This is a genomic window from Colwellia sp. SU-HH01172, from assembly GCF_057553355.1.
Genome location: NZ_BAAJMB010000007.1, coordinates 173,015 through 269,178, shown reverse-complemented (window position 1 = coordinate 269,178; position 96,164 = coordinate 173,015). Strand labels below are relative to the sequence as shown.

Sequence of the window (96,164 nt, the reverse complement as noted above, 5' to 3'; positions counted from 1 at the left end):
CAATAAGGGGCTAAAAATTGTTTGCTAAAATGTTGAGGAACGAAAACAGCAAACTGTTTTTAGTCCTGCTTAATTGGCTTGTTAGGTAACTTTGCATACCCAACTTTAACTTGGTTATTAATATAACTGTCGATTGCCATTTTTAAGGAGCTTTCTGGATTTGATTGGCAGTATGAACCTATTGCTAAAATAAAATTTGTGCCTTCAGGCAAATATTCAGGCGACTTACCTTTTTTAAAAGTTACACCAGTACCAGTTAAATAACCTGCCCACCAATTTTTATACCCAAATTGCATATTTGGATTGTTTTTATTGGCATTGTAGGATGAACATTCCACACTACCAAATACTTGGTTTTCATCAAACACTTCATGCTCTGTTGCTGTAGAAGAAAAAACTACAAACATTAAAATGTGCACAAATCTCATTTAGTTACCTAACGCCCTGTTAAGGGGCAAAATTTAGTTGACTAAAATATTGAGCGGAGCGAAAACAGCCAACTGTATTTTGTCCCGCTTGAACCGCTTGTTATATGCCGTTTTCCGCTAAAGCCTTTAGTTTCTCTAACTTTGGGGCTACATCCTTACCTTCTGAGTTAAAGAAACCCCACGAACCACTTGGTAGAGTTACAAAATCATGTTCTTCCAAATAAATAACATATTCAAGTCCAGTCATTAAACCTACCATGCAGTTTCCTGGGCCGAACGGAAGCTCTTTAACTTTACCTTTTTTAGGAAGATCGCCTTTGTATGACTCGACAAGTTGATATGTTGCTAATATGACCTCAACCTTTTCACCATCATGTATTTCAGTTGCCAACTCTGTAGCAATAATTTTTGCTCTAAATACCTTCTTAGCATCATTAAATATTTCACTATCGGATCTTTCAGGAAAAGAACAAGCAATTGAGTTGAACGAAAAAAGGACTAATATTGTGAGCAGAATTCTCATACGTACCTTAGGCATATAACGCCCAAATAACGAGCTAAAAATAGTGGGCTAAAATGGAGCGGAGCGAACAGCCCGCTGTTTTTAGTCCTTGTTAATTTGCTTGTTAGGTTTCTGGTGCGAGTTCGTACCCCAGATTACGACACATCTCACCAGGAAGAATGTTGGTCGAAAACTCTCCGTTTGCAAATGAAGTAATAACCTTAGGCATTACGAAATATGAAAGGCTTGCCCATACAATTGAAGTTAACATGACTGCAGTACCTACTCTCTTTAGTGTTACATTAACTGCTAGTTGCTCGCCTTTTACGCTAACGCCTACATCTTCTTCTTGGAGCCCAACGCCATTTAAATATAATTGAAATCCTTTTCTCAATGAATAGATTCCTCCGCAAATTAGGAGTAATGACAATAACCCTCGGATTATCATAAATAAAGGTAAATTATCCACCGTGAAAGTCCTTATTTAGTTAAAAGGTACGCTATTTGTTAAAGACACCTAACGCCTCATTAAGAGGAAATTTATAGTTGGCTAAAATGTTGAACGCAGTGAAAACAGCCAACTGTAAATTTTCCTGTTTTAATGACTTGTTAGGTATTCTTGTTAGCCATAACTTGTTTTTTTATTTCTTGGAACGATTGTTCACCAACTTCTCTTTTCGGTATTATGTGCGCAGTAACGGGTGTATTATATATAAACACATGGTCATCATTACATGTAACTCTTGTTAAAGACTCCCAAGTGTTGAAGCTTTTAGAGTTAGCCGTTTTTTCTTTTACCCCTTCAGGAGATAGTGAAATGATGTGTTCACAAAACACCTCTTTTTGTTCTATTTCTTTAGCCATTTTCTTAGGGTAATTTTTATAGCAAAAATATGACCAAATAGAAGAAAAAAGAGCTCCGCCAATACCGCCACCATAAAACGCCGGTTTATCCATAAAAAATGCAAACAATGAGCATGCTATAAGGATGAGCAAAGGCATATAGTAAATACTCCATGCTTTCTTTTTAGCCCATTGCTTATTATTGGATATTACATCTTCACTTAGAGCTAACAGATCATCTAAGTTATTTTTATATGAAATTTGCACCTGACGTCCTTGAATACCTAACAGTGTATTAATGCGCATCTCGGGTTAATACAAATTCAATCGTGAATTTCAGTACATTCAAGCACGCATTTTATTAATAATTTTAGTACGTTACCAGTGATTCCCTCCCTTTTCAATCATTACCTTGACCGACAAAAGTGAGCATTGATATATGTGAGCCGTAGCGCGGCACGTTATATACAAATCAAGAAAAAATATACCAAATAAAAACAGTGCACTAAAGATCAAACTCTAAATATTCGTGCCATTTATAAAATTACATAGTGAGCCATATCCTTGCCTTTTTCGAAAACTCAATTATAACTGTATATAAATACAGGTTTTGGGTTAAGGTTATAGAAATGGAAAAATCACCTTTTTTAGAATTAGTTCGCACTGAACTCAGAACCAGGCGATATAGCTTGAGAACAGAAAAAGTATATTTGCAATGGATTAAAGGCTTCATACTCTTCAATGACAAAAAGCACCCAAAGGATATGGGTAATCATGAAATTGAAAGGTTCTTAAATAATCTAGCAGTAAATCGTCAAGTCAGTGCAGCAACACAAAACCAGGCGCTATGCGCTATCATATTTCTATATCGGTATATCATTAGTCGCGATATTAGTGACTTACGTTATTCTTTTACAAAACGTGAAAAGACAATGCCGACAGTCTTAACGCATGAAGAAGCAACTACAGTCATCAGCCACTTAAATTCAACACATTGGCTTATTGCATCTCTACTATACGGTTGTGGCTTACGAATCAGTGAAGCACTTCAGCTAAGGATAAAGGACATTAATTTGGCAGACAATACCTTATTCATCTTCAGAGGAAAGGGGCGCAAAGACAGATATACTTTGATGCCTAAATCATTGAATTCAGCAATTGAGGAACAAATTAAAAAAGTTAAACGAACACATGACAAAGATCTACGTGAGGGCTTTGGCCTCAGCTCCTTACCCCCATCGCTACTCAAAAAGTATAGTAGTGCGGCTAAAGATATTACTTGGCAATATTTACTGCCTTCTACAACGCGATGTGTGCACCCATACGATGGCTACGTTTGCCGTCATCACATTCATGGCTCTGCATTTAGAAAACAACTAAGGCAAGCGGTATTGAAAAGTAATATTACAAAACGAGTGAAAGCACATACCTTCAGGCATTCTTTTGCCACACAATTGTTAAAAAACGGCTCTGATATTAGGACCGTACAAGAATTACTCGGCCATACAGACTTAAGAACAACCGAAATATATACACATGTTGTCGGTACTCGATTTAGCCATACAATGAGTCCCTTAGATAGAGAGTGAGCTGTAATTATGTTCAAGCATATTAATGAAAGTATTTCATTAGAAGTTATATTTATAATGAATTACTTTATGCCCTTAACTTCCGATTTGTATATGAAGTCATCTAAACTCTAGCTCGCTAAGTGCCCCAAAGCGAGATAGACAAAAGACAATTTAATGATGGCTAGACTCATATTCCTCCACACTATGGATTTCACTAACGACAGCTATAAAATTGAAATAGCTTTTTAGATTTGACCTAGTCTATTGCACAGACAGGTCAAATCTAGTATTAAAAGTACTTACTGCTTTAGTTTAAGAAACTAATTGTGCGATCAATTCCATTTTATCCTGCTTACTCATATTTACGATTAAGTTCTTTATGGACTCAACTTTAGGAGCTAAAGTTATTTTTTTTAAACCTGCATACTCTTCAATCTTGTTCGATATACGAACAGCTGGCTCTCGCAACTCCTCCGCAGTCAAAACTGTATAGCCTGCAGTCACATCATTACGCGCTGTTTTATGGTTTAAGAGACGCTTCATAGTATATGTACCAATTCCGATACTTTCAGCTATTGAACAATAAGTGCGGCGAAGATCGTGCAAAGTAAACGATAATTTTGCTACATCATTAATACGATGAATAATTTTCTTTGGCTCAATCACTCTACCTTTTTTATTTTCAGCACCAAATACAAACTTTGATATTTTATATTGAGCTCGCCTTTCTAGTATTTCGATTAATTTAGGAGTTAACGGCAGCTCTAAACCTGAGCCATTTTTTGTACGTTCTAACCAAAACAAATTATCTTTCAGGTAAACGGCATCCCATTCAAGCTCTAATAGCTCAGTCTTTCTTAAACCTGTAAACGTCATGAACTCAACAAAATCACAAACAGTAACTGTAAAGTTTTCTCTGTACGTCATTGCTTCTGTTCTAATTTGGTCGATAGCTTCAATAAATGGTTTTAATTGAGATGGCTTTAGTCTTGTTTGCTTTCTAGCAACATTATTCCAAGCTCGTTTATCTGAAAGTATTGTGACTGGGTTATGTGGAAATAACGTATAACGATCCGATGACTTATACTCCGATTTAGCAAAATTAAATAGTGCTCTAAGTGTACGCATAGCAAAATCTGCTTGTGCTGGGCTACTTCTAGTGAGATCTGTATGTAGTTTATAAATTGCACCTTCTGTCAGGTCTGCCATCCGCTTATTTAACCAACCTTTAAAATAGCAACGCATCACCTGCTCATACCCTCTAAGAGTCGTATCTCTCAACTCTCGATTTAGTTTATAAGCTCCGTAGACCTCTTTTAATGTAACTCCAGCGGCTCGAAATTGTCTTTTACTATCATTAGGGTTAATACCGTCGGCAATATCTGCCATCGTCTTTCGAGCAAGTTTTCTCGCTTGTTCAATAGATAATGAAGGAAAGTTTCCTAACGTTATTGATAGTGGCGTTGTTTTTCCTGATAGCTTTTTATATACCCTAAATGCCTTCTGCCCTGAAAGAGTAATATCTAATACTAATCCAGGCATTTGGGCATCATAATATCGGGTGCGTTTTTTTGGAGTAGTTAACTTAATAATGGCTTTTTCTGTGAATCTGAAGTGATTATCTTTCATATTCGTGCTACCTCTGTGCTACTTTCAGCTCAAAAACTAATGTGCTGATATACATAATGATTTATGCACGAGAGGTTAAACACAATCAATAACCCGTTGAATAACTTATATAATCAAGTAATTCGACAGATAAATAAGTAAATATAAGTAAGTGTTACAAATAGGCCTCATAATCGGCAGGCCCCCTGTTCAAGTCAGGGAGGGGCCACCATTTCATTGTTCTCCTTTGTTCCAAATCGCCCTACAAGCCAATAAAAACGTTTAAACACCAACTATTTAGTGTTCTCCCGTGTACTTTACCATACGGTGACATTCGTATTTTTTATCCGTACCAGTAAATGACGCTATCCTTGTTATAAACAGAAATAAAAAACCCTAAGCAAGCTTAGGGTTTAATCCACTATAAATTTATAATTTTCTAAAACTTATAGCTTGCCTTAACATATACAAAACGACCTTGACTATTGTGAGTAGTATTCACAAAGCCCATAAAGTCATGATATGTAAATGGCGGCTCTTCATTGAACAGGTTAGTCGCACCTAAACTCAGCGTAGTATTTTCAATACCAATATAGTTAATAGTGGTATCAACCGTTGTCCATGAGTCAATATCCCCCATACCATCCGCTGCCACTGCGGCATCTTGTTTAAATTCGCCAATATAGTTTACCGCCATACTAGCGTTCCAATCACCTTTTACCCATGAGGTGTTAAACGTCCAGCGTACTTCAGGTTGTTCAAAATCACCTTCTTTAGTATCAATGCGCATACTACCGTCAGCGTTAGGGCGAGCATCTTCATATGATAAAACGTAATTTACAACATAAGAAAATTTAAACTCTCCCATATCCGTTTCTAAGCCGTAGTTCGCTTCAATATCTAAACCAGATGTGGTGATATTGCCGATATTTTCAAATTGATCAAATATGCGTACCACTTCACCTGGGTCACCAGCAATAGTAGACGGTAAACGCTCAACAACACTAGGATCATTACCCAAGGTACTGAACTTAAATTGGGTGTCTTTGGTAATAACGTTTTCTATGTCGTAATCATAATAATCTACCGAGAAATCGAAATTATCAGCAATTTCATAGATTAAACCTAAATTATAACTTGTCGACTCTTCAGGACCTAAGTCTGCGTTACCAGATAGCACTGCAGTATATTCTTGTGGCTCACAAGCTTTATTGACATTACCCACAGCATTACAGCGCACAGTATCAACTAAGTTAGGCGATTCATCGGTACTGCCTAAACCTATTTGATGTAACGATGGTGCTCTAAATGCGGTACCATAAGAACCACGTAATGACAGCGATTCTGTTGGTTGCCATATAAAGGCCACTTTCGGGTCGGTTGTGGTGCCAAAATCACTATAATCTTCATGGCGTACTGCCACTTGCACTTCCAAGGTATCAAGTACCGGTATGGCTAACTCGGCAAATACTGAGGTGTTATCACGAGAACCGTTTGCTTGCGTAGCTTCGGTACCAAAAATGTCACCCCGTAAAAATTGGTCATCAGGGTTATCACTGATGGTTTCTTCTCGATATTCAAAACCGACTGCTAAGCCAAGATCACCATGTTCCATCTCCATAACAGAACCACTTAACTTACCATCGAATGATTTACTGGTAGATTTACCAATACGTGAGGTGGTGGTTTCAATAAAATCTAACGCCTCTTGGGTATTTGATGAAGGCTCAAATGGGTTCCACAAGCCGCTGTCAATCGCTTCTTGCACACGACGAGAATTTGGAAAGCCATTTACTCCTCGCTCTGTCGATTCGCTTTTGATGTAGTTGTAAGCCACTTCCCAACTCCAATCATTTACTTCTCCTTGAAGACCGAAAATTGAGCGATAATAATCAGAGGTTACCCGTTTTTCACGATTACCAATATCAACCATACGCCTACGCATAGTTAAATCTTGTTGATAAAATTCATGATCTGGCAAATCAGCAAAGGGGTGATTAACGTTATTGCCAGCCATGAATAATTCGTTAAAGCTTGGGCTACCGGCACCACGAATAGTGGTTTTTGAATGTTGGCCGTTTAATTCAACAAAGCCACGCAAATGATCATTAATTTCATATTTTCCCATATAGATAAAACTCGCACGTTCCGTCGCAGGAACCGAAGTCATCACCGGCGCATAATCATAACGACATAAGTTATAGCCAGTTAAATTTCCATCGCCATCTGTATCTTGGGTAATATCTGCAGTGGGACAAGTATCATTACCCCAAATATCTGCCAAACGTTTACCCGGTGCATCAGCTAATGCAATGGTGCCAGGAAAACCTGAAGAACTTCTAAAGTCAGTTGCAAATGGATCATTAGGTCTTAAAGCCGCTTGATTGGCTGATTTTGAATAATCTCGATCACCATAGAGTATCTCTTCACGATCGAAATAATCGAGTGTAAAGGTATGGCTAGTTTTTTCGGTCGAGTTACCCCAAACTAAGCTGATACTTTTTTCTTCGCCACCACCGTCAGCGGTATCACCATACTTTGCCGAAACTTCTGCGCCATCAATATCATCACGTAATACGATATTTATTACACCTGCAACAGCATCTGAGCCATAAGTAGCAGACGCGCCATCTTTTAAAATATCAACACGTTTAATTGCTGCCAACGGTATATTGTTAATGTCTACAAAGGCGGTATCGATGTTATTAGCAAATGGTGAGACAGACACTCGTCGACCATTAACTAAAATTAACGTGGAATCTGCACCTAAACCACGCAGAGAAACACTCGAACCGCCATTACTGGTGTTATCACTACTGTTTCCTTGAGTAGAAAACGTTCCTTGACCTGCCATAGGTAACTTAGTGAATAAGCCAATAAGATCTGTGACACCAGTATTGGCAATATCTTCGGCACTAATTGATGTCAGCGGAGATGGCCCTTCCATATCCGTTCTTTTGATGTGTGAGCCTGTCACTTCAATTCGTTCAACTTCATCTGCTTCCGCAGCGGTAACAGAGTAGCTTTGCGAAGCGAATAGTGCGGCAGTAATACTTAGGGCGAGAGCATGTTTACGACTATTTAAGACTTTCATATTTCCTTCCTTTTTGCTTTTATAATTATTTGTTTTTTATATTTTTATTCCGTTTACAACATTAAACACTGTTTAATTAAAACAAATCAGCTTGTTTTTTATAACAAATAAAGTTTGGCTTTGACAGATAACTTCAAGATGACATTTAACTAAAATGTAAACTTTTGTTAACCAATCAAATACAGACTACGAAAAACTTCGGATATATGGAAAAAACTAAGTTGGCTTAATGAAAAACGGAGCCAAACTGACTCCGTATTAATAATAACTAACAATCTTACTCTGGCAGTTGCGTAATGATCCTCCAAATTGCCCACTCCCCCGCTTCAGTGGTCAAGTACTTATCATCTTTCTTAGAAGCAATCATGCGTTGTAATGGGTCGGGGGAAACTCGTTCAGATACTTCTTGAATTAAATTAGGTTTTAATTTGCTCACTAAGTAAATATCATCATTATTTTTAATAACTTCATTAGCGTCCATACTAGCGAAAATTCTTACTTGCCATAGCTGACCAGCACTGCTGGCATCACTTTTACTTTGATAATACAAATTATGATAATTGTGCGAGGCGGTAATATATTTCTTATCTTTTAAATTGGCCTCTTGCGACTCCAGCCTTATGACTGAAAGATTCTTAATCTCATCCATATCTATGATATGTGGATCTATTTGGCTAAATTTAATTTTGATAGCTTCTTTAGGATCTGATGTTATGGTTGGATACCAACCTAATCCTGTATAACTCCACTCTGCAATAGAAAGGTACTTAGCTGGTAAATCCACTTCTGGCCATTTAGTATCGACATATTGTAAGTAAAACTCTTGTTCGTAAATCATATTTTGCTGGTTCGCTCGCTCCTCAGTCGCTAAACTTCCGGCACTTAGTGCTTGACTAGCAACAGTTTTACTTCTTACTTTTGTCAACTGCAATACGTCATCAAAAGTTGGTGCTTGCTCTACCCGTTTACCGAGTTGCCAATATTTTCTATCAATGTTTTGCCATTCCAAAATAGTGGCAATAATCGAGGTATGATCATACGGGGTATATGAGGAACTTCGAAATACAGTATTTGCTTTAATGAGAGGAGAAATTAATATCGTTGGCACTCGTATGCCCAGCTGATCAAACTTGAAACCAAATTCAGTCCGCGTGTCTGGGTCCATATGCTGATAATCTTTAGGCATAGGGGCACGATCTAAATAACTCGGCGAAGCATACGGCGGATAAACATGGTCGTAGGTACCACCATTTTCATCAAAGGTAATAACGAATAAGGTATTTTCCCACTTAGGTGAATCACTTAAAGCATTGTACAGTGCACAAACAAAATCTTCACTGACAGTGGTATCACATGATGGGTGCATATCATTGCCTACTTGGCGAATACCTGACTTCCAGCTTGGCCCCCCCCCCCACTTAGGCTCTATCCAACTAACGGCCGGTAAATTTCCTGTACGAATATCAAAAAACAGCTCATTGTTCGGGTCACTTGCGTCAAATTTTATAAAATTATCCGCCATGGCTTCACTATCTAAATCGGGAAACATGGTTTGGACATATTGATATTGCTTGCCTAAGGAAACATCTTCTGGTGGCCAAAGATCTTGCCAATAAACATGCCATGATGAGCCATGCTCTGATAATAAACCAAAAATATTGCGCGTATCTTTGGGTAACTTATCAGCATGAGAGCCTCCGTGGCCTTGCAATGCGCCAATATTAGACATAGCAGCAATGCCAGGATTTTGAATACTTGATTGAAAACCAATAAAAGCATCATAAAAATTATTACTGACCATACCTCTTGCGGTACCTGCCATTGAAAATGCCCGGTTGGTATTGGTTTGGCTTGGCACTGAACAATACCATTCATCAGAAACCGCGTAATTTTGTGCTAACCCGCTTAACACTGGCAATTGTTCAGGAATGTAGGTTTCCATTATTTCGATAAAAGCACTTTCATCAACCTCAGTATTAGTCGACTTTAAGGTTTGATAATAGTCAAGTATATAACCATCCATTGGCGCAAAGTCATTACCAGTACTGTGCTTAATTTCAGCTATAGTAGATTCTCTATGCTGCCTATCACCCCAGTTTGCATGTTTATCTACAATCCCCCACATTTGTCCCATGATATGCACAAAATGCTCTCCGGGATTAACACTAGGAACTTTCGGCGAACGAGCGCCAAAAATAGGCTCTACTCGTTTATATGGATTCTTCGGTATCTTATTGCCCAGCGCCTTGAAATCGTCTTCCGACAAGGTTAATAACCCAATAAAAGGTCGGTTATCGCTGTGTTTACTAATCAAGTTTATTTTATCTGCTTCGGTATAGAGAGAGCCCATTAAATGGTCAAAGCCTCTATTTTCTAGCATTAATACAACCACATGTTCGATATTTTTATCATTAAGATTTGACATCATTTTATTCCTTTAAAGTCAGTGTCGAATGATGCAATACCGCTAGATTTATTCGATACCTCTACACTTTTTAACCTTTCGGTTGGTTCATTTTTTGTAAAACTTTACCTAGATAATGGTCGAGCTCCTGAACAGAATTCTTATTAAGCCTTCCAAAACAACAAGTTGGAATACCCGCTGCTGCTGCTATTCCGCCCTTATCAAGATAACTAACTACAATTTCAATAAATTCAGTTTCTTCTTCACTAAACTGAAAATTCCATACACCTTCACAAGTTAACTTGTCTGACTTTTCTGCTTTAACATAAAGCTTACCGCCAGTTTGTATCCATAAATTTTCATCAATAACATCGTCTGCTTTGGAATCTGTCATTATGTTATCTCCTTACTGGTAGAATATAGATTCACATATTATTCACTTAAGTAGCCGTTATTTCTAAACCAATGAAATATGTCTTTAAGCATTTCTTTGTCAATTTCATATGTTTGGTTAACAATTAACACTTCTTCTAAGGTCAAAGGGATACTCATCATTAAATGTAATTCTTTTTCCGTATGCTCATGCTTCACGTGATGATTGATATTTTCACGTTTAAAGCCCCAAAAATTTTTTGGATCATCGTTATAGAAAAACTTAATCGATGATTCATTAATCATCTTAGTTGTCATTACAATTGCCTCATAGTTGTTGGAGAACTAAGCTCAAGAGGCGTGGAACTGTCCTCTTGCTGAGTCAAAGGTGCAACACCATCTTGACTTGATATTTGGTCAAGTAAGGCAATACTGTCATCAATATATTTCATTGACGTTGCTAATATCTCTTGCTCGTAGCGTTCAATAGATTCTAGATAAGTTTTAATGTCAGTATCTTGAACTGCAGAAGGCGGTAAACTATTAATCACCATCTTAGGTTTTAGCACTTCCGTTATCGCCTTTAAGCTTTCATTTTTCATTATTTATCCCTATCAACCTTTCGGCCGAACGACATTGCCATAAGCCGAAAGAATAGTCGCGCCATCTTCACCAACCTTTACCCAATACTGCTCAGCTTGCATCATAGTTTTTTGGCAGGCTTCAATGATGGGAATATAGAGTGGATTTTTTTCTTCTATCATTTTTTTGGTGGCGATACCGATGGCTGTCGTTTCAATTGTGGCTAAATCACGCATAAAGTCGGAAGCATCTTGCACCGAAATAGCAACCGACTGTGAAATAGATTGAACCGCAGTCCCCGCCCCATGTGTCAACGGCTTAAACTGTTGTTCTTCACTGGGCATCAATTTTTCCAATAACATTTCACTAGAAGTTTCTTTCGTCGATCGGGCGAATGCTCCTAAACTGGCTGGTGCTTTGTGTTCTTCTGGTGCGTTCATCTTAGCTCCCTTAAACAATGCATATTTATGAAATTTCTAATATTTTTTTGCAGGTTATGGCCACAGAGGTTGTGCTTATGTTTTTTGCGCCATATTGCGTCGCACTGGCATTTTGCATAACCATAGTGAGTGCTTGAGCCATCGATTCATAGGCTATGCCCATAGACTCATTACCCGCTTGACTAAGTACACCGTAGTTTGTTGAGGCAACGGCATCAATTATTTGTTGGTTGACTTTTGTATTGTCACTCATATATTTCATCCATGTTATTTACTAAGAAGTTCGGCAACTAATTTAGTCGTTACCGTCTGGTGCATAATATTTGCTTGCTGTTGGGCATATACGGCGTTTATATTTGCCATGGCAATATTATTTGCCATAGTGTTATATAACGAGCCCATTGCCATTGCAGGGCTATTAGCCACGACTTGAGTATTAGTGGTCGTTATTGCATCAGTCACTTTGCCATTTACACTTGTTTCAGCTTTCACAGCATTTCCCATTAATCTCACATAATTTTTTACTAAAAAGTAGGAGTGTAAAACTAGCGCTGCTAATCACTCCTATGCATCACTAGCTAACGAGATGTTTAACTCCCATTGTTGTCGATGCCTGGTAAGTAACATTTGCTTGCTGTTGTGCATAAACGGCATTTGCCGCCGCCATAGCCACCGAGTTACCAATCGTCTGATATAAACTGCCCATCGCCATTGCAGGCGCTTCAGCTAATACTTTGACATTGGTTTGAGTGATAGCATCTGTAACTTGCGAATTCACTGTTTGTAGAACTCCAGACATTTTTTTCTCCTTCTATTTATCCTTGAATAAGATCTGTTACACCTACGGTATTTGACGCTTGATAAGTTATATTGGCTTGTTGCTGTGCAAATACAGCATTAGCCGCAGCCATTGAGACTGAATTCCCTATCGTTTGATACAAACTCCCCATTGCCATAGCGGGTGTACTTGCAACCACTTCAACATTAGTTTGAGTTACTGCATCGGCGACTTGGCTACTAGATCTAGTCAACTGTGTTTCGGCACTAGCCATGTTAGACTCCTAGCTAAACAGAATATTATGGATTAACTAACGTTTTTACACCCATAGTACTGGCGGCCTGATACGTGACATTAGCTTGTTGTTGAGCATAGACAGCGTTTGCTGCCGCCATTGCAACTGAATTGCCTATGGTTTGATATAGACTCCCCATTGCCATAGCGGGTGACTCAGCAAGTACCTTTACATTAGTTTGCGTAATTGCATCGGTAACTTGTGGGTTTACTGTAGTTGCTGCTGTAGTTGTTGAATCTGCCATTTTAATAATTCCTTTTTAAATTGAATGTCCAGCGACATCATTATGATGAAGCTAGTACACCAACAAAATAGCAATTGCTATGCCAGTAAAATTAGATATAAAAATAAGGCCTGTAGCCTAACTAAAGCTTTTCTTTTGGCCGAAAACGTCCAGTTATTATTTAAAAATGGACGGATTGGCGCAGTTGGGCGGGTAATGCTCTATGTTAGCGGCACACTTACGCTCTATCACTTTTCGATGAACACCTAATAACCTAGCAGCAGCACTTTTATTGCCTGCCGATAATTCAAGTGCGCGCGCTAGTAAAGCTTTTTCAATGGCTGAAAACTTATTGCTAACATCGACTTTTAGAATACTATCAGCCAGAGTGTTTATGCTATTTACCTGAGTAAATTCACTGCTGGTAAGGTCTATATTAATGAATTCAGCCAACACCTCAGCACTGATCACTTTTTCATCACACAATACCTTGACTCTATCAATCAGATTCTTTAATTCGCGCACATTACCTTTCCAGTTATGCTGCTTTAATAAATCTATTGCCTTTTCATCAAAAGAAATAAATGTTTCAGAATTGTTTTGAAAAGCATTAATTAAGTGAGGAATATCAGTGACACGCTGATTTAACGAAGGTACGTCAATGGTAAATACCGTTAAACGATAATAAAGATCTTCTCTAAACTTTCGCTCTTGCACACGTTTCATTAGGTTTTCGTGTGTGGCGGCAATCACTCTGCCAGAGAAAACAATATCTTTAGTAGAGCCTAGACGACGGAACCTTTTCACCTCAAGAACTCTTAATATTTTCGCTTGCAAGTGCAGAGGTAGCTCGGCAATTTCATCCAAAAACAAGCTACCGTTTGCGGCGTAATGAAATAAACCGTGCTTGTTTTCTGATGCGCCGGTAAAAGCGCCTTTTTCATGACCAAATAAAATAGATTCGATCAAGTGCTCTGGGATAGTGCTGCAGTTTATATCAACAAATTCACCTTGATTAAAAGCGCTAAGACTATGTATCGCTTGAGCAATAAGCTCTTTTCCACTTCCAGAAGGCCCTTGAATTAATACCGTTTTATCCACTTTTGCAATTCGCCTTGTCAGGCGAGACATCTGTCTGATTGTTTTGTGGGCGCCGATGACCTGTGGAAGATATTCTTTTACTATCGGTACTAGTTTATAAATTTCTGAAGAAAAAGACTCACGAGGCACTAGCCAGCATTTTTTCATGCTATTGAACAAATCTAAGTAATGTTTTGATTCAGAGATTAAAAAACTGCTATTTTGCTGCTCTAAATAAGTCGTAAAGCTGGCTAATGAAAGTGGAGTAACACTATTAAATAGGGCAATTCGATCCTCTTGGTGTATAAAATAAATTAGCCGGCAGTGATACTTTTCAATCAATAAGACGATATCTTTGAATTGACTTATTCTGCAACTTTTCAACTCGATTACCTGTTCAGCCTTTACACAATTAACGACAATTAGCTGATTAATAGCATCAATAACAATAAAATAATCTGTTGAGCCCTTCATTTTTATTCCTTGTGATATTCTCCATGACGAACGTCAAATAAAGATAAATACCCTCCACTTACCTATTAAAAATTTAGTTCAAAATTAACCTTTATGCGGCATTATTTATGCCACATTGACTTTTTATAAAGCCCAGAGATAAAGAATTGATTTACCGAGACCGATAGTGACAACGTAAATTAGCGCAATAAAAAAGGAGCTATAAAAGCTCCTTTTCAACTAAAAGTTAGATAATTATATTACACTTAACGTTTCGCAATCACTTTGCTTATCAACCTAAATGTTGCAGCACTTAGTGCCAAGGTGGCAACAATAGTCGCACCGCTAGGTAAGTCAAAACTTGCTGATAAAAACAAACCTAGTAAGTATCCAACTAAGCCAACACCATAAGCCCAGAGTAATACGTACTTACCTTGTAACTTGTTAATTGCCAATGCTGGCAATATTAAGGTACTAAAAACTAGGTAAACACCAACAAGCTCAACTGATAAGGTGATCACTAAGGCAAATAGTAAGTAAAAAAGCACACCATCTAATATTTTAGGTTTAGCAAATATTAGTGCCAAAATGGCACTATAAACCACAGCCGGTAATATTAGTTGCTGCCAATTTACCCAAAGAATTTGTCCTGACATTAACTGCTTGAGTAATTCAGCACCATGCGGGTCATTCGAGAGCAATAACATTGCCGCAACAGCTGAAAGTACATAAAAGCAACCTATCATGGCTTCAAGCTCTTCTGCCATATGCCTAGCTAACCAGGCAATAATGCCTGCACCTGCTAAGGCAAACAGCGCTGGCATCCAAACATGTGCATAAGCCATTTCAGCAATATCATGATCCATATGTACCACCATGGCGCCTAACGCGGCAATTTGTGCTATCGCTAAATCAATAAAAATAATGCCACGCTTTAGTACTTGTTTTCCTAATACAACATGGGTTGATAGTACTAAAATACCCGCCACAAAAGCCGGCAACAATATGGTCAATAAGTCATAATCCATGGTTAACTACCTATCACAATTCCAACAGTTTTCTTGCTTTATTTTCTTGTATTAATAAACTTAACGCACTGTCATACAGGCTAAATAGATCAACACTTCGCTCATCGCCACCAACCGACAATGGCAATACAACTACGGGTAGGTTCGCTTTTTCTGCCAACCATTCTGCCCCACGTAGGTCTTGATAAGAAGCAACAATAATCGCCGAAATATCACCTTGTTTTGCACGTTTTAAAAGCTTGGCTAAATGGCCACTTGTTGGTGGCAAACCAGGTTTTGGCTCTAAATCTGCAACCTGCTCAATACCAGCAAAGTCAAACAAATAGCGAAAGCTAGAATGGTAAGCAATCACTTTCATGCCTTTTAAGGCTTTTGCTTGCTCGTGCCATTTTGACATGGCTAACTGCCAGCGTTGACTAAAATCCTCCAACCGCTGTTGGTAGCTTTTCGTATTGTCAGCATCTAACTGAATTAACTTTGCTGTTAACGCTTTAGATATTGCTAACATCCGCTGTGGCGAGAAATGCAGATGTGGATTTCCTAAACTATGAACATCTCCCATACTGCGATCGACTTTAGCCATTTTATCTAACGTTTCAACATGCTCTGCGGCAAAAAACAAGCCTTTATCTGTGCTGCGTACTTGAGCGTTAGCCGCTTTCATTTGCAACATAGGCAACCAACCGATTTCTAATTCAGCGCCAGCACATATCACTAAATCTGCTTGACGCATTTTTGCAATTAAGCTTGGACGCGCTTGCACTAAATGCGGATCTTGCATGGCCGTCGTTGCCGAATATATTCGTGCCTCTGGGGCCAGTTCTTTTGCTAACGCCGCATATTCTGGTTCGCAAGTAAAAATATTCACTTGTGCGAAAGCTTGCTGGCTCAAGGTTAATAAAACACCTGAGATTAGTAGTTTAAAATTGATGTGCACCGTGAGCCCCCAGAGCCATTACGTATTGTAAAGTAATAACATTGTCATTTTGGCCATTATCAAAACCAACATTGCTTTGATGACTAAACTCTAGTCGTACTGTTGAAAAGTGACTATTATGCCAAGCAATGCTTAGCTCAGTTTCTTTTAGTTCCTGGCTATCAAAATGCTCTTCATGCTGCAGTTGGCTATCTAATTCACCATAACGTAAACCAGCAGACCAGTTTGGTGAAAACTGATAAACGCCACTAACATACCAAGCTTGGTGATAGTCTTTGCTGTTGCCTTCTTCGTGATGTTCATCTTCATCATGGTGATCTTCTTCATGTTCATCATGAAGCTCAGCAATCATAAAATCGCTGACTCTAAAATATTCAGCACTTAAGGTTAAATGTTGATATTTATAGTTACCGTCGGGTGCCCACTTAAAAACGAAGTCAGCAACATAAGTGTTTTTACCGGTATAACTTGCCGAGTGGCTATGGCCATGTTCATCTTCAGCGTGCTCATCTTCATGCTCTTCTTCATCATGATCTTCAGGCGTTAACTGACCATTTTCATTACGTAAATAGCTAAAACCTAATTGCCACGAACTTTCAAGACCAATATCACCACCGAATTTAGTAAATGCGGTATACACGCCGGTACTGTCGAATTCACGTTCACCATGCTCATCGGCAGCACGCAAACTATCGCCAGCAAACACTTCTGCGCCCATAGTCCAATACAAATCTGTTGGCGCGATATAGCTAACTCTTAAACCATCGTCATAATAATGGCCACCTAAAAACGCCCGATAGGCACTTGGGCGGCTGGTAAATGAATCGGTATGAAGATGCTGATTATTTAAATAGCCAATATCTGATAAAAATCGCCCCGCCCTTACTGTAAAACCATTTGGCAACGCCATGGTTTGAATGAAGGCTTCTTCTACATTAACTTCACTTTCGCCATCATGTGATTCAAACACAGTGGTTAGCTTGCCATAAAACATATCATCGATACTGGCGCTAAAGGCTAGTTCGGTTTCACCTAAGCCAAAACCTTCCGCGCGCTCAGCCATTAGGCGGTTTTCGCTTTGGTAATAACCATCTAAAATGGCACTAACGGTGGGGTTAGAAAGTGTAGGTGTTTGCGCTTGTGCAATTACGGGAACTAATGCGGACACAACTAAAGCAGCACTAATGTTTGCAGATAAGCGCGCAGGAGAAAATTTCAAATTTTTCATTTCTTTAAATCTCTAAAATAAATTAAATACGACAACACAAACCATTTGCGGAATTAGCAAATGAGTTTTGTGGATATACAAATTGTTAACTAGTGAGTTTTAAAGAAAAACGGGGGGCGCACGACTAAGGTAAGTAACACTATGAACAAGTGTTAATGATGGTTTTGCAATACTCGTTGCTTCGTATTGCTGCCCGATAAATTCAAGATTGGCGTCTTGCTGCGGTAGTACTTGATTGAATTGATGCTGGTGAAAGCACAAGGTACAGTGCGTTTTCGCACCTTCATCGATATGTTCAACACTATGCGCAGAAGCAGCCACAGACAATACTAACAATATAGCACTGAGCCATATTGCGATTAGTCGCCTGTTAGTTACTGAAAAGTACATTTCTGCTATCCAATGAGTGAATGAATCAAATTCGCCATTAGTGTACGCGACTTACAACACACCATGCAAGCTAAGCTCATGCCATTTAACACGGCAATTAAGCATTTAGACGCAAGCTAGATTTTATTTTTAAAGTATCACCTATTTGTTTTGCTCATTAATTAATTCATAAGCCGCTTGAATATCTTGTGCTTTTTGCTTGGCTATTTCCATCATTTCGGGTGGTAAACCTTTCGCAACAAGTTTGTCAGGGTGATGTTGAGACATCAATTTACGATAAGCTTTTTTAATGTCACTGGCTGAACTTTTTTCGGTTACTCCTAATACTTTATAAGCATTTTCCAGTTGTTCAGCTGATTGATGAAAACCGTTTTGACTGCCTCGACCACCATGTTGATGAAAGTTTGCCCCAGCGATAATCATTTCCAACAATTTATCGAGTTCTTTCGCTGAATAACCTAAGCCTTTGGCAATTTGATGTAAGGCATCACGTTCGTCGTTATCAAGTTCTCCATCAGCAAATGCGACTTGAATTTGTATTTCTAAAAATAACAACAATAAGTCGTGGCGATGACCAACCGAAGATTTTAGTTTGGCTAATCGCTCAGACAAAGGAAAGCCAGTTGTTTTACCATCTCGAAATGCTTCTTGGGCTTGTTGACGTAACTCGCCTTTTAGCCCGAGCTTATCCATATAAGCGCTGGCAAAAGCTATTTCGTGCTGTGTAACACGGCCATTTGCTTTGGCAATGTAGCCCATGACGGAAAATGTACTATAAAAAAATGCTGCTTGACGGTCAGTATCACTTTTTGCACCGCCAAGATGATTAAAATCAAGCCCAACACCTTTATCAAAGCGATGACCTAGCCAAGCGCCTAACAAGGCACCGAAAATATTTTTACTCAACATAAAGCCAAATAAAAAACCTAAAACTTTACCCCAAATCCGCATAATAAAACTCTATAACTCTTTATCTATCATCATTTAGTCACGATTTAGCTTGGCTAATCGCTCCGGTGTACCAACATCAGTCCAAGATGAGTCCATTAAGCTTGCTGATATTATTCTCGCATCAGCACCTGCTCGTAACATAGGTGCTAATGGCTGTATATTCTGGCTTGTCGATGCTTCTTCATTCAAAGTGAGGCTATATTGCTTAAAAAAGCTTTTTCGGTAAAGTGCAATTCCGCTATAGGTATATGTCTTTTCTGCTAAAGAATTAAGGTTAACTAAGATGCCTGAATCGATTTTAAAATCGCCTTTTAAATTATGCTCAGGGTTTTTAATCAACAGCAAATGGGCATTGTACTTAGGTAAAAGTGCAGGAAGTTGGCTAAAGTCATAGTCGCAATAAATATCACCGTTAACAACAATAAATACTTCATCATCTTGCTCTGCTAATAGAGGCAATGCTTTGATGATACCACCAGCGGTTTCAAGTGCGACAGGCTCTTCACTATAACGAATATTAACTGAAAACTTTTCACCGTTGCCTAAATAATCAAGCAACTTTTCTCCTAACCAGGCAATATTGATAACAATATCTTTAATACCCGCTGCGGCTAAATTTCTTATATGATATTCAATTAAAGGAATGCCATTAACTTTCAATAATGGTTTCGGACAGGTATCTGTTAAAGGGCGCATACGCTCGCCACGCCCAGCCGCCAATATCATGGCTTTCATATAGAGTATTCCATCGGTTTATTTACTCTGATCATCAAATGCAGGTATTACCCGCTTAGTTACCAGTTCATGAAGGAAACTGAGCTTATCATATCGTCCACTAATATCCCGGATGTAAGTCAAAGTAAGTGGGATATCAGCCAAATAATTCGATTTTTGATCGCGATGATGTAAACGTGCAAAAATTCCACTGGCTTTGATATGGCGCTGCAATCCGGTTAAATCAAACCAATATTGCCACTTTTCTTCAGATAAATCTTCATGAGGTAAATGTTGTTGTGCTCGTAATCGATATTCTTCAATTAACGGTGCTATTAAGTTATCAGGCCAGCGGATGTAACAATCTCGTAGCAATGAAACAAGATCATAAATAACCGGTCCATGCACTGCATCCTGAAAATCAATAATACCAAATTGCTCATTTTCCAGCAGCATAATATTACGACTGTGATAGTCACGGTGCATAAAAACTTGCGGTTGCTCAGTCATGGCGGCAGCTAAATAGTCAAAGCATGCCATGAGCTTTTTGTTTTCTTGAGCAGATAAACCAATATTTAAATGTTTATCAAGTAACCACTGTTGGAATATCTTTAATTCTGTGGCAATAAATTGCTGATCATATTTTGGCAAATTAGCCTGTGCCTGTTGCTGGCTAAAGTTTATTTTCTCTAACTCAACAATCGCTTTTGTATAATATTGCTGCATATTATCTTCAGCCAATTTATCTGATAACAAGGTATTACCTAAATCGCTTAAGCATAAAAAACCTTGCGACAAATCTTTTGCCAGCACCATAGGCACGTTAAGCTTTGCCGAATGTAAATGCTGTTGTACTTCAATAAAGGCTTGATTGTTCGACAAGCTCGGTGGCGCATCAACGGCAATATAAGATTTCTTTTGATATTTAAAACGAAAATAACACCTAAAGCCAGCATCGCCAGTCAAGGGGGTTAATGTAACTTGGTCATTGGAAAAGTGATTTTCTAACCACTGCATTAAATGGCGTGTTCTAGAGGTGTTCAATGATATTATTCTCTTAAAAGTGATGATGCCAATATAACTAATTAGCAGGCTAATGAAAATTGCTATATTATTACAGCCTTTAGCGGTAAAATGCCGCAGTTATTCTAAACTTTTTATTTTTTATCGTTAATTATTCGGACAATAAATGCGTTTTCCCCTAAACAAAATTTCTTTTTCCTGCCTATTCTTCTGTACTTTTGGTAGCAACGCACAAAACACTCATACGAATAAAATAGATATAAACCAATGCCCTATTCCAAGTTACGCTGAAATTGCTCTTCAATCTGGCAAGACTGCAAATGAAAACTTTACCATTTTGTCGTCAACCTCAAGTATCAAAAAAGGTGAATATGCACAGTTCACCGGTGGTGTTACCTTACTTAACCAAGATAGATCTATCCTTGCCAATGAATTAGCGATTAATCGAGAAAATGCTACGGTAATCGCTAATGGCGATATTCATTTTCAAAATAAAAGCATCGATATTTTTGCCGACACGCTAAATATCAATGAGCAGCTAAGAACAACGTCATTAACTGAAACCTCGTATCAATTAAATGGCTCATCTGGCCACGGTAGTGCCGAAGAAATTAACATTAATGGCAATGGCAAAACCTTGAGTTTTATCGATTCTAGCTTTACGACTTGCTACGACCCTGTGCCGGATTGGCAAATGCGTGCCAGTGAAATTACTATTTCCGCAGATAAAAAATCTTTAGAGGCATATAACGCTCGATTTAGTCTGTTCGACGTGCCGGTATTATATATTCCTTACTTAACTTTGCCGATTGGCGATGAACGACAGTCAGGATTTTTGTACCCGAGTATTAGTTCCTCAAACAGTTCAGGGATCGAAATTCAAACTCCATATTATCTCAATATTGCTGAAAATATGGATGCGACCATTACCCCACGCTACATGTCTGACCGCGGCACTCAGTTAATTACTGAATTTAGATATTTACAAGGCTTACAATCAGGCCAAATTGACATTGAGTACCTTAATAAAGACAAGAAACTCACTAATAATGATGATTCTCGCTACCTCGCGCGCCTGCAACATATTGGTACCTATTCAGATAGATTTCGAGCTCATGTCGACTACACCACCATCAGCGATGATAATTACCTCGTTGATTTAGGTAGCAGCCAATTTAATTCTAATGACTCATATTTATATCAAGTGGGAGAAGTTTCGTACTTTGCCGATACTTGGCAGTCAACATTAAAATTGCAAGATTTCGAAGTGTTAGGTGATCATCAACGCAGCTACAAAACGCTGCCACAAATTGAAATTAGCAGTCAGCAGGCATTAACAAGTTTTGATGGGGTCATCGACATTTACTCAGAGCTTTCCCGTTTTGACACGCCAGATAAAACAAAACCAACCGCTGAAAGATACCATGTTGAAGCCGGTTTATTATATCCGATAGTTACACCAGCTTGGTTTCTAAATTCAGAAATTAAAGTTTTGCAAACTAACTATCGACAAAGAAATTTTGATGTTAGCAGTGATTTAGAAAAAAATGTTAGCCGAACCTTACCTAAGGTTCGGCTGCACGGTGGCGTAAACTTTGATCGCAACTTATCCTTATTTGAAAATAATTACAGCCAAACTTTAGAGCCACAATTACAATATTTATATATACCCGATAAAGATCAAAGCAATATTGGTATTTATGACACGACAAACTTACAAGACGATTATAATGGTCTATTTAGAGATCGTCGGTTTAGCGGTATTGACAGAATTGCTCAAGCGAATCAGGTTTCATGGGGCCTAACAAGTCGAATATTAAGTGAAGAAAATAACGAGTTATTACGTTTTAGTCTAGGTCGTATCATCTATTTTAACGAAAGCAACTTTGACGATAGTGAGCAAGATGTAATTGCAGATAAATCCGCGTTAGCCGCAGATGTATTTATAAATTTAAGTCAAAATTGGCAGTTTAGTAGTGACATCCAGTACAACACGGATACCAACACCACCAACAAAAGTCAAACGACAGTCGATTACTTATTTTCCAATAATCAAACAATTCAATTGAACCATCGATATGCTAGTGATGTCTCAGGAGAGTCACTAGAACAAATGTCATTAGCCACAAGCGTTAAAATTGCTCAACGATGGCAATTTGTTGGCCGCTTTACTCAAGATTTGCAAGGTAGACGTAGTATCGAAAGTTATGCTGGTGTTGAATATAGCAGTTGCTGCTGGGGAGTGCGTTTTACATTCCATCGTAATATTAACTCCACTATTGAAGACAATAACAATATAACTGAAAATCGTGATGCATTTGATAGCGGTTTTAATATTCAATTTGTATATAATGGCATTAATAGTAAAAAGTCATCTAACAGTGTTAGTGATATGTTTAATTCAAGTATATTTGGCTATAAACGCCCTTATTTCCTTAACAATTAATTAGAAGAAATTTACGCAACATGAAAAATTCATTAAAATTGTTAGCACTAACCTCAGTGCTAATGTTTAACACAGCTAAATATAGTATTGCCGAAGAAGTTCCACTTGATAGAGTTTCTGCTGTCGTCAATGACGGTGTAGTTTTAGAATCAGAAGTAAAAGATCTAATCAAATCTATTACTTTGCAAGCTAAAAAAAATAATCAAACCTTGCCCTCTGATCGCGCCTTACGCACTCAGGTAATGGAAAAATTGATAAACGATGCCATCATTTCACAGCTTGGTGAGCGTATGGGTGTGCAAATTAGCGATGCCCAATTAGATGAAACATTAACCAATATGGCAACAGAAAACGGTCAAACACTTGAGTCATTTCGCGAAGTGTTAGTAGCTGAAGGGGAGAATTATGAAAAGTATCGAGAAAATGTTCGTAAAGAGTTAATTTCTGGCGAAGTTCGCCGCGCTAGCCTTAGACGCCGTATTTATATTTCTCCACAAGAAGTTGCAAATTTATTAACGGTCATGAAAGAACAAACCAACGCCGATGTTGAATATCGACTGGGGCATATTTTAATTGAATTTCCCAATAACCCTAGTCAGGAAGATATCAATGCGGCGAAAACTAGAGCAGAAAAAGTTATCGAACTATTAGAAAGTGGTAGTGACTTTACTAGGATAGCCATGACATCATCTGGTGGTGCCAAAGCACTTGAAGGCGGTGATTTAGGCTGGAAAAGCATTAACGAAATGCCGACTTTATTTTCAAAAATTGTTGATGGTAAAGAAAAAGGCAGTATTTTTGGCCCTATTCGCACTGGATTAGGCTTTAGTGTCGTTAAGCTTACAGATGTACGCGGTCGTCAAGTGGTGGAAATTGAAGAAGTTCGAGCCAGCCATATACTAATTGAACCATCAATCATTCTTAGTGAAGCAAAAGCAGAAGCTATACTGCAAGGCTTTGTCGAGCAATTAAACGCCGGAGAAGCGGACTTTGCTGAATTAGCAAAAGAACATTCTGAAGGCCCAACGTCAGTGCGTGGTGGGGATTTAGGCTGGTCCGAGCCGGGTAAATATGACCCGGCGTTTTCTGACGCATTAGCCAGTTTAGATATTGATGAAGTACACAAACCATTTCGTACATCATTTGGCTGGCACATCGCAAAATTGACTGGCCGTCGAACATTAGATGCAACCAATCAAATGAATGAAAACCGCGCATACCAAATTCTTTATAATCGTAAATTTGGTATGGAAGGTGCGAGGTGGATAAAAGAACTTCGTGATGAAGCTTATATAGAAATTTTAGAAACGGAAGATAAATAGTGCTAAAGCGTATTGCTGTTACCCCGGGTGAGCCTGCTGGAATTGGTCCTGATCTAATTATTAAAATTGCCCAGCAATCATGGCCTACCCAAATCGTTGTGGTAGCATCAGTAGAGCTACTGCGCGCTCGAGCCAAATTACTTGGCATACCGTTGACACTATTAGAATACGATGAAAATGCCGAGCCAACAGCGCATCAAGCAGGTACCTTAACCGTCTTACCTGTTGATCTCGCTGATGCATGTGTTCCTGGTCAGCTTAATGCAAACAATGGCCAGTACGTTGTAGAAACGTTACGCATAGCCAGTGAAAAAAATATTTCTGGTGAATTTGATGCCGTTGTCACAGGTCCGGTCCACAAAGGACTGATTAACCAAGCTGGCATCCCATTTAGCGGTCATACGGAATATTTTGCTAATCAAGCAAATTGCCCTGATGTTGTTATGATGTTGGCCACTGAAGGTTTAAGAGTGGCACTCGTTACCACACACATTCCGCTTGCTTACGTTGCTAAAGCAGTCACCTTTGAGCGTTTACAAAAAATTACCCGCATATTACACCAAGACTTAATCACTAAATTTGGTATTCCAAGCCCGAAAATATATGTTTGTGGTATCAATCCTCATGCCGGTGAAGATGGACATTTAGGTCGAGAAGAAATTGATGTCATGATCCCTGCGTTAGATGAGTTGAGAGAAGAAGGCATGAATCTGGTCGGCCCTTTACCTGCAGACACCATATTCCAAGAGAAATACTTAGCTGATGCCGATGCGATATTAAGTATGTTTCATGATCAAGGCTTACCAGTACTAAAATATAAAGGCTTTGGCTCTTCCGTCAATATAACCTTAGGGTTGCCATTTATTAGAACATCAGTAGATCACGGCACAGCCTTAGATTTAGCTGGTAGCAATCAAGCCGATGTTGGAAGCTTTAATGAAGCTATTCGCAGCGCAATCACCTTGGCTAACAACCAAACTTAGCTTCTATACGAGCAATACAATACTATGAGTAAAAACTCCCATTTAGGTCATCAAGCAAAAAAACGCTTTGGACAAAACTTTCTACATAATGATGCCATTATTAGTGATATTGTTGACGCCATTAACCCTGAGCCTAATGAAAATTTAATTGAAATTGGCCCAGGCCTTGGCGCATTAACAGAGCCAGTTATTGAAAGAGCCGGCGAGCTGAGCGTTGTAGAATTAGACCGTGATTTAGCGCATAGATTACGTCATCACCCTTTTTTGGCGCCTAAATTGACCATCTATGAAGAAGACGCACTTAAATTCGACTTCTCAAAATTGGCGAGTGATGACAAACCTCTCCGTATTTTTGGCAACTTACCTTATAACATTTCGACACCACTTATTTTTCATTTGTTAACTTTTAAAGATAAAGTCAAAGACATGCACTTTATGCTGCAAAAAGAAGTGGTTGAACGTATGGCCTCGGGTCCTGATTGCAAGTCATTTGGCCGTTTGTCGATCATGACACAATACCAATGCCAGGTAATTCCGGTAATGGAGATTGGCCCCGAAGCATTTAAACCGGCACCTAAAGTTGACTCAGCGATTGTTCGTCTGGTGCCACATAAGGTCATAAAAAATCCAGTTAAAGATATAAAAGCACTTAATCAAGTGTGTTTAGCCGCCTTTAACCAGCGCCGTAAAACTATCCGCAATAGCTTTAAAAAATTAATATCAGCAGAGCAACTCCAATCTTTAGGGATAGACCCTAGTTTACGTCCGGAGAATTTACAGCTGGGTGATTTTATCAAGCTTGCCAACTTTATTACCGACAACCCAATAACTGATAGCAATGACTAATAAAGACTTTCTAGTTTCAAACATGGTTCGTGTTTCAGTAACCACTGATTATATCGCTCAGCAATCTGTTGAAGCTGAGCAACAGTTTGTCTTTAGTTATACCATCACCATCAGCAATGAGGGTATAGAGACAGTGCAGCTGTTAAATAGGTATTGGTTAATTACCGATTCAAATGGCGAAACTCACACTGTCTCTGGCGAAGGTGTTATTGGTCAGCAACCTTATATTGAAGCTAACCAGAGCTATACCTATACCAGTGGCTGCATACTAAAATCACCGCTTGGCAATATGCAAGGGCATTATCAAATGCAGCGCAGCGATGGTGAATTATTACAAGTTGATATTCCGGTGTTCCGTTTAGCAAAACCCAACATTTTAAATTAGTAGGTAACTATGACAGTTTATTTCGTTGGCGATATACAAGGCTGTTATAGCGAACTCGACGCGTTACTGAGTAAAATTGCATTTTCCAATCACCATGACCAATTATATGTTGCAGGTGATCTCGTCGCCCGCGGCCCTGGCTCCTTAGCGACATTACGACTAATAAAGTCACTTAAAAGTAGCGCTAAAATAGTGTTAGGTAACCACGACCTGCATTTGTTATCAGTTTTTCACGGTCTTAAAAAAGAAAAAAAACAAGATCTTCTGTCAACTCTACTATCTGCACCTGATGCCGAGGAATTACTTCATTGGCTTATTCGCCAGCCTCTGATCCAAAAACTGCCTGATGAAGAAACCTATCTAAGCCACGCTGGGCTCTCACCACAATGGACACCAACAATAGCTTTGCAACAAGCGAATATTGCCCATCAGCATTTAATATCATCAGAATTCAAATATTGGCTTAACAATATGTATGGCTCACAACCAAACAGCTGGCAAAATGCACACAATGAAATCGAAAAATTTCGCTTTACTATTAATGCATTAACTCGCATGCGTTATTGTTTTCAAGATGGAAGCTTAGACTTTGAATGCAAAGCGAATATTAACGAGTCCCCCGCAGGGTTAACTCCTTGGTATGAGTTTCCACACATCAATAGCAACACACAATGGCTTTTTGGACATTGGGCTGCACTAATGGGAGAATGTTCAGCAAATAACATTTACGCACTCGACACAGGTTGCGTTTGGGGCCATCATTTATCTATATTAAGGTGGCATGATAAAAAAATATTTACCGAACAAGCACACAAAATACAAAGATAGCAGCCATCATCGGTTTAAAAAGTCATATAGCTTGTTATACTAGCGTAAAGACTTATATGTATTCCTTTGTAGTCTAATAATAATTAATGATTAATAACGTCGATAATGAAAGCTGTTATTTGTACTTTTAATCAGCACATAATTTAATTTATATATTGGTGGGATCTATGAAATTAACAGTAGCAATGAAAATAATCGGTGGTTTCACCATTATTTCACTTTTACTCATTTTAACCAGCGTAATCTCATGGAATAGTTTAAATACTATTGGTGATGCCACAAAGCAGCAAAATGAGCTTGCAATACCAACGCTAAAAGGCAGTAATAAACTCGCCAATGACTTAACTAATATTGGTAACTTAACACTTCGTGCCTACTACCAAACTGAATTAGCACCACTGGCTGAGAACCGCAAAGCCTTTGATGCAGATCGTGTTGATTTTAACTCTCAACTGACAAAGTTAAAAAGTATAGTAAAGGCTGAGAACAGCTTAATTAGCAATCTTCGTAAAGTCGATACGGTTTATAACCAATTAGTGAATGAAATTGATAGTGTTATAAACAATAGAAAAACCGCCATTGAACAACATGACGTGCTGATTGAAAAAATAGATATCATCGAAGAAAAGGCTGATGATACTGCAACCATACTGTTAGACCTTGCCGATCATGACTTAGCTGACACTAAACTACAACGTGCGGTTAGCTTAGCTGAACATTTAGAAACTTTACTTAACAGCATGGTAAGCTCAGCGTTTGAATACCGTGAAATTTCTGATCAACAATCGGCTAATTTAGTCAGCGGTGAAATCAAAAATTCTTTTACCGATATTCAAAACTCTGTTGATGATGTGATCAGTGAACTTAACCAACAAGGTATGGGGGGTATTGCTGATGACCTAACCTCTAGCTTTGTTGAGTTACAAAACTATGTTACTGGCAGTGAACAAATATTTGCCAATAAAGATGACCAACTTGCCGCTATCGCTGCAGCAACTGCAAGCCTTAAATTGGCAGAAGAAGGCATTAGTAGCACTAACGCAATCTTGGCAACACAAGTTGACCTAGCAAACAAAACCACTATAGAAACTGGCTTACTTGTTGAAGAGTCTGTTTCTGAAGGAACTCGCAACACTGTAGTTATTACATTAATTTCTATCGCTTTAGCAGTAGCAATTGCTTGGATCACTTTAACCAGTATTACTCGCCCACTAGGCCGAGTAAACGAAATGCTTAATGTCGTTTCGTCAGGTGACCTTTCGCGTAAATTGGACGAAAGTGGCAACGATGAATTCGCACAATTATCTCGCAATTGCAACTTGTTAATCGAAAGTCTACGTAACCTTATTCAAAGTATTGTCAGTCGTTCAACTCAGTTAGCTACAGCTGCAGAACAAACTTCAGCAGTTACAGCACAAAGTACAACAGCTATTGTCGAGCAAAGAACACAAGTAGAACAAGCGGCTTCTGCAACAACAGAAATGAGCAGTACCTCGCAAAGTGTGCTTTCAAGTGCGAATGATGCACTAGGCGAAATTAAGCAAGCAGATGACGAAGCTGAACGTGTTAAAGTAATTTCAGGTCGCAACCGCGAAACCATAGAATTATTGGCTAACGAAGTAGAATCAGCATCTCAAGTTATCAATAAGTTACAACAAGACAGTGCGTCAATTGGCGGAATTCTTGATGTTATCCGTGGTATTGCAGAGCAAACCAACTTACTAGCATTAAACGCTGCCATTGAAGCGGCCCGTGCCGGTGAACAAGGCCGAGGTTTTGCTGTTGTTGCTGATGAAGTTAGAACACTTGCTAGTCGTACGCAAGAGTCAACTCAAGAAATTCAAAATATGATTGAAGTACTGCAAGGCGGCGCAGAAAAAGCCGTGTCTGTTATGGATACCGGTAAGAAACAAGCAACTAACTGTGTTGAACAAAGCGTTCAAGCAGAACAAGCACTCGATACCATTACTCACGCTGTTCACGAAGCTTTTGACCGTAGCTCACAAATTGCTACCGCGGCAGAAGAACAAAGTGTCGTCGCACATGAAATTAGTGAAAATCTTGAATCGATTGTTGCTATTGCAGAGCAAACCACGGCGGGCTCACAACAAACCGCTGAATCAAGTAGCGAAGTGGCTCGATTAGCGGAAGAGCTACAACAATCAGTACAAGAATTTAAATTGTAAACTTCCAGCAGTAACATAAGCTTTCTAAGTCGCAAACATTGGGCTTTGAAAAAAGGAAAGAAAAATATGCCGATCAGCTAACCCTGATCGGTTTTTTTTGCATATTATTCTGACTTTCACTTAACCCTATTTTTACACAACAAATATATTAAGCTATACAGGAAAGTAAATAGCCGCCTGTCAACTGCCCTGCCTTCGCTATTATTTAAGAACAGGCAAAGTTCTTAACCTAAGCTTAGATTAGAGCATTACGTATTTTACTCATTTCCTCTATCTCAGTTGAAAATTGTATAACTCATTGCAACTTTTGAAACACCTTAGTGGAACAACCTAACCTGAGCCCGGGATAAGCAAAATGCTACAGCAGCGCCATTAAAAGCTTTGCTGCCAGTGGAGTAAAATTTCACTATTATTGAAAAAATACTTCATATGCAATTGGCCGCCATTCTCCAACTTTAGCTCTAAAGGTATCTTATTTTGTCCGACAAAGTTTGGATCAGTACTGCTGAGAAATGAAATATAGTAAGCACCGCCACTAAAAAATGTCGTGCCTTGATACTGATAACGAAGCAAATTTCCCCAATTATCAACAAAATCAAATTCTGAACTCCAAAGGTAAAGTACACTTGATTGTTTAGTAAACATCAAGGATGCACTGACATTAGCCGATAAATTAATACCATTTTCTTGATAGTCAGTTAACTGCCAAAGTCCCGAAGGAAAAAATACCTTAGGGCTGACAGCTTGAAGAGGTTTAACGGCTTGCTGAGCTGCTTGCTCGTTTGGGGGCGGTAGCGCGGTTTTGACTTGTTCACGGCTTTCTGCTTGCTCTTGAGTAGAAGGAGACTGACTCGATAAGCCCTTTGTTAATAATTGCTGATTTTTCTCTGTTTCATTTTGCTTTGAAGCTTGAATGCTCTGCTGCAATTCCGGCTTAGGGAGTAATCGTGGAGCCAACAATAATCCAACTCCTAAGACAATCAAAATTATCGAAGGATTACTGACATTTAGCTTAATACCAAAGCCTTCTACATGGTTACTATTTGTACTTTCCTTTTTACCAATAATAAATAGCACTAAGCCGATAACAATTAGCACGCAGCCAACCAAGACCACAATATTATCAAATATATCCATTATTTAAGCCTCGATAAATACCGTCTCAGCTAATTATAGACAGAGAAACTGCCGGTAAACTCAAGTTGGCTAATTATTTAAGCAAAAATATAAATTAAGACGAGCTTACCTGATATCACTAGCGCCTTTGATAAACGCAAAAGTTTAACTTATAGATATTTTTTTCATCCGCTTCTCTAACCTCACTAGCTGCTAGCTGCCACTCTTTAAGGTCGTAATCAGGAAAATAGGTATCACCATCAATATCGGCATCAATATGGGTAATATAAAGACGCTGCGCAGCCGGTAAGCAATGTTGATATATCGCACCTCCACCGATTACCATAACTTCTTCAACCTCGCTCACTAGCGCTAGAGCCTCCTCAACTGACGTAACTGTTTCAATACCTTCAGCAGAGTAGTTTTTATCCCGTGAAATCACGATGTTTTTTCTACCCGGTAGTGGACGGCCAATCGACTCATAAGTTTTCCGTCCCATAATAATCGGCTTACCTAAAGTTGTTTTTTTAAAATAAGCCAAATCCGCCGGTAAATGCCACGGCATATCATTGTCTTTACCAATAACTCTATTATCAGCGTGTGCCACTATCATCGACAGTATAGTCATAACTACTCTTTTTAAATTTAAATTAACTGAATATCAAAATATTATACGTTATTACAGATAACAAAAAAGGTGAATTGCCGTTTAGCTATTCACCTTTTCACTTCACATGATAAGAAATCTGAACTGTTTTTTAATAAGCGATCATATCTGATACCTAGGAAATCGTTTCATTTGTATAACAGCTAAGCGTGCGACAAGGAAAAATAAAAGCCAAACAAATGCGCCACCGCTGCTCTGCTTAGTTTCAGGGATAATTTCGCTAGGCTCAACTACATTTTTAATCTGTAAATAAACCGAGTTTGTCGCCATTAATTCGCCGTCACTTACCATTACCTGAATTTCAACTGTCTCTTCATTTGCCACGGTTGGTGCCGTAATAACTGTGCTCGCATTAGATTCATCATCAAAACTCACTTGTGGCCCTGATATTTGACGCCACTGATATGTTAACGTGTCATTGTCTGGGTCAACACCAACCGCTACTAGCACTTCACTGCTCCCCTCAACAATACTGATTTCCTGAACTTCAATGGTCACTGCGGGTGCTTTGTTTACATGATTAACAATAACGTCCGTTCTAGCCTGACTTATATCTCTACTGTCATCAACACTAAGCTCAAAAATTAACAACTCTTCTTCCATAACGGATGGGCTAGTAAAGCTTAATTTAGATTGATTAGCATCTATTAATTCAACTTCAATACCTGAGACTTGTCGCCACTGATAAGCTAATTCATCTCCTTCAGCATCATGAGTGCTCGAAGCATCAAGTATAACGTCACTTTCTTCGTCAACAATATACTGACTCGGTAATTCAATGGCCGGTAATTGGTTAACAGATTCATAAAAAATAGCTCCGGGATCAGTGATACTCCCATTTAACAACATATCACTATCGTTCGGCCCGCCATCTTCTATCAGCAACTGAATACAATCATCACCTTCATTCAATCCTATATGATAACTTTCTGAATCGATATTTGGACATTGCCCTTCGTCATCGCGTAACGCACTACTGATAGTATTTTTATCATCAACAATAAAGTCATACCAACCTTTTGTTGGCGCATATTTGCGATAATAGGCTTTATCAGATAGTAAGTTACCATCCGCCAATGGAATGATGACCGCAACTGAGTCGCCTACTTGGACTAACCCATCAATAGCAAAATCAAAAACAGCACCACTAATTTGGTAATGTTGCATATACACACTTTGATCAGTATCAAGAATAACGTTGGCTAAATCTTCGATACTCATACTAGCAAATTGACTGCTTGTTCCGTTTAGTGATTGCACAAAAGTTCCGACTGATAAAGAATAACCTGAAACGACTTGCATCGGTTCATTACCCTGCTCTATAGGTAGACGCGTCGTGTTAGCATCATCATCTAGGTAGTTTGAAATACCATCATTATCGCTATCTCCAGTCCCTTCTTCACTATCTACAATGCCATCATTGTCACTATCATTGACATTACTCAGCGCTGATGAATCTTCAATAATAATTTGGATGCGCCTAGATATTGAATATAACTCTAAGGTATTAGTTTCAGCCACTAGTACATCTACAAAATATCGTCCAGGTATCAGGCTTCTTGGTTCAAATTCAAACTTTAAACCATCATCACTAGTTTCAAAGTCAGAAATTTCATCATTAACAACTTGCCAGCTAACATCATGTCTGTCCTCAATATTTACATCCTTGATCACTGCTTCAATATAAGCTTTACCTGAGCCAGACGAAATAATACTAACGTTCTGATCGTTTTGCTGCTTAGTGATTTTCAACCTAGGTTTGAGGTTTCGTTCAATGACACTTAAATGAGCTACATTGTCGCTATCGAAAAAAGCATTGCTGACATTTTCAATTTCTACAGACAAAATATCATCACTATTTACATCACTTGGTATCTGAATATTTAGATTTGTAGTAACACCTGAATCCATTACAGCCGATGAATTTATCAGTTGTTCATCATTTAGCTTAACAACATATTCAATATTAACAGGGTAAGTAGGTGCTTGCCCACTTAGCATTACTGGTAATGAATAATCTCCTCCCGCCATAACAAAAATGAAAGATTTAACATTGAGCTCTGGCAATATATGAACATCAACTGTGGTGGCTGCTCGGTTACCCGAGTTATCTGTGGCTTCCACCTCAACAAGATGTGAACCTGAACGGTATTGCGATTTTCCGATAATAGTCGCATTTAATTCACCGTCAACCAAATCAATGGCACTAAGATGAACAAGATTTGAAATATCAGTCAATCGTCCGCGGGCCTCAATTGTTATCAGCTCATTTGCATCAAACTCTGGTGCGGTTGTATCAACAATCATTACTAACTGTTCTTTTGTTGACTGATTTCCAAAAAAGTCTGTCGCTGTCCAAATAATGGCATGCTCTCCTATCTCTAACGGACTCGTTAGATTTGACATAACTGTCGGAGGGTTCAAGTTATTATCTGTTACTTCAGGTGTAGGCAAATCGATAGTCGTTGTTATCCCTTCAGCTTCAAAAGTTAACGGCGGCAATTCCCCAATAACGGGTGCTTGATTATCACCATTGTTTCTATCTAAGGGAGCGTCGTCTTCATCATCAGGGATACCATCATTATCATCATCAGTATCCGCATTGTTACCAATACCATCGAGATCGGTATCGATAGATTCAGATGCATCTAACGGGAAAGCATCGGCTGCATCGGCAACGCCATCGTTATCATCATCCGTATCGGCATTATTACCTATACCATCTAAGTCGGTATCAACAGACTCTGTTGCATCTAACGGGAAAGCATCGGCAGAATCTTCAACGCCATCATTATCATCATCAGTATCCGCATTGTTACCAATACCATCTAAATCGGTATCAACAGACTCTGTTGCATCTAATGGGAAAGCATCCGCTGAATCTGCAACACCATCGTTATCATCATCCATATCGGCATTATTACCAATACCATCTAAGTCAGTATCAATAGATTCAGATGCATCTAATGGGAAAGCATCGGCAGAATCTTCAACGCCATCATTATCATCATCAGTATCCGCATTGTTACCAATACCATCTAAATCGGTATCAACAGACTCTGTTGCATCTAATGGGAAAGCATCCGCTGAATCTGCAACACCATCGTTATCATCATCCATATCGGCATTATTACCAATACCATCTAAGTCAGTATCAATAGATTCAGATGCATCTAATGGGAAAGCATCGGCAGAATCTTCAACGCCATCATTATCATCATCAGTATCCGCATTGTTACCAATACCATCTAAATCGGTATCAACAGACTCTGTTGCATCTAGCGGGAAAGCATCGACTGCATCGGCAACGCCATCGTTATCATCATCCGTATCGGCATTATTACCTATACCATCTAAGTCGGTATCAACAGACTCTGTTGCATCTAACGGGAAGGCATCGGCTGAATCTACAACACCATCGTTATCGTCATCCGTATCGGCATTATTACCAACACCATCGAGATCGTTATCGACAGACTCTGTTGCATCGAACGGGAAAGCATCGGCAGAATCTACAACGCCATCGTTATCATCATCCGTATCGGCATTATTACCTATACCATCTAAGTCAGTATCGATAGATTCAGATGCATCGAACGGGAAAGCATCGGCAGAATCTTCAACGCCATCGTTATCATCATCGCTATCAGCATTATTACCAATACCATCTAAGTCGGTATCAACAAACTCTGTTGCATCTAACGGGAAAGCATCGGCAGAATCTACAACGCCGTCGTTATCATCATCAGTGTCTGTATTGTTACCGATACCGTCGAAATCAGTATCTATGCTATCTGAAGTATCTAACGGTAAGTCGTCTAAACCGTCTTCAATACCATCATTATCCGTATCTTTATCAAGTGGATCTGTACCTAAGTTTGCTTCTTCAGTATCGCTCAGGCCATCATTATCATCATCGAGATCAGCATTGTTACCTGTACCGTCATCATCGGTATCAAGCCACTCTTCAGCGTCATTAGGAAAATCATCAAGTTGATCAAATACGTTATCATTATCTGAGTCTCGATGAACAACACCCTCAATAATTAACGCTGGATATTGACTGTCGGTGCCATAATCCCAATACGTTGTTCCCCAATTACTATAAATGCCCGAATTATCTGTTGGTGCTTGTATCTCGGCAGTTGTATAGCCAGTACCGACACCATTGCCCGGCTGTCTGGAAAGATCCGTATTCCAATAGCTATCTGACGTAGTAGATAGTGAATCAAAACCTACGACGTTACCAACATAGTTATTACCAGAAACTTCACCAATGCTGTAATTTAATTTAACACTTGAACCTGAGAAGTAGCCAACTAAACCACCCACATAGTCAACACCCGTGACGTTTGAAGTTGAATAGTTATAGTCCGTTCTCCCGTTCCACGAAGAGCCCACTAATCCGCCAACGCGATCGCCATTAGCTGTTACAGTGCCCTCAGTATAATTACGGTTTACGCTACCCCAAGCTTTGAAGCCAACTAAACCAGCAACATGATTATTTCCGCCAGTAACATTACCGATAAAGCGAGACGCTGTAACATCACCTTGTGATGCATAACCAATCAATCCACCAAGGTAATCCTTGTCTGCGGAAGTTGATACATCGCCAACAAAGGAAACATTATGAAACTCACTTGAGATAGTTACAGACCCTAACACTCCACCAACATGACTTGCTTGCGCTAAGACTTGACCGGTAAAATGAATATTACGGATAGATGAACTATTTGCTTGAGAGAAAAATCCTACTCTGCTTTCATTACTGGTATTGTTAATAACCAAATTTAAGATCTGATAATTATTACCATCAAATGTAGCCTTAAAGGTACCAATAGGTTGCCAACCTTCATCTTGGTTAAAACTATCATTAGCGATACCATCGCCATTTTCATCAAAATCTAAGCTATTAGACAACTCATAACCGCTGCAAACGGTAACAATTACACCGTCACCACACCCTGCTGAGTTGTTAATATTGCCATCGTGATAACCTGTGCCCGTTAAATTATTACGTATATTGTTAAGTTGCACTAAAGTGGATATTTCAATTAAGCCATCGGCGTCATTATCAATATCACAAGCATTACCGTAGCCATCATTATCGCTATCTAACTGGTCAATATTACTCACTGCTGAACAATTATCGGCACCATCTAGTAGGCCATCATCATCATCATCAGTATCAGTGTTATTGCCAATGCCGTCGCCATCAGCATCATATTGTTCACTGCTGTCTAATGGAAAATCATCATATTGATCAAGCACACCGTCGTTATCATCATCGGTATCAGCGTTATTGCCCATACCATCGTTGTCGGTATCATCCCATTCTGAGCTATCAGTTGGAAATGCATCTAAATTGTCTTCAACACCGTCGTTATCATCATCGATATCTTCATGGTCAAAACTGCCATCGAGATCAGTATCACGATGAACAATGCCATTTAAAATTAGCGCAGGATATTGATTCTCTGTGCCAAAATCCCACTCCGCTATTGGCCAATTTTCATAAAAGCCACTATTAGTAATCGGCGTTTGCAAATCAATACTGTTATAACCGCTACCACTTTCACTGGTAGCTTGATTTGTTGTTTCAATATCCCAAAGGTTGTCATTATCACTACTACCTTCATACTGACCAACTAAGCCACCAGCATATAAATTACCGTTTATGGCACCTTTGGCATAATTTCGTGCAATACTCGATTCAGAATAACCTACTAAACCGCCAACAGCATAATCACCTGTTACATTAACATGCGAAAAACTGTCATAAACACCGCTAGCTAAGTGGCCAACTAAACCGCCAATATCACTACCAGTACTGTTAATTGTGCCAACCGTATAATTGTTAGCAATAGTGTTACCTGATCGGTAACCAATTAAGCCTCCCACTTTATTACCTGTGGTGGTGATATTAACATTCGCATAATTGCGCTCAACACGAGCGACACTAGAAACTCCGGCCAATCCGCCAATATATTCGGCGCCACCGTTAATGGTTACAATTGAATGACTATCATATATATCAGCTTGCCCAGCATGCCCAAATAATCCGCCAATGTATTTTTGGTTTTCACTTGCGTGAATAGCGCCTTCAAATGAAAGATTCTCAACATCAACCACTACACCGGCACGACCCACAATACCACCAACATATGAAGCTTCACTCGTGATTGAGGTTAATGAACCACTAAAATGTAGGTTTTGGATTTTTGAATATTCAATATAACCAAAGAAACCAATGTAATGGCCCCGATTGCTATTATTGATCACCATATTTTTAATTTGAAAACCATTACCTTCAAATATAGAATCAAACCGATTAGCGCTATCACCTATGGGTAACCAACCTTGCTCTTGGTTATAAGTATCATTAAGTTCGCCGTCACCGTTTTCATCGAAATCTACATCATTTAGTAATTCATAACCGTTACAGGTAGTAACGGCAACACCATTACCACAGCTGGCAGACGACTCAAAATAACCGTCATTGTAAGCAACACCAGTGAGATTAAAACGGATATTGTAAAGCTGGGATAAGCTTGAAATATCAATTAAACCATCGCCGTCATTATCAATATCACAGGCATCGCCAACCGAGTCACCATCACTGTCAAGTTGATCAGCATTAGCGTTTAATGGACAACTATCAACATCATCATCTAAACCGTCATTGTCTTTATCTGTTTCAGCGTTATCGCCAATACCGTCACCGTCACTGTCAGTATCTTCAGAAGGGTCATTAGGAAAGGCATCGCGATTGTCACCTATACCATCGCCATCACTATCAACACTTTCTAACGGGTTATTCGGAAACGCATCAGCATTATCACCTATACCATCACCATCACTGTCAACAGATTCAGCGACATTATTAGGCATAGCGTCAGCATTATCACCTATACCATCACCGTCGCTATCAAGCCATTCTGTGGCATCATCTGAGAAATGATCCGCTCGATTGCCAATGCCATCGTTATCGTCATCCCAACGCCAAATATAAACATCATTGCCGTCACCACCTAAGTAAGTAACGTGCATGTAATAGTCATTTTCAACTCGAATTACGCCACCTTCACGAATACCATTAAAATATCCGTTAACGCGATTAGCCCCTGTATTACTAATCAGCGTAGTACCATATGTCATGCTGTTGGTATTTGAGTAGGTAGAGGCATCAGCAAGTAAATTAATACTCAAACTAGCATTAGATAAGTTTACCTCACCACTAACAATGAGCTGATTATAGTGTTCACAAGCCGTATCTCGCGTGTAGTATTTTTCCGCTAAGTTATGGTGAAGAATCGCACCAGACTCAAAGCTTAAGTTATTAAGCGAAAGGCAACCTAAGTTTTCATCCGGGAACAACTCACCGCTTGAATTTGTTTGTACATTACCATTTAGAGTCGCGTGACCATTAACCTTTACAAAACCACCACCATTAACCGTTAATGTGCTGGCATTAGCCAATGAGTGAATAGCTAAAGAGAAGTTAGTAGCCACCGTCAGCATTATTGCTTTTTTGATTGATCGTCGAACTAAAGCTAAACCTTTATCCATTATAAATTCCTCCAAGCCCAATCGATTACTTGGAAGTTAGCTGCTGTAGTAATAATTCAATTTGTTTTTGTTGCTTAGCAATCTGTGCCTGTTGCAGGTCAATTTGTTTTTGTTGCTCTTGCGTAGCATTAATTAACACTGGGATAAGTGCTTGGTAATTGACTGATTTGATGCCTTTTTCATTGTTTTTAACTAGCTCAGGAATTACTGCCTCAACATTTTGTGCAATCAAGCCATATTGTTTACGGTTCGACTTGCCCAGTTCATCTTTCCAATAATATGTTACGCCTTCAATTTGCTTGATTTTTTCCACCGCACCGGCAATTGTTTTAATGTCTTTTTTGAGACGTTGATCAGAATTTAAGGTTAAGCCACCTGAAACTGTGATGTCGCCATTGTTTTCAACAGTGAATAGATCGGTTTTTATGCGAGTTTCCGAACGCCAGCTAGCAGTTGAATTAACATAAGTAGCAATAGCAAAGTTACCATTGTCAGCAGCAGACAAAGACCATTGATCAGCAAAGTCATCGCCATCATCAGCCCATAAATTAATCTCGACCATTTCAGCTTCCGCCCCGATAGCGGTTAATGCTTGACTAACAACATCTGAAAAGCGATAGATAGGGTTACAAAGCCATTCATAAGTTGCACTATTTCCTTCGTCATCATAAAAACAGTATTTGCTTTTACCTAGCGCCATAGAACCGTCAGAAAATGGGTCTAAACTCACAGTGTTAGCATTACCAATAACAGCGGTATAATCAGCATGACTGACTGATTGGTAACCAATTGTTATCGCTTCATCATGTGTACTAGCGGCTTGATAGCCCATCGTCAGCGCATAATCTCCGGTATTATTGGTTGAATCACCAATGGTTGTGTCGTACCGACCTTTACCACTCGCATTACTACCGATAGTGACACTATTCGTATTGTCACTAATGGTTCCATAACCTAGTGATATAGAATCATTGTCATTTGCCGCAGCAAACGCACCTAAGACAGTGGTTCGATAAATGGTGGTACTACCACCAGGGAGGTTAGCTGTAGACGGATACCAATGGCTACTTGATAGAGCCTGAACATCAGTTTCTAAGGTACTGTCATAGCCATATAAGCTGTTGTTTGAGCTTGAAAATGCACCAATCCAAACATTATCTTCACCTTCGCGATTTGCATAACCTGCTAATGCCCCTAAGGCTGTATTTCGATTGGCATTAGCAGTACTATTTGTACGGTTGTTGTCGTAACCTGCCAACGTGCCGACGAAAGTGTTAAAATCAGCATGTTCTGTATTCGGGCCAGAGTTCGCCCCAACCATAGTATTTGCAACACCTTCACCAATATCGTGCCCAGCCGCAGTTCCTATCAGTGTATTTCGTGAAGCCATAGCTGTAAGGTCATAACCTGCTTGCTCACCAACAGCGGTATTATTATGGCCAGTAAAAGCATCACTATCACCTTCTTCAGCAGGTGAAGTTGTGCCACTACTAGCGCCAGAGCCTGTACCAATAAATGTATTATTTTCACCTGTCGTATTTCGATAACCTGCTTGCTCACCGATAAAAACATTATCATCGCCGCTAGTATTACTTTCACCTGCCTCCTCGCCGACAAAAGTATTATCATTACCCGTTGTGTTACTAGCGCCTGCTTCAGAACCGATAAAAGTATTATCTGTAGCCGTATTTAACGCACCGGCTCTAGCACCGATAAAGGTATTGTCTGCTCCGCTAGTGTTACTTTCACCACTATTAGCACCAATAAAAGTATTATCCGTGCCGGTATTTAACGCTCCTGCATTAAAACCAATATTAGTAATATTGTCACCTGAAGTATTTGCCGCACCGGCATTTTCACCCACATTAGTGTTATTAGTTGCCGTAGAGGTTTGAGCCACACCTGCATTAGTACCGACATTGGTATTGCCATCTGCATATCCCATTGGGCTAGTCACTAAGACGGAGGTTATAAAAATTGATGGAATAGTTTTGGTAAATGACTTGCGCATAACAACACCTTTATTTAGACCACAGTTTAGCAATCTACTTCAGAATATTTTTTGATAACGGAATATTAAAAAACAAATGTGCAGTCAATAAGGATATGGAAGTATTTCTTAGATATATGAAAGGCTCCTTATTCACTTCACATTTGATTGCTCTAATATCAAAATGACGAACTAAGGAAAAATATTAATCGTGAATAAAATATTGGTTGTTGAAGCAAGTCCAATGATTGCCAAAAACCTAACAGACCTTTTAAATTTGCATAATTATCATACGAAATACTGCGCCAGCAGTGATAATGCGATTAGTAGCATTTCAGTATTTAAACCAAATTTAGTACTACTAGACTTTACCTTGCCAGAAGTTGACGGTCTGCAAATATGCCAGAACATTAGAACGTTTTCTGACGTTCCAATCATTTTTATGTCTAATCAAGCAAATCGTCAACAGCGGCTTCAAACTTTCAACGTTGGCGCGGATGACTTCATAGAAAAACCATTCAATAATGACGAATTACTTTTACGAATTAAATCAGTATTAAAGCGCTGTAATACTCGTACTCACCGCCAAATACAGGTAAGCTAATTATAACCGCAATCGTGATGATGAAAGATGTCTAAAATATACTTCATTTGCCTTTTTCTTTTTTTGTTGTTATTTACCTTACCCGTCAAGAGCTCAAACTCCGGTAAATTTGACGTAATAACAACCCCAGTTTTTACACAAATTAATCAACAACTCTACAATACCAAACTGACCACTAGAGCCATCGCCCAAGATCACCAGGGGTTTCTTTGGATAGGCACAACAGAAGGTCTATATCAATTTGATGGTTACCAAATGAACTTGTTTCGCCATCAGTCAGATAATAAAAACAGCATACTTGATAATCATATTGAAGATATCGTTGTTGATAGACAAGGCTATCTATGGCTTGCAACCCGTTACAATGGGCTAAGCCGTTACGATCCTAACAATAAACACTTTGTTCATTTCTCTGTTACCTCCAAAAAAAAGAAAGGCTTATCAAGCAATACTATTTATGAAATAAAACAAGATGACAATGGCTTATGGGTTGGCACAGATAATGGCCTAAACTTTATTGATTTTGATAATCTTAATATCACACATTACCTCATTGAAGATGAACCCATCCAAGTTATTTCATTGGCCATTGACCAAGAGGCAGGTTTATGGCTTGGCACATCAAAAGGCCTAATGTTTCGCGATAAGAAATCAACAAATATTAGCCATATCTCCAAAACACCCGATGGCTCTTTCCCAGCCATGACCATTAAAGAAATTTTAGTCGCTGAAGATAAAACACTATGGTTTGGTACCTCGTTTGATGGCCATTGGCGCTACTTTCCTGAAACAGGAAAATTATCACCTCTTCCTAATAAAGTAACGGAATCAAAAACTGACGGTAATACCATATTACAAACCAATTCAAAGCAAATATGGTTTGGTACTACATCACAAGGAATTGAAATTAGAGATGCTATCTCTGGAAAAATGCTACAACATATAGAGCACGACAGCGCCATTCCACACTCACTTCTTTCTGGAGGTGTGTCTACGTTATTTAAAGACAAGTCGGGGCTTATCTGGGTTGGTAATAGGCATGCTGGCATACAGTATTTAAACCCTACGAATGATGCATTTAGTGTTGCTAGCTCAAGCTCGAAAAAAAGTAACGGGCTAAGCGGTTCTCCAATTGACGCTATCCTTGCGCTTGCTGACGGAAGACTACTACTGTCTATCGCATCCAATTACAACGTAGATCTTATAGATCAAGAAAAAGGCAGAACAAAGTCACTGAAATTCATGGTTAATTTCGAAGGTAAACCTCGTCAACTAAACGTATTAACTATGTTGGAATCAGAAACCAAACAAATATGGCTAGGTAGCTTTCCTGCCTACCTTAGTCGCTACGACACCGTAACCGAGAAAATCACAAATTTTAAGGTGCCACTGAAAAAACAACGCCAAGGTGCTATTTTAGGCATGGTAGAAGATCAAGCAACAGGGCACCTATGGTTAGCAATGAGTGAAGGTATGCTTCGCTTTGATCCCAACGATAATACTTTCCACACTGTTGATTATGATTTCCACGGTGCCCTGCGTTTAATTCAACAAGACAAAGCAGGTAATATTTGGGCGGGGAATAAACATGGCTTATACGTATTACGTAAAGATGATCAAAAGTGGTTTGAGTTCAACCAAAAAAGCCACCCTTCATTTACCAATAATAATGTGCAAGGTATTTTGATTGATAGTCTAGAACAAGTATGGATAGGTAGCCAAAATAATTTTTATCAGCTCCGTTATTGGTTTGAAGAAAATGCAACTTTTAGCTCTGTTAATAGCCGATTAGGCCGTATAGACGCTGGCGCAAAAAATATTATTGAAGATAATCTAGGCAATATTTGGTTGTCCTTAGACCGATATTTCAATCCGAAAACATGGACATATCATAAACTTAGTAAAATTGAAAAAGCCAATATCGACGCCTTTAGAGGTAGTTATCAAAAAAGTAACTCCGGCCTGTTACTTTTTGGTGGCGCAAATGGCTTACTACAAATTGATCCTGAAAATATTCAAAAGTGGCAATACACTCCACCTTTAGCGTTTACTAAAGTAACAATAGACCAGCAACAAATCCAAACACGGCAGAGCATAACACTACCGAGCGATGCCAAAAGCTTATCCGTAAACTTTACTGCGATTGATTTTACCGAGCCAAACAAATTGTCTTATCGCTATAAACTTGAAGGGTTTGACGAGAAATGGATAGCAACTAATGCTCAACAACGGGTAGCAACATATACTTCTTTAGCACCCGGAGACTACAGCCTGAAAATATCCGCTAAAAACAGGGCTAATATTTGGAGCCCTCACCCACTTACGTTAAAAATAACCGTCGAAGCGAACTATTATCAAACGTGGTGGTTCAAGGTATTAGCTTTATTAATAGCAGGTATCATTATATACAGTTACATCAAGTGGCGCGTGAAGAAAATAGCACACCAAGAACATATCAAAAATGAAATGTTACTCGCATCTGAACGTGCTGAAATGATGGCAAATTTAGTGGAAAAGAAGAATCAATTGCTTGCCGATGTATCGCATGAATTAAGAACGCCACTAACAATACTGCAATTAAAAGTCGAAGCTCTGCAAAATAACCTTGTTCAGGATGTTGAAGCTTCATACGACGGACTTATGGATAAAATATCAGATATTAACCATTTAATATCTGATATTTATCAATTGGCACAATCAGATATTGGTGCGCTGCGTTTATCATTTGATGTATATAATTGCCGAAGTATTATTGATTCATGGACCGACGAATTTTCAGCAACAGTAAGCAACAGTGGTTTTGTCTGGCAACAAAATATCAAAGTGTTTGACGACATTTCTATCGAGTTTGACAAAAATAAAATAAAACAAGTCCTGACAAACTTAATCGACAATAGCATGGCCTATACTGACCAACCTGGAAAAATTCGATTAACGGCACAGTTAAATAAAAATAATTTAGACATTATTATTGAAGATAGCGCTCCAGGAATAAGCCAACAAGATAAGCAAAGAATTTTCGAGCGACTATATCGTATTGAAAGTTCGCGAAGCCGAGCCACCGGTGGATCCGGCTTAGGACTCGCAATTTGTAAAAGTATTATCGAGGCTCATCAAGGCTCGATAGCAGCGTCTAATAGTATATTCGGTGGTGTTGCTATTCACATTCAACTACCGATAGTCATGGAATGAAACTATGAGTAAGATATTGTTAGTTGAAGATGATATTGAAATCGCAGAGCACCTGAATGTGTTTCTTAACAACAGTGGCTTTAATGTTATTCACCACACCAGTGGTGAAAAGGTCGTTGAAGCAGTAAAAGTTGACCAACCAGACCTAGTCTTACTCGACATCATGCTACCGATAAAAGATGGCACAACATGTTGTCAAGAAATACGTAAGTTCTCTGATATCCCAATAATTATGATAACGGCGAAAGCAGAAGAAATAGACCGCTTAATTGGGCTAGAAGCTGGTGCTGATGACTATGTTTGTAAGCCCTTTAGTGCAATGGAGCTTATTTTAAGGATCAAAGCTATTCTTCGACGTACGTTAAAAAAAGCTGTTACAGACAGTTTAATCCTAAATAGAGAAACCTATAAAATTAGCTACCAGGGGAAAACAGTAGAGTTAACGCACTTAGAATTTAATCTATTCAACTTATTGTACTCAAATCCCGAAAGAATATACTCACGAAGTCAAATACTCGACCTCGCCTATCCCGACATGCGAAATATATCTGACCGAACAATCGATAGCCATGTTAGAAACATTCGCAAAAAAGCGCTCGCATTTGAACTACAAGACAGCATTATTGAATCCGTCTATGGAGCAGGTTATCGCTATATTATGTTGAAATAATTAGCTAATTTAAAACAAAAAAGGTGAATTGCCACTTAGCTATTCACCTTTATTCTTTAACTTAGATAGGAAAAATAGCGTCTAACGCTTATATTCCACTTCAACGTCATAGTCATCTTCGTCCCAATCTTCATCATCAAGATCGTCTTCTAGATCAGCCATGGCATCTTCATGATAAGTGTCCCACTTAAACTCAACAGTTTTACCATCAACAGGTGCTTCTTCTTCCTCTGCAGGTAAGGCTTCGATAAAGCTCATAACACCTTGACATAAATCTTCGGTACCCGTTCGGTTGAATGCCGAAATACTGCGAACTTCACCCTGCCAGTCTAAGCCTTCTATGATGCGATCAGTGATCTCTTTCGCTTCTTCTTCAAGTAGTAAGTCAAGCTTGTTGAACACTAACCAACGCGGTTTACCCGCTAACTCTGCCGAATGAGTTTCCAGTTCACTAATAATAGTTTGCGCATTCTCAAGTGGATCAGAGCCATCAACTGGCATAACATCAACAACATGCAACAATATACGACAACGCTCTAAATGTTTAAGAAACTGCGTACCTAAACCAGCACCATCTGCGGCACCTTCAATGAGCCCTGGGATATCAGCTATCACAAAACTGCGTTGCGCATCTAAACGCACCACACCTAAATTAGGCACTAAGGTGGTAAATGGGTAGTCAGCAACTTTTGGCTTAGCAGCAGAAACACTACGAATAAGCGTTGATTTACCAGCATTTGGCAAACCTAACAGACCAACATCAGCAAGCAATAATAACTCAAGTTTCAAGTTACGAATTTCGCCTGGCGTACCATCAGTTTTTTGACGAGGTGCACGGTTGGTACTACTTTTAAAGCGCGTATTACCTAAGCCATGCCAACCGCCTTTGGCAACAAGTAACTTTTGCTCATGTTGCGTTAAGTCACCTAATTGCTCACCAGTGTCTACGTCAATAGCACGAGTTCCCACCGGCACTTTCAGGATCAGATCATCAGATCCTTTACCGGTACAGTCACGGCTGCGACCATTTTCACCACGTTTAGCTCGGTGAAACCTTTCAAAGCGATAATCGATCAGCGTGTTCCAGCTTTCGTCAGCAACTAAGTAAACATCGCCACCATCACCGCCGTCACCGCCATTTGGACCGCCGAACTCAATATATTTTTCTTTACGGAAACTAACGCAACCATTACCGCCGTCACCAGCTTCTACGCGAATTTCTACTTCATCTACGAATTTCATGGTGTTTTAAAACACTCCAAAATTTTATTTCTGCTGTCTATTATAAATGATTTTGCTTAGTTAAGTTTGCACAAAGTCATTTTTTATACAAAAAGTAACCATTACCTTCATTAAAACTGTTGTTTTCTGAGCAATAGTTAATTTCATTGCAAAAAAAAACCCTGCATAACAGCAGGGTTTTTTAAGTTTAAAAGCTATTATTCAGCGATAATGCTTACAAACTTGCGGTTTTTAGGACCTTTTACTTCAAATTGTACTTTACCGTCAGATAAAGCAAATAGAGTGTGGTCTTTACCGATACCCATGTTGTTACCAGCGTGGAATTTAGTACCACGTTGACGAACAATAATGTTACCCGCTAGAACAGCTTCGCCACCAAAACGCTTAACACCTAGGCGTTTAGCTTCTGAATCACGACCGTTACGTGTACTACCTGCAGCTTTCTTATGTGCCATTGTAAATCGCTCCTAATTAGCCGTTAATGCCAGTAATTTTCACTTCAGTGAACCATTGACGATGGCCCGCTTGCTTGCGTGAATGCTTACGACGTTTAAATTTAACAATTTTAACTTTGTCAGCGCGACCTTGAGTTACAACCTCTGCCACAACTTTACCACCAGCAATGTAAGGTGCACCTACATTGATGTTCTCGCCATCGGCGATCATTAAAACGTTTTCGAATTCTACTGCTGCACCAACTTCAAGTTCAATTTTTTCTAAACGAACTGTTTGGCCTTCAGTTACACGATGCTGTTTACCACCGCTTTGGAATACCGCGTACATAGCTACTCCGTACTGCGCCATCATCTATGTATGTGACGCTTAAATTTAAAATTATAGGGCGCGAATTCTACGCGAAGATATCTGTGAGGGCAAGTATAAAAGTAATGATTTATTATTATTTTTATTTAACGAAAAACTTATCACTTAGAAAACTTCTATCGCTATGAATTTCGTGTAAAATTAGCGCTGAAATATTTGTGCATTATAACATGAAAGGTAGCTCGTTACGCTTTATGAATATCAAAAACATCCAATCTTTGACTCAGCAAGACATGACAGCGGTCAACGATCTTATCTTTTCTAAGCTCCACTCTGATGTTGCCCTGATCAATCAATTAGGCATTTATATTGTCAATGGCGGCGGTAAACGCATGCGCCCTCTTCTAACCGTGCTAGCAGCAAGAGCTATGGGTTATGAAGGTAGTGAGCATTTACAACTCGCCGCTATTATTGAATTTATTCATACTTCTACCCTATTGCATGATGACGTGGTTGATGAGTCTAATATGCGCCGTGGCCGTGAAACGGCCAATGCCATGTTCGGCAATAGCGCCAGTGTTTTAGTCGGCGACTTTTTGTATTCTCGTTCATTTCAAATGATGAGTGAGCTAAATAACTTACAAATAATGGACATTCTTTCCGACGCAACTAACATTATTGCTGAAGGTGAAGTATTGCAGTTAATGAATTGTAATGATCCTGAAACCACCGAAGAAAGCTATATGCAGGTTATTTACTGCAAAACCGCAAAATTATTTGAAGCAGCAACACGCTTAGCTGCGGTAATTGCCAAGCAAGATCAAGCAACTGAAACAGCGATGCAAAATTATGGTAAACATTTAGGCACTGCTTTTCAGTTAGTCGACGATATTATGGATTACACCGCTGATGCTCAAGAAATGGGTAAAAATGTTGGTGATGATTTAGCAGAAGGTAAACCAACTCTACCGCTACTTTACGCAATGAAACACGGCAATGAGCAACAAAGTGCGCTAATTCGTAGCGCAATAGAAAATGGCGATGGTATGGAACACCTTGATGAGATTCTAGCCGCAATGCAACAAACCGGGTCATTGGTTTATACACAGAAAAAGGCAGAGCAAGAAGCTGATAAAGCCATTAATGCCTTGGCTAATTTACCAGAATCAGAGCACAAACAAGCGCTTATTTCTCTGGCACATATTGCTGCTAATCGTAGCCATTAATTAGAATGCAAACATACCAAGTCACAACTTTTCAGCGTTGTGACATGTTCTTTCCTATTGCCCAACCTCTTTTAATACCAGTTGAATTAAGTAAGCGAACAATTATAAGTGAGAATAAATATTCAAGAGCAAGGCGCTTGATTGAGCAATAGCTGGCTATTGGGATTGAAAGTAACGCAGATATTGAATATTTAGACCGTCTTAGAATGAGTGGTTATTTATTTCAATTGGTATAACCACTGGTATTCCAGTAAAACCATTTGTTATAGTCTTATTACTATGTTCTATGACGAAGTAAAAATGACCAGCGGATCTATTCAAAATACCTTAGCAATCACACAAAGCGATTTTGGTAAATTAAGTAATGGTGAGAATGCCTTACTTTTTACCTTAAGCAATTCCAATGGTATGCGGGTAAAAATCAGTAATTATGGTGGCATTATCGTTTCTTTAGAAACCTTAGATAAAAGTAATCGTTCTGCTGATATTGTTTTAGGTTATGACACTGTTCAAGGTTATGAGCAAGACCCATACTATTTAGGCGCTATTATCGGACGATTTGCTGGCCGAATAGATCATGGCTCCCTGACAATTGATGATGAAACTTATCAGCTCAGTATCAATAACACAGATAACCAACTTCATGGCGGCTTCAAAGCGTTGAATAAACAGCTTTGGCAAGCCGATACTGAAAGTAGCAATCACAAGGTTAGCCTAATATTACGTCATACCAGCCCAGATGGAGATAACGGCTTTCCCGGTAATATTGAATTTAAAGTTATATATAGCTTAAATCAGCAAAATGAACTTACAGTAGAGTATTTTGCCAGTACAGACAAAGGCACTATTGTTAACCTAACCCAACATAGTTACTTTAATTTGGCTGGGCACAATTCGGGTGACATCTATCAGCATCAAGTCCAGCTCAACGCCGATTACTTTTTACCTATGGATGAACGTATTTATCCGACTGGAGAAATTAGAAAGGTGACTGGCAGCGCTCAAGACTTCACCCAACCAAAAGCTTTAGGCACAGATATTAACGGTGATGATGAACAGGTTAAAATAGCTAAAGGATATGACAACTACTGGTTAAATAATCAAGATGCAATTGATGGCGATAACTATTCGGCTATGGCATTCGAGCCTACTTCAGGCAGACGTTTAACTATGTATAGTGACCAACCTTGCTTGATTTTATATACCGCCAATTACATTGATGGTAGCCAAGTAGGCAAGGAGCAGTGTCAATATCAAAAGCATTCAGCATTTTGTTTTGAACCACAAAGAATGGCGGATAAAAACGCTGGAGCCAACATAAGCAACACCATTCTTCGACCAGATATGCCATTTTACAGTAAAACTCGTTTTGTTTTTGCTAATCAATAAGCAAAAGAGTCACAAAGTTAATCGCCCTTAAATATCAAAAGTCATATTAAGGGCAATTCCAATGCTTGAATGATTAGCTATAAAGCCATTGTCCAACAACATATCCAATGCTAAATAAATTTGCTAATCCTGCGAGTGACAATAAAACAATCATTGCAGACTTTTCATGGCGGTTTAATGTTTGCCACCATTTTTTAAACGTCATATTAAATCCTTTTTTTCACTTAAATTTCAATCAGCATCATTAAATACATTAATGATGCACCAATAACAGCCCCAGCAGCAGTGGCCGCCATTAATAGTTGTTTTTGATTAAAAGCGCTTCCTTGTTTAATAACTTCTACCGGTTCAGTTTCAAGTACTAAACTCTTTCTATCAACATTGAAAACAGCAGCTAAGCTCATCAATGTTTCATTTGAAGCGTTGCCGTATCGTTCAACTCTCTGAACCGTTCGCAAGCTTATACCGCATGCATCGGCAAGGTGCTGCTGTGTCCAGTGTTGTTCTGAACGTAAATTTTTCACTTTAAGGGCATTAATTTCCATGGTTTGTAGCTCCTAAAAACATGCGACTACTCGCCAAAAAACTTAATAATTAAATCAACTGCGGTATAGCCGAAAAAGCCACCCAAGAAAAATAGAATCAATAGTTGCCACGAAGACGATTTTGTAAGTTGATACTTACTTGCTAAAGCCTTCTTTAACGTTTTACAGTGCACGCCATTTTTAATTAATGTGCAATGCAACTCACCACGAAACATATCAACCATATTGAATTCAACTTCATAGTTATCATCAACAATACTGAATTCGAGTGTTGACTTTCGAGAGAATGAACGTTTATTAACAATGACTTCACCTTCAAATGACACAGTTTCTTTACCTGTCCATGCAGAGCCATAAACATTAATTATTCGACCATTATCATTAAAATCAAAAGTGTAACCATTGCTGAAATCAACATTTGCCGTCGACTCTTTTTGTACGTTTTTTATATTGTTATTCATACTCGTTCCTATCTGTTATTGCCTTGTTGAAAGTGATGCCATTAAAACAAGCTCAATATCAAATTACTGCGCCAAATAAGCGACAGTGTCCCTAGTTGTCATATGACACTTAGTGTCACCATTTCATAACATACTGTTAATGTTTACATTTCTAATAAAAATAAAAAAGGGTAAACATTAACTGTTTACCCTTTCTTTGCAAATAAATTAGCAATAAGTAGCTTATTTTTGTGTTGAAACACCTAACAACAAACTAATTTCTTTGGTAATTTCATCAATACGGTCAACATCAGTTGGAGCTATGAATATCGTATCATCACCCGCCAGTGTGCCTAAAATTCCCGTTGACTCCCCTAAGCTATCTAACATTCGAGAAATCAAAGGTGCGCCGCCAATACCGGTTTTTAAAATTATTTGCATATTATTGTGCTTAACACTAATCACCACTGATTGAATGGCTTGCTTTGATTTAGGCACCGCAAGTTCATCAGGTAAAATATAAACCACTTGTTCGCTAGCATTACGCATTTTTACCGCGCCAAGCTTAGACAGTAATCTAGATATTTTTGCCTGCGACATATTCTTAAAGCCTTGCTCAGCAAGTGCATCAGCTAATTGACTTTGCGAGCCATAACATTGCTCTTTCAATAAGGCTTTAAAGGCTACAATTAATTCGGCTTCATTTTTTTTACGGCTTGTTGTCATGTTTTAGCTCAATACAGAAATATCTAATGCCTATTGTATAAAAATAATAAAAGTTCAGCCATTTTTTATTTTCAACTCAGCGCTTTATCCAAATTATTCAACAACCTGTTTACGTTGCTCTGTTAACCCCATCGCTAAAATATAAGGATCTTGCTTTTGTAAGCCAATAAAATCAGCCTTGTTTGTCATACCATGCCATTGATGAGCAATTAAGCTTTGTGCAACAGCGCCACCTAATGTTGCCCCAGGCCCCAAAATAATTAACTTGTCAGGCGCAAACTCTTTAATCGCTACTTCTATGGCTTTTGAGAAGTTGTAAGGTGCAACTACTTGCGTATCAAGCGTGTAATTATAAAGCTTTTCAGTATCACAACTATATGGCTGCCAAACTTGCCCTAAGCCATCAATAAGTGGAACTTTCGGGGCATTAAACATCGATGCTGGCATTTTATCCATCGCTTGTTTCGATACATCCGTTAACAATGGTGTATGAAAAGCAGCATGGTTAAATAAATTCATTGGGTATCGGTCTTGTACAACTGGCAATAACGTTTCCAGCGCTTTTAATCCCGCCTTATTACCACCAAATACAATATAACCACCAAGATTTATCGATATATGCACTTCGCAGCCAGCTTGTTCACTGGCTTGTGCCAACCACTGCATTACTTGCTGTTCTTTTTCACTGTCAATTTGCCAGTCATCATTAATGATCGGGTAAATCAATTGGCCGCCAATAACACCTTTGGTCATCATCGAACCCATAGTATTTATCAGCTCAATTGCTTGTGGTGGCGCTAGTGCGCCAGCAACCGCTAAAGCAATATACCAGCCCATTGAATTACCAGTAACCGCAACAATATCAAACTCATCTTCATTAATGGCTTGATAATCAGACAAGGCGCAGGCATAAATTAGTGCCGAAGCATTTTCCCCTGCAGTATGCACGCGCATACTGTAGTTATCCATGCCATCAAGTTCAGAAACTTTTATTTGCCCTTGGCTATCGCGATAATCATCTATTAGCGATACTATTTCTGTTTTATCACTGTGTAAGCGCTGTAAGTAGCCTAGCTCTTCTTTATTATAAGTGCCTCGACCTGGGCAAATTACAACGGCTCGTTGCTTCTTTTTTACTGACTGTTCTACTGATGAACTCATTGGCAAATCTCCATAGCCGCTGTCACTATATTTTCAACCGATGGTAGTACTTCATAAGCCGCTGCGCCTAAAGGAATAAAGCTATCACTGGCGGTAACGCGTTTAATTTTTGGTAGCGTTTCAGCTTGCTCGTGGAGCAAGGTAACCAATGCTTCACTGATTGAACCGGTTTGGCGACATTCATCTACAATAAGTACACTTTCACAATCATTAACCTGCGCTAAAATGCCTTTTTCATCTAATGGCGCTAACCAACGTAAATCAACAACTCGTGCCTCAATGCCCTGCTCTGCTAATTGTTTTTGTGCTTGGCGTGATAAGTAATTACCATTGCCATAAGTTAAAATACAAAGCTGCTTACCCTCGCCATGGGTTTTAACAGTTAAGTTTACTGCTTGATCATCGCTAGCCGGTGGCTGATATTCATGAGTCCACAAGCCATCACCTTCTTGATGCAAATCTTTGGTCATGTATAAAGCAATCGGCTCTAAAAATACCACCATGCGCTGTTGCTCTTGCGCTAAACGCACACTGGCACGCATCATTTCAACGGCATCGGCACCATTTGAAGGACAAGCAATAATTAATCCTGGAATATCACGGAAAACGGCAAAAGAATTATCGTTATGAAAATGACCACCAAAACCTTTTTGGTAGGCTAAGCCAGCAATACGGATCACCATAGGGTTAGTAAATTGGCCGTTAGAGAAAAACGGCAACGTTGCCGCCTCACCACGAATTTGATCTTCAGCATTATGGACATAAGCTAAAAATTGAATTTCAGGAATAGGCAAAAAGTTATTATGAGCAAGGCCAATGGCGGTGCCTAAAATGGTTTGCTCATCTAATAAAGTATTAATGACGCGATTCTTACCAAAACGCTCGCAAAGCTTAGCCGTGACGTTATAAACGCCACCTTTTTTACCAATATCTTCACCACACATTACAATGTTTGGGTACTCAGCCATTAAGTCCATTAATGCCCAATTAATCAATTTAGCTAAGTGTTGTTTTTTCTTGAGGTTATGCTTTTCGTGTTTAAAAATTTCGCCACGCTGATCTTGCGTTACTGTCACAGAGCTACGCGCTTTAATGACATCAGGCACAATACTTTTCATTACAGCATTGGCTGAGGTTAGCTTTTCCTTACTAGCAGCATTTTCAGCAACTACCGCAATACGTTGTTCAACTTGCTGGTAAATATTAATCAGCTCATCTGAGGTTAAAATATTATTTTCCAGAATAATACGTGCGGTATGCAATAACGGGTCTTGAAACTCAGTGGCGGTAATATCAGCCATATCACGATAAACAAACTCGGCATCAGAGCCTGCGTGCCCTAGCAAGCGCACCGTTCGCACATGGAGAAATACCGGCTTGCGCATTTCGCGAGCAATACGTTCAGCCTCTTTCGCGGTTTTATAAGTATCTAGAATATTTAAACCATCACAATACAAATAATGTAAGCCTTCACGGTTTTTATAATTTGCCGCGATCCAACCTTCAGGTGTTGAAGTTGAAATGCCGATACCATTGTCTTCACAAATAAAGACAATTGGCATAGGAATCGACTGATACGCCGCCCATGCCGTACTATTGATTGCACCTTGCGTAGTTGAATGATTGGAAGAGGCATCACCAAAATTACAAATAATGACGCCATCATCTGGTATCTCACCTTGATGCGCTAAACGTTTAGCAAGCGGAATACTATAAGCCGCGCCCATAGCTTTTGGTAAATGTGACGCTATGGTGCTGGTTTGTGGTGGAATAGACAAAGCCTTGCTACCCAGTACTTTATGGCGTCCACCGGAAATTGGGTCATCTTTTGAAGCCGCGAACGATAACAACATGTCGTAAAGTGATGTTTGTCCAGGTACTTGTTTGCCCCGTTGGATAACAAATGCACCACTGCGATAATGTAAAAATGCCATATCAGTAGGACGAAATGCTTTCGCATAGGCCGCATTGCCTTCATGCCCTGAACTACCAATAGTATAAAAGCTTTGTCCTTTCTTTTGCATCACACGTGATTGCAAATCTAAATGACGACTCATCACTTGTGTTTCGAATAAATCAATAACATCAGTATGACTTAAACCAACATCTGCCGGCGTTAATGTAATTGTCGATTCTGGTAAAGTTTGGGCACGGACAAAATTGATAAAGTTTTCTTTCACCAATTGATTACGATCAGACATCATATCTCCAGTGGAAATTGTGATTTAGTATATTTAACCTGGCTTAGGCTATTTAAAATTACCGTTAAGCAGATAAACAAAAGGCGTAGTGTTAATACGCCTTTACTTATTGTTAACTCTAGAAAAAGGCTTGCAAGCCTGTTTGAGCTCGGCCCAGAATCAAGGCATGAATATCATGCGTACCTTCGTAGGTATTTACCGCCTCTAAATTAATCATATGGCGAATAATGTGGAATTCATCAGCAATACCATTACCACCGTGCATATCACGGGCAATGCGGGCAATTTCTAATGCTTTACCACAAGAGTTACGTTTGATCAGTGAAATGGCTTCTGGTGCTAATTGGTCTGCATCCATTAATCGACCAACCTGCAAACACGCAAATAAACCTGTGGTGATATCCGTTTGCATATCCGCTAATTTCTTTTGTACTAATTGTGTTGCCGCTAACGGGCGACCAAACTGTTCACGGTCAAGGGTATATTGACGTGCACCATGCCAACAAAACTCTGCCGCACCTAACGCACCCCAAGCAATACCGTAACGTGCTTTGTTTAAACAACCAAATGGGCCAGATAAACCTTTCACGTTTGGTAATAAGTTTTCGCTTGGTACGAAAACGTTGTCCATTACAATTTCACCAGTAATAGAGGCACGTAGTGAAAATTTACCTTCAATTTTCGGCGCGCTTAAACCTTCCATGCCTTTTTCTAGAATAAAGCCACGGATCACACCGTCAAGTTTTGCCCAAACAATAAAAATATCTGCTACAGGTGAATTAGTGATCCACATTTTATTGCCTGTAATACGATAGCCGCCATCAACTTCTGTAGCATGAGTTGATAAACTGGCTGGATCTGAGCCTGAATTTGGCTCTGTTAAACCAAAACAACCAATATATTCACCAGTGGCAAGCTTAGGTAAATACTTCATACGTTGTTCTTCGCTACCATAAGCATAAATAGGGTGCATAACCAATGACGACTGCACACTCATGGCGCTGCGGTAACCACTGTCTACACGCTCTACTTCGCGTGCAACTAAACCATAAGTAACATAGTTAACACCAGCACAACCGTATTTCTCAGGTAATGTTGCGCCAAGTAAACCTAATTCACCAAGTTCACGCATAATTTCAACGTCAAATACTTCATTACGATTTGCCTCTAATACACGTGGCATTAGTTTTTCTTGGCAATATTGATGGGCACTATCACGGATCATTCGCTCTTCTTCAGATAATAAAGAATCGAATAAAAGTGGATCTTCCCATTTAAATGACGGACGGTTAGCACTGCTTGAACTAGACATGAAATTACCTATTTTTTAGCGGGTGAATAGGGTCTCTTGCTCTTTCGATATTAAATTTTGTTCGAGATAAAAGTGTTTTAATCGCGGCGAGTTGTATGTAGCCTAGTTATTCTAAGCAAATACGACTCAACAAAGAGAAAAACACTTTTAGCCGAATCTGTCGGACAACATTTGTTGAACATTTTTAAGGCGTTATCGCCTTTTTATGTGGAACAACCACATGGCAAAGACTCTGCCTTATAAAAATATCCAACAAATAGCTGCAAAAATAATATCGAAAGAGCAACAGACCCGAATAAAGTGCAAAAATAATAAGCAAATATTAGCCAAAGTTAAAATATTCTTTTTCTTTATCTGCTATAGTTTTTAGCTATAGCTAGTTATTAAGATACACTTATGGATTTAAAGTCACTTTATTATTTCACCTCGGTTTATGAACTGAAAAGCTTTAGCGCCGCGGCAAAGTCGTGCTTTATTGCTCAACCATCAATTTCATCTGCAATTGCTCAGCTAGAACAACAACTTAATGTTTCTTTGTTCAAACGTCATGCTCGTGGCGTAACGCCAACAGAGCAAGGCGATAAGCTTTTCCCACTCGCTAAGCAGTTACTTGGGCAAGCAGGGGCAATAAAAACTATTTTTGCTGAAAAGGCTAACAAACAAGCATTTAACTTAGGAGTAACGCGAGGTTTAGGTGTTGAGCGTATGAGCTTGCTACTAAAAGACTTCACCGCTGCACAACCTGAGGTTGAACTCACCTTAGTGCCTCACTCAGAAAGTGTCGATGCCCGTATTATTTTAAAAGATGAATTAGAAGATGGAGAACACTTTATTGATATGTGGCAAGAAGACTACCTGTTAGCCCTTCCTTATGACCACATATTTGCCCTGAATGACACGATAACCTTAAAACAGCTCGACAACTTAGCCTTTATTCAGCGCACACCGTGCAGTGCTTGGACAACGCTACAAGACACCCTAGCTTTAGCCGGAATAAGCTTAGATATTCGCGCCAAAATAACCACGATAGATTATGCCATTGGCTTAGTTCATGCTGGATTAGGCTGCGCATTTTTACCAGCGCATGAAGAAATTATTGATAAAGGTGATGTAGTATTTAGGCCAATCGAAGGGCTGCAACTAACTCGAGAAATCGTACTTGCTTATAACAGCTCGTCCAACATTATTGATACCCTAAAACGCCTTGCCCATAAGCATGCAAATTAGGGCGACGACAATTAAATGAAGAAAACGTTTCACAGCACTCCGCTTTCTTACACTTTTTAAACACTTTATCAGGCCGGGCAACTAACGCCAGATAGTTACATTTGATAACATATCAACAACTATCAAGTTTGATGATATAACATTAAGATGACTACTAAGCGCTTATTTAACTAGGCTTAATAAATAAAACAAAAAGCAGCGACATCTGTGATGTATTTATCCATAAACAATAATTCATAATAAAAATAATATGCGAACAATTAAAAATACATTAAGCATGAAAATTAAATATTCAAGTTCTCAACTTAAAGCGATGGGAAATCAATGATGCTCAAGTACCTATTGTGCAGTTTGCTACTCATGACAGCTTTGCCAAGCTTTTCGAATGAAAAAATTCCTGAAAATGAAACCACCGTTTTTAATGAAACTTTCAGTTGGCAAGCAATGGGGAATATTTTTGTTACCTATAACCCATCATTATTGGCAGGAAATGACCAAGAAGAAGCTTTCGATTACTTTGGTGCAGGCATACTGTTAGATGTTTATTACAAAGGCTTTTTTATTCAATCTAACCATAGAAGAGTATCGCTACAAGGCGCTGAGCTGGGTTATCAATTAGTTGTTACCCCAGAATGGGAATTAGACATCATCAGTAAAACCTACCTCTTTGGTTATCAGCCTGAAGATATTATTGACGACGCTGATAAACCTATTCCTACGTTAGAAGGTCTTAGTGACAGAAACGCTGGCGAAGGTGTGGGATTGCGCTACACTCGCTACCACTCAAATGCGTCACTATCAGTTGATTTTGCCACTTTAGCGCCATTAAGTGATTCAAATGGTTGGGTAGTCGATATTTTATATACGTATATGCTGCCCTACCGAAATTGGGATATTTACCTCAGCGGCGGCTATACCCATTACTCAGAAAAAGTGATGGATTACTTTTATGGTGTTAACTCTTCTGAAGTAACACCTGATAGAGCATATTACGAAGCAAATGCAGGTTATCGGGTACAACTTGAGTTATTTGCTCAACACCCTATTTCAACCAGTTGGTCTTTTGCCGGTGGTGTAACTTACAGCCACTATTCTGACAGTACTAAAGACAGTCCATTAGTTGACACGCAAGATTTAGCGAAAGTGAAGCTTGGAGTTATCTATGTTTTCTAAATGGGACAAAGGAATTGTCTTATTAGCCTGCTATCTCGGCAATTTAGTTAGCGCTTCTGCGCAGCAAGTTTCTGTACCTAACGTAAACACCAATGCTGTTCCAGCAGAGCTTACTGTTAAATCAGCATTTTCTGTTTTACCAGCAAAATGCATTACGCTAACACAAGGACGTCAGTGTTTCGCCACGATTACATTTACTTGGCAGGCACCTGTTCAAGGCAATTATTGTATTTATCAAGTTGGTAAAAAAGAAGCGTTAGATTGTTGGTTTAACCAAAAACAAAACAGTGTAACGTTTGAGTTTGAATCAAATAAAACCATGCATTATCAACTTATTGCCTATGACTTTGATAAAGTAATAGCAGAAACCACGGTTGAAGTGAGTTGGGTACACAAAGCGTCACCAAGAAAACGACGCTGGCGCATATTTTAAGAGAAAGCATATGAGCGAATCAAAACGTATTTTATTAGTAGAAGACGACTTAACCTTAGGTGATTGGGTCTGTGAATATTTAACCGAGCAAGGCTTTAACGTTAAACACTGTACTCGCGGCGACGAAGTTATGACAACATTAGATTCTTTCACCGCAGACATCGTATTGCTCGATGTAATGCTACCGGGCTTAAATGGCATTGAAGTATGCCGACAAATTCGCCAAAAACTACAAACGCCAATCATAATGTTAACCGCTCGTGCTGATGAATTCGATGAAGTTATCGGCTTAGAAGCGGGTGCAAACGACTATGTTATTAAACCTGTGCGCCCACGTGCTCTACTCGCCAGAATAGCAGGCGCTTTAAAACAAACCACAGCAGCCGTTGCCGTATCATCTGATATTCAGCATGGCGATTTATTAATTAATATCGAAGCCAACCGCGTTACCTACCAAGGTAAAGAAGTTGAATTATCGACCAGTTTATTTGCCTTCTTATGTTTCTTAGCAAGCCACGCCGGTGAAGTTATTGACCGAGATACGGTATTTAAAGCACTGAAAAATCGTGAATATGACGGCCAAGACCGCCGCTTTGACGTTATGCTGTCAACCTTACGAAAAATATTCAACGACGACCCGCAAAAGCCCAGAAAATTTAAAACCGTTTGGGGCAAAGGCTATTTATTTGTTGCAGATGCTTGGAACAACGATGGATCATCTAGCGATTAATCATGCGTCGTTTATATATCAGCATCATCTTAACAGTTATCGGCTCGCTCTTTATTATCACTTGGGGGCTAGATAAAATTGTTGCAAAACAAGCCCCTGTCGATGAACAAAATGAATATGCGGTTTACCATCAACTAATTGAAGGCTTTGATCAGCAGCTATCCGAACTACCTGTTGCCGCATTAACCAAAGCAAGCCAAGCACTTAATCAACAGTTTCAAATTTCATTGCAGTTAGATAAAAGTGAGAATATTGCCCTACCGCAAGAATTAACCAGCCAACTGACCCAAACCGGTGGCTTATTACTGGCCTCGGAAACGCAACCCTATTTACTAAAGCAGCTTTCTGCACACCCTGATTACATTATTCAACTTTCTCTACCTCTGCCAGTTGCTGATAACCAAAATATTAATATGTTATTAACCGCAGCACTCTATATGGGCGTTTGCGCAATTCTATTAGCATGGCTATTTCCTTTAACTCGCCGTTTATATCTTTTAACCAATACCGCGGCGCAAATTGGCGCTGGCAATTTAACGACTCGCATGCCATTAAGTCGATTTTCCTATATCAGCTTATTAGAAAACAGTTTTAACCGTATGGCAGCGCAAATTGAAAAATTGGTTGCTGATAATAAAGTGCTGGCTCGCAGCATGTCTCACGATATTCGCACGCCAATGTCTTGTTTACGTTTTGGTGTTGAAGCCGCCATTGATACTAAAGATATCACCAAAAAAGATCACTACTTAGCGCGCATGGAAACCGAGTTAACCCGTATGGAAGACATGACAACCGCGTTTTTAGAATACGCCGGCATGGAGCGCCAAGGCTTTCGACTAAAACGAGAAACCATAGAAATTAATGAATTACTAACCACTATATGTTCTGATTTTCAGTCGCTTGCCGAACAACACCAAGTTAATTTAATTTACGTTCCAAGCCATGAAATAACCAAGCAAGCGCTAAAACTCTCGCTTGACGCGCATTGGTGTTATCGTGCTATTCAAAACCTCGTCAGTAACGCGGTTCAGTATGCCGAAAACCAAGTCAGCATTTCTGCCAGTCGCCAAGGTAATCAGCTGCGTATTCTGGTTGAAGACGACGGCAAAGGTATTCCCGAAGAAAGCATCGACAGCATCTTCGACCCTTTTGTTAAGCTCGACGTTGACCGCTCAAGAGAGCTTGGCCATTTTGGTTTAGGCTTAGCCATCACAGCAAAAGTGGTACATTGGCACAATGGTACGATATCAGCAAAAAATAGAACCCCAATGCCAGCAACGTCAAAACAACCTAACCAACTAACAACAATGCCTGAAACATCAGGTGCTTGTTTTATTATTTGCTTGCCGATAACGGGAACTGAAAAGTAACCAACTCGTATCGGGAAAATTGTATACCTTTCCATCTGGTCAACGATGCCTTAACATATGCCTAAATATCGGCATATGTGCCTCCGTCGTTCAGAGTATTCGCGTTAAGTATGATCCCAAGCCAAGAAAAAACAGCATTATCATTCGTTATCGAAGAGTTTGGTTATACGCCAAAAGATTGCCATGTAACACCATTGGGAAACGGATTAATCAACACTACTTACCTCGTAAAAACTAATAACGAGAGTTTTGTTTTACAGCACTTAAATAAACACGTTTTTAAGTCGCCAGAACAAGTGACTAATAACGCGGATTATATTAGCCAGCACCTAAAAGCAAAGCGTGATAAAAACCAATACGCACTGCAACCTATTTGGCAACATCAAACAAAAAACAAGCAAAACCATGTCAACATTAATGGTGAATATTGGCGTAGCCTGCATTGCATTGAAAACTGTTACACCATAGAAACCATCGAAAACAATGAACAAGCAAAGTTAGTAGCCAATGCCTTTGCACAATTTACCTCGGCATTGACCGACTTCGACAGCAAGCTGCTGGTTGATATTATCCCTAACTTTCATAATTTATCGGCGCGATTAAATCAGTTTAAAAAAGCCATAAAACAAGCCAGTGTAGAACGTCAGCAGCAAGCAACATCAATCATCGGCTATATTCATTCTCAAGAAAAATTTTGTGAAGAAGTAAACGATCTCAATAACGTTTTACCGTTACGCGTCACCCATAACGACACCAAAATAAATAACCTGTTATTTAGTTACGACAGTCACAAACCGAAAGCGGTGATCGACTTAGATACCTGCATGGCGGGCTATTTAATGCATGATTTTGGCGATATGATACGCAGCTGCTGTTCAACTATTCCTGAAGACAGTGCTGAAATAGCGAACATGTCGATAAACTTTAATACGCTAACGGCACTGACTGAAGCTTACCTTGACGGTTTTTCAGAAACCTTATCTGAAATTGAACAGCACAGTTTAATTACTGGCGTGAAGTTAATGCCATTTATGCTTAGCATTCGCTTTTTAACTGACTTTTTAAATGGCGATCAGTATTTTAAAACTCAGTACCCTGAGCACAACCTAGTGCGAGCAAAAAACCAAATGCAGCTTTATAAGCTGTTTTGCCAACACCAAGCACAGTTGACTGAGATTATTCTGGGCAAACCCGCACTTAATGCTATTGCTTAGGTTGAATAGAAGTAATTAAAAAGTGTGGTTACCGCAAGCTAAGCCTTTTTGCCAAAATAAAGATCTCTTTTGAATCGAGCCTTATCTTCAAAATCTTTTAGTCCACTATAAGGAATTTCTATACGCTCCGATCCTCGATACTCGACTCTATGCGTTTTAAATGACATATCCATATGAGGTCCTGATGTTACTAGAAGTATCCCTTCACTCAAGCGGTAACTATGAGAAAGCTCTTCTCTAACTTTATCAAAGATGTAATTCGCTGCTCTATTTAGCTCCAAAGTTAAGTCTTCTACCAAATAGCAGTGATATTCCCAGTCTACAAAAAGAGCATCATAACGCTCTTTGTCAAATGGGCCTGAATAATTTTTATAAAATTTCTCAGTTAAATATTGATCATCACCCCACTCGATAGCGTGTTGATCAAATTTGTTTAAAAAATCCTGTAATACTTTCCTAAAATTTTCAAAGGCAAGTTCAATAGACTCATACCTTTTGGGCCACACTCTGTTTAGTAACCAGAGTCTTAAAACCTCTAGCTTGTCTTTTTGATGTTTCCAAATTGACGGTTGGCCATTTGATAATAAATAGCTGGTCCATGCATTCCAGTTTTTAGCATCTATCAAAGACTCAAATTTCTCAATGTACGTAGCGTACACTTCATCATCTCTCTGTTTGCTAGCATCAAATATTTTAAGTTGATGCTTAACCCAATCTTCATGCTCTGCCTTGATATCTATCAGCCAATCTACTGTATATTCACTTGGCTGATCATCTATAACTTTATGATGAATATTACACAGCAAAAGTAGATTGCCGTATTTATCTCTTTGCTCAGATGTTAAATCTGACTTGCCTCTAGGGCCGTCAACACTTCGTGCAACTATATGACAAGCCTCGCCTACCAATGACTCATCATCAGTTTCCGTTGCATCCATCACCAACTCTATCTTGCAACCAGTAAAAGCACAGCGACTAGCAGCTCTACCCCATAACATCTTTTGAGTTTTTAAACTTATTGCCACGATCAATCCTTAAAGGTTTAACAGATCAGTACATTAATCTTTCAGTAATTATCCTCTACTAAATTTTAACAAAAATAACTCAACATCTTTTATTTTCAAAGACTTATTGTGTTATTTTTTGTTATATCCATGAGGGATAATGCATATTACTTACAAGTTTCAGTAATATGCATGGCTGGCTCATTAGAAAAGTCAGATAAGCACTAGATAGCTTGTCTAATTTGCTTTACCAATCCAAACCTTTTTGTGCTTTTACACCCGCTTTAAAGGCATGTTTAACTGGTTGAACTTCTGAAACTGTATCGGCTAATTCAATCAATCGACGGTGACAAGCACGCCCTGTTATCAACACATGCTGCATTTTAGGGCGATTATTCAACGCTTCGATTATTTCATCAAGTTCAATGTAGCCATACTTAACCATGTAGGTCATTTCATCGAGTAGCACAATATCAAGGGATTCATCGCTGAGCATTTCTTTACTCTTTTCCCATGCCACTTTTGCTGCGGCTTTGTCGGTTTCGGTGCTTTGGGTTTCCCACGTAAAACCTGTACCCATAACATGATGTTGAACAGGAAATTGTTTGAGAATTTTCATTTCGCCACATTCCCATTTCGTGCCTTTAATAAACTGCACTACACCCGCTTTTTGGCCGTGACCAACCGCTCGTAATACCGTGCCAAAACCTGAGGTACTTTTGCCTTTGCCATTACCGGTGATAACAACGAAAACGCCACGTTCTTCAGTGGCTTGAGCAACGCGTTCATCAACACTTGCTTTAATTTTCTTTTGGCGTTCAATATGTTTTTGTTCTTTACTTGCTGCTTTATCTTGGTTATTCATCTGCTTGCTCATATTTATTCGTTACTAATTAAGATCAGTTTACCGGTTTCTGGGTCGCGATAAACCTGCCCCATGGCTTGGTAACCTTCTTCGCTCTGTAATTTATTCTGTAATGTTTCTGGCGGCGAAGCCAATTCTTTGCCAACCGAATCAACAGGCTGGATCATGGTTTTATTATCCACAGTATTCATTTGAAAGTGCTGTTCTAAATCTGGGCTTACCGCCACTAAAGCCGCGATTAAACCACAAGCAAACACTAGCATAATATCAATTAAATTTGCCAAAGGCCCTAATGGTTCTTGCTCTTGGCTGTCGAATTGGCTACTTCTCCATGCATCACTCATCGGTTTTCCTTACGCGGTTTTTGCTGAAGTATTAACTGACGTATCAACATCAACAACCGGCGTTAGTTTAGCGGTATCGGTAACAGGTTCCGTTATTTCCAATCGCTCTAATTCTCCAATCGCATTGTCGTACCAACGTCTGCGCATTCGTCCGAGTACAAAACCGATAACGCCTGAAAATAAGCCAATAATGGTAGTGTCAAATGCCACTGTCATCGCGGTTGTCAAAACACTAATATCACCAGAGCCAAGTGCAGAAAGGCCGGGGCCTAAAGGTATAAGCGTGCCCATTAAACCTAACATAGGCGCAATGCGGGTAATAAAATCAGCTCTTTCAATACGTTTCTTCCCTTGAGTGATCAGTGCCTGCTTTTGTTTTGCTGCCAGTAAAGCCGGTATAACAGAGAATCTTTCTCCTAAGGCCAAACCTAACTCATAAATCGCTAAGCCAGTAAAAAACAGCAAGCCCCACACTACAGGTTGAAGCAACCAAGAAGTAATTAAATGCATAATATCTAATGAAAAACTATATAACATACTAACTTTCCTCTACGTTATCAGACAGTTTAGGTAACTGACGTTGCGCGCGCATATAACCCAGTAACATGAGTAATAACACCACAGCAATCAAGCCCAGTATTAAATGTTTTTGGTCTAATAGCGGTGCTTGTTCATTCACTTGATTAGTGTCACTTTCTTCAGCAATGGGCTGAGTATTATTAGGCGCAACCTCACTAGGCTTTTGCTGCTGAGTTGCTGCGGTTATTTCGTGAATATGTTGCACGCCTGAGCCTTGTTCACCGCTTGGTGTGTGATTTGCCGCAGCAAGTACCTGAGCAAGTTGACTTTGTAACTGTGCAAATAACATAGGTTTAATAAACTGATAAATGGGGTGATTGGCATGGGTATGGCCACTGCCCGGAATGCCATGTTCAACAATATTTTGTGCAAACTTTTCGGCAAGTTCAGATTGGGTTTCTGGCTCTACTTGCCAAAAGCCTTTTTCAATTGCCACTAACATTATGGCTAATATATTGCTTTGTACTTGAACATTATGTTTTTCTTGCAAGAATTCATCTAAACCAAGTTCTAAGCTGTCATCAATATAGATGGCTTTTAAATCTTGCCAAACCCAAGACTTAATAATTTCTGGGCTTGTTGCTTGCCAACCCCACAGGTTTTCAATGAACTCACTGCCCATGGTTCTTGCGCCCGCATAGCCTTGCTTCATTAGCGGTTGGATCCACTGTCGATTTAAGAAACGTCCACGCAGTTCTGACAATAACGCGGTTTGCAGAGGGTCTATCGACAACTGTTGATTGTTAGCATGCGATATCACAAAGCTATTAGGCTGCTGACCGGCAATGGTTTCAATTGCTAAATTAAGCCCACCTAAGTAGTCATAAGCATCATTATTATCAATCAAGCCATACAGGTTACTCGCGCGCCCTAAGTAGGTGTTATTTACGTTAGCGAGTTGTTGGCGGAATAAGCTTTGTACATTGCTGCCCATGGCTGTATTTTCATTTGGCACACCATAAGCATGGCTCATACGTTTGATATACGCTTCGCCTAATTGCTTACGTTCTTGCCATGCGCCAGAGCGCTCAGCCAAACGATTGATACCCGCGCCATATGCACCAGGCGCAGTACCGAAAATTCGATAACTGGCCTGACGGCCTAGCATTTCAGGGCTTATTTGGCTATTTGCTCGCAGCAGTGCTTGCGCTTCGCGCAGCCAATTACTAGCAACCATATTAGTTTCTATGCTTTCGTCGAAGTTATGTTTTTGCTGTGCCAGCATGTGCTCAACCGGTGTTAGTGCCGCATGTAAGGCACTGATTAACGCTGGGTGGTCACGCTCAATCACCTTTTTACTTGCCGCTAATGCCAATAACACTGAGCGGTCTAACCACGCCAATTGTTGAGCATATAAATCTCGAAACAAGCCTGAGGTGGTAAAAACAATATCTCTTCGTTCCTTGTGTGTTTTATCAAGTTCGATAAGTTTCAGCGATTTTAAAATGCCCCGTCGATTCCACACCGGCTGCACGCCAAGCATATCCATACCAAAGGCGATCATGGCACCTTCATCACGCACCGCATCAGAAGCCCATAAAATAACCGCTTCTTTGTGGTTTTTATCAACAATCGGGTTTTCTGCTCGCGCTTTCGTAGCTAATTGCTGGCCAGTAGTAAAACCTAGCTGAGATGGGATCAAGCTACCGTCAAGTGCATAGAAATTGCGTCCGGTCGGTAAAGCATCTGGAGTTCTGATTGGATCATTGCCTTTACCCGGCGCAACAAAACCACCATTTAAGGCATTTAAAAATGCCGACATTTCACTTTTTGGTGATTTAATCAGGTTCTGTTGAATTTCATCGCGCTTATTGTCGTCAATGTCTAATTCGCCTTTTTCAATCGAAACCATCATGGTATCAATGGCTTCTTGTTGCCAGTCTTTACCATAAACGTGCAAACCTAATGGCATAAAATCTTCTTGTAGCTTAGTGAGATAATGCCCAACTTCATGCAATAAAAAGGCATCATCAACCTCACCAAAACCAATACCACGAACTTGCAGTTCTTCATCCATACTGGCAACCAGTTCATCAGTTAAATTCAGCACTTCAATTTTATGACGTAAGGCTTTAATCGCTTTTTTCTTAGTATCGTCATTCGAAGCCGCTTCAGCACTTTCAATAAGTTGACGTAACTGCAATAAACCATCATACAATTCAGTGGTGGCCAAAGGTGGTGTTAAATGATCTAACATCACCGAAATACCACGGCGCTTAGCTTGAATACCTTCACCGACACCATCAACAATGTAGGGGTAAATACTTGGAATACTTTCAATAATCAGCGATGGATAATCACTCGCTGATAAGCCAACCGCACGTTTAGGTAAAAATTCATAAGTGGAATGTCGGCCTAAATGCACTATGGCATTAGCTTTAAAAACATCACGTAAATAATAATAAAAAGCCAAGTATTGATGTGGCGGCGGAAAGGTCATATTGGCGTGTAATAATTCTTCATTTAGCTCCCAGCCTCTTGGTGGCTGAGGCCCTAAGAAAACATTACCAAACTGAACACCGGGCAACAGAATTTCATTATTCCACACCATTGTTTTGCCAGGCACATTGCCCCAACCTCGAATACCTTCAATTTGCATCGCAATTAAGGCATTTTTAAGTTCGTTCGCGCTTTGCCATTGCTTGGCTGGAATATCATTATTTGCCTGTTTTAAGGCAATTAAATGGCGATATTGCTCGGTTAACTGTTCAAGTAAATCTAACGCCCGTGTTCGGCCTTGGTGTCGAATACCATCAAGGGCATGATGTAAGTCGACAGAAGTACTTTCAACATTAGCTAATAGCGCCTGTAAAACCTTATTACGCTCAACCGTTGACAGCTGCGCTAATTCCGTTTGACCTTGGGCAAAAAGGTAAGTGTTAACCTGAGCATGCAAATGGCCTAATGGCCCTTCAATCATTTCCGCTTTAACAACCTCGGGTAGCGTATCAAAATAGCTTTGGTAGTCGCTTACCGACATTTTATTGATCAGCGGTGACATTTTATTAAGCGCGCCAGCATCTTGCGGCAAGTTCACCGCTTTCAACTGTAATAAATCGAGCAATTCTTCAGCTGAGTTAGGCAAGTCAACTTCAGGGCCCAAGTCATAACCTTCCATTTTTAATTGCTGTAATATTTGCCAAAGCGATTGCTGAACATCGAGATTGTCTGCACCGATATTATGGCGACCCGGAGGATGATTATAATAAACAATGGCGACTTTTTTCTTGGCGTTTTCAGTGGTGCGCAGCGCTAACCAAGCACTTACGCGTGCCTTTAGGCGTTCAACTTCATTAGTTAACACTTCACTAATCGATAAGCTTGCACCGGTTAATGAATCTAACTTAGCTGCTGAGGCTAATGCTAGAACATGTGGCTGAGAAACGCCCTGCAATTCAGGCATCGCCACCCGATAATGTACGCTATCGCTTGGTAAACCCGTTGGTGAAAGTTGATATTCCAATGCGCTCAGTTCAGTCACCCGAATACCTTTAAATACCGGCACGTTCAATTGCTGAAATTTCTGCGACACTGACCCCCGCCCTTCACCACCGCCAATGACAAAATCTTGTAAAGCGATAATGGCTAATGGCTGGGTAACTTTTAGATTACGTATTATTTCAATTGCTTGTTCACTGGGTTTTCCCCAACCTGCAAGTACAGAAACACATTGCCATTGGCGCTGACACAATTGCTGATGTAATTGCCATTGCCCCGGTTGGTCGCCAGTATCATGATCAACAATAAACACCAAAGGCTGACTAGCATTGTCCTCTACCTTTTGTTTTAACTCGCTAGTACTAACTAATTCTTGTTGCCAATAAAAACGTATCGGTTGCAGTGGCAATATTTTCGGCGCTGCGTTTAAAGCAATCGTGTTAGGGTTTACTTGCGTGATTTTTTCCAGCCAAGCGAATAAATTGCCTAAATTTTCTTTGCCCCTATTTTGCCAATAAGCACGCGCTTGCAACCAATAAGCAAATGCTGGCCATTGCTGCTGTTTTACGCTGAGTGCAGACAAATAATCATTTTTATCTAACGCTGCCATTAAGCTTTGTAATTGCGGTTTTGATAAATCAGTAACTTTTCCGCCTTTACGGTCTTGATGTAAAACCATTAAACGTCGGTCGGTATTTAACATTAGCCGTGTTTGTTGCTCGGGGTAAGTTAACGCTAACAAACGCTCAACTGACTCGCCAAATACACCCGCAATAACTAACGCCTGATGTTGATTAATGAGCTGCTGTATTTCCTGATTAGTCATAATATTTAGCTGGCTTACGCTGCGAATATTAATCGTGCTTGATGTTGATGTTTTATTAGCACTTTGTGTCGCTAAAAACTGATGAGCACCGGCAACCATACTGGCGGCTGAACGATCAGATACCAGCGCCAGCATTTTCATTTCACTGGCTTGTAAGCTGGCAGCACTTACAAAGGTTATTAGCCAAAAGGCCATTAAAAAAATTATATTTACCTGACCTTTTTTAGGAAAAGGCTTTGTCGTGTGTTTGCTAACAATGGCGCTTGTCATGAGAACTCTCAAAAAACTAAATAAACGTTGCTCATTAAAAAACTGACAAAAAAATACTGACTAAAATGTCTTCATTTAATGATCGAAAGGTACATTTTCAATCGATTAGAAGCATCGATTTTTATTAAAAATGCGTAAAGTTAAACTGGGATTACTCGGAAAATACCAATGCATGTACGACGCAAGTATATTGTTATGCTGATAAATAAATTCGCCTGCTCGTTCACTCGGGTGGTGCGTTGTTTGGCAAATAGGCTCAAGAGCAATTTCCGCGTAAGAATAATGAAAACTATGGCCACGCATAATGTTGTTAGACGTCGCAACGTTATTGTCTTCAGGGCTAATTTCATGGTCAGCGCTATTTTTATTAAGCGAGGATAAATCAACCCATTGTGAGCCAATTGCGGCGAGCTTTTTCTGCATTGCCGCTTTGCCCGGAATAAGGCCAAGCATTGCCATTTGTTGCCCTGACATATCCGTTAGCTGCTCAAGTAAATACAACATACCGCCACATTCGGCAATTATTGGTTTATTGCTAGCAGCAAAGTCTTTCACGTCACTTAGAAAAGTCGCATTATTCATTAACTTTTCTGCGTACAGCTCTGGATAACCGCCTGGAATATATAAGATATCCCCTTCAGGTAAATGAGCGTCATTCAATGCTGAACAATAGGTTATTTCCGCGCCAGCTTGTTCTAAAAAGGCAATATTGGCGGCATAAATAAAACTAAAGGCGTTATCGCGCACTATAGTGACTCGAGTTCCCACCAAAGCTCGATGGATAAAGTCTGCTTGGCTGTCATTCTCAACCGCAAAAAACTCTATTTGTTTAGGTAACTCAGTTAAACCCGTTTTAGCGATATGACTCGCCGCTTGGTCTAATTGGCTATCAATATCTGCTAGCTCTTGTGCCTGCACTAAACCCAAATGACGCTCCGGCAAAGTGACACCGTCATCTTTTGGTAAGCGCCCGTAGAAACGAAATTCTTCTGGCAGGCTGTTACTCAATAACTCAGCGTGGCGATCGGTATTCACTCGATTAGCAATTACGCCAGAGAACGGCAAACCTTCACGAAACTTAGCAAGGCCAAAGGTCACGGCAGCGAATGTTTGCGCCATAGCTTTTGCATCAATAACGCCAAGTACCGGAATATTAAAGTATTGAGCTAAGTCAGCACTACTGGGCGTGCCGTCAAATAAGCCCATCACACCTTCAATAAGAATAAGATCAGACTCCATTGCTGCACGATGCAGTAACTCTTGGCAGCCCTTTTCACCCACTAACCATAAATCTAACTGATAAACCAATTCACCACTGGCTTGGCGCAAAATCATAGGATCAATAAAGTCAGGACCAACTTTAAACACCGTCACTTTACGACCTTGGTTGCGATGATATCGAGCAAGCGCGGCAGTTACTGTGGTTTTTCCTGAGCCTGAATGCGGCGCTGCCACAATTAAGGCGGAACACTTAGTACCGCTGCCGGTTTCATGTTCAGGCTTGTTCTGAAAAGCGGCTGCAGCTTTTGCTGTTTCTGACTGACTCATTGCCATTACACCTTATCTTGTGACGATTTGGCTAGGCCTTTATCAGTTAAGAAACGGCTAATAGTGAAATCAATCACTATCGCAGAAATCACATAAAATACTGGATTAGAAATAGAGCGGAAATAGTATTTATCAACACGCGTTGCATATTCAGCCCATGATAATTCTGGAAATTTTCCTGACAAAGCATAGTAACTGCCATTGGAAATGAAAAAAGCAATTGAGCTAGCTACAAACAAGCCTAAAGCAACTTTAATAATATTGTTTTGCCAGGCACTTTGCTGCCAATCAGGTTTAGTATAAAAGCCAGCAGCAAACATAACCCCGTAACTTAATACTAATGCTGGGTAAGAAGTGGTAATACAATCGCCGAATTGTCCACGAAAATACGATGAGGCAAGATCAATCACTAAAGTTAAGGTATAGAAAAACCAAAACGCTTTCATATTGCGTAAATACATACCGGCTAAGAAAAATATTGCGATTGAAGCGCTAGGTAAGTGGTTTAAGCTGGCAAAATGATGGGTGCGAGTTGCCAACATCAGCAAAGTTAAGACTGCAAATATTGCAAAAAGTAAGCTAATTGGCGTTTTTTGGTTGACTGATTTCATAACATTCCCGTATGCGAAATAAATTTTCACGGTGTTAGAAATCAAAGTTGGTAAACGGTATCGCGGTGTAATAACTAGTCAAATGACTAAATAACGCGATTAACACATCAAGCAGGCGTAAAAAGGTAGCTTGGGCCGTAAACTGTTCTCTGAATGACCGCCCACCGCAGTTGTCGAGTATTTGCTTTAGGCCGGTCTCCGGACTCCTGTTCATCGCATTTGCAACACCTTCCCATATTTGTCAATACAGTGGTTTTGTTGCTGCTCACAGTTACCGTTGCGGGGGCAGTACTGGTTTCTCACCAGTTTCACGTTTCACCTTTAATTAGCTATTTCCACGTAAAATAAAAATAGATAAATCAAAGACACCTAAATCAGCGCCGATAATACGTGATGAGTGAGTTTTATTCAATGAAAAGCAAATTATTAGCACTAAAGAACTAACCGCAAAGCGTCAGCCCTGATATTTACATTGAACCAAAGAATTGATTTGGTTATTCTGCGCTTCACTTAAACGCCCGTTTTGCTCAGAGCTTAGCGCAACCAAAATAAGAACCATTAATGACGACTCGCTTTTTTTTAGCTCGACACGGACAAACACTGTGGAACCAAACACAGAGATTTCAAGGCCAACTCGACAGCGAATTAACCGAACAAGGCAAAACTCAAGCGGCTAATATCGCCTTATCGTTACAAAACGAAAATATCGACCGTATTATTTCTTCATCATTAGGACGCGCGGTTAAAACCGCTACTATCTGCCAAAATTGTTTAAATGTTCCTGTTGAAACTCACACCGGCTTGGCTGAACGCAACTTAGGAAAATGGCAAGGACAAAACGTAGCAACCTTTAGCCAAGATGAGAATTATCATGAGTTATTGCATCAGTTTACCCAGCTCAAACCTGCAGATGGCGAAAGCGCTGTTGACTGTGGCTCTCGGGTATACCAAGCATTAGAAAACCTTGCCGAAAAATACTCAAATAAGAACTTACTGGTGATATTTCATGGTGAAGCCTTACGTTGTTTTTTAGCTAAGTTAGGCGTTAACTCTAACAATAACGCTTATGAGCTATTCGACAATGGCTGCTTGTTTACTTTAAGCTATCAGCAGCAATGCTTTCAACTCGACAGCGAATAGGTTGCAATATAAGTGATGAGAAATAGCTCTTTAATTTCCTTCGTCAGTAAATATTAGCTTTTGGCATCAACGATGGATAGTCATTTAATTAGCGAAGTTATTGAAAAAATACTGATATTAGCACCTGAATTTTCACTTGCTATTACCCTATCGCTTGCACTTATTCTCGATAAACTACTTGGTGAAGCAAAACGTTTTCATTACTTAGTGGCTTTTGGTTACTTAGCAACAAAATTAGCAGCATTACTTAATATAAGCCAGCAAAATCCAAACGCTTCAACACAAGTTAATGCAAATCAAAACATCTTAAAAACAAAAGCTCTTGGCACAATAGCTTGGTGTTTGTTGGTGTTGCCGTTGCCGATATTATTTGTTTATTTTTTGCAGGATTTAGTTTGGTATTGGCAAGTATTTATTGACGCTATAGTGCTTTATTTAGCACTGGGGTTAGCCAGCTTAAAAGAACACGCAATGCAAATTTATCGACCGCTTAAATCAGGCGATTTAAAATCTGCACGGCATTTTACCGGCTACATTGTTAGCAGAGAAACTTCACAGCTTAACGAACAAGAAATGTCTCGAGCAACGGTTGAGTCTATGCTTGAAAATGGTCACGACGCCGTTATAGCATCGCTGGTTTACTATATTATTGGTGGAGCGCCTTTAGTCATTTTACATCGACTCGCTAATACGTTAGATGCAATGTGGGGCTATAAAAACGCGCGCTTTATCAATTTCGGCTATGCAAGTGCTCGATTGGACGATTTACTAGGATTCATTTCAGGAAAGTGCTGTACGCTTTTATATGCAATACAAGGACTGAAGCAAAGGCATTTCATTCAAGCAATCACTAATGCCTATCGACAAGGTAACCAATATAAAAGCCATAATGGTGGTTGGGTAATGGCCGCTGGTGCAACCGTAATGAACAGACAACTCGGCGGCAGTGCTCTTTATCATGGTAAAAAGGTTCACTCTGTCACTTTAGGTGAAGGCTGCGATGCCTCAGGTAATAAGGTTAGCAGTGAAGATATTCCAGCTAGTTTAAAGCTCGTCAGCCGAGCCAGTTTACTGCTACTCATTGCGGTATTCGTTTTTCAATTATTCATTTACTTGCAATAATCTTCAATAACTCTAGAAAACAAATTCAGTGCAGCAATAGGAAGAAAATGGCGTTAATTCATGGTGGACAGCTTCAACAAGTTGCAGAGCAATATAAAATTTCTGTGGCAGACTGGCTCGACTTATCAACTGGCATTGCCCCGATAAGTTACCCGATCCCTGATATTCCCTTGCGTGCTTGGCAACAACTACCACAACTAAGCCCAAAGTTAATCGCAACGGCAAAACAATATTATCAATGTTCAGAGCTTGTTATCACCAATGGCAGTCAGTCAATTATTAAAACTCTGCCTGAATTATATCGCCAGCAAAATATGGCAAGCCAAGATGTGTATTTGCCGGAACGTGGCTATAAAGAACATGCTCAAGCATGGAAAATGGCGGGTTTCACACTACATTTTTATCAAGAAACCTTGCCGGAAATAACAGAATTAAAGCCGAACAGTGTCGTTGTGATCATCAACCCGAATAATCCAACCGGGCAGTTTTTTCCTCGCGATATCATTAAACAATATCATCAACGATTAAAACAGCTTAATGGCTTATTGGTTGTCGATGAAGCCTTTATTGATGTGATGCCTAAAGAACAATCTTATTGCCCGCAAACCAGCGATGCACATTGCTTAGTGCTACGTTCATTTGGCAAATTTTTTGGTTTAGCTGGTATTCGTATTGGCTTTTTGGTGGCTGATAATTATTGGTGCCAAAAATTTAATGACTTGCTGGGGCCATGGCAAGTGAATGGTCCTGCGCAAATTATCGCAGAAAAAGCCCTAGCTGATCATACCTGGCATAACCAGCAACGCGACAAATTACATACCTTACGTGAACAACAAGAAGCGTTATTGTGGCAGGTATTTACCTCAAAATTAGTCAGTAATATTCACGGCTGTGATTTATTTCTCACCTTGAGCTTTCATCAAACAGATAATGCAAAAAAACTCTATCATTTGCTGTGTAAGCAAGGTGTTTATTGTCGACTTTCTGATGAACAAGACACTCTAAGGTTTGGTATTGCTCTAGAGCCTGAAATGGCCAGACTTAAAGCAACATGTATCAATGCGCTGACACAGTTAAGCTCACACAGTTAAGTTAACCCAATTCAGCTAAGTAGTATTCTAAAGTAACTCGAAAAAAATAAAGGCACCGAATTTGGTGCCTTTTTAACGAGTAAAAAATTATCAACTAGTTTTGGTAAGTGATACCAAAATAAGCAACACGTTCTTGAGTAAAGTAAGCACTTGAAGTTTGGTAATTTTCATTAAATGCGTTATTCACTTTTGCTTGAATTTTTACATTATCCGAAACAGGGTAGCTAACGCCTAAGTTCACCAATGAATAGCTATCAAGCTTCACAACTGCGCCGCCAAAAAGGTAGTCATAACGCTTACCTTTATATTGAACTTCAGCGTATAAGTCCGCGTTACCAAGTGATGTATCAAATTGATAGCTAACGTGCTCTTTTGCACGACGACCTAATTGCTTACCTGTTGATGCATCTTCAGCTTCAATATAACTAACATTAAACTGATGTACGCCACCAAAGCCTTGATAATTTGCACCAATTTCAGCACCTTTAATTTCTACATCGTCAACATTTATAGGAGTTACATTATTATCTGCATCAGTACCACTCCAATCAATTAAGTCTTCAATATCTGTTTGGTAAAGGTTAAAGGCAACTGATAATGCATTGAATTGACTTTTAACACTAAACTCATAACTTGCTGAAGTTTCAGACACGAGATCTTTGTTGCCAATATAACCCCAATTTAATGGGTAATATAAGTCGTTGAAAGTAGGAGCTTTAAAACCAGTTCCTGCAGAAAAACTTACTTGTGTGCTTTCTGTTACTTGGTAACCAACGCTGGTGTTGAAAGTAGTTTCAGAGTCAATACCTTCAACATCATCATAACGTGCAGCTAATTCATAAGATAACTTGCCTTCACTATACATTGCATGAGCAAAGACGCCGGTAGTATCACGTTCTTTTTCGTCGTACTCATTACTACCTTTAAGCTCTTCTTGAATTAAATCTGCACCCAAGTTCAATAACCATTGCGAAGAAAACTCACTACTATTTAATAGGGAATACTGGTTACGACGAGTATCATATTGCGTACCTTCACTTTTACTCGTGCCATTGCCATGAGCTATGTTAGAAGTGCGACTTTGACTAACACTAAATTGTGTGATGTTATTAATATTATTAACTTGCCAATTATAGTTAGCACCTAATTGCCAAACATGGTTATTAATTTCACTTTCATTGGCGCCAAACGAGCTATCATACTCAGTATCGCCTTGATCTAATTGCGCCAACCAATTTAAGCTTAATGCCTTGTTGATTTGTTGCTGACCATTAATAGCAAATGAATCAAAACTATAACCATCGTCATCAGTTTCTGAATCATCTTTAGCGTCAAAGCCATCACTTTCTTCATGCTCAACACTTAGACTAGTAAAACCATCACCATGCTCAATACCTATACCACCATTAAGCATACTGTAGCCTTCGCTACCAACATTGGCGCTAACAAAATGCTCACCGCTATTTAGTTTACGCGTAAAGATTTGGATAACACCACCAATAGCATCAGAACCCCATAATGCCGCACGAGGCCCCTTAACAATTTCAATACGCTCAATAAGTTCTGGGGCAATATTTTGCACATTGGTAGAACCTAAACTTGCAGAGCTAATGCGAACACCATTTAGTAAAACAAGGGTATGACCAGAATTAGCACCACGCATATAAACTGATGAGCTTTGACCTCGACCACCAGATGTTGAAATATCAAGACCAGCAACAGTTGATAACATATCTAATACTGATTTAGGCTGAATACGGTCGATATCAGCACGAGTAATCACAACTTGGCTCGCTAGTGAGTCTTCAATATTCATTGGAGTACGTGATGCTGTAACTGAAATAATTTCCATGTCGTCAGCAGTTTCATCAGCGTTCGCTGAAGCGATAAAAGATGTCGACATAGCACCGGCAATTGCCAATGATAAAAATGATTTTTTGAAAAAGTTATTTTGCTTAATGTTCATATGACCTCATTAACGATGCCCACCGCACCATATTTATTACTGCATAAACGCAGTGTGAATTAAGTAAATTCAAGTGCTCGGACTTATATAACGAAGATTTACTTACGTTATAATTACCGTTGCGGGGGCAGTGAAGGTTTCTCACCTTCTTCCCTCGAACTTACTATGTTAAACAGTAACTAAGATATTTAGTTACTGTCGCTTATTTAAATTTTTTTCATTGCTAAATCGAATACTTCGACTCGCTAGTTTTATTGCTGTTAGCAACAACAACTTCAAAATGAAGACTTAACCATTATCGCTTGGCGTATCGACACCTTGTGCAATAATGCTTTGAATTTTTTCCATATCTAAATGCTGCTGACAGATATCAGCCAAGCGCTCTAACTGCACTTCTCTATGCTGATTAATATCGATAACGGGTTGTACTAAATCATTAATACCTAACCAATTCAGCACCGCTTGTGTTGGTTCAGGGCAGTCGAAAAAACCATGTAAATATGTGGCGATAATTTGCTTATCATCAGAAATACAGCCGTCAGGTGTATATTGCTTTTTGCCTAAACCATCACTTTCAATATGTAGTAGTGGTTTAGATAACGCTGGCCCTGTTGAAACACCACAGTGAATTTCATAACCTGTTAACTGACAAGTTTCACCATTTAAACTCATACTCGCACTTACCTGCGTTAAGGTTTTTTCTCGCGTTAAGGTGGTGTTGAAATTCAATAAGCCTAAGCCTGATACTTGTTCAACATGTGATTCAATATGCTCAGGGTCAAATATTTGTTTACCCAACATTTGGTAGCCACCACAAATCCCCATGACCTTGCCGCCATAACGAAGATGTTGTTCAATTTCTTGCTGCCAACCTTGTTGCTTTAAAAAAGTTAAATCAGAAGTGACATTTTTACTGCCTGGAATAATAATTAAATCAGCGCCCTGTAACGACTGACCAATGCGAATGTATTGCAAGTCAATATTGGGCTGTAAACGTAATGGGTCAAAATCGGTATGGTTGCTCATATGTGGCAGCAAAGGTACAAAAATTTTAACCTTAGCTTGTGTGACTTTATTATCTAGCGCGACGGCATCTTCGGCATCTAACGCTAAGTCATGTAAATAAGGCAACACGCCTAATACAGGTTTCCCTGTGCGCTGTTCAAGCCAATCTAAGCCAGATTCTAATAACTTTATATCACCACGAAAACGGTTGATGATAAAACCTTTAACTCTTGCTTGTTCTGATTCCGACAATAATTCAAGCGTCCCCACCAAATGGGCAAATACGCCACCACGGTCAATATCTGCCACCAATAAAACCGGGCAATCTACTTTTTCGGCATAGCCCATGTTGGCAATATCATGAGCACGCAAGTTAATTTCTGCGGGGCTACCTGCTCCTTCAACTAACAGCACATCATGATCATTTGCCAAGCGCTGATGTGACTCAACCACCGCTTGCATCGCGAATTTTTTATAGTCGTGGTATTTACCCGCTTCCATGTTCGATAACGCTTTACCGTGCACAATTACTTGCGCGCCGGTATCACTGTTAGGTTTTAGCAAAATAGGGTTAAAATCAACGCGCGCTTCTACTTTTGCTGCAATCGCTTGTAATGCTTGTGCTCGGCCAATTTCACCGCCGTCTTTCGTTACTGCACTATTTAATGCCATATTTTGTGGTTTAAATGGCGCAACATTCACACCAGCATTAACTAATACTCGACATAGCCCGGCAACTAAGGTACTTTTTCCGGCGTCTGACGTTGTGCCTTGCACCATCAATGTTTTCACGATTTATCCTTGGTAGCGACAGGCGCTTTTAGTGATAAAGGCAAACCTGCCATCACAAATTCAACATTATCAGCAACTTTGGCAATGGCCTGATGTAACCAACCGGCTTGATCAACAAACTGGCGTGAAAGTTCACCCATCGGCACTATGCCGTGACCGACTTCGTTACTAACTAAGATAATTTCAACTCGCTGTTTTTTATTACTAGAGCGCAGTTTTATGCTTTCTAATTGTGCTAAAAATTGCTGTTTTTCTTGTTGCCAATAATCAAGATTACATTCTGAGGTATGACCCGCTTCAACATTGGGCTTACATAAACTATTACTGAGCCACAGTGTTAAACAATCAACCAATATACAGATATCTTGCTGACTATTTTCAATAACTGATGCTATGGTTTTGCCTAGCAATAATGGCGACTCTACTAGTTGCCAATGTTCAGGACGCTCAGCTTGATGTTGCGCAATGCGTTGCTGCATTTCACTATCAAAGGCTTGTGCGGTTGCGATATAAGTTACTGGTAGGTTTGATGACTTAGCATAACTTTCAGCCAATGAACTTTTACCAGAACGAGCGCCGCCTAAAATAAGCTGTATCTTATTCATTAACTCGCCCCTGTTAGCGACAATAAAGCAATATAAACAACGACTTCTGAAAGCTGCTGCGCTGCGCCTAAACAATCTCCGGTGTAGCCGCCTAGTTGTTTAGTGAACCAGAGTTTTAAACACCAGCGAGTAATGAGCAAAATAGCCACTAATTGCCAAGCCACGCTAAATGATAAAGTAAAGGTAATAACCACAGCGCTTGTTGCCAGCAAAATTAAATAACTATTGCTTGATAACACTTGTGCTAAGGGCTTAACTTTTGATGTCGCATCTTCGCTGACATAAGGCATATCAGCAATTAAACTGGTTGCTACAACACGGCTTAAACAATGCCCAAGCAATAGAACCGATAATATATTCAGTGCTTCTACAGATAAAAGCTCGTTGTTATTAACGTTGCCAACAAGAGCGGCTAAAGCTTGATACTTAACCATTAAAATGAAAAATAATGCCGCTGCACCGTAAGTGCCTAAACGGCTATCTTTCATGATATTAAGCTTGTTTTCGACCGTCCAACCGCCGCCGAAGCCATCCCAAACATCAGCCCAACCGTCTTCATGAAAAGCGCCGGTGAGCAATACACTGCAAAACATTGAAATTAAAAGTGCGATCTCGACAGGTAATAACATTGCACTAAGATAAAAAGCTACGGCTGAACAACCACCAATTAACACGCCAACTAAAGCAAAGTATCGACTGGCATTATTGAGCATTTCATCGTCAACATCAGCCTTGATGTTAACCGGAATACGGGTGAAAAAACTCAATGCTAATAACATCAAGTTATACTCTCTATTTACCACGCTAGTTTTAGGTAACATCAATTACCTCAGCATCGGCAAAGCTCGCCATGTCATTATAAAATCCAACAGCAGCTTGAATAATCGGTAATGCTAGCGCCGCACCCGTGCCCTCACCTAAACGTAATCCTAAGTTTAATAACGGTTTAACCGCTAACCATTGCAATATTTTTTGATGACCTTGCTCACCCGAACAATGGGCAAATACCATATAGTCTTTAACACTGGCATTGAGTTCAATCGCTAACATGGCAGCCGCCGTACAAATAAAGCCATCAACAATAATCAACATTTTGCTTTCTGCTGCCGCTAACATAGCGGCAGTCATTTGTACTACTTCAAAGCCACCTAAACAGCGTAAAATAGCTTTCGCATCCGTTAAATTTCCAGCATGTAAAGCTAATGCTTGTTCTATGACTTGTTGTTTCTTTTTAACTACCTCATCTGAAACACCAGTACCACGACCAACAACTTCGCTCGCTGGCACTTTCATTAACGCTGCCATAATGGCGGATGCAATCGTGGTATTGCCAATGCCCATTTCGCCAAAAGCGACAACGTTGCAGCCCGTTTGGCTAATATTGACTATATGCTGTTTAGCAAATTCAAAACCTTGTTCGACTTGCGCTTCAGTCATCGCCACTTGTTGGTTTATTGGTTTTGTGATGCTGCCTAAGCGCTGATTAATCACAGGCAGCGAAGCGGCCGGTGCATGTAAAATGCCGCAATCAACAACACTGAGTTGCCAACCAAATTGGCGACAAAATACATTTATAGCGGCACCACCGTTAGCAAAATTAGCCACCATTTGGCTAGTAACATCACTTGGCGCGATAGAGACATCTTGACTTGCAACACCATGATCACCAGCGAAAACCGTTAAATGGGGCGTGTTAATAGATAACTTTTGTTGTTCGAACTGTAGTGGGGTTAACTGATAGTTTGCAATTTGAATTTGTGCAATTTGTTTTGCGAGCAGTTCAAGATCACCCAAAGCCCCCAAGGGTTTAGTTTTACCATCGATTTTTGCTTGAATTTTTTCTGAGTTTTCACTGCTAAGCGCTTTAATATCAAACATTGCATCACCTAAGTAAAACCGAACAAATTGCTTAACAACTGCGCGGTATATTTTGATTAACGTCGAATATTATAAGAGCATGCCTGAATTGACTAATGACCTAACATTAGTAAACAACCGACAATATAACCTATGCTCGAGTAACCCGCTCGACGGTCTAATTAATGTCAATGATTATTCTGGTATCCTGACTTACAGCATCTCAATATATCCCTTCCCAAGTTATTTTTGCGCAAAACTTAGTGGTTAATATATCGCTCTGTTTACAGTTGCGGGCACAGTTGTGGACTTTCACCACATTCCCAGTTTCATTCAATTTACCACGCATTCAAGGTAATAAAAAAATGAAAATTAATATGACATTATTAAATTTATGGCGCGATTATCGACAGCTAGGGGAAAATAGCAAGGTTTATTTTTATCTCAGTTATGTCAGAAAAACATAAAAATGTTTTAAATCAGTTTATTGCCTAAAACGTGGCTATTGCCTTCATACTAAAGGACTAGCATATCAAACTAGCTAAAGCATTAATTTAGGCCAAGCTTTGCCCGTGCTATCAATAAAAACTTGCAGACGAATTAACCCACCATATGGCACGTCAAGTTGGGTCATATGCGCAGTTCCCGGCAAAGGCAAACCTAAAACTTTAGCCAATATATAGCGAATAACGCCGCCATGGCTCAGCACTAAAATATTTTCTGACTTTGTTACTTGGCTTAGTTCGGTAATTTGCTGCAATATTTGTTGCCAGAAATCATCAACCCTAGTGGTAAAATCTATCATGGTTTCACCATTAGGTGGAGAGCACTGCCAAGGGTTTTGCCAAAATGCACCTAATGTCGGCGTTTCCTCATTTAATAGCTTGCGTTCTTGCCACAAGCTTTCATAATCTTGCCCGTCCCAATCACCGAAATTCATTTCTTTTAACTGTGCTAAAACTTGCAATGAAAGCTGATTTTTTCGACAGAACTGCTCAGCAAAAGCTTGGCAGCGAACCAGTGGCGAGCTATAACAATGAGAAATTATCGGTAATTTGCCAACAGCATCGTTAAGCTGTTGCTTACCGCATTCAGAAAGGGCTATATCAGTATGTCCACAAAGAATTCCGCTTTGCACAAGCTCTCCATGACGTAGCAAATAAATATTAAATTCTGACAAGCTAATTTTCCACTGCGGCTAAATACGTTTTTAACAGTGTAACAAATAAGCCGTTAACGAAAATTAAATTAATAAAATTCTTCGCTATTTATTGTCTGTAGAACACCTTACTGCTATGTTTTACTTATAGAATATTGGAAATTTTATAATGGACCTTGGCATGAAAGATACGGCAACAATCTTAGTCGTCGACGACGCCCCTGAAAACATTGATGTTTTAGTTGGAATATTAAAACCGAGTTATCAACTCAAGGTTGCTCGCGATGGTGAAATGGCCATCAAGATTGCAAACGTCAGACCGCGACCTGATTTAATTCTACTCGATATTATGATGCCAGGAATCGATGGTTACGAAACCTGTAAACGCCTAAAATTAGACATTGTCACTCGCGATATTCCGATTATTTTTATTACCGCAAAAATTTCCGTAGAAGATGAAGCTCGTGGCCTATCATTAGGGGCGGTTGATTATATTGCTAAGCCCGTTAATCCTGCGATTGTCATGCAACGAGTCAAAACTCATTTATCATTAAGCAACCAAAAGCGTGAACTATATCAACAAGTTAAATTGCAGACATTAGAACTCATTAGCACCCGTAACAATATTATTGAAAAGCTAGGCCGAGCCGCCGAGTTTAAAGATAATGAAACCGGCAATCATGTTAAACGTATGAGTAAGTATGCCTACGTACTTGCCAATGCCTTAGGCATGGGAGAGTCGACAGCTGACATGTTAAAGAATGCGGCACCTATGCATGATATTGGTAAAATTGGCGTGCCTGATCACATTCTTAAAAAGGCCGGTAAGCTTAACGATGAAGAATGGCAAATAATGAAAGAGCATGCCGCTTTCGGTGGTGAGATATTAGATGAGAAAGACCCGTCACCATTAATGGAAATGGCAAAAGCCGTGGCAATAACACACCACGAAAAATGGGATGGCAGTGGTTACCCTAACGGTCTAAAAGCAGATAAAATTCCATTGGTTGGTCGCATTGTAGCTATTGCCGATGTTTTCGATGCTCTAACGTCATCACGTCCATATAAACCGGCGTGGACTATCGAAAGTACAATTGAGCTGATTAAAAATGAATCAGGCAAACATTTTGACCCCGAACTAGTTACTTGTTTTCTAGAAAACTTAGATGAAATACTTGCGATTAAAGCGCAATTTTCTGAATAAAACATCATCGTTGAGTAAGCAAATAATATGCTAAATTTCATCCGTATTAAAAATAGCCTTTTCGGACTGCTTTGGACACTGCTTTTAACCTTCGGCGGTCAAAGTTTTGCTCAAGAACTCGACAAAATATCCATTCAACTCAACTGGTCTCATCAATTTCAATTTGCCGGTTACTATGCCGCAAAAGAACAGGGTTTTTATCAAGAGCTCGGGTTAGATGTTGAGCTTCGAGAGTATAACGGTAAAGGCTCTATCGAAGATTATGTTATTGACGGCAGAGCCCACTACGGCATCAATGACTCCAGTTTAATTGTTGCTAAAAGCAAGGGCAAAGCTATTGTTATTGTCGCGCAAATATTCCAACACTCTCCTTCCACCCTTGCAACGTTAAAATCTTCTAATATCTCTAGCCCTTTCGACTTAATCGGCAAGCGCATCATGGTTGACTCCACCAGCGAAAATTATGCGCCTATTTTAGCCATGTTAAAACAAGCACAAGCCAAAGACTCGGCGTTTAACTGGCAAGAAGAAAGCTATCAGTTTTCGGCCTTAGAAAATGGCGATACTGATGCCATATTAATTTACAGCACCGATGAACCTTTTAAGTTTGATCAAGAAAATATTGATATCTTTATTCTTGACCCTAGAGACTACGGCATTGATTTTTATGGCGATAATTTATTTACCAGTGAAGATGAAGTAAAGAATAATCCACAACGTGTGCAAGCGGTTCGCCAAGCTACTATTAAAGGTTGGCAATATGCCCTCAATCACAAAGCTGAGCTGATTGAACTCATTGAAAAGAAATACAACAGTCAAGCTAAGTCTCATGAACATTTAGTCTTTGAAGCAAATGAAATTAGTAAAATAATATTGCCGAAATTTATTCCTATCGGCTCTGTCGCTCGCACGCGCATGGAAAAAATAACCGAAATTTACCATCAACTTGGCATGATATCGTCGCCAATATTGCCGAAAAACATTCTGCTAGAGGATGCCTTAAATTCTTTCACAACTAAGCGAGTGAATAATGACAGTAGTACAACCTTAATTATTGCTATGGTTGTCATATCATTATTACTTATTTCGATAACACTGTTACTGCCAAAATTAATCACCCCAAAACGTCTTGCGGTTTTAATGGCATCAAAAAAATTCCCGCTTATTGTTCATTCCATTTCGATATTAAATGTCGCCATTATTTTTAGCGTTATCTATATAACTTTGCAAGATAACGAGCAAAGCACGCAAACCAATATGCGAAAAAATTTGGAATTTGTTGTTGAAGCAACTAAGACTCGACTTAATGACTGGATTGGTGATCAAGAACGTTTATTAGAACAAATTAGTACCGATAACAAAGTCGTTGCATTAACCGAGCAATTATTGCAACAACCGACTTTACGTGATGAGCTGATCACCTCATCACCATTAAAGAACATTCGTCAATATTTTCGTCAAAGTAGCATTGAAGGCCAAGGCTTTTTTATCATCAATCGTGACCACCTCAATATTGCCTCTAGCCGCAATGAAAACTTAGGCAAAACTAATTTAATTGCTCAGCAACAACCGAGTATTCTCGCTGATGTTTTTAATGGTGAAACGCGCTTTGTGCCATCAATCAAATCAGATATCAAACTTCTCTTTGGCGGCACCTCGAATTCGATCGACCAATACAGTATGTTTATTGCCACTCCGATCGTCGATAAAAACAACCAAGTGATTGCAGCACTAACGTTAAGAATACAAGCCAGCGGTAAAATTTCAGATATTATGCAGCAAGGTCGCATTGGTGCTTCTGGGGAAAGTTACTTAGTTAACAGTGTTGGAGAAATGCTTTCTAAAAGTCGCTTTGAAGCCGATATTCTATCATTAGATTATTTTAAAGATCACAATGAAAACAACCAATTAATATCACTTAAAGATCCACTTGTTAATGTGATTAAATTTCCTGACGCCAAGGTTAATAGTCAACAATTACCTTATACTTTTATGGCAAATCATTTAATCAATAATGCGCGTGCATTCAATAACTCACTTTTTACTAGCAACAAAATTTCCTCAAATGTATTAGGTTACAACGATTATCGTGGCATTAAAGTTTACGGTGCTTGGTTATGGGACAGTCAGCATGGCTTTGGTATCGCAACAGAAATAGACGCTGAAGAAGCCATGTTGGGTGTCAATTCACTGCGCAATAAATTAATGCTCATTTCCTTTGTTACCCTGCTACTAACCTTAACGTCAAATATTTTCACCGTTACTGTTGGTCAACGCTCCACTAAATATATGCGACGTTCAAAAGAAGAGTTAGAAAAAATTGTTGAACAGCGAACTTCAGAGTTGCATCAACGTGAAAGAGCGATGTGGGAATTATATGAACATGCCCCCGTTGCCTATGCAACATTAAATAGTAAAGGCGCATTCATTAAACATAATTGCGCCTTTGCTCAATTATTTAAACGACCGCGAGAAACTTTTGTCTCTTTGAATTGGCAAGAATTTGTTGCTGATGAACATTGTGTCCATAAGCTATTTCAAACAAAATCTCAGCTACTTGAATGTGAAATTCCGGTTAACATTAGTAAATCTCAAACCATAGACACTATGATGTCAGCCCTGCCGGTATATGATGAACACGAAACATTAACGGAAGTTCGATTAACGCTAATTGACGTTACCCAACGAAATGCCGCGAAAGCACAATTTGCCGCGTTAATGGAATCAGCACCTGATGCTATTTTGATGCTAGATAAGCATAAAGAGCACAGTATCGTGAACTCACAAGTACTCAATATGTTTGGCTACGAAAAAGCCGAACTTATTGGTCAAAAAATTGAACGACTTTTGCCTGAAGAAGCCAAATTACATGTCTTTGAACAATTATTACAACAAGATGACCCGCAAAAACAGCTAATCGAATTAACCGGCAGGCGTAAAGACAACTCCGAGTTTTCGGCGGAAGTGACGGTCAGCTCTCTCGATATTCACAACGATCGTTTTATTGTTGCCATTATTCGAGATATTACCATTCGAAAACAAAACGATGCAGCACTCGCAGAACAAATACTGTTTCAACAGGCTTTAGCCGATACTATTCCTTACCCGGTTTTTGTTAAAGGGCCTGACACGAGATTTATCAATGTTAATACCGCTTATGAACAAACCTTTGATGTCAAAAGAGCGGATATTATTGGTAAAACCGTACTCGAATTGAACTATTTACCTTTAGAAGCGCGCGAAAACTATCAAAAAGAAGATACAAAAGTTATTGCTTCAACCGGCATGATCAAAAAAGAACTTTCGATGGTTTATGGCGATGGTATAGAGCATTCCACTATGTACTGGGTCAAAGGTTTTGAAAAATCAGATGGTAGTGTTGGGGGATTATTAGGCACTTTTGTTGATATTAGTGAACAAAAAATGGCTGAGCAAACCTTAGCACATGCTAAGTCATTAGCTGAAGACGCAGCCAAAGCTAAATCAAACTTTTTGGCCAACATGTCACACGAAATTCGCACACCAATGAACGCTATCATTGGTATGTCGGCCCTTGCGCTTAAAACCAAAATGTCGCCTCAACAAGAAAATTATATTTTTAAAGTGAATCGCGCAGCCGAATCTCTGTTAGGGATCATTAACGATATTTTAGACTTTTCAAAAATTGAAGCGGATAAACTAGAAATTGAAAGTATCCCGTTCTGTCTGGATGATATTCTCGATAATCTCAGCAATATGTTGGTTGATAAATTGACCGAGAAACAAACCGAGTTAATTTTTGATGTTGAACAAAATGTTCCGATTGACTTAATTGGTGACCCACTACGTTTAGGACAAATATTAACTAACCTAGGCAGTAATGCGGCAAAATTCACAGATCATGGGGAAATAAAAATACATATTTCTTGTGTCAATAAACATAGTGATAATGTCACTCTCAAGTTTTCGATATGCGATACCGGCATTGGCATGACCGCTGAGCAACAAGACAAGCTATTTCAATCTTTCAACCAAGCTGATGCGTCTACCACCCGAAAATATGGTGGTACAGGTTTGGGTTTAGCAATATGTAAACGTCTTATTGAGTTGTTGGGTGGGGAAATATGGGTAGAAAGCCAAGAAAATGTCGGCAGTCAATTTCACTTTACCGTTAATTATCAAACGCAATCAACCGAACAAATTAGAGTCAACAAACCCTATTTATCTTCCATCCAAGGCTTAAAGTTGGCGTTAATAGAAGACAATGACACCTATAAGTCAATTTTGCAGCGTATCTTAAAATCATTCGGCTTTCTTGTTGAACACTACACTTGTGTTGAAGATGCTTTACCGGAACTTAGCCTAGCAGGGAATTCATTCGACGCGTTAATTTTTGACGTCTCGAAAGAGACCGATAGCAAAAATTGTGCAGATATATATAGCATACGTGAAGCGTGCGAAAATTTACCAATATTACACATATTGCCCAATCGCTTAGAACACTCTATCGAAGCGCTCGAAAATGGTGAAAAATATTATGTCACTTGTAAGCCAATCACGTCATCAAATTTACTCGATAGCCTATTAATCACCTTAGGGCATGACAGTTTGCGCAACCTTAAATACAAGCTGTTACCATTAGAAGAACAGGCCGCAATGAGTGTGCTTGAAGGAGCCAAAATTCTCCTAGTCGAAGACAATGAAATTAACCAAGAGCTGGCGGTAGAACTATTAAGCCATCATGGCATTAATGTCGTCGTGGCTAATAATGGTCAAGAGGCCATTGACTGCTTACATCAAGAAGATTTTGATGGTGTGCTAATGGACTGCCAAATGCCGGTAAAAGATGGTTATACGGCAACTCGAGAATTACGACAAGATGCACGCTTTGTCGACTTACCGATTATTGCCATGACCGCCAATGTTATGGCCGGCGATAGAGAAAAGGCGATTAATTCCGGTATGAACGAGCATATCGGCAAGCCAATTAATACTGGCGAGTTATTTACCAAATTAGCTCAATGGGTTACTCCGAGCAAGATTGCTTCCGGGCCAACGTCATCAACAATAGTAAATAACGACATTAGCACTATCCCAAAATTAAAAGGCATTGACACAGAAGCAGGCTTAGCGATAACGCAAAACAATCATGCACTGTATCTGCGTTTACTCGTTAAATTTAAAGAAAAATATAACGATGCCATAGGCCCAATTGAAGCGGCAGCGGCGCAAAATGACCATGCCTCTGTAGAATACCTTGCCCATACCTTAAAAGGTGTGGCTGGAAATATCGGCGCAACTGAGCTTTACAAGCTAGCTGCCGCTATTGAAGACGCTGCTGTTAAGGAGTTAGGGAGCGAAGAGTTAATTAAACAAGCTAAACTTGAACTCCAGCAAATTCAAGAGTCATTAACTGAAATAGAAGCCCCTAAAACAGAAGAAATCCCCTTTGACCCAGAGCAATGTAAAAAGCAATTAGCACAATTAAAGGCTGAAGTTGAAAACTATGATGTGGCGGCGATAGATACTATCCAAACATTATTACCTATGACTGAGCACCAGCCTCTAAGTCAAACACTCAGGTCCGTTATGGCAAAAATTGAGGTCTATGACTTTGATGAAGCGGCATTGCTACTAGCGGAAATAGATATTGAATGAATAAAAAATCAATTCTCTGCCAACAATAAATCCTGTTTAATGCTTTGATTTTTTAAGCACTGCCGAATTTATGCTAGGTAAATTGTGGCAAAAACGTCAATTGAGAAACAGTAAATTGTCCGATATGTGAACGAGTATTGCTGTCACTTAACCAGAAAATGAAGTGACAGCAATACTTACATAAACATCTAATTTAATGGCTTTTATCTCGACGTTGCTAAAGAAAAGTCAGCGGCTACTTCAAATGCCATTGCATCACCTGATATCGGATGGTTAATTGCTATATATTCTGCATGTAAATGTAAGCGATTAGCCTTAACACCGTAATGGTCATCACCAAAAATCGGCGCTTGCAAACCTAATTGGTGGGCGCAATGCACTCTTAATTGGTGAGTACGGCCTGTTACCGGAAACAGATGCACTAAGGTTTGCTTGGCATTCTTAGCAATGACTTGCCAATGAGTTAGTGCCTTTTTACCATGCTCAAAACACACCAATTGCCTCGGTTTATCATCTAAGTCTAATCGAAGTGGCAAATCTATCGTGCCACTCTCCTCAGCAAGCGGACTATTTAGCAGCGCGACATAGCGCTTTTTAACCGTGCGTTCAATAAATTGCTTCTGTAATGCCTTATGGGCGCGCTTATTCAACGCAATTGCCAGTAAGCCTGAAGTTGACATATCTAGCCGGTGAACAATGAGCGGACCGCTTGCCTGAGGAAATTGATTCTTAACGCGTAAATACACTGAGTCTTCAATATTTTTACCGGGCACAGACAAGAACTCCGCCGGCTTATTTATCACCAGTAGGTCGTCATCTTGATAAACAACACTTAAATCTTTGCCTTTTGCTGGGTTTATTAATAACGGGTTCGCTTCAACATTCAACCCTTGCAACATATGGCCCAGTATTGGCTGACACTTGCTATAGCAAGATGGATAGAACTGACCATGATGTCGAATGGCAGACTTAGGCGCAGCGCCCCACCAAAACTCCGCCATAGCTATCGGCTGAAAGTTATTTTGATATGCATATTGCAGTAATTTTGGCGCTGCACAATCTCCTGAGCCTGCGGGTGGTGTGCGTTCAGGTAATTCGGCGAAAATTTTATTAAGATCTTTAACTTCTTGCTTAGCATTCAAAAATTGATATTGGCGAAAAAGTTTCTTCTGAAGATTTTTTGACCGTGACTTTCGTTGTTTTTTTAACGCTAAAATTTCGTCATTCTTCATCTCAAAATGAGACTTTATCGCAGTAATTTTTTCTGACCATAAAGCCTTGAGCGCTTGTAAATTTTTCTTCTGCTCAATACTCTGTCCGGCAAGCTTTACCTTTAATGCTTCTAGCTCTGCTGTCGATGAAAGTTCGGCTGCTGCCTGGCGTTTCAATTTTCGTTGTTTTCTGCTCGCGACCATCAATGCTTGCTGACAAGTAAGTTCCGCTAGACAGTCGGCATTCGCTTTTTCCAATGCCTCCTCTAACTTGATGCGCTCTGGACTTGCTTGTAAATGTTCAATTTCAGCATTTAGCAAATTAATAGCTTTTTTCTCCGCTAGAAACTGGCTGTCTTGTAATTGCATATCAGAAACTGCGGGGACAAAAGCAATAGAATGCGAGGTGTGTTCAAGTTGCCCTGAGTACGCCATTAAATAACCCAACTGCTGCCGAGTATTTTTAACCACTAGTACGCCAAACATTTTTCCAACATTAGCAGGATCTTCAATCTGCTCATCCGTTGATAATAGACCACAAGCTTGTTGCCATTGCTTACTGATACTAAGCTTTTGCTGCAACTCTTCGCAAGCTGCTATCGCTAATGGCTGAGCTTGATAATAAAAGGGAAAGGTAAATTGCTTGGGGACGGATAAAGAGTCTACATTAGCGGTAAATGTCGTAAAACAGCGAGAAGTTGCGCTCATAACAGGAGAAGGTATCGAAAATTCATGGGTTAGCGGAATTCTACCATACTTTATTGCACTTGTTTTTTAACGTTTCTGCCATAGGGTTGTGAACGCGATAGCAATTAGCACTGATGAAAAATTCCAGCTGACAATTATTTACTGTTGCCCTGACCTGTTACGGGTTGTCAATTGTTCGCCAATGGGCTGACAAATAACTTGTTGTTGATTATCGACAATGGGTAACTGAACAATAAATTTAGCGCCCGACAGGGTTTGGCTGTTCATGGCAATAATTTCACCTTGGTGCCAATCTACAACTTTTTTCGCAATTGCCAAACCTAATCCGTAGCCTGTTAAGTCATCTTTTTCTCGGTTAAACGCTAAAAACAGATCATCAAATTTCTCACTTTGTAAGCCCTGACCATCGTCTTCAATTTGTAAAACCAACATCTCATCAGCCCGATAGAGTGTTATGGCGACTGCTTGTCTCGCATGTTTTAGCGCATTATCAATAAGGTTTTTTATTACTCGGGAAAAGTAACGTTCATCGATTAACGCCACATCAGCACTGCGATTGTAAAAGTCGACTTTTTTATCTGAAAAACGTAATAGCTTGCCCATATACTCTTCAATGATCGCCGCTGGTGATTGCGCACTTAACACTAACGAGGGACATTGATGTTCTTGCTTTGAAAAGCTCAAATATTCTTGTACTAACCGTTCAATATCTGAAATATCACCGTCAAGTAGAGGTTTCAACTGTGGGTAGCTATCATCATTCATGGCAGATAAGGTGAATTTAGCGCTAGAAAGGTTGGTTCTGACTTCATGGGAAAGTGTGTCAGAAAGCTCTTTTTGTAAGGCCACCAAACGGCCTATTTTTTCCAGCATACCTCTGATAGTGATAAATATTTGCTGAAAATAGGATGAATCAGGAAAATCGCTGGCATTTAATGCTTGCTGAGACTCAAACTTACGAACGACATCATTAAGCTTGGCCATATCTCGAAACAGCGGATAGAAACCTAAAAATAACGCTGCCGCCAAGAGAATATAAAAGCTACTCGTGTATAGATGGCTAGTCTCTTGTTGAGGAGTGATTATTGGCCCTATTTGCAGAAAGTGTTTTTGATCATAATCAAGATAGAAATAATTTCCTTCTTCTCCGCCAGATACCGATACCGTAGCGCCTTGACTAAGCTTTTTGGTTTGTTCATTAGGAAAGGTTATTAACGATTTATCAACCAATATTGCTGGTACGGCAAAAGGTATTGTACGCTCAGCGCAATCTTCTATTTGGCAGTATTGCTCAATAAGCGGCAAAATATGAGCAATCTTTAGCGGTATTTCGACCTTTGGCTGAACGCTTTTATTATACCAATAATCGGCAATTAGAATGCTGGAAACAATGCCAACAACTATCAGTAAGTAATGCTTTATAAAGGCTTTAAACAACTGTTTACTCGTTAACCGTTAACATATAACCTTGGCCCCACATAGTATTTATTCGGCATGACAGCTGTTCATAGCTTAATAGTTTTTTACGCAAACGACTCACCCGACCATCAATCGTACGATCGAGTCCGTCATACGAGCGCTTTAAGGTATTAACAAACAAATATTCTCGAGTGATTTGTTTGCCATAATTTACTGCCAACAACCATAACAAATCAAATTCGTGTCGAGACAAAGCAATTTCTTGCTGATCAAATCGTGCCCAACGATTATTTTTATCAATCGTTAAATTACCAATCGTCAGTACATCGCGTTGTTCAACTTTTGCCGTACGTTGCAAACAAGCAGTAACCTTAGCTAACAATAATTGTGGATCAACAGGCTTGCAAATATAATCATCTGCGCCTAACTCAAAGCCCTTTAATTGATTTTTTAAATCATTTAAAGCACTTAAGAAAATATAGGGACCATGGTAAAAAGCCCGTACCTTCTTAATAATCCGAAAGCCATCATTTCCCGGCAACATAATATCGCAAATAATAATATCTATTTGTTCATGTTCAATTAATGAATTTAAGCATTCATCATTAATAAAGTGTTTAACGTCAAAGCCTTGTGAGGTAAAAAAGATGGTAATCGATTGAGCTAAGCGTTGATCATCTTCTATCAATAAGATTTTCGTTTTACGCTCATTATTAGGGCTTTCATTGAGTAAAGCTGTCATTAAAATACACTCCATAAATGCCGACGAGATTGTCTTACATCTTTGCCTAACTCTCTCACCTTGAGCTGGCGTCGGGCTTCTCTAATAGATGCACCAGATAATCGCAAAATAAATTCATTTTCTTTACTCACGCTCATCGCTAATTCCACGGAAGTGTCTTGTTGCTTTTTGCTGCAGTATAAAGGGTTACTCTGCCCGTCACGATATAAACAACTCGCCCCCACTTGGCTGAGCCGCCATTGAAAACGAATTTTTTGCTGACAGCTTTTATCTCGCGCTACCACACAGATAGTCGGCATAATTTCAAATGATTCAATTAAAATATCATTACTTGCTTTTATCGCTGTCGGTAAAAGCAAAATGGTAAGAATAAATAATTGAATAAGTATCTTCATGGCAATATTAGTACATATACTTAATACCGACGAAATATGACAAGATATTCGAACGATTGATAATGGGACTACGACGGATGTCTGGGTCTAACCATTGTTGTTTAACGACGGCAAGCGCAAACCATTGCTCCGACAATGAATAAGCTGTGGTGTATTGTAGATAGTAATTGTTAGTGCTTGCTAAATGATGATTGTTTTGCTCATATTGAGCATAATCAACACCATAGTAATAATTACTCATTTTATCACTTTTATGAATAATGCCCATTTCAAAGTCAGCATTCATCACGCCTATTTGATGCTGAAAATGCAAACTAAAATCTATTTCATAACCATTATGCACATTACTGACGTCAAATAGTGTTGTTAAATAATAATCGATTTTACCGTACCAACGAAACTCTGCTCCGGCCATATACGACATCGACTTATGTTTAGGCGGAACTTTTTCCGCTGCCACAGCATCGTGTAATATTTTGCTATTAGACATAGGTTGTCTAATGAAAGGTCCGCTGGCAGCAACGGCAGCGAAAGCATTACGATGTTCACCGGGAAAATAAATGCCATCAAAATTTTGTTTGCCAACCAATTCAACAACAAAGTTAGGTTGTTCAGATAATGCATAAGAAACATTTAAGTTTTCTACAGATAATCTCTCACCGTAATAGCGAATATCAGGGATAAGAAATAACTTAATATTTTCTTGTTGAGCAAGGGGCTGTTTAAGTTGACCATAACCTAAAGTTACGCCGAGCTGCCACTCATTGGTATCAACCAATTGAGCAGAATTTTCTGTTCCGCTGCTGTCACTAGAAAACGTTGTCATCAGCAAAAAAAATAACGCTATAAAGAAAAATTTCATGAATTCAATTTACTAAAAGTATTGGGAAAAATGACGAAATAAGTTAAATATTAACCGCAGTCAATGTAACAACATGCATAAATAATTACAAACAACGCAAGTTACACAATTCTATTTTTTTTACCCTTACAATCTGAATCAAAAAACATAAACTCTTAAAATCAATAACTTAAAATAAAAATAAAAAAATAATCCGACAATAATATCGTTACAATTTTGTACAAACGCTACACTTTTGTACAATTGTAACAGTTTCCCTTTAACAACCATATGATGTTAAGGCCAAACACAGAACTGGCTTACCACTAAGTCAAAAATACCGCTAACGCTAATCGGTGCGATCCGATAAATATATTCAAAACGATACAAAGTTGTACATTTTCCCTGTTCATTTTATGCGTTACTTTCAAGCGAATTGCGTATTTAAACGCAAAGAATAAAACGAGAGAGAAAATAAAATGAAACTAAAAAAAATAGCTATAGCTATTAGTGTTGCCGCATATAGCGCTGGCGCAGCTTATGCTGCTGCACCGCTATCGGCAGCGCAAAAATTGCAGCCGCTCAAAGTTACCGCCGAACAAATTAAGCAGCGTCAACAAGTAGAATTATCGTCGCAGCAAAACATGTTGCGAAACGATGGCCTTAATGTCCACATTAATAGACAAGACGGTAAATTTGTCGAAGAAGCAGATATTACTGGTGAACATACCTACATTGTGCGCTTAGTTGATCAGCCGGTTGCTATTGTTGCCAATGACCTTAATTCAGCAATCGCACAAGAAATGCAAAGCAAAGGCGTTAGTAAGCTATACACAAATGGCAAAACTACGATTAACGCCGCAAAAAAATATGAACAACAATTACT

Annotated in this window: 81 protein-coding genes and 3 riboswitches (1 of these 84 cut by a window edge); of the genes, 25 read left to right on the top strand and 56 right to left on the bottom strand. The window is 39.4% G+C overall.

The window, feature by feature from the left end; all coding sequences use genetic code 11:
- Window positions 1–59: 59 nt before the first annotated feature.
- From AC27JP_RS17505 to AC27JP_RS17490, 4 genes are all read right to left on the bottom strand, one after another.
- Entirely contained in the window at window positions 60–428 is a 369-nt protein-coding gene (locus tag AC27JP_RS17505) for a hypothetical protein (protein ID WP_487117208.1), read from the bottom strand.
- A 100-nt stretch (window positions 429–528) separates the two neighbouring features.
- Complete coding sequence (locus AC27JP_RS17500) at window positions 529–951, bottom strand: hypothetical protein (RefSeq protein ID WP_487117207.1); 423 nt, start codon at window positions 949–951, stop codon at window positions 529–531.
- Window positions 952–1,054: 103 nt separating this feature from the next.
- Window positions 1,055–1,399 (bottom strand): hypothetical protein, encoded by a 345-nt coding sequence (locus tag AC27JP_RS17495; protein ID WP_487117206.1) that lies wholly within the window; start codon window positions 1,397–1,399, stop codon window positions 1,055–1,057.
- A gap of 140 nt (window positions 1,400–1,539) precedes the next feature.
- Window positions 1,540–2,040 carry a YcxB family protein gene (locus AC27JP_RS17490; RefSeq protein WP_487117205.1) on the bottom strand — a complete coding sequence of 167 codons (501 nt, stop codon included), beginning with the start codon at window positions 2,038–2,040 and terminating at the stop codon, window positions 1,540–1,542.
- A gap of 362 nt (window positions 2,041–2,402) precedes the next feature.
- On the opposite strand from AC27JP_RS17490, the gene AC27JP_RS17485 reads away from it, so the two are divergent.
- Complete coding sequence (locus AC27JP_RS17485) at window positions 2,403–3,362, top strand: integron integrase (protein WP_487117204.1); 960 nt, start codon at window positions 2,403–2,405, stop codon at window positions 3,360–3,362.
- A 294-nt stretch (window positions 3,363–3,656) separates the two neighbouring features.
- Here the strand turns inward: AC27JP_RS17485 and AC27JP_RS17480 are convergent, their stop codons facing one another.
- From AC27JP_RS17480 to AC27JP_RS17385, 20 genes are all read right to left on the bottom strand, one after another.
- On the bottom strand, window positions 3,657–4,973 hold the full coding sequence (locus AC27JP_RS17480; RefSeq protein ID WP_487117203.1) for a tyrosine-type recombinase/integrase: 1,317 nt from the start codon (window positions 4,971–4,973) through the stop codon (window positions 3,657–3,659).
- 418 nt (window positions 4,974–5,391) lie between these two features.
- Entirely contained in the window at window positions 5,392–8,046 is a 2,655-nt protein-coding gene (locus AC27JP_RS17475; protein WP_487117202.1) for a TonB-dependent receptor plug domain-containing protein, read from the bottom strand.
- Between the two features lie 277 nt (window positions 8,047–8,323).
- Window positions 8,324–10,474 carry an alkaline phosphatase family protein gene (locus tag AC27JP_RS17470; RefSeq protein ID WP_487117201.1) on the bottom strand — a complete coding sequence of 717 codons (2,151 nt, stop codon included), beginning with the start codon at window positions 10,472–10,474 and terminating at the stop codon, window positions 8,324–8,326.
- Window positions 10,475–10,541: 67 nt separating this feature from the next.
- Window positions 10,542–10,844, bottom strand: a complete 303-nt coding sequence (locus AC27JP_RS17465; protein WP_487117200.1) for a hypothetical protein — start codon at window positions 10,842–10,844, stop codon at window positions 10,542–10,544.
- Window positions 10,845–10,882: 38 nt separating this feature from the next.
- Window positions 10,883–11,140, bottom strand: a complete 258-nt coding sequence (locus AC27JP_RS17460) for a hypothetical protein (protein WP_487080246.1) — start codon at window positions 11,138–11,140, stop codon at window positions 10,883–10,885.
- Entirely contained in the window at window positions 11,140–11,424 is a 285-nt protein-coding gene (locus AC27JP_RS17455; protein WP_487117199.1) for a hypothetical protein, read from the bottom strand. The genes AC27JP_RS17460 and AC27JP_RS17455 overlap by 1 nt, the downstream gene beginning before the upstream one ends.
- Window positions 11,425–11,436: 12 nt before the next feature.
- Entirely contained in the window at window positions 11,437–11,844 is a 408-nt protein-coding gene (locus AC27JP_RS17450) for a hypothetical protein (protein WP_487080243.1), read from the bottom strand.
- 25 nt (window positions 11,845–11,869) lie between these two features.
- On the bottom strand, window positions 11,870–12,097 hold the full coding sequence (locus AC27JP_RS17445) for a RebB family R body protein (RefSeq protein WP_487080241.1): 228 nt from the start codon (window positions 12,095–12,097) through the stop codon (window positions 11,870–11,872).
- Window positions 12,098–12,111: 14 nt separating this feature from the next.
- Window positions 12,112–12,336: a RebB family R body protein gene (locus AC27JP_RS17440; protein ID WP_487117198.1), complete on the bottom strand. Its 225-nt coding sequence runs from the start codon at window positions 12,334–12,336 to the stop codon at window positions 12,112–12,114.
- A gap of 82 nt (window positions 12,337–12,418) precedes the next feature.
- Window positions 12,419–12,643, bottom strand: coding sequence for a RebB family R body protein (locus AC27JP_RS17435; RefSeq protein ID WP_487080237.1), 225 nt, complete (start codon window positions 12,641–12,643; stop codon window positions 12,419–12,421).
- Window positions 12,644–12,659: 16 nt separating this feature from the next.
- A complete protein-coding gene (locus AC27JP_RS17430; RefSeq protein WP_487080235.1) occupies window positions 12,660–12,896 on the bottom strand; it encodes a RebB family R body protein in 237 nt (78 codons plus the stop codon).
- Between the two features lie 25 nt (window positions 12,897–12,921).
- Entirely contained in the window at window positions 12,922–13,161 is a 240-nt protein-coding gene (locus AC27JP_RS17425; protein ID WP_487080233.1) for a RebB family R body protein, read from the bottom strand.
- Window positions 13,162–13,317: 156 nt separating this feature from the next.
- Entirely contained in the window at window positions 13,318–14,694 is a 1,377-nt protein-coding gene (locus AC27JP_RS17420; protein WP_487117197.1) for a sigma 54-interacting transcriptional regulator, read from the bottom strand.
- 245 nt (window positions 14,695–14,939) lie between these two features.
- Window positions 14,940–15,701, bottom strand: a complete 762-nt coding sequence (locus AC27JP_RS17415) for a metal ABC transporter permease (protein WP_487117196.1) — start codon at window positions 15,699–15,701, stop codon at window positions 14,940–14,942.
- Window positions 15,702–15,714: 13 nt separating this feature from the next.
- Complete coding sequence (locus AC27JP_RS17410; protein WP_487117216.1) at window positions 15,715–16,632, bottom strand: metal ABC transporter solute-binding protein, Zn/Mn family; 918 nt, start codon at window positions 16,630–16,632, stop codon at window positions 15,715–15,717.
- Window positions 16,622–17,866 carry a hypothetical protein gene (locus tag AC27JP_RS17405; RefSeq protein ID WP_487117195.1) on the bottom strand — a complete coding sequence of 415 codons (1,245 nt, stop codon included), beginning with the start codon at window positions 17,864–17,866 and terminating at the stop codon, window positions 16,622–16,624. The genes AC27JP_RS17410 and AC27JP_RS17405 overlap by 11 nt, the downstream gene beginning before the upstream one ends.
- A 99-nt stretch (window positions 17,867–17,965) precedes the next feature.
- Window positions 17,966–18,256 carry an ABC-type zinc uptake system zinc chaperone gene (locus AC27JP_RS17400; RefSeq protein WP_487117194.1) on the bottom strand — a complete coding sequence of 97 codons (291 nt, stop codon included), beginning with the start codon at window positions 18,254–18,256 and terminating at the stop codon, window positions 17,966–17,968.
- Between the two features lie 141 nt (window positions 18,257–18,397).
- The gene (djlA, locus tag AC27JP_RS17395; protein ID WP_487117193.1) at window positions 18,398–19,207 is read right to left on the bottom strand and encodes a co-chaperone DjlA; all 810 of its coding nucleotides are present in this window, start codon (window positions 19,205–19,207) and stop codon (window positions 18,398–18,400) included.
- Window positions 19,208–19,240: 33 nt separating this feature from the next.
- Window positions 19,241–19,942 carry an N-acetylmuramate alpha-1-phosphate uridylyltransferase MurU gene (gene murU / locus AC27JP_RS17390; RefSeq protein WP_487117192.1) on the bottom strand — a complete coding sequence of 234 codons (702 nt, stop codon included), beginning with the start codon at window positions 19,940–19,942 and terminating at the stop codon, window positions 19,241–19,243.
- 18 nt (window positions 19,943–19,960) lie between these two features.
- Entirely contained in the window at window positions 19,961–20,965 is a 1,005-nt protein-coding gene (locus AC27JP_RS17385) for an aminoglycoside phosphotransferase family protein (RefSeq protein ID WP_487117191.1), read from the bottom strand.
- Window positions 20,966–21,110: 145 nt separating this feature from the next.
- Between AC27JP_RS17385 and lptD the strand changes: the two genes are divergently transcribed.
- The 7 genes from lptD to AC27JP_RS17350 all read left to right on the top strand — a co-directional run bounded on the left by lptD (window position 21,111) and on the right by AC27JP_RS17350 (window position 29,940).
- Entirely contained in the window at window positions 21,111–23,390 is a 2,280-nt protein-coding gene (gene lptD, locus AC27JP_RS17380; protein WP_487117190.1) for an LPS assembly protein LptD, read from the top strand.
- Window positions 23,390–24,712, top strand: coding sequence for a peptidylprolyl isomerase SurA (gene surA, locus AC27JP_RS17375; RefSeq protein WP_487117215.1), 1,323 nt, complete (start codon window positions 23,390–23,392; stop codon window positions 24,710–24,712). The genes lptD and surA overlap by 1 nt, the downstream gene beginning before the upstream one ends.
- Window positions 24,709–25,695, top strand: coding sequence for a 4-hydroxythreonine-4-phosphate dehydrogenase PdxA (gene pdxA / locus AC27JP_RS17370; RefSeq protein ID WP_487117214.1), 987 nt, complete (start codon window positions 24,709–24,711; stop codon window positions 25,693–25,695). Before surA ends, pdxA begins: the two co-directional genes overlap by 4 nt.
- A 24-nt stretch (window positions 25,696–25,719) precedes the next feature.
- Window positions 25,720–26,541 (top strand): 16S rRNA (adenine(1518)-N(6)/adenine(1519)-N(6))-dimethyltransferase RsmA, encoded by an 822-nt coding sequence (gene rsmA, locus AC27JP_RS17365; RefSeq protein ID WP_487117189.1) that lies wholly within the window; start codon window positions 25,720–25,722, stop codon window positions 26,539–26,541.
- Complete coding sequence (gene apaG / locus AC27JP_RS17360) at window positions 26,534–26,926, top strand: Co2+/Mg2+ efflux protein ApaG (protein WP_487117188.1); 393 nt, start codon at window positions 26,534–26,536, stop codon at window positions 26,924–26,926. The genes rsmA and apaG overlap by 8 nt, the downstream gene beginning before the upstream one ends.
- 9 nt (window positions 26,927–26,935) lie before the next feature.
- Window positions 26,936–27,754 carry a symmetrical bis(5'-nucleosyl)-tetraphosphatase gene (locus AC27JP_RS17355; protein ID WP_487117187.1) on the top strand — a complete coding sequence of 273 codons (819 nt, stop codon included), beginning with the start codon at window positions 26,936–26,938 and terminating at the stop codon, window positions 27,752–27,754.
- Window positions 27,755–27,921: 167 nt separating this feature from the next.
- Window positions 27,922–29,940 carry a methyl-accepting chemotaxis protein gene (locus AC27JP_RS17350; protein ID WP_487117186.1) on the top strand — a complete coding sequence of 673 codons (2,019 nt, stop codon included), beginning with the start codon at window positions 27,922–27,924 and terminating at the stop codon, window positions 29,938–29,940.
- A gap of 372 nt (window positions 29,941–30,312) precedes the next feature.
- Here AC27JP_RS17350 and AC27JP_RS17345 read toward each other — a convergent pair whose 3' ends face one another.
- The 4 genes from AC27JP_RS17345 to AC27JP_RS17330 all read right to left on the bottom strand — a co-directional run bounded on the left by AC27JP_RS17345 (window position 30,313) and on the right by AC27JP_RS17330 (window position 41,303).
- The gene (locus AC27JP_RS17345; protein ID WP_487117185.1) at window positions 30,313–31,077 is read right to left on the bottom strand and encodes a hypothetical protein; all 765 of its coding nucleotides are present in this window, start codon (window positions 31,075–31,077) and stop codon (window positions 30,313–30,315) included.
- Window positions 31,078–31,195: 118 nt separating this feature from the next.
- Window positions 31,196–31,684 carry a type 3 dihydrofolate reductase gene (folA, locus tag AC27JP_RS17340; protein WP_487117184.1) on the bottom strand — a complete coding sequence of 163 codons (489 nt, stop codon included), beginning with the start codon at window positions 31,682–31,684 and terminating at the stop codon, window positions 31,196–31,198.
- 141 nt (window positions 31,685–31,825) lie between these two features.
- Window positions 31,826–39,292: a thrombospondin type 3 repeat-containing protein gene (locus AC27JP_RS17335; protein WP_487117183.1), complete on the bottom strand. Its 7,467-nt coding sequence runs from the start codon at window positions 39,290–39,292 to the stop codon at window positions 31,826–31,828.
- A 25-nt stretch (window positions 39,293–39,317) separates the two neighbouring features.
- Complete coding sequence (locus AC27JP_RS17330) at window positions 39,318–41,303, bottom strand: tail fiber domain-containing protein (RefSeq protein WP_487117182.1); 1,986 nt, start codon at window positions 41,301–41,303, stop codon at window positions 39,318–39,320.
- 190 nt (window positions 41,304–41,493) lie between these two features.
- Here AC27JP_RS17330 and AC27JP_RS17325 point away from each other — a divergent pair, with 190 nt between their 5' ends.
- From AC27JP_RS17325 to AC27JP_RS17315, 3 genes are read left to right on the top strand one after another with little or no spacing between them, the layout of a single operon-like run.
- Window positions 41,494–41,886 (top strand): response regulator transcription factor, encoded by a 393-nt coding sequence (locus AC27JP_RS17325; protein ID WP_487117181.1) that lies wholly within the window; start codon window positions 41,494–41,496, stop codon window positions 41,884–41,886.
- 27 nt (window positions 41,887–41,913) lie between these two features.
- Window positions 41,914–45,078: a ligand-binding sensor domain-containing protein gene (locus AC27JP_RS17320; RefSeq protein ID WP_487117180.1), complete on the top strand. Its 3,165-nt coding sequence runs from the start codon at window positions 41,914–41,916 to the stop codon at window positions 45,076–45,078.
- A gap of 4 nt (window positions 45,079–45,082) precedes the next feature.
- Window positions 45,083–45,748 (top strand): response regulator, encoded by a 666-nt coding sequence (locus tag AC27JP_RS17315; protein ID WP_487117179.1) that lies wholly within the window; start codon window positions 45,083–45,085, stop codon window positions 45,746–45,748.
- An 81-nt stretch (window positions 45,749–45,829) separates the two neighbouring features.
- Here AC27JP_RS17315 and cgtA read toward each other — a convergent pair whose 3' ends face one another.
- From cgtA to rplU, 3 genes are all read right to left on the bottom strand, one after another.
- Window positions 45,830–46,990, bottom strand: a complete 1,161-nt coding sequence (gene cgtA, locus AC27JP_RS17310) for an Obg family GTPase CgtA (protein ID WP_487117178.1) — start codon at window positions 46,988–46,990, stop codon at window positions 45,830–45,832.
- A gap of 197 nt (window positions 46,991–47,187) precedes the next feature.
- Entirely contained in the window at window positions 47,188–47,445 is a 258-nt protein-coding gene (rpmA, locus tag AC27JP_RS17305; RefSeq protein WP_085298880.1) for a 50S ribosomal protein L27, read from the bottom strand.
- A gap of 16 nt (window positions 47,446–47,461) precedes the next feature.
- Complete coding sequence (rplU, locus tag AC27JP_RS17300) at window positions 47,462–47,773, bottom strand: 50S ribosomal protein L21 (protein ID WP_487117177.1); 312 nt, start codon at window positions 47,771–47,773, stop codon at window positions 47,462–47,464.
- Between the two features lie 233 nt (window positions 47,774–48,006).
- Between rplU and ispB the strand changes: the two genes are divergently transcribed.
- Together ispB and AC27JP_RS17290 are read left to right on the top strand one after the other, a co-directional pair.
- A complete protein-coding gene (gene ispB, locus AC27JP_RS17295; RefSeq protein ID WP_487117176.1) occupies window positions 48,007–48,978 on the top strand; it encodes an octaprenyl diphosphate synthase in 972 nt (323 codons plus the stop codon).
- Between the two features lie 300 nt (window positions 48,979–49,278).
- Window positions 49,279–50,367, top strand: a complete 1,089-nt coding sequence (locus tag AC27JP_RS17290) for an aldose epimerase family protein (RefSeq protein WP_487117175.1) — start codon at window positions 49,279–49,281, stop codon at window positions 50,365–50,367.
- Window positions 50,368–50,440: 73 nt separating this feature from the next.
- Here AC27JP_RS17290 and AC27JP_RS17285 read toward each other — a convergent pair whose 3' ends face one another.
- From AC27JP_RS17285 to AC27JP_RS17255, 7 genes are all read right to left on the bottom strand, one after another.
- On the bottom strand, window positions 50,441–50,572 hold the full coding sequence (locus tag AC27JP_RS17285) for a hypothetical protein (RefSeq protein ID WP_487117174.1): 132 nt from the start codon (window positions 50,570–50,572) through the stop codon (window positions 50,441–50,443).
- Between the two features lie 19 nt (window positions 50,573–50,591).
- On the bottom strand, window positions 50,592–50,912 hold the full coding sequence (locus tag AC27JP_RS17280; protein WP_487117173.1) for a helix-turn-helix domain-containing protein: 321 nt from the start codon (window positions 50,910–50,912) through the stop codon (window positions 50,592–50,594).
- 26 nt (window positions 50,913–50,938) lie between these two features.
- Complete coding sequence (locus AC27JP_RS17275; RefSeq protein ID WP_487117172.1) at window positions 50,939–51,373, bottom strand: hypothetical protein; 435 nt, start codon at window positions 51,371–51,373, stop codon at window positions 50,939–50,941.
- Window positions 51,374–51,595: 222 nt separating this feature from the next.
- Window positions 51,596–52,078: a transcriptional regulator ArgR gene (gene argR / locus AC27JP_RS17270; protein ID WP_487117171.1), complete on the bottom strand. Its 483-nt coding sequence runs from the start codon at window positions 52,076–52,078 to the stop codon at window positions 51,596–51,598.
- A 93-nt stretch (window positions 52,079–52,171) separates the two neighbouring features.
- Window positions 52,172–53,239: an ACP S-malonyltransferase gene (locus tag AC27JP_RS17265; RefSeq protein ID WP_487117170.1), complete on the bottom strand. Its 1,068-nt coding sequence runs from the start codon at window positions 53,237–53,239 to the stop codon at window positions 52,172–52,174.
- Entirely contained in the window at window positions 53,236–55,440 is a 2,205-nt protein-coding gene (locus tag AC27JP_RS17260; RefSeq protein WP_487117169.1) for a dehydrogenase E1 component subunit alpha/beta, read from the bottom strand. The genes AC27JP_RS17265 and AC27JP_RS17260 overlap by 4 nt, the downstream gene beginning before the upstream one ends.
- A 118-nt stretch (window positions 55,441–55,558) precedes the next feature.
- Complete coding sequence (locus AC27JP_RS17255; RefSeq protein WP_487080188.1) at window positions 55,559–56,752, bottom strand: acyl-CoA dehydrogenase; 1,194 nt, start codon at window positions 56,750–56,752, stop codon at window positions 55,559–55,561.
- 396 nt (window positions 56,753–57,148) lie between these two features.
- Between AC27JP_RS17255 and AC27JP_RS17250 the strand changes: the two genes are divergently transcribed.
- The 6 genes from AC27JP_RS17250 (at window position 57,149) to AC27JP_RS17225 (ending at window position 62,899) form a co-directional block, all read left to right on the top strand.
- A complete protein-coding gene (locus AC27JP_RS17250; protein WP_487117168.1) occupies window positions 57,149–57,979 on the top strand; it encodes a LysR family transcriptional regulator in 831 nt (276 codons plus the stop codon).
- Between the two features lie 324 nt (window positions 57,980–58,303).
- Window positions 58,304–59,152, top strand: coding sequence for a MipA/OmpV family protein (locus AC27JP_RS17245; RefSeq protein WP_487117167.1), 849 nt, complete (start codon window positions 58,304–58,306; stop codon window positions 59,150–59,152).
- A complete protein-coding gene (locus AC27JP_RS17240) occupies window positions 59,142–59,585 on the top strand; it encodes a DUF3019 domain-containing protein (RefSeq protein ID WP_487117166.1) in 444 nt (147 codons plus the stop codon). Before AC27JP_RS17245 ends, AC27JP_RS17240 begins: the two co-directional genes overlap by 11 nt.
- A gap of 10 nt (window positions 59,586–59,595) precedes the next feature.
- On the top strand, window positions 59,596–60,315 hold the full coding sequence (locus AC27JP_RS17235; RefSeq protein WP_487117165.1) for a response regulator transcription factor: 720 nt from the start codon (window positions 59,596–59,598) through the stop codon (window positions 60,313–60,315).
- A 2-nt stretch (window positions 60,316–60,317) separates the two neighbouring features.
- Window positions 60,318–61,685: an ATP-binding protein gene (locus tag AC27JP_RS17230; RefSeq protein ID WP_487117164.1), complete on the top strand. Its 1,368-nt coding sequence runs from the start codon at window positions 60,318–60,320 to the stop codon at window positions 61,683–61,685.
- 110 nt (window positions 61,686–61,795) lie between these two features.
- Window positions 61,796–62,899 (top strand): phosphotransferase enzyme family protein, encoded by a 1,104-nt coding sequence (locus AC27JP_RS17225; protein WP_487117163.1) that lies wholly within the window; start codon window positions 61,796–61,798, stop codon window positions 62,897–62,899.
- A 38-nt stretch (window positions 62,900–62,937) separates the two neighbouring features.
- Here AC27JP_RS17225 and AC27JP_RS17220 read toward each other — a convergent pair whose 3' ends face one another.
- The 7 genes from AC27JP_RS17220 to AC27JP_RS17190 form a co-directional block, all read right to left on the bottom strand.
- Window positions 62,938–63,924 (bottom strand): HNH endonuclease, encoded by a 987-nt coding sequence (locus AC27JP_RS17220; protein WP_487117162.1) that lies wholly within the window; start codon window positions 63,922–63,924, stop codon window positions 62,938–62,940.
- A 226-nt stretch (window positions 63,925–64,150) separates the two neighbouring features.
- A complete protein-coding gene (gene cobO, locus AC27JP_RS17215) occupies window positions 64,151–64,780 on the bottom strand; it encodes a cob(I)yrinic acid a,c-diamide adenosyltransferase (protein WP_487117161.1) in 630 nt (209 codons plus the stop codon).
- 2 nt (window positions 64,781–64,782) lie between these two features.
- Window positions 64,783–65,112, bottom strand: coding sequence for a DUF2149 domain-containing protein (locus tag AC27JP_RS17210; RefSeq protein ID WP_487117160.1), 330 nt, complete (start codon window positions 65,110–65,112; stop codon window positions 64,783–64,785).
- 9 nt (window positions 65,113–65,121) lie between these two features.
- Window positions 65,122–65,649: a MotA/TolQ/ExbB proton channel family protein gene (locus tag AC27JP_RS17205; RefSeq protein ID WP_487117159.1), complete on the bottom strand. Its 528-nt coding sequence runs from the start codon at window positions 65,647–65,649 to the stop codon at window positions 65,122–65,124.
- 1 nt (window position 65,650) lies between these two features.
- Window positions 65,651–70,225, bottom strand: coding sequence for a cobaltochelatase subunit CobN (locus AC27JP_RS17200; RefSeq protein WP_487117158.1), 4,575 nt, complete (start codon window positions 70,223–70,225; stop codon window positions 65,651–65,653).
- Window positions 70,226–70,330: 105 nt separating this feature from the next.
- The gene (locus AC27JP_RS17195; RefSeq protein ID WP_487117157.1) at window positions 70,331–71,773 is read right to left on the bottom strand and encodes a cobyrinic acid a,c-diamide synthase CobB; all 1,443 of its coding nucleotides are present in this window, start codon (window positions 71,771–71,773) and stop codon (window positions 70,331–70,333) included.
- A 5-nt stretch (window positions 71,774–71,778) separates the two neighbouring features.
- On the bottom strand, window positions 71,779–72,384 hold the full coding sequence (locus AC27JP_RS17190) for a hypothetical protein (protein WP_487117156.1): 606 nt from the start codon (window positions 72,382–72,384) through the stop codon (window positions 71,779–71,781).
- 172 nt (window positions 72,385–72,556) lie between these two features.
- A riboswitch (cobalamin riboswitch) is annotated at window positions 72,557–72,742 on the bottom strand.
- A 203-nt stretch (window positions 72,743–72,945) separates the two neighbouring features.
- Here AC27JP_RS17190 and AC27JP_RS17185 point away from each other — a divergent pair.
- The 3 genes from AC27JP_RS17185 to cobD all read left to right on the top strand — a co-directional run bounded on the left by AC27JP_RS17185 (window position 72,946) and on the right by cobD (window position 75,737).
- Entirely contained in the window at window positions 72,946–73,524 is a 579-nt protein-coding gene (locus AC27JP_RS17185) for a histidine phosphatase family protein (RefSeq protein WP_487117155.1), read from the top strand.
- A gap of 72 nt (window positions 73,525–73,596) precedes the next feature.
- Window positions 73,597–74,646 (top strand): cobalamin biosynthesis protein CobD/CbiB, encoded by a 1,050-nt coding sequence (locus tag AC27JP_RS17180; protein ID WP_487117154.1) that lies wholly within the window; start codon window positions 73,597–73,599, stop codon window positions 74,644–74,646.
- 47 nt (window positions 74,647–74,693) lie between these two features.
- Window positions 74,694–75,737 carry a threonine-phosphate decarboxylase CobD gene (gene cobD / locus AC27JP_RS17175; RefSeq protein WP_487117153.1) on the top strand — a complete coding sequence of 348 codons (1,044 nt, stop codon included), beginning with the start codon at window positions 74,694–74,696 and terminating at the stop codon, window positions 75,735–75,737.
- A gap of 94 nt (window positions 75,738–75,831) precedes the next feature.
- Here cobD and AC27JP_RS17170 read toward each other — a convergent pair whose 3' ends face one another.
- From AC27JP_RS17170 to AC27JP_RS17145, 6 genes are all read right to left on the bottom strand, one after another.
- Entirely contained in the window at window positions 75,832–77,703 is a 1,872-nt protein-coding gene (locus AC27JP_RS17170; RefSeq protein ID WP_487117152.1) for a TonB-dependent receptor domain-containing protein, read from the bottom strand.
- A 51-nt stretch (window positions 77,704–77,754) separates the two neighbouring features.
- Window positions 77,755–77,908: riboswitch (cobalamin riboswitch) on the bottom strand.
- Between the two features lie 83 nt (window positions 77,909–77,991).
- Window positions 77,992–79,500, bottom strand: coding sequence for a cobyric acid synthase (locus tag AC27JP_RS17165; RefSeq protein ID WP_487117151.1), 1,509 nt, complete (start codon window positions 79,498–79,500; stop codon window positions 77,992–77,994).
- Window positions 79,497–80,105 carry a bifunctional adenosylcobinamide kinase/adenosylcobinamide-phosphate guanylyltransferase gene (cobU, locus tag AC27JP_RS17160; protein WP_487117150.1) on the bottom strand — a complete coding sequence of 203 codons (609 nt, stop codon included), beginning with the start codon at window positions 80,103–80,105 and terminating at the stop codon, window positions 79,497–79,499. The genes AC27JP_RS17165 and cobU overlap by 4 nt, the downstream gene beginning before the upstream one ends.
- Window positions 80,105–80,926: an adenosylcobinamide-GDP ribazoletransferase gene (locus AC27JP_RS17155; RefSeq protein WP_487117149.1), complete on the bottom strand. Its 822-nt coding sequence runs from the start codon at window positions 80,924–80,926 to the stop codon at window positions 80,105–80,107. The genes cobU and AC27JP_RS17155 overlap by 1 nt, the downstream gene beginning before the upstream one ends.
- Complete coding sequence (cobT, locus tag AC27JP_RS17150; RefSeq protein WP_487117148.1) at window positions 80,916–81,983, bottom strand: nicotinate-nucleotide--dimethylbenzimidazole phosphoribosyltransferase; 1,068 nt, start codon at window positions 81,981–81,983, stop codon at window positions 80,916–80,918. The genes AC27JP_RS17155 and cobT overlap by 11 nt, the downstream gene beginning before the upstream one ends.
- Before the next feature lie 160 nt (window positions 81,984–82,143).
- Window positions 82,144–82,339: riboswitch (cobalamin riboswitch) on the bottom strand.
- A gap of 164 nt (window positions 82,340–82,503) precedes the next feature.
- Window positions 82,504–83,142 (bottom strand): histidine phosphatase family protein, encoded by a 639-nt coding sequence (locus AC27JP_RS17145; RefSeq protein WP_487117147.1) that lies wholly within the window; start codon window positions 83,140–83,142, stop codon window positions 82,504–82,506.
- Between the two features lie 160 nt (window positions 83,143–83,302).
- Here AC27JP_RS17145 and AC27JP_RS17140 point away from each other — a divergent pair, with 160 nt between their 5' ends.
- Both AC27JP_RS17140 and AC27JP_RS17135 read left to right on the top strand, forming a co-directional pair.
- Entirely contained in the window at window positions 83,303–84,325 is a 1,023-nt protein-coding gene (locus AC27JP_RS17140) for an HD domain-containing phosphohydrolase (protein WP_487117146.1), read from the top strand.
- Between the two features lie 27 nt (window positions 84,326–84,352).
- Window positions 84,353–89,962, top strand: a complete 5,610-nt coding sequence (locus tag AC27JP_RS17135) for an ABC transporter substrate-binding protein (protein WP_487117145.1) — start codon at window positions 84,353–84,355, stop codon at window positions 89,960–89,962.
- Between the two features lie 203 nt (window positions 89,963–90,165).
- On the opposite strand, the gene AC27JP_RS17130 is transcribed toward AC27JP_RS17135, so the two are convergent.
- The 5 genes from AC27JP_RS17130 to AC27JP_RS17110 form a co-directional block, all read right to left on the bottom strand.
- Window positions 90,166–91,881: a pseudouridine synthase gene (locus AC27JP_RS17130; protein WP_487117144.1), complete on the bottom strand. Its 1,716-nt coding sequence runs from the start codon at window positions 91,879–91,881 to the stop codon at window positions 90,166–90,168.
- Between the two features lie 138 nt (window positions 91,882–92,019).
- Window positions 92,020–93,318: an ATP-binding protein gene (locus AC27JP_RS17125; protein WP_487117143.1), complete on the bottom strand. Its 1,299-nt coding sequence runs from the start codon at window positions 93,316–93,318 to the stop codon at window positions 92,020–92,022.
- A 4-nt stretch (window positions 93,319–93,322) separates the two neighbouring features.
- On the bottom strand, window positions 93,323–94,042 hold the full coding sequence (locus AC27JP_RS17120) for a response regulator transcription factor (protein ID WP_487117142.1): 720 nt from the start codon (window positions 94,040–94,042) through the stop codon (window positions 93,323–93,325).
- Window positions 94,042–94,437 (bottom strand): DUF3019 domain-containing protein, encoded by a 396-nt coding sequence (locus AC27JP_RS17115; RefSeq protein ID WP_487117141.1) that lies wholly within the window; start codon window positions 94,435–94,437, stop codon window positions 94,042–94,044. Before AC27JP_RS17115 ends, AC27JP_RS17120 begins: the two co-directional genes overlap by 1 nt.
- A 7-nt stretch (window positions 94,438–94,444) precedes the next feature.
- Window positions 94,445–95,299 (bottom strand): MipA/OmpV family protein, encoded by an 855-nt coding sequence (locus AC27JP_RS17110; protein WP_487117140.1) that lies wholly within the window; start codon window positions 95,297–95,299, stop codon window positions 94,445–94,447.
- A 458-nt stretch (window positions 95,300–95,757) separates the two neighbouring features.
- On the opposite strand from AC27JP_RS17110, the gene AC27JP_RS17105 reads away from it, so the two are divergent.
- On the top strand, window positions 95,758–96,164 hold the 5' portion of the coding sequence (locus tag AC27JP_RS17105; protein ID WP_487117139.1) for a S8 family serine peptidase. 4,783 nt of this gene lie beyond the right edge of the window; 407 of the gene's 5,190 nt are visible here — the first part of the coding sequence; its start codon is at window positions 95,758–95,760; its stop codon lies off the right edge, out of view.

What these genes read in the sequence shown, in the direction of transcription:
- apaG (WP_487117188.1), top strand. Translation starts at nt 26,534, where the DNA reads ATGACTAATAAAGACTTTCTAGTTTCAAACATGGTTCGTGTTTCAGTA.
- AC27JP_RS17430 (WP_487080235.1), bottom strand. Translation starts at nt 12,896, where the DNA reads ATGGCTAGTGCCGAAACACAGTTGACTAGATCTAGTAGCCAAGTCGCC.
- folA (WP_487117184.1), bottom strand. Translation starts at nt 31,684, where the DNA reads ATGACTATACTGTCGATGATAGTGGCACACGCTGATAATAGAGTTATT.
- AC27JP_RS17180 (WP_487117154.1), top strand. Translation starts at nt 73,597, where the DNA reads ATGGATAGTCATTTAATTAGCGAAGTTATTGAAAAAATACTGATATTA.
- AC27JP_RS17235 (WP_487117165.1), top strand. Translation starts at nt 59,596, where the DNA reads ATGAGCGAATCAAAACGTATTTTATTAGTAGAAGACGACTTAACCTTA.
- AC27JP_RS17500 (WP_487117207.1), bottom strand. Translation starts at nt 951, where the DNA reads ATGAGAATTCTGCTCACAATATTAGTCCTTTTTTCGTTCAACTCAATT.
- AC27JP_RS17210 (WP_487117160.1), bottom strand. Translation starts at nt 65,112, where the DNA reads ATGAGTGATGCATGGAGAAGTAGCCAATTCGACAGCCAAGAGCAAGAA.
- AC27JP_RS17250 (WP_487117168.1), top strand. Translation starts at nt 57,149, where the DNA reads ATGGATTTAAAGTCACTTTATTATTTCACCTCGGTTTATGAACTGAAA.
- AC27JP_RS17315 (WP_487117179.1), top strand. Translation starts at nt 45,083, where the DNA reads ATGAGTAAGATATTGTTAGTTGAAGATGATATTGAAATCGCAGAGCAC.
- AC27JP_RS17330 (WP_487117182.1), bottom strand. Translation starts at nt 41,303, where the DNA reads ATGCGCAAGTCATTTACCAAAACTATTCCATCAATTTTTATAACCTCC.
- AC27JP_RS17470 (WP_487117201.1), bottom strand. Translation starts at nt 10,474, where the DNA reads ATGATGTCAAATCTTAATGATAAAAATATCGAACATGTGGTTGTATTA.
- rplU (WP_487117177.1), bottom strand. Translation starts at nt 47,773, where the DNA reads ATGTACGCGGTATTCCAAAGCGGTGGTAAACAGCATCGTGTAACTGAA.
- AC27JP_RS17445 (WP_487080241.1), bottom strand. Translation starts at nt 12,097, where the DNA reads ATGAGTGACAATACAAAAGTCAACCAACAAATAATTGATGCCGTTGCC.
- AC27JP_RS17475 (WP_487117202.1), bottom strand. Translation starts at nt 8,046, where the DNA reads ATGAAAGTCTTAAATAGTCGTAAACATGCTCTCGCCCTAAGTATTACT.
- AC27JP_RS17115 (WP_487117141.1), bottom strand. Translation starts at nt 94,437, where the DNA reads ATGAAGATACTTATTCAATTATTTATTCTTACCATTTTGCTTTTACCG.
- AC27JP_RS17285 (WP_487117174.1), bottom strand. Translation starts at nt 50,572, where the DNA reads ATGACGTTTAAAAAATGGTGGCAAACATTAAACCGCCATGAAAAGTCT.
- AC27JP_RS17185 (WP_487117155.1), top strand. Translation starts at nt 72,946, where the DNA reads ATGACGACTCGCTTTTTTTTAGCTCGACACGGACAAACACTGTGGAAC.
- AC27JP_RS17260 (WP_487117169.1), bottom strand. Translation starts at nt 55,440, where the DNA reads ATGTCTGATCGTAATCAATTGGTGAAAGAAAACTTTATCAATTTTGTC.
- lptD (WP_487117190.1), top strand. Translation starts at nt 21,111, where the DNA reads ATGCGTTTTCCCCTAAACAAAATTTCTTTTTCCTGCCTATTCTTCTGT.
- AC27JP_RS17400 (WP_487117194.1), bottom strand. Translation starts at nt 18,256, where the DNA reads ATGTACTTTTCAGTAACTAACAGGCGACTAATCGCAATATGGCTCAGT.
- AC27JP_RS17335 (WP_487117183.1), bottom strand. Translation starts at nt 39,292, where the DNA reads ATGGATAAAGGTTTAGCTTTAGTTCGACGATCAATCAAAAAAGCAATA.
- AC27JP_RS17455 (WP_487117199.1), bottom strand. Translation starts at nt 11,424, where the DNA reads ATGAAAAATGAAAGCTTAAAGGCGATAACGGAAGTGCTAAAACCTAAG.
- AC27JP_RS17195 (WP_487117157.1), bottom strand. Translation starts at nt 71,773, where the DNA reads ATGAGTCAGTCAGAAACAGCAAAAGCTGCAGCCGCTTTTCAGAACAAG.
- AC27JP_RS17485 (WP_487117204.1), top strand. Translation starts at nt 2,403, where the DNA reads ATGGAAAAATCACCTTTTTTAGAATTAGTTCGCACTGAACTCAGAACC.
- AC27JP_RS17230 (WP_487117164.1), top strand. Translation starts at nt 60,318, where the DNA reads ATGCGTCGTTTATATATCAGCATCATCTTAACAGTTATCGGCTCGCTC.
- AC27JP_RS17460 (WP_487080246.1), bottom strand. Translation starts at nt 11,140, where the DNA reads ATGACAACTAAGATGATTAATGAATCATCGATTAAGTTTTTCTATAAC.
- AC27JP_RS17290 (WP_487117175.1), top strand. Translation starts at nt 49,279, where the DNA reads ATGACCAGCGGATCTATTCAAAATACCTTAGCAATCACACAAAGCGAT.
- AC27JP_RS17205 (WP_487117159.1), bottom strand. Translation starts at nt 65,649, where the DNA reads ATGTTATATAGTTTTTCATTAGATATTATGCATTTAATTACTTCTTGG.
- AC27JP_RS17155 (WP_487117149.1), bottom strand. Translation starts at nt 80,926, where the DNA reads ATGTTACCTAAAACTAGCGTGGTAAATAGAGAGTATAACTTGATGTTA.
- murU (WP_487117192.1), bottom strand. Translation starts at nt 19,942, where the DNA reads ATGAAAGCCATGATATTGGCGGCTGGGCGTGGCGAGCGTATGCGCCCT.
- AC27JP_RS17405 (WP_487117195.1), bottom strand. Translation starts at nt 17,866, where the DNA reads ATGAAAAATTTGAAATTTTCTCCTGCGCGCTTATCTGCAAACATTAGT.
- AC27JP_RS17355 (WP_487117187.1), top strand. Translation starts at nt 26,936, where the DNA reads ATGACAGTTTATTTCGTTGGCGATATACAAGGCTGTTATAGCGAACTC.
- AC27JP_RS17140 (WP_487117146.1), top strand. Translation starts at nt 83,303, where the DNA reads ATGAAAGATACGGCAACAATCTTAGTCGTCGACGACGCCCCTGAAAAC.
- AC27JP_RS17170 (WP_487117152.1), bottom strand. Translation starts at nt 77,703, where the DNA reads ATGAACATTAAGCAAAATAACTTTTTCAAAAAATCATTTTTATCATTG.
- AC27JP_RS17120 (WP_487117142.1), bottom strand. Translation starts at nt 94,042, where the DNA reads ATGACAGCTTTACTCAATGAAAGCCCTAATAATGAGCGTAAAACGAAA.
- rsmA (WP_487117189.1), top strand. Translation starts at nt 25,720, where the DNA reads ATGAGTAAAAACTCCCATTTAGGTCATCAAGCAAAAAAACGCTTTGGA.
- AC27JP_RS17245 (WP_487117167.1), top strand. Translation starts at nt 58,304, where the DNA reads ATGATGCTCAAGTACCTATTGTGCAGTTTGCTACTCATGACAGCTTTG.
- AC27JP_RS17190 (WP_487117156.1), bottom strand. Translation starts at nt 72,384, where the DNA reads ATGAAATCAGTCAACCAAAAAACGCCAATTAGCTTACTTTTTGCAATA.
- AC27JP_RS17350 (WP_487117186.1), top strand. Translation starts at nt 27,922, where the DNA reads ATGAAATTAACAGTAGCAATGAAAATAATCGGTGGTTTCACCATTATT.
- argR (WP_487117171.1), bottom strand. Translation starts at nt 52,078, where the DNA reads ATGACAACAAGCCGTAAAAAAAATGAAGCCGAATTAATTGTAGCCTTT.
- AC27JP_RS17435 (WP_487080237.1), bottom strand. Translation starts at nt 12,643, where the DNA reads ATGTCTGGAGTTCTACAAACAGTGAATTCGCAAGTTACAGATGCTATC.
- djlA (WP_487117193.1), bottom strand. Translation starts at nt 19,207, where the DNA reads ATGCGGATTTGGGGTAAAGTTTTAGGTTTTTTATTTGGCTTTATGTTG.
- cobD (WP_487117153.1), top strand. Translation starts at nt 74,694, where the DNA reads ATGGCGTTAATTCATGGTGGACAGCTTCAACAAGTTGCAGAGCAATAT.
- ispB (WP_487117176.1), top strand. Translation starts at nt 48,007, where the DNA reads ATGAATATCAAAAACATCCAATCTTTGACTCAGCAAGACATGACAGCG.
- AC27JP_RS17345 (WP_487117185.1), bottom strand. Translation starts at nt 31,077, where the DNA reads ATGGATATATTTGATAATATTGTGGTCTTGGTTGGCTGCGTGCTAATT.
- AC27JP_RS17225 (WP_487117163.1), top strand. Translation starts at nt 61,796, where the DNA reads ATGATCCCAAGCCAAGAAAAAACAGCATTATCATTCGTTATCGAAGAG.
- AC27JP_RS17465 (WP_487117200.1), bottom strand. Translation starts at nt 10,844, where the DNA reads ATGACAGATTCCAAAGCAGACGATGTTATTGATGAAAATTTATGGATA.
- AC27JP_RS17415 (WP_487117196.1), bottom strand. Translation starts at nt 15,701, where the DNA reads ATGGATTATGACTTATTGACCATATTGTTGCCGGCTTTTGTGGCGGGT.
- AC27JP_RS17425 (WP_487080233.1), bottom strand. Translation starts at nt 13,161, where the DNA reads ATGGCAGATTCAACAACTACAGCAGCAACTACAGTAAACCCACAAGTT.
- cobT (WP_487117148.1), bottom strand. Translation starts at nt 81,983, where the DNA reads ATGTTTGATATTAAAGCGCTTAGCAGTGAAAACTCAGAAAAAATTCAA.
- AC27JP_RS17320 (WP_487117180.1), top strand. Translation starts at nt 41,914, where the DNA reads ATGTCTAAAATATACTTCATTTGCCTTTTTCTTTTTTTGTTGTTATTT.
- AC27JP_RS17275 (WP_487117172.1), bottom strand. Translation starts at nt 51,373, where the DNA reads ATGAATAACAATATAAAAAACGTACAAAAAGAGTCGACGGCAAATGTT.
- cgtA (WP_487117178.1), bottom strand. Translation starts at nt 46,990, where the DNA reads ATGAAATTCGTAGATGAAGTAGAAATTCGCGTAGAAGCTGGTGACGGC.
- AC27JP_RS17130 (WP_487117144.1), bottom strand. Translation starts at nt 91,881, where the DNA reads ATGAGCGCAACTTCTCGCTGTTTTACGACATTTACCGCTAATGTAGAC.
- AC27JP_RS17480 (WP_487117203.1), bottom strand. Translation starts at nt 4,973, where the DNA reads ATGAAAGATAATCACTTCAGATTCACAGAAAAAGCCATTATTAAGTTA.
- AC27JP_RS17240 (WP_487117166.1), top strand. Translation starts at nt 59,142, where the DNA reads ATGTTTTCTAAATGGGACAAAGGAATTGTCTTATTAGCCTGCTATCTC.
- AC27JP_RS17420 (WP_487117197.1), bottom strand. Translation starts at nt 14,694, where the DNA reads ATGAAGGGCTCAACAGATTATTTTATTGTTATTGATGCTATTAATCAG.
- AC27JP_RS17450 (WP_487080243.1), bottom strand. Translation starts at nt 11,844, where the DNA reads ATGAACGCACCAGAAGAACACAAAGCACCAGCCAGTTTAGGAGCATTC.
- AC27JP_RS17135 (WP_487117145.1), top strand. Translation starts at nt 84,353, where the DNA reads ATGCTAAATTTCATCCGTATTAAAAATAGCCTTTTCGGACTGCTTTGG.
- AC27JP_RS17280 (WP_487117173.1), bottom strand. Translation starts at nt 50,912, where the DNA reads ATGGAAATTAATGCCCTTAAAGTGAAAAATTTACGTTCAGAACAACAC.
- AC27JP_RS17255 (WP_487080188.1), bottom strand. Translation starts at nt 56,752, where the DNA reads ATGTCTAGTTCAAGCAGTGCTAACCGTCCGTCATTTAAATGGGAAGAT.
- rpmA (WP_085298880.1), bottom strand. Translation starts at nt 47,445, where the DNA reads ATGGCACATAAGAAAGCTGCAGGTAGTACACGTAACGGTCGTGATTCA.
- AC27JP_RS17265 (WP_487117170.1), bottom strand. Translation starts at nt 53,239, where the DNA reads ATGAGTTCATCAGTAGAACAGTCAGTAAAAAAGAAGCAACGAGCCGTT.
- AC27JP_RS17110 (WP_487117140.1), bottom strand. Translation starts at nt 95,299, where the DNA reads ATGAAATTTTTCTTTATAGCGTTATTTTTTTTGCTGATGACAACGTTT.
- cobO (WP_487117161.1), bottom strand. Translation starts at nt 64,780, where the DNA reads ATGAGCAAGCAGATGAATAACCAAGATAAAGCAGCAAGTAAAGAACAA.
- AC27JP_RS17200 (WP_487117158.1), bottom strand. Translation starts at nt 70,225, where the DNA reads ATGACAAGCGCCATTGTTAGCAAACACACGACAAAGCCTTTTCCTAAA.
- cobU (WP_487117150.1), bottom strand. Translation starts at nt 80,105, where the DNA reads ATGAATAAGATACAGCTTATTTTAGGCGGCGCTCGTTCTGGTAAAAGT.
- AC27JP_RS17505 (WP_487117208.1), bottom strand. Translation starts at nt 428, where the DNA reads ATGAGATTTGTGCACATTTTAATGTTTGTAGTTTTTTCTTCTACAGCA.